General features: G+C 54.5%; 66 protein-coding genes, 1 tRNA gene and 3 pseudogenes. 31 read left to right on the top strand and 39 right to left on the bottom strand.

Annotated features, from left to right (window positions below; translation table 11 throughout):
- Positions 1–86: 86 nt before the first annotated feature.
- Positions 87–413, bottom strand: coding sequence for a pyridoxamine 5'-phosphate oxidase family protein (locus IGW03_RS22305; protein WP_194724736.1), 327 nt, complete (start codon positions 411–413; stop codon positions 87–89).
- A 67-nt stretch (positions 414–480) separates the two neighbouring features.
- Positions 481–618, bottom strand: a complete 138-nt coding sequence (locus IGW03_RS22300) for a hypothetical protein (protein WP_194724735.1) — start codon at positions 616–618, stop codon at positions 481–483.
- A 282-nt stretch (positions 619–900) separates the two neighbouring features.
- On the opposite strand from IGW03_RS22300, the gene IGW03_RS22295 reads away from it, so the two are divergent.
- From IGW03_RS22295 to IGW03_RS22265, 7 genes are all read left to right on the top strand, one after another.
- Positions 901–1,560, top strand: coding sequence for a universal stress protein (locus IGW03_RS22295; RefSeq protein ID WP_228535932.1), 660 nt, complete (start codon positions 901–903; stop codon positions 1,558–1,560).
- A gap of 75 nt (positions 1,561–1,635) precedes the next feature.
- Positions 1,636–4,317: a bifunctional acetate--CoA ligase family protein/GNAT family N-acetyltransferase gene (locus IGW03_RS22290; protein ID WP_194724733.1), complete on the top strand. Its 2,682-nt coding sequence runs from the start codon at positions 1,636–1,638 to the stop codon at positions 4,315–4,317.
- Positions 4,318–4,474: 157 nt separating this feature from the next.
- Complete coding sequence (locus IGW03_RS22285) at positions 4,475–4,915, top strand: universal stress protein (protein WP_194724732.1); 441 nt, start codon at positions 4,475–4,477, stop codon at positions 4,913–4,915.
- Positions 4,916–5,476: 561 nt separating this feature from the next.
- Complete coding sequence (locus IGW03_RS22280) at positions 5,477–5,902, top strand: bacteriohemerythrin (RefSeq protein ID WP_228535930.1); 426 nt, start codon at positions 5,477–5,479, stop codon at positions 5,900–5,902.
- A gap of 132 nt (positions 5,903–6,034) precedes the next feature.
- Positions 6,035–6,676 carry a YitT family protein gene (locus IGW03_RS22275; protein ID WP_194724730.1) on the top strand — a complete coding sequence of 214 codons (642 nt, stop codon included), beginning with the start codon at positions 6,035–6,037 and terminating at the stop codon, positions 6,674–6,676.
- A 473-nt stretch (positions 6,677–7,149) separates the two neighbouring features.
- The gene (locus IGW03_RS22270) at positions 7,150–7,392 is read left to right on the top strand and encodes a hypothetical protein (RefSeq protein WP_194724729.1); all 243 of its coding nucleotides are present in this window, start codon (positions 7,150–7,152) and stop codon (positions 7,390–7,392) included.
- Between the two features lie 264 nt (positions 7,393–7,656).
- On the top strand, positions 7,657–8,166 hold the full coding sequence (locus IGW03_RS22265; protein ID WP_194724728.1) for a hypothetical protein: 510 nt from the start codon (positions 7,657–7,659) through the stop codon (positions 8,164–8,166).
- Positions 8,167–8,321: 155 nt separating this feature from the next.
- Here IGW03_RS22265 and IGW03_RS22260 read toward each other — a convergent pair whose 3' ends face one another.
- Positions 8,322–9,074 (bottom strand): transporter, encoded by a 753-nt coding sequence (locus IGW03_RS22260; protein ID WP_194724727.1) that lies wholly within the window; start codon positions 9,072–9,074, stop codon positions 8,322–8,324.
- Between the two features lie 89 nt (positions 9,075–9,163).
- Positions 9,164–9,745, bottom strand: a complete 582-nt coding sequence (locus IGW03_RS22255; RefSeq protein ID WP_194724726.1) for a hypothetical protein — start codon at positions 9,743–9,745, stop codon at positions 9,164–9,166.
- 249 nt (positions 9,746–9,994) lie between these two features.
- Between IGW03_RS22255 and IGW03_RS22250 the strand changes: the two genes are divergently transcribed.
- A complete protein-coding gene (locus IGW03_RS22250) occupies positions 9,995–10,390 on the top strand; it encodes a hypothetical protein (protein ID WP_194724725.1) in 396 nt (131 codons plus the stop codon).
- A gap of 576 nt (positions 10,391–10,966) precedes the next feature.
- On the opposite strand, the gene IGW03_RS22245 is transcribed toward IGW03_RS22250, so the two are convergent.
- From IGW03_RS22245 to IGW03_RS22230, 4 genes and pseudogenes are all read right to left on the bottom strand, one after another.
- A complete protein-coding gene (locus IGW03_RS22245; protein WP_194724724.1) occupies positions 10,967–11,965 on the bottom strand; it encodes an NAD(P)H-dependent flavin oxidoreductase in 999 nt (332 codons plus the stop codon).
- A gap of 207 nt (positions 11,966–12,172) precedes the next feature.
- A tRNA-Tyr gene (locus IGW03_RS22240) sits at positions 12,173–12,265 on the bottom strand.
- A gap of 512 nt (positions 12,266–12,777) precedes the next feature.
- A complete protein-coding gene (locus tag IGW03_RS22235; protein WP_194724723.1) occupies positions 12,778–13,155 on the bottom strand; it encodes a cupin domain-containing protein in 378 nt (125 codons plus the stop codon).
- Positions 13,156–13,356: 201 nt separating this feature from the next.
- Positions 13,357–13,542 (bottom strand): annotated as a pseudogene (locus IGW03_RS22230) (MgtC/SapB family protein); the annotation flags it as partial.
- 237 nt (positions 13,543–13,779) lie between these two features.
- Here IGW03_RS22230 and istA point away from each other — a divergent pair.
- Positions 13,780–15,303, top strand: coding sequence for an IS21 family transposase (gene istA, locus IGW03_RS22225; RefSeq protein WP_194724721.1), 1,524 nt, complete (start codon positions 13,780–13,782; stop codon positions 15,301–15,303).
- 15 nt (positions 15,304–15,318) lie between these two features.
- The gene (gene istB / locus IGW03_RS22220) at positions 15,319–16,071 is read left to right on the top strand and encodes an IS21-like element helper ATPase IstB (RefSeq protein WP_194724720.1); all 753 of its coding nucleotides are present in this window, start codon (positions 15,319–15,321) and stop codon (positions 16,069–16,071) included.
- A 243-nt stretch (positions 16,072–16,314) separates the two neighbouring features.
- Here istB and IGW03_RS22215 read toward each other — a convergent pair.
- From IGW03_RS22215 to opgC, 3 genes and pseudogenes are all read right to left on the bottom strand, one after another.
- Positions 16,315–16,602, bottom strand: a pseudogene (locus IGW03_RS22215) (MgtC/SapB family protein); the annotation flags it as partial.
- A 164-nt stretch (positions 16,603–16,766) separates the two neighbouring features.
- Complete coding sequence (locus tag IGW03_RS22210) at positions 16,767–17,705, bottom strand: DUF808 domain-containing protein (protein ID WP_194724718.1); 939 nt, start codon at positions 17,703–17,705, stop codon at positions 16,767–16,769.
- Between the two features lie 284 nt (positions 17,706–17,989).
- Positions 17,990–19,234 carry an OpgC domain-containing protein gene (opgC, locus tag IGW03_RS22205; RefSeq protein ID WP_194724717.1) on the bottom strand — a complete coding sequence of 415 codons (1,245 nt, stop codon included), beginning with the start codon at positions 19,232–19,234 and terminating at the stop codon, positions 17,990–17,992.
- A gap of 157 nt (positions 19,235–19,391) precedes the next feature.
- Here opgC and IGW03_RS22200 point away from each other — a divergent pair, with 157 nt between their 5' ends.
- The 3 genes from IGW03_RS22200 (at position 19,392) to IGW03_RS22190 (ending at position 20,925) form a co-directional block, all read left to right on the top strand.
- Positions 19,392–20,069: an ion channel gene (locus tag IGW03_RS22200; protein ID WP_194724716.1), complete on the top strand. Its 678-nt coding sequence runs from the start codon at positions 19,392–19,394 to the stop codon at positions 20,067–20,069.
- Positions 20,070–20,199: 130 nt separating this feature from the next.
- Positions 20,200–20,499 carry a hypothetical protein gene (locus IGW03_RS22195; protein WP_194724715.1) on the top strand — a complete coding sequence of 100 codons (300 nt, stop codon included), beginning with the start codon at positions 20,200–20,202 and terminating at the stop codon, positions 20,497–20,499.
- Between the two features lie 69 nt (positions 20,500–20,568).
- The gene (locus IGW03_RS22190; protein WP_194724714.1) at positions 20,569–20,925 is read left to right on the top strand and encodes a hypothetical protein; all 357 of its coding nucleotides are present in this window, start codon (positions 20,569–20,571) and stop codon (positions 20,923–20,925) included.
- Between the two features lie 465 nt (positions 20,926–21,390).
- Here the strand turns inward: IGW03_RS22190 and IGW03_RS22185 are convergent.
- Positions 21,391–21,618 (bottom strand): annotated as a pseudogene (locus tag IGW03_RS22185) (DUF4158 domain-containing protein); the annotation flags it as partial.
- A gap of 665 nt (positions 21,619–22,283) precedes the next feature.
- On the opposite strand from IGW03_RS22185, the gene IGW03_RS22180 reads away from it, so the two are divergent.
- The gene (locus IGW03_RS22180; protein WP_194724712.1) at positions 22,284–23,042 is read left to right on the top strand and encodes a 3'(2'),5'-bisphosphate nucleotidase CysQ; all 759 of its coding nucleotides are present in this window, start codon (positions 22,284–22,286) and stop codon (positions 23,040–23,042) included.
- 392 nt (positions 23,043–23,434) lie between these two features.
- Positions 23,435–26,089, top strand: a complete 2,655-nt coding sequence (locus tag IGW03_RS22175; protein WP_194724711.1) for a bifunctional diguanylate cyclase/phosphodiesterase — start codon at positions 23,435–23,437, stop codon at positions 26,087–26,089.
- 48 nt (positions 26,090–26,137) lie between these two features.
- Here IGW03_RS22175 and IGW03_RS22170 read toward each other — a convergent pair whose 3' ends face one another.
- A complete protein-coding gene (locus IGW03_RS22170; protein WP_194724710.1) occupies positions 26,138–26,764 on the bottom strand; it encodes an alpha/beta fold hydrolase in 627 nt (208 codons plus the stop codon).
- A 238-nt stretch (positions 26,765–27,002) separates the two neighbouring features.
- Between IGW03_RS22170 and surE the strand changes: the two genes are divergently transcribed.
- Together surE and IGW03_RS22160 are read left to right on the top strand one after the other, a co-directional pair.
- On the top strand, positions 27,003–27,953 hold the full coding sequence (gene surE / locus IGW03_RS22165) for a 5'/3'-nucleotidase SurE (RefSeq protein ID WP_194724709.1): 951 nt from the start codon (positions 27,003–27,005) through the stop codon (positions 27,951–27,953).
- A 9-nt stretch (positions 27,954–27,962) separates the two neighbouring features.
- Positions 27,963–28,628, top strand: a complete 666-nt coding sequence (locus IGW03_RS22160; RefSeq protein WP_194724708.1) for a hypothetical protein — start codon at positions 27,963–27,965, stop codon at positions 28,626–28,628.
- A 160-nt stretch (positions 28,629–28,788) separates the two neighbouring features.
- Here IGW03_RS22160 and IGW03_RS22155 read toward each other — a convergent pair whose 3' ends face one another.
- From IGW03_RS22155 to IGW03_RS22100, 12 genes are all read right to left on the bottom strand, one after another.
- Complete coding sequence (locus tag IGW03_RS22155; RefSeq protein ID WP_194724707.1) at positions 28,789–29,508, bottom strand: MIP/aquaporin family protein; 720 nt, start codon at positions 29,506–29,508, stop codon at positions 28,789–28,791.
- Positions 29,505–30,005 (bottom strand): arsenate reductase ArsC, encoded by a 501-nt coding sequence (locus tag IGW03_RS22150; protein ID WP_194724706.1) that lies wholly within the window; start codon positions 30,003–30,005, stop codon positions 29,505–29,507. The genes IGW03_RS22155 and IGW03_RS22150 overlap by 4 nt, the downstream gene beginning before the upstream one ends.
- Before the next feature lie 3 nt (positions 30,006–30,008).
- Positions 30,009–30,329 carry an ArsR/SmtB family transcription factor gene (locus IGW03_RS22145; protein WP_194724705.1) on the bottom strand — a complete coding sequence of 107 codons (321 nt, stop codon included), beginning with the start codon at positions 30,327–30,329 and terminating at the stop codon, positions 30,009–30,011.
- A gap of 180 nt (positions 30,330–30,509) precedes the next feature.
- Complete coding sequence (locus IGW03_RS22140) at positions 30,510–31,160, bottom strand: ureidoglycolate lyase (protein ID WP_228535928.1); 651 nt, start codon at positions 31,158–31,160, stop codon at positions 30,510–30,512.
- A gap of 34 nt (positions 31,161–31,194) precedes the next feature.
- Positions 31,195–31,920, bottom strand: coding sequence for a phosphonate metabolism transcriptional regulator PhnF (gene phnF, locus IGW03_RS22135; RefSeq protein ID WP_194724704.1), 726 nt, complete (start codon positions 31,918–31,920; stop codon positions 31,195–31,197).
- A gap of 18 nt (positions 31,921–31,938) precedes the next feature.
- Complete coding sequence (locus tag IGW03_RS22130; RefSeq protein WP_194724703.1) at positions 31,939–33,051, bottom strand: TIGR03364 family FAD-dependent oxidoreductase; 1,113 nt, start codon at positions 33,049–33,051, stop codon at positions 31,939–31,941.
- Entirely contained in the window at positions 33,048–33,896 is an 849-nt protein-coding gene (gene phnX, locus IGW03_RS22125; protein WP_228535926.1) for a phosphonoacetaldehyde hydrolase, read from the bottom strand. The genes IGW03_RS22130 and phnX overlap by 4 nt, the downstream gene beginning before the upstream one ends.
- A 31-nt stretch (positions 33,897–33,927) precedes the next feature.
- A complete protein-coding gene (locus tag IGW03_RS22120; RefSeq protein ID WP_194724702.1) occupies positions 33,928–35,028 on the bottom strand; it encodes a 2-aminoethylphosphonate--pyruvate transaminase in 1,101 nt (366 codons plus the stop codon).
- A 32-nt stretch (positions 35,029–35,060) separates the two neighbouring features.
- Positions 35,061–36,767, bottom strand: a complete 1,707-nt coding sequence (locus IGW03_RS22115; protein WP_194724701.1) for a putative 2-aminoethylphosphonate ABC transporter permease subunit — start codon at positions 36,765–36,767, stop codon at positions 35,061–35,063.
- A complete protein-coding gene (locus IGW03_RS22110) occupies positions 36,764–37,882 on the bottom strand; it encodes a putative 2-aminoethylphosphonate ABC transporter ATP-binding protein (RefSeq protein ID WP_438943670.1) in 1,119 nt (372 codons plus the stop codon). The genes IGW03_RS22115 and IGW03_RS22110 overlap by 4 nt, the downstream gene beginning before the upstream one ends.
- A complete protein-coding gene (locus IGW03_RS22105; RefSeq protein ID WP_194724700.1) occupies positions 37,879–38,445 on the bottom strand; it encodes a phosphonate degradation HD-domain oxygenase in 567 nt (188 codons plus the stop codon). Before IGW03_RS22105 ends, IGW03_RS22110 begins: the two co-directional genes overlap by 4 nt.
- 174 nt (positions 38,446–38,619) lie before the next feature.
- The gene (locus tag IGW03_RS22100) at positions 38,620–39,642 is read right to left on the bottom strand and encodes a putative 2-aminoethylphosphonate ABC transporter substrate-binding protein (protein ID WP_194724699.1); all 1,023 of its coding nucleotides are present in this window, start codon (positions 39,640–39,642) and stop codon (positions 38,620–38,622) included.
- A gap of 158 nt (positions 39,643–39,800) precedes the next feature.
- On the opposite strand from IGW03_RS22100, the gene IGW03_RS22095 reads away from it, so the two are divergent.
- Entirely contained in the window at positions 39,801–40,667 is an 867-nt protein-coding gene (locus IGW03_RS22095; RefSeq protein ID WP_194724698.1) for an NUDIX hydrolase, read from the top strand.
- 191 nt (positions 40,668–40,858) lie between these two features.
- Here the strand turns inward: IGW03_RS22095 and tatA are convergent, their stop codons facing one another.
- A complete protein-coding gene (tatA, locus tag IGW03_RS22090) occupies positions 40,859–41,038 on the bottom strand; it encodes a Sec-independent protein translocase subunit TatA (protein WP_194724697.1) in 180 nt (59 codons plus the stop codon).
- Between the two features lie 136 nt (positions 41,039–41,174).
- On the bottom strand, positions 41,175–43,157 hold the full coding sequence (locus IGW03_RS22085; protein ID WP_194724696.1) for a PhoX family protein: 1,983 nt from the start codon (positions 43,155–43,157) through the stop codon (positions 41,175–41,177).
- An 877-nt stretch (positions 43,158–44,034) separates the two neighbouring features.
- Between IGW03_RS22085 and IGW03_RS22080 the strand changes: the two genes are divergently transcribed.
- Positions 44,035–44,283, top strand: coding sequence for a hypothetical protein (locus tag IGW03_RS22080; protein ID WP_194724695.1), 249 nt, complete (start codon positions 44,035–44,037; stop codon positions 44,281–44,283).
- 270 nt (positions 44,284–44,553) lie between these two features.
- Here IGW03_RS22080 and IGW03_RS22075 read toward each other — a convergent pair whose 3' ends face one another.
- A complete protein-coding gene (locus IGW03_RS22075) occupies positions 44,554–48,489 on the bottom strand; it encodes an ExeM/NucH family extracellular endonuclease (protein WP_194724694.1) in 3,936 nt (1,311 codons plus the stop codon).
- 261 nt (positions 48,490–48,750) lie between these two features.
- On the opposite strand from IGW03_RS22075, the gene IGW03_RS22070 reads away from it, so the two are divergent.
- On the top strand, positions 48,751–49,221 hold the full coding sequence (locus tag IGW03_RS22070; protein ID WP_228535924.1) for a hypothetical protein: 471 nt from the start codon (positions 48,751–48,753) through the stop codon (positions 49,219–49,221).
- Positions 49,222–49,337: 116 nt separating this feature from the next.
- Here IGW03_RS22070 and IGW03_RS22065 read toward each other — a convergent pair whose 3' ends face one another.
- Complete coding sequence (locus IGW03_RS22065; RefSeq protein ID WP_194724693.1) at positions 49,338–50,303, bottom strand: chemotaxis protein; 966 nt, start codon at positions 50,301–50,303, stop codon at positions 49,338–49,340.
- Between the two features lie 105 nt (positions 50,304–50,408).
- A complete protein-coding gene (locus IGW03_RS22060) occupies positions 50,409–51,950 on the bottom strand; it encodes a methyl-accepting chemotaxis protein (protein ID WP_194724692.1) in 1,542 nt (513 codons plus the stop codon).
- A 406-nt stretch (positions 51,951–52,356) separates the two neighbouring features.
- Here IGW03_RS22060 and IGW03_RS22055 point away from each other — a divergent pair, with 406 nt between their 5' ends.
- The 4 genes from IGW03_RS22055 to IGW03_RS22040 all read left to right on the top strand — a co-directional run bounded on the left by IGW03_RS22055 (position 52,357) and on the right by IGW03_RS22040 (position 56,179).
- Positions 52,357–54,111: a GGDEF domain-containing protein gene (locus IGW03_RS22055; protein ID WP_194724691.1), complete on the top strand. Its 1,755-nt coding sequence runs from the start codon at positions 52,357–52,359 to the stop codon at positions 54,109–54,111.
- Between the two features lie 208 nt (positions 54,112–54,319).
- Positions 54,320–54,682: a hypothetical protein gene (locus tag IGW03_RS22050; protein WP_194724690.1), complete on the top strand. Its 363-nt coding sequence runs from the start codon at positions 54,320–54,322 to the stop codon at positions 54,680–54,682.
- 297 nt (positions 54,683–54,979) lie between these two features.
- Positions 54,980–55,900, top strand: coding sequence for a polyphosphate kinase 2 (gene ppk2 / locus IGW03_RS22045; protein WP_194724689.1), 921 nt, complete (start codon positions 54,980–54,982; stop codon positions 55,898–55,900).
- Between the two features lie 72 nt (positions 55,901–55,972).
- Positions 55,973–56,179 carry a DUF3562 domain-containing protein gene (locus IGW03_RS22040; protein WP_228535922.1) on the top strand — a complete coding sequence of 69 codons (207 nt, stop codon included), beginning with the start codon at positions 55,973–55,975 and terminating at the stop codon, positions 56,177–56,179.
- On the opposite strand, the gene IGW03_RS22035 is transcribed toward IGW03_RS22040, so the two are convergent.
- Positions 56,176–57,714 carry a CYTH and CHAD domain-containing protein gene (locus IGW03_RS22035; RefSeq protein ID WP_194724687.1) on the bottom strand — a complete coding sequence of 513 codons (1,539 nt, stop codon included), beginning with the start codon at positions 57,712–57,714 and terminating at the stop codon, positions 56,176–56,178. The two genes, IGW03_RS22040 and IGW03_RS22035, sit on opposite strands and share 4 nt — an antisense overlap.
- A gap of 368 nt (positions 57,715–58,082) precedes the next feature.
- Between IGW03_RS22035 and IGW03_RS22030 the strand changes: the two genes are divergently transcribed.
- The 4 genes from IGW03_RS22030 (at position 58,083) to IGW03_RS22015 (ending at position 63,056) form a co-directional block, all read left to right on the top strand.
- Positions 58,083–58,322 carry a hypothetical protein gene (locus IGW03_RS22030; protein ID WP_194724686.1) on the top strand — a complete coding sequence of 80 codons (240 nt, stop codon included), beginning with the start codon at positions 58,083–58,085 and terminating at the stop codon, positions 58,320–58,322.
- 293 nt (positions 58,323–58,615) lie between these two features.
- A complete protein-coding gene (locus IGW03_RS22025; protein ID WP_194724685.1) occupies positions 58,616–59,080 on the top strand; it encodes a hypothetical protein in 465 nt (154 codons plus the stop codon).
- Between the two features lie 253 nt (positions 59,081–59,333).
- Positions 59,334–60,833, top strand: coding sequence for a PhoX family protein (locus IGW03_RS22020; RefSeq protein ID WP_194724684.1), 1,500 nt, complete (start codon positions 59,334–59,336; stop codon positions 60,831–60,833).
- A 330-nt stretch (positions 60,834–61,163) separates the two neighbouring features.
- On the top strand, positions 61,164–63,056 hold the full coding sequence (locus IGW03_RS22015) for a bifunctional metallophosphatase/5'-nucleotidase (RefSeq protein ID WP_194724683.1): 1,893 nt from the start codon (positions 61,164–61,166) through the stop codon (positions 63,054–63,056).
- 209 nt (positions 63,057–63,265) lie between these two features.
- Here the strand turns inward: IGW03_RS22015 and IGW03_RS22010 are convergent, their stop codons facing one another.
- The gene (locus IGW03_RS22010) at positions 63,266–64,384 is read right to left on the bottom strand and encodes a glycerophosphodiester phosphodiesterase (RefSeq protein ID WP_194724682.1); all 1,119 of its coding nucleotides are present in this window, start codon (positions 64,382–64,384) and stop codon (positions 63,266–63,268) included.
- Between the two features lie 430 nt (positions 64,385–64,814).
- Positions 64,815–65,324 carry a monooxygenase family protein gene (locus IGW03_RS22005; protein WP_194724681.1) on the bottom strand — a complete coding sequence of 170 codons (510 nt, stop codon included), beginning with the start codon at positions 65,322–65,324 and terminating at the stop codon, positions 64,815–64,817.
- A 258-nt stretch (positions 65,325–65,582) separates the two neighbouring features.
- On the opposite strand from IGW03_RS22005, the gene IGW03_RS22000 reads away from it, so the two are divergent.
- Positions 65,583–67,190: an alkaline phosphatase D family protein gene (locus IGW03_RS22000; RefSeq protein WP_194724680.1), complete on the top strand. Its 1,608-nt coding sequence runs from the start codon at positions 65,583–65,585 to the stop codon at positions 67,188–67,190.
- Between the two features lie 283 nt (positions 67,191–67,473).
- On the opposite strand, the gene IGW03_RS21995 is transcribed toward IGW03_RS22000, so the two are convergent.
- The 3 genes from IGW03_RS21995 to IGW03_RS21985 all read right to left on the bottom strand — a co-directional run bounded on the left by IGW03_RS21995 (position 67,474) and on the right by IGW03_RS21985 (position 72,400).
- Positions 67,474–69,588, bottom strand: a complete 2,115-nt coding sequence (locus IGW03_RS21995) for a DNA/RNA non-specific endonuclease (protein WP_194724679.1) — start codon at positions 69,586–69,588, stop codon at positions 67,474–67,476.
- 289 nt (positions 69,589–69,877) lie between these two features.
- Positions 69,878–70,723 (bottom strand): PGN_0703 family putative restriction endonuclease, encoded by an 846-nt coding sequence (locus IGW03_RS21990; protein WP_194724678.1) that lies wholly within the window; start codon positions 70,721–70,723, stop codon positions 69,878–69,880.
- A 1,119-nt stretch (positions 70,724–71,842) separates the two neighbouring features.
- Entirely contained in the window at positions 71,843–72,400 is a 558-nt protein-coding gene (locus tag IGW03_RS21985) for a response regulator (protein WP_194724677.1), read from the bottom strand.
- Between the two features lie 210 nt (positions 72,401–72,610).
- On the opposite strand from IGW03_RS21985, the gene IGW03_RS21980 reads away from it, so the two are divergent.
- A complete protein-coding gene (locus IGW03_RS21980; RefSeq protein WP_194724676.1) occupies positions 72,611–74,812 on the top strand; it encodes a hybrid sensor histidine kinase/response regulator in 2,202 nt (733 codons plus the stop codon).
- A gap of 547 nt (positions 74,813–75,359) precedes the next feature.
- On the opposite strand, the gene IGW03_RS21975 is transcribed toward IGW03_RS21980, so the two are convergent.
- Positions 75,360–78,566 carry a PAS domain S-box protein gene (locus tag IGW03_RS21975; RefSeq protein WP_194724675.1) on the bottom strand — a complete coding sequence of 1,069 codons (3,207 nt, stop codon included), beginning with the start codon at positions 78,564–78,566 and terminating at the stop codon, positions 75,360–75,362.
- 646 nt (positions 78,567–79,212) lie between these two features.
- On the opposite strand from IGW03_RS21975, the gene IGW03_RS21970 reads away from it, so the two are divergent.
- A complete protein-coding gene (locus tag IGW03_RS21970; RefSeq protein ID WP_194724674.1) occupies positions 79,213–81,366 on the top strand; it encodes a sensor domain-containing protein in 2,154 nt (717 codons plus the stop codon).
- A gap of 1,342 nt (positions 81,367–82,708) precedes the next feature.
- Here the strand turns inward: IGW03_RS21970 and IGW03_RS21965 are convergent.
- Entirely contained in the window at positions 82,709–83,122 is a 414-nt protein-coding gene (locus IGW03_RS21965; protein ID WP_194724673.1) for a response regulator, read from the bottom strand.
- A gap of 587 nt (positions 83,123–83,709) precedes the next feature.
- Positions 83,710–83,919, bottom strand: a 210-nt coding sequence (locus IGW03_RS38230; protein WP_228535920.1) for a hypothetical protein, incomplete at its 5' end; no start/stop codon positions are given.

The following is an 83,919-nucleotide window of genomic DNA, read 5'->3' as shown; positions in this document are numbered from 1 at the left end:
AAAAGACTGGAAGATGCCGCAGCGGACGTGGAAGCAGGCGGCCAATCAGTTCGCCATCATGTTTGGCGAGCGCTTCACCAACGCCATCAACTAACCCGGCCCCGCACACAGAAATTCGGACAGGCCCGTTCCTTTGCGTCGTTGAGGAACTCCACGGTGCCGCTGATAGACAATCCCTTGATCTCGTTCCAATCCTTGTACGGTGCGTTGATCGTCAGCGAAACCTTGTTATTGCGGCGCAGGTTATCTGCCTTTTGGCTGTTCTTGCCGATACCAACGTAGATGTCCATGCCATCGTTTGCATAGCTGACCGTAGTCGCTTGTGGATAACCGTCAGACCTGACAGTAGCGAGTGTCAGGTCCTTGCCGTGATCAATGATGTCGAGTATGAATTTCTCAGTTGATTTGTCCATGTCAGCATCCTCCAGCGCACGAATCGCCGCTGATGTCATCGCATCCCGCAGCGGCGGATGAATGTCACTATGCGGCCCAAGCCCTGCTTGTTACCTTGACCTGAATCAAAAAATCCCGGCCGGGAAAAAACCTGGCAACCGCCTCTTCGGCGTTCAGTGCACTTTGATCTGCATCAATCAAATTTTCAACCCGCACTTCTACCATGGGCTCGCCTGTTCATTACGCCGGCTTTCAGGCCGCCAACCGTACCGGACCCTTGTCTGATTCCGGTTTTACTTGCCACATCATGGGAGTAACGATATGCCGTACCGTACGATAGCCGTTCACGTCAACGGGTCCCGACATACTACGCAACGGGTTGTACTGGCTGCTCGGATAGCCTCGGAAAATGATGCGCATTTGATTGGTGCGGCGCCAACCGGCTTGCTGCCGGTGCTGTATTCAGGAGGCATGGTTCCCGGCGCAGCACCGGTGCTGGAGGCCTGCATGACATACATGCAGGAGCATGCCGAGAAAGCATTGGCTGAATTCGAACAGATTGCCGAACGCAATCATGTCCGATCTTTCGAGAAACGGCTTATCGAGGATGAAGCAGGCGAAGCATTATCCCTGCAGGCACGCTATTGCGACCTCGTCATTGTCGGCCAATCCGACCCTGCGGAAAACGTGGCCGGTGAACGCAATGACGTTGCCGAGTACACCCTGCTCAACAGCGGGCGCCCGATACTTTTGGCACCGTATGTCGATGACACTTCCCATTTCGGGGAGCGAGCGGTTATTGCATGGGACGGCAGTCTGGCCGCCGCACGGGCGGTCAATGGCGCGCTGCCACTGCTGCGGGCGACGCGTCAGGTACAAGTTGTGATCTTCAATCCGGAGGTATCTTTGCGAGCCCATGGAGAGGAACCCGGAGCCGATATCGCCGCTTACCTCGTACGCCATGGCATCAACGTCGATGTTTCCAGGCAGAAGACCACGCAGGACATCGATGTTGCCAATGCACTGCTGTCCCATGTGGCTGACGTTGGCGCCGGCTTGCTCGTCATGGGCGGCTATGGCCGCTCTCGCCTGAGTGAAATCCTGCTTGGCGGGACCACGCGCACGGTCCTGCAATCGATGACGGTACCCGTACTCATTTCGCATTGAGTTTTATACCGATTGCACCCCATCGAGGTTTCAATACGGATAGCTTGGCAACGTTTCTACCAATCCGAGGCGCACATGACGGTTCGCAATCTGAATTACCTGTTTCACCCCAAGTCAGTCGCCATCATCGGTGCGTCCAACAGGCCTCGCAGCGTCGGCACTACCGTGCTGGAAAATGTCGTCTGCGGGGGATTTCAAGGGGACATCTATCCTGTCAATCCGAAGTATGAAACGCTATGCGGCCTCAAGGCCTACCCCGACATTGCTTCCCTGCCCGGTACCCCCGACTTGGCGGTTATCTGTACACCTCCTGCTAGTGTTCCAGAGTTGATTGGCCAGCTCGGCGAACGCGGAACTCGCGCTGCCATTGTGCTTACCGCAGGATTGTCGGTGCACAAGGACTGGCGCGGCAAGACGATGAAAGAGCTGATGCTGGCCGCCGCCAAACCCTACCTGTTGCGCATCCTGGGGCCGAACTGTGTCGGCATGCTAGTGCCTGGCATTCGCCTCAATGCCAGCTTCGCTCATGTCGATGCCTTGCCCGGCAAGATCGCATTCGTTTCTCAATCCGGAGCCATGGTCACCGGCGTACTCGACTGGGCCAAGTCACGCAACATCGGATTTTCGAAGTTTGTCTCCCTTGGCGACAGCGCGGATGTGGATTTCGGCGACGTCATCGACTGTCTCGCCAGTGACCCCGATACGCAAGCCATCCTGCTGTACATCGAAGCGGTCAGCTCGGCACGCAAGTTCATGTCGGCCGCGCGTGCGGCTGCACGCAGCAAGCCGACACTGGTCATCAAGGCCGGCCGGGTCGCAGAAGGCGCGAAGGCGGCCACATCCCATACCGGTGCGTTGGCCGGCGCCGACGACGTGTACGACGCGGCAATCCGGCGTGCGGGCATGCTGCGAGTGTACTCGACTGAAGAACTGTTCGATGCGGTCGAGACCCTGGCCCGCCTGCGTCCGCTATGCGGAGAGCGCCTAGCGATTCTTACCAATGGCGGCGGTCCGGGTGTGATGGCGACCGATACCCTTATCTCGTCCGGTGGCAAGCTCGCTCGCCTTTCCCCTGCGACGTTGGAACGTCTTGACGCGGTATTGCCAGACAATTGGTCCAAGGCAAATCCGATCGATATCGTGGGTGACGCGCCCCCCAAACGTTACGCGCAAGCCCTGAAAATCCTGTTGGACGACATGGATGTCGATGCCATACTTTTTATCCATGCTCCTACCGCAATCGTACCAAGCGTCGAGATAGCAACGACGCTGTCCCCGATTCTCAGGCAATCGCAACGTAATGTATTGGCTTGCTGGCTGGGCGGCGAATCTGTAGCAGCCGCAAGAAGGACTTTCGCAGACATCGGTGTGCCGACCTACGATACGCCGGAAAAGGCAATCGGTGGCTTCATGCAGATGGTTCGTTACCAGAGAAACCAGCAGCTATTGATGGAAGTACCGTCCGCCATATCGGACATGCACCTTGAAGACAAGAAAAGTGCACGTGCAATTGTGGAGCAGGTCATTGCCGAGAAGCGGGAGCTGCTTTCGGAATGGGAAGCCAAGCAGGTATTGGCAGCTTACGGTATCCCGATTGTGGAAACCCGCACCGTCAATGATCCCGTCGCTGCCGGTCAAGTGGCACAAGACATCGGTTTTCCGGTCGCGTTGAAAATCCTCTCTCCCGATATCACCCACAAGTCCGATGTAGGCGGTGTCGTGCTGGACCTGGAAAGCGCTGAGGCGGTGACAGCGGCTGCCGAAAAGATGCATGCGCGGCTCCGTGAGGTATATCCGCATGCGCGATTGGCAGGCTTCACGGTGCAGGCGATGGCGCGACGGCCGGAGGGCCGCGAAGTCATTGTAGGTGTTGCAACGGACCTGGTGTTTGGACCTGTTATTCTGTTCGGGCAAGGCGGCATTGCGGTTGAGGTAACGGCCGATCGTGCTATTGCACTGCCGCCGCTTAACGGCGTGTTGGCCCGCGAGCTGATCTCACGTACGCGCATTGCACGGCTGCTTGGCGGCTACCGCAACCGTCGTCCGGCCGATATCGAAGCAGTCAGCCGCACGCTCGTACAGGTATCCGACATGGTGATCGACCTGCCCGAACTGCAGGAACTCGACATCAATCCGCTATTTGCGGACGCCGATGGCGTGATTGCGCTGGATGCGCGTATCTGCGTGAAACCGGTAAAAGGCAATGGATTGGAACGACTGGCCATCCGCCCATATCCGGCCGAGCTGGAAGAACGGGTTCAGTGGCAAGGTGCCGAGCTGTTGTTGCGTCCGATCCGACCCGAGGATGGCGCTGCGCATGTGGCGTTCTTCAACGCGCTAGACCCGGAAGACGTCCGCTACCGGATGTTCATTCGAATACGTGAGTTATCGCCTTCGCAGCTCGCGCGGCTGACACAGATCGACTACGACCGCGAAATGGCGTTCATTGCCACGCGCAAGCTTGATACTGGAGCATGGGAAACCCTCGGTGTTGCACGCGTTGTTGCGGATCCTGACAACGTTGAGGCGGAGTTTGCGGTAATTGTTCGCTCCGATCATAAGGGTCAAGGATTGGGTTACGCACTGATGAAGAAACTGATTGTATATTGCACTCAGCGGGGTACGCAGCGTATCGTCGGCGAGGCACTAAGCTACAACCATGGAATTCTCAACCTAGCGAGCACCCTTGGATTTGAAATTTCCCCCTCGACCGAAGGTGGGACAATGTTGATGAAGCTTGAATTGCAGCCACAATAAACCGAGCCCCCTTGGCCACAACGACGCCGCAAATAATGGCGCTTGCATTGCAGACTATACCTTGGCACATCAGACGGATTTGACCGAGAGCATGGGTGTGTCCTGATGGTAGGGGATGCTGAATTTCTTTATTTCATTAGCTTAGGAGAGAATCGTTATGTTCAAATCCATACTTGTTCCAACTGATGGATCGCCGTTGGCAGAAAAAACCTTTGGCCCTGCGATTGAAGCGGCCAAGACGAATAATGGGAAAATCGTGGCGATTTCAGTGGCTCATCCCTACGTGTATCCGCATCCAATTGAAGGAGCTGCGATTTCAGGCTATAAGAAGGAAATTGAGAACGATGCGCTGCGCCTTTCAAAACAATATGTCCAGCGTCTTGCCGACGAGGCGCGGAAACAAGGGGTGCCATGTGAAACGACGACGCCGTGCTCAGTTGATCCCAGCGGAGAGATGATTGCAGCCGTCGAACGCTTCGGCTGTGATGTCATCTTCATTGCTTCTCACGGACGCAGAGGCATAAGCAAGCTCCTGCTAGGCAGCGAGACGCAGCGAGTACTGGCAGACTCACCGGTTCCAGTCATGGTCTTCCGTTAAGCGGTGTCCATGATCGGCTCGCTTCCTGGCTTTAGTCACCCTTACTGGCGAAGAGGTTGCTGGTAACTTCAATCCCATAAGAGAGGAACATTTCGCCAATAAGTAGTAAGGCGAAATAACGCGTGAATTTCCCATGCACGTCCGTTGCGAAGCGATACACCGCTCCGCCTCTCCTCTCCTCTCATGAGTTTGATGTCTCTGGGATGCCTTCTGATCGAACGCGGATGCGATCTTGTCTGTTGCGGTCCTACCCGGCGTTTGCAACTGTCAGCTGCCATTTGAAGTAATGAGCGCGGATGTCAATCGACCGTCATTAGCTGTGGCAGGACGGTTCGGAATAAATTGACTTGGATCAATCAAATCTCGGGGTGCTACTTCTAACATCGCTTCCTGACGACTGAGAGCTACTGGGGGATGCCGCGGCTTTATGCTTGGCCAAGGCACTGCTCCGCTAAGCCGGGCGTCGCCAGATGACATCATCATTCCTGCGTGGGGCCGGGCGGTATTCCGTCATAGGCAATGCAGGCCTCCACTGCCATTTGACTCTGTAAGAAAGCATGTATGTGCCTCATTCCTTCTCGCGACTCAACTTCGGAATCGCTCACGCTAGGTATCGACTTCATGGATGAATCCCACCATGCACTGCACGATAGGCTTGACCAGCTGTCATCAGTTTCCGATGCTGAATTCGTCGCGGCGTTTGAGACATTGCTGAAGGAAGTCCGTAATCATTTCAAGGACGAGGAGCAGGCAATGGCAGACATTGGCTTTCCAGGAGTTTTATGCCACCGCGGGCAGCACGCCCAGGCGCTTAATGCGCTTCAGCAGGCCTGCCTGCGTGTCAGGGAGGGCGCCATAGCAGAGGGACAGGAAATTGCTGGCCTGTTTTCCCAGTGGCTCCATTTCCATATTACGACCATGGACAGGATGCTTGCATCTTTTCTGCAGCATGCTGAAGCGTTGAAGGCGGATTGCGCCGCCACTTGAAACCGGGCCAGAGAGCCAGAGAACTTTGCTGACCGATCACAGCAGCACCCATGATGGAAGGCAGATGTCGTAGTCTGCGCTTCCCAAGGAATCACACGCACAGGACCCGCCGACTCTTTGCGGTACACAGCAATGCCACTTCTTCCGACACGCCAGATTAGCCTAGCCAGTACACATACGACAATCGAAGACCTGCAGGCAATCTTTACCGGCACCTTCTTGGCAGCCATCGGCGTCACGGTGCTGAGCAAGGCTGGTCTGGTGACGGGAGGCGTTGTCGGCGTTGCACTTTTAGTGCACCAGCTGACCGGATTCAGCTTCGGCTTGTTTTTTGCCGCAGTCAACCTTCCCTTCTACATTCTAGCGGTAAGAAAGAAGGGATGGGGCTTCACCATCAAGACGCTCGGCTCCGTGCTTCTACTGTCGGCCTTCTGCGAGGCCATCCCAAGTTTAGTACGCTTCGACAGCATTGATTTGATTTTCGCCTCGATATCCGGCGGCCTGCTCGCCGGTGTTGGCCTACTGATCCTGTTTCGGCACAATGCAAGTCTCGGCGGCTTCAACATTCTGTGCCTGTATTTGCAAGAGGCATTCGGCTTGCGTGCAGGCATTACGCAGCTGACGCTGGACTGTCTGGTATTGCTGCTTTTCGCGATGACGGACAGCATTCACACGGCCCTTATTTCGCTGATCGCAACAGTGATTCTAAATCTGACGCTCGCCAACAACCATCGCGCCGACCGCTACACTGGCAAGAGTGCGGAACAGTGCTGACAAGACGTGGCAAGTCCTTGTAGCCGGTTGCGCCAGATAGTCTTTGATACAAACAACAAAATGGAACAGCACGAGTGCCGCCGATGGCTTGCAACGAGTAACGCGTGCTCACCTATTACACAAAATGTCGAAAGAATGCCCTTTTGCCAACAAGGTTCCAAGGCAGCCGCCCTTGCACAGAAATCTCAAATACGGCTGCTACCTGTTCAACTCCAGCCATTGGCGCTTAGCCACATTAATGTCAAAGAATTTCTTCAGGGGAATATACTTCGCTGGAACATACCGAATCACGGGGAAGAGACAACCCGTTACCAATTAATGCCGACGGTCCGGCAATGTTGATACAAGACCCATTGTCAAACTTCTGGTGGCTCGCGCAGGCAAATGAGGCTAGGCCCCCAAAGAAAATGCCTTCTTCAACTCGAACTTCTCGAAGTGGTCTATTTCATAAGTAATAGCGAAACTATACAACGATGTGGTTTCTCGATGGTTTGCCGATTTGTGAAACAGAGTGGGTAAGAGAGATGAAAAATGAAGACTTCGTACATCGTACAGCTTTGGACGATTTGCTAGACCAGTGGAAGGCTTCCATTGACGTTGATGATATCGGGGGAGAAGACCAGAGAGAATCAGTGCGGGCGTTTGTAACCCAAAAATGCATAGAGGAACTTGAAGATGCGATGCGTAAAAAATACGGACTGCGTCTAGTCCGCTAGTTGCCTGAATTTCGGTGGCTAGTCCATGTTCCGCCAAGGCTGCCTTCGCTATCTCCTATGCGCTTAAACATCATTACCTCCTAAAGGTTAAAGGATCATATCTACAGACGCCAAATCAATAATGGGCAGATCCGAGTTACCATCCCGAGAAGTAGAGAGGACCGCTTCATCAAGGTATTGCTATTTGTAAATAATTGCACTATTGGGAACTTGCTTGCGCTCAATCTTTCTAACCTCCATACATGAAAACAAGTCGGGAGGCGTATGCAGCGGATTCTGCTCGCAGGACGTGAAGAAGAAATCGCTTTTCCCCTCAACGCATTACGAAACGACTTCGAGCTGGTAACGTGCACTGACTGGCACAGCGCCCAGGCTGAACTGGATGGGAGTATCTCGCTGGTTCTCTGTGGGGCGCATTTCGATGAGGGTCACCTCTATGATTTTGCTAGGCAGGTTAAGATCGGCTATCACACAACGCACATTCCCTTTTACGGCATCGTAGTCAACGGTGCGGACTTCTCCCACCGTTTCATGCCGGTCATCCGAGCCGCGCTCAAAGTTATGGGCGCTCAGGGCGCACTCAATCTGGCAGGGTTGCGGGAAGAATGCGGCGACAGGCAAGCGAGCGCGATGTTGCTTACAGCTGTCGAAGGCATCCTGATGGAAGCGGCCAGCGAGCGTTATGTACACCTGCCATTACGCCGACTGTCCGTCCGCACTGCTTCACCACATCGCCACGCGGACGTCCGGCCGCCTGGTCGCAAGCGGGCTTGATCCCACAGCACACAGCTACGCCTGAAAGGTATATCGCTCCATTGCACCGGCTATGGGAAACAGCCCCATAGCCGTGACTTGGGTCGTATGACCGTTAAAGGCAGCTGTTTCCATTGTGCGCTCATAAGAATGAGTGCCTAGCTAAACGCACGGGCCTAGAAATTGTAGCCAACGTTGGCCCCGGCACCCCAGTCAGGACTGCCGTCAGAAAAGCCTTTGGTGGCATATGCCTGCAGTTTGTACCCGCCGCCGAGCTTGTGTGAGTAGAACGCGGTCAGCTCACGCTGGACGTACCCCGTGTCCGTGGACTTACTCCGATAATCCAGCATCGCTCCAACGCTTGCTTGTTGGTTCAACTTGTAGGACAGCCCCGCATTCGCACTTACGACGTCCTTGAGCTGCAGCGTGTCGGACGATCCCAGCATGCCATAACCGATGCCGCCGAACCAGGTGATGTTACCCATCTTGGCATAAGGGTCGATCATCACCCAGTAATCGTTCTCCCCGGTGCCTAGCCCCTTGTCGGCATCTGCCGTGCCGAACTTAATCTTGGCTGTCACATCAATACCGAACTGCGACTTCGGGTCGATCAGGAACGAATAGGTCGCGCTGGTGGTAAGGTCACCAAGGCCGGTATCCGTGCGCACCGCAGTGGAGGCTGGCCGTACCACACCTACGCCTGCTACAACATTGTCTGATCCGGTAATCCGCAGATAAGGGATCGACGCCTTGAACGTCCAGTCGCCCGTCTCGTAAGTGCCGATGAATGGGATGGCGGTAATTTCAGTGCGGGTGCTCGTGCCGTAGTTGCCTGTGGTGTAGTCGAAGCCCGTCTTCAAGGTGACATTACCTTCGGCCAGCGCAGTCTGAGACAAGAAGGCTGCGGCAAGGAGAGTCAGTTTTTTCATTCTAATAACAATTGTAGTACCAATGAAAAACCGGGCAACAGCAGTCGCCCGGCGATATGGAGATGGCTTGGTTGTGACTTGCTTATGGCTTAGTTGCGGCGCGCCTTCTCGATTTTTTCCGGCCGTTCGATCTTCTCAATCTTCGCCACCTTTTCGACCTTCTCTACCTTTTCCACTTTTTCAACTTTGTCGATCTTCGCGACCTTCTCTACTTTCTCGACCTTATCAACTTTCGCCGGCTTTTCCGCATTGAAGGCAGCAACCGCTTCGCGCCTTTCCGCCGCGGCTGTCTTGTTCTCTGCAGCGCGTGCCTGGCCAGCCTGAGCCGTCTCAGGCAGCACTACTGTTGCTCCACCATTAGCCTTTGCGGTAACGCCAGCGGGCAAAGTCGCGCCGGGTTTATAGACCGTGGCACCTTTTTTAGTTGTTGTTGCATCTGTCGTGGACGTTGTCGGTGCCGTAGTCGCGGTCACTGTGGTGGTCGCTGTTCCTGTCCCTGCAGTAGCGCTCACTTGCGTCGTCGTTGTTGTCGTCGGCGTAGAAGTTGCCGTAGCCGTTACGGTCGTATCCGTGGTGGCTACGGTTTGTGCGAATGTGACGCTGCTAACCACCAGCGCGGCGGCGAGTGTGGACAACTTTACAGCGGGACTAGCGATCTTCGTGTTTTTCATGATGTTCTCCCAAAAATTGGTATCAAATCGTCATTGCACGAAACATCATAGGGAGGAACTGCTGGAATGTGACCTCCTGAACCTGTATCACCTGTAAGTGAATGTTATCGAAAAGCAATATGGCGACCTGAATTTATACAATGTCTGTATTGCAACGTGAGAAGCGCGATGGTTGGTGCAAACGTAACCAACTGGTAGAAGAGATGAATATGGCATATGCTGAAAACAGGCAGCTAACAGGGCTCGCTCATGAATTCGACAGATGAACGTGAAGGCTTCCGAGATCGTCTGCAGCAAGCCTTGCGCGATGCTCAATATGCAGATGTCGGGCCGACGCAACTGGCGCGGGAATTCAATATTCGATTTGACGGTCGTGCCATCACCGTTCATGCGGCTCGCAAATGGCTGGTAGGCGAATCCATTCCGACTCAGGAAAAACTGCGTGCCCTTGCCCAGTGGTTAGGTGTCACCACGGAATGGTTACGCTTTGGGGCCGCGCAGCACACGCCACATTCGTCTAACAGCACGACGGACGGATACGACCCGCAACATGCAAGAGTCATCGATGACTTGCGCCGCCTGAACGAGCATGATCAAGCGATAGCACGTGACTTCATCCGTATGCTGGTAAGGATGCGGCAATAAGGTTCACCTACCTTCCTCCCTTTTCACACTTGTCCGTAGAATTTGACGTTGCGTGGTTTCAGACCATCTCGATGCGAGTCGCATGAAAAAGGTTCGCAGGAGAAGGCATGCAAAGATGATGGATTCCTTATGTTTGACCGATTTCAAGATGCCCATCTTCGTAGGAGGGATAATCTGACCTGGCTAGTCAATACATCGCAAGGTGATTAGCCAGAGACTTCAGTGTTCCATGTCGAATGGGGACCTCATTCACTGAAGTCTCTCCTTCCCCCCGTTATTGCCCCCTCAGCTTGCACATGTAACGGCCATGCCATCGAATGGTGGACTGTTAGGTCGCCTATCTGGAACAGAAATTTCACATTAGGCTGCTTCCTTGCCACTTTCAGCTATGAGCGTATCGCCGGTAAACTTCAGAACGTGGCGCTATGCTGATGTTACCCTGTCCAGAAAGCTGCCCTTCGTAAGATTTTTGTAGTATTCAAAGACGAAATGTGAATCCGAGTGTTGTTATCAAACGGCCTAGGCCCAGTGGACTCATACAGTATGCTCAGTTCGGCCATCGAGAACTACGCGCTTTTAACTAATTTGGTTGGACGTGGCGTGCGGCGCAACATGCCGAGCGCTATTTGACAACAGTGCCGACGCGTCGCGCACCACGTTCTCAACGATATCCTTCGCAGACGGAATGTCTGGGATTAGCCCGGTGGCTTCCCCCGCTATGACTGCCGCAATGTCAAAATCACCGGCGCTGCGTGCCTGCGCGTATCTTGCGGCCTCGGTCTCCTGATGCCGGAGCAGCTCAATCTCACGCCCGAACCAGCGGTCCGCATGGCTATTACGCAAGCACCGGCCAGTAAATGGCGCTGGCCATACATTGCGTCGGGAAATGTCGAAGACAATGCTGCGCAACGTATCATCGCCCGTCGCCGAACGTACCCGTTCCTTGGCCGCTTGCAGCGCAGCGGACTCCTGTGTGGCATAGAATCGCGTACCCATCAGGACGCCTGATGCGCCAAGCATGAGTGCAGCAGCCAGCCCACGGCCGTCGGCGATTCCGCCGGCAGCAACCACAGGGATTTTGCCTCCAACAGCATCAATGACTTCCGGCAGGAGCGTCATTAGCCCTCGAGATACTCCATGGCCTCCTGCTTCCGTCCCTTGCGCAACCAGGATATCTGCACCGCAATCAGCCGCTTCTTTTGCCATGGCGAGCGTTTGAATCTGGCAAATCAGTACTGCGCCCGCGCGCTTGATTGGACTGACAAAAGGTCGCACGTCGCCGAAGGAAAGCATGATCGCTACCGGTTTGCGCTCCAGCGCGTGATCCAGGAGCCTTGGATTCTTTGCCATACTCCAGGTGATGAAGCCGACTCCATACTGTATTCCAGAGTGAGCAAGCAGATCGAGTTCTCTGGCAAGCCACTGCTCTTCACCATATCCGCCTCCGAGAATTCCCAGACCTCCGGCAGCAGAGACCGCAGCGGTCAAGCGAGCGTCGGAAACCAGATCCATTGGCGCGAGAAGAACAGGATGAGAAATCCGCAGTGATTGTGTTATTGCGGTAGTGATCGACATAAGCACTCCATCTTGTTGTCCCTGCCAAGTACAAGGCCAAGATGTCGGCAATCGCACGGATCAGCGATGTCGGCGTTATTTTGCTAAGGCCCACCCAACCGGCGAGCAGGCACACATGCAAAGGCTAATCAAACTCAAGATCGTGATGCCTCAACAACGTCATGTTGCGGACCATCATCCGCGAGGGAAGCAGAGCGCCAGTAGCTTTGGTGGGGGGAGAAGGAGTTGAACCTTCACCCTGTCCATGCAGACTCCGGAATTACAATCCGGGGCGACTTAACCGATATTCGCCTCCCCCCCATCTAGATTCAAGATAGGTTTGGCAAGCTTGGGCATCTTTGAGCTTTCGCAAATAGGATTAATGGCCGGTTTATATATTTTCGATGGATTCGCAGCTGATGCACTGAAGATTGCGATACCCGGCATATGCTATTGAAAGAGAGCTTTTCCACCTCGAGTATTTTGCACTGAGCGCCAGACATAGGCTCCGCTGTGCGCTGATAGAAGATTACTTTGCTGCTGCCGATGTCAAGAGCGGACGCCGTTTAGTCGGAATGCGGAAGCGGCAGTCCCGTGCCATATGGATATAAGCTGCTGGGAGGAAGATGTCTTCCCGAGCGGCAGATGCCGCCCGACGTAGCTCCATAGGGAAATGGCATCCGTGTTCGAGACCTAACTGTCAGTTGTTCCAGTTCGGTTATGGACACGTCTCAGGCAGTACAACGCATGCCAAACCCGCCAAATGTGAATCCAGACTGGGGAACCCACCGACATCACCGTTGATCCAGAAGCTCATCAGGTCGCATAGTCACTTATTCCGGCAGCCTCACGATGGCCAAGGTAACTGGCTGATCACCTACGACGCGACTGCTGTGTCCTTCACCCGTCGTGTCTTCCAAAAGAAGAGCGCTACCCGGAAGGATATGCCGGACATCCGCGTTGCTTGCCTCGAAATCCATCTGACCTGTGAGTACATAAATCCACATGCGACTGGGTGACGGATGCTGCTCACCAACCCACCCCACGGGCAGGTGCAGAAAACCGCATTGCGCTGCAGTTTCAAAAGAGGAAACGCTGAACGATGGCGCAGGAGGGGCAAACTGCTTCGGAATGACAGGGATCATTACCGTTTCGAAGCGGGTGCCTTGCGCAACGTCAGCGATCAATCTCGGGAAGCATAGTTCAGTCATGGGGTTCTCCTGCAGCATAATGCGTTATAGACCCCAAACTGCCAATTTAACAGAGCACTCAGTCGTAAAATGAGCTCGTCCGAAGGGCGCCACATGCTTTGCTGAGGCATATCGAACGGGATTGGCATAAACTCAAGAATTCTGTCGGACATCGATTCTGTACCAAGTCCACCTGGGCGCCTTGATCATCACGCTTAGGCGTCATTTTTTTGTAATACGAAGCATAGAAAAGATGATCAGCGCCAGTACTGTACTTAAAACTGCAGTTGCTTCATGGCCCATCCCGGCAGCACAGCCAACCGCTGCGGTCAGCCATATGCCGGCCGCAGTCGTAAGCCCATGGATTTCACTGGCTTCCCAGCGCTTCATGATGGCGCCAGCCCCAAGTGCGTATTTCGGACCAACGTGACCGCCCGTTTCGGAGGATCGTGACCGACGATTCCGGGCGAACGTGACCGCTCATTCCGGCGCATCGTGACCGATTTCGGCGCTTTTCCGAAATCGCCGGTCACGATGCCGAAATGGCCGGTCACGATCCCGTGACGGCATCGTATGCCAGCGTGACGGTGTTGCGCATAGACCTAACCCAAGCGGGTACGCTTGCGGCTTTTTGCCGGAGAAGCGATGCCCGCACTCAGGATTTCTATGCGAATCATCAAAGATGTACTGCGTCTGAAGTTCGACGCCAAGCTCTCCCATGAGCAAATCGCAGCGGCCTTACGCATCTCCAAGGGTGTGGTGGCCAAATACGTGAGCCTGGCCACCGCGGCCGGGCTCGACTGGACCACGGTCCGTAGCCTGGACGAGGCGGCACTTGAACAGCGCTTGCTATCCAAGCCGGCCAAGCGCTCGGCCTACGCCATGCCCGACTATGGCCGCATTCATCACGAACTGCGCCGCAAGGGCATGACGTTGATGCTGCTGTGGGAGGAGTATCAGGCCGAATACGCCGACCGCCAAACTTATCGTTACACCCAGTTCTGCGAGCACTATCACGCCTTTGCCAAGCGCCTCAAGCGTTCCATGCGCCAGATACACCCCGCCGGCGAGAAGCTGTTCATCGACTTCGCTGGCCAGACTGTTCCGTTGACTGACGGCGGCCGTGCGCACATCTTCGTGGCGGCCATGGGCGCATCCGGCTACAGCTTTGCCTGTGCTACCGCACGCGAGACTATGCGTGACTGGATCGCCTCGACCGTGCGTGCTCTGCACTTCTTCCAAGGCGCGCCAGCCCTGATCGTGCCGGATAACCCCAAGGCGATGATCAATGACGCCGACCGCTACGAACCGCGCGCCAACGACACCGTGTTCGACTTCGCCCGCCACTACAGCACCTCAGTGCTGCCGGCACGTGCCCGACGCCCGCAGGATAAGGCCAAAGTGGAGTTTGCAGTGCAACTCGTGGAGCGCTGGGTGCTGGCGCGGTTGCGCCACCAGCGCTTTGCCAGCGTCGAGGAAGTCGACCGCGCCATTACACCACTCATGCAGCGCCTGAACCAGAAGCCGTTCCAGAAGATGCCAGGCAATCGCGCCACCGCGTTTGCCACACTGGACGCTCCGGCGCTGCTGCCGCTGCCGATGCAGCGCTACGAGATGGCGCGCTTCAAGACCGTGAAGGTCAACATCGACTACCACGTCGAGATCGAGGCTCATCGCTACAGCGTGCCGCATGCACTGGTCGGGCAGGAACTTGATGCGCGCATCACCGGCCATGCAGTGGAACTGCTGCATCGCGGCCAGCGTGTCGCCTGCCATGCCCGTAGCGAACGGCGCGGCGCGTTCACCACCGTGCCCGAGCACATGCCTGCAGCGCACCGCGCTCATCTGGAATGGACCCCGCAGCGCCTGATCGACTGGGGAGAGAGTATCGGCATGGCCACCGGCGCCATCGTCACGCGGCTGCTGTCGGCCAACAAGCACCCGGAACACGGCTACCGTGCCTGTCTGGGTCTGCTGTCGCTGGCCAAGCGCTATGGCAAGCCACGGCTGGAAGCAGCGTGCACGGTCGCACTGTCCATTGGTGCATGCCGCTATCGCAATGTACGCGACATCCTGGCCAACAAGCGTGACCAGGTCGCTCCTGGCGCGACGGGCGACTGGGTCAGTCCGGACCATGCGCATGTGCGCGGCGCCGGTTATTACCAATAACGTGAAGGACATTCCATGATGATGCATACGACCGTGGCGCAATTGCGCACCCTGAAATTGGATGGCCTAGCCAGTGCGCTGGAGGAGCAGCTACGCCAGCCGGAGGCCGCCGCCATGAGCTTCGAGGAACGTCTGACCTTGCTGGTGGACCGGGAAGTCCATTACCGAAACGACCGCAGACAGGAACGCCTGCTCAAGCAAGCAAAACTGAAGTATCCCCAGGCGGCCATCGAAGACTTGGACGCACGTGCAGCGCGGGGTATAGATCGCCGCACGGTCATGAGCGTAGCGTTGGGCGACTGGGTAACGGCGGGCCACAGCATTCTGATCAGCGGCCCGACCGGCGCCGGGAAATCGTGGCTGGCTTGCGCGCTGACCCAGTACGCGTGTCGGCGCGGGCACACGGCGCTGTACCAGCGGGTGCCGCGTCTGCCGGAAGAATTGCGGGTGCGGCACGGCAGCGGTGCCTTCGGCAGATGGTTGATCCAGCTCGCCAAAACCGACGTCCTTGTATTGGACGATTGGGGTATGGGCGCACTCGACAGTAGCGTGCGCTCGGACCTGCTGGAGATCATTGATGACCGGGCCGCAAACAAGGCCACGATCATTACCAGCCAGCTTCCGATCGAGCACTGGCACGCCTGGATTGGGGACGCCACCATCGCCGATGCGATATTGGACCGCATCATGCAACGCCATCAGCGATTTACACTGACCGGTGACTCGCTACGGCAATCGAAGCCAATGGCTGTGAAGGACGCCGCATAGCCAGCATGGTGGCGCTGGACCGACTTACCCACCGCGGCGGTCGTTCATGGTCTGGACACTGACCACGCCCGCCGCCGTGGATAAGTCTGCGTCGTCAGACCAGCAAAAGCCGCCCGTAGCCCATAAAAAAGGAGGAAAAATGGACGCATCGTGACCGCACCCCTTACAATTTGAGCGCGCAACACCGCACTACTGCGCAGCGGTCACGTTCAGCCGAAATGGCCGGTCATCTTCGCCGAAATACGCACCAAGGAACCCTATACCTGCCGCTAGCCCCTGGATCACGCGTGATATGTCTTCCACCGCCATCCCGGTCTGCAGCGGAACCAGGACGAAAAGGGCCGCGCCCAAAGACACCATCATGTGCGTGCGTAGCCCCGCGGAGGCGCCTACCGCCTCACGTTCATAACCAAGTATTCCGCCCAAAATTGTAGCGACGAGCAGCCTGACGCAGACTCGCGTGATGTCGTTGATATTGGAAAGATCGGAAAACTCATGTTGCAGAACTGCCAAAACCTCTTGCCACAGCATCCTGTCCCTTTCCCACTAGAGCTGGTTGCGGTCGAGCCCGTTCTTGTAGACGGGAATATTGAGAAAAATATGTTCTGTAACGCCCGTGCGCACTGGCAAGGGCACGGGTGGTCACGCCTGCTGAACTAGAAAGCGTGTCGTCGGAACAGCGGTCCTTGGGTTGATTAATGCGCGACCATACCTTTTCGGAACGACTTACGGTACAGATGAACTAAGCCAACAATAACCGCGCCCACAGCAAAGCCGATCAGTATGTTGAACAGGACAGGTGCTCCTGCTGCGAGAATGTTGCCGACGGTGGGAAGCTCATGTGCTTTGTGTTCTGCATTCTCCACAAAATGATGCAGTACAGGAAAGCCGTGAACGATGATGCCGCCGCCAACAAGAAACATCGCTGCAGTTCCTAAGATCGATAGCCCTTTCATCAGGTAAGGCGTCATCCACAGAAGGAAGCGCCCTATCGCCTGCCTTGCGCTGGTTGCGCCAGAAGACAGGTAAAGGCCCAGGTCGTCCAGCTTGACTACGCCCGCGACCACGAGGTAGACACCAATTGTGAATAGAATCGAGATAGCCACGAGTACCGCGGCTTGAGTCATCAACGGTGCGCCCTGCATAGTACCTAGGGAAATGGCAACAATTTCAGCACTCAGGATGAAGTCGGTACGTATCGCTCCCTTGACCTTGTCCTTTTCTGCAGCGAGCAATTGTTCAGGACTCATTTGTAGGTGACTCACCAGTTCGGTATGGTGTTGCCGATCCTCCTCTTTGGAATGTAGCAGCTTGTGTAACACCTTTTCCGCACCCTCAAAACAAAGAAAGGCGCCTCCCACCATTAGCAAGGGAGTCAATGACCATGGCGCAAATGCGACGAGCATCAGCGCAATAGGAACAAGGATCACTTTGTTCAATGCTGAGCCCTTTGCAACCGACCATACAACGGGGAGTTCCCTGCTAGGCGAAAAGCCGGTGACTTGGTTCGCATTCAGCGCGATGTCGTCGCCAAGCACGCCTGCAGTTTTCTTTGCCGCGACTTTCGACATCACCGCGATGTCGTCAGCCAATAGCGTGATGTCGTCTAGCAAGGTTAGCAGGCTTGCTGCCATAACCAACTCCTTTCCGATAGCGTTACAGTTCCACGCTATGTTGACGCCTGTAAGGCAGTGAAGGTTGCGCTTGAGTGGTATTGGCTATGTTTTCATCAATAACCGTGGTCTTCATTCCATTCGAATTGGGTACATCCCTGTTGGCGCCCACAACATAGGGTAGTTCGACGCCATAATCCAGGAGGCGAGATTGCCGAAGGGGAGCGCGGTAGCAACGCAATAGGTCCCACTGCATACCGAGATGCAGTCCTTAGATTTGTATAGAACTGACTGCCATGACGTATTTAGTGAGGCAACCAACGGAATAGAAAGCGAACTTTGACCAGGCACCATGACAGCAGTAGCGCCGTCGCCAACACAGCGGTATGAAGCCATGGACCGCCTGAAGTCGCGAGTCCTGTATTCGTCACGAGCAGGATCATGTAGACATGCACGAAGAACACGTACATCGACTCCTGTCCGAGCGGAATGAACAGCCAGCCCATTGAGCGGTATAACGGACGCCAGAATACCGTCAGAAGCACGAAGGCGGTTACAAACAATACCGCGATATTGAGAAGCCGGCCCGGACCAAGCTTGTACTTCAGAAAATAGCTCTGATACACGTTATGGAACTGCTCCGGCGGAATCACGGTAAGCCTCGCCCAGTCGGGCAGCTGATCCAGCGGGTGATTAAGCGAGAACCACAGCAGCATTGTTGTCGCAGCAATGCTGCAGATGATCAGCGCGCGCCCGACCGCAGTGCCAAAGAACTCGAGGACGGAGTGTCGGTGATAGCCCAGCGCCACACCATGCACGAACAGGACCTGCCAGGCCAGGACGGGGAAAGCCTGTTCGAACTGGGCAACGGTGAGCCGCAGCGTCGCTGTACCAGGTATGCGTTCAAGGGCGAAGTAATTCACAAGGTACAGCGCCCAGCTCAGCGTCAACAAAGCGCCGGTCTTGCCCCGTGAAATGGCCCAGAAGAGCAGCGGAGTGAACAGGAACAGCACCACGTAAAGCCCAACGACTTGGAACTGGTGCGGCGCCGATGCAAGCACCAATGCGTGCAACACCGCCGATAGCAGCCCGGCCTCCTTCGGCGGATACAGCGGATAGGCAGTCCCGGTCACCGGGTCGGTGAAGCTTGTCAGCACCGAGGTATCGAGCCCCGGCACCAGCCGCAGCAAGGCTACCGAGACCGCGACAAGCGCCGCCACCTTGTACAGTGTCCATGCGCGCGCCAGCAGCTTAATGGTGCACGGGCCCAATCCCTCGGAGGCGAGTTTCTTGCCATAAACTGCCCCGGTGACGACGCCCGCAAGCAGAATGAAGACCTCCGCCGACGACACCACGCCAAGGCGCTCCCAGCCGACTAGGGCGAACCATGAAAAGAAGGGGAAATGCGCGGTGAACAGCATCAGGAACACGAAGCCGCGCATGAAGTCGATGCGCAGGTCGCGCGTCCACCCCTTGTCGATATAACGCCAGTGCGGTTTGAAGCCCAGCGGCCGTTGGCCATCAAAGAATGGTGCCGTATAAGCCGTCATCCATGTCTCCCGTTCCGGTTTTTGCTATACAGTAGGTCCGTTATGCCGATAACAAATAGAGCATTAACGTGTTGTTTTGTTCAGGGAAGAAGGATCTGAGGACCCAATCAACATACGACATAACTCAAGGTAAAAATTTCTTCAGAAAGTTCACGTAATGAGATTTCGCCTGCCGAAAAGACATCCTTCCGCTATTCTGCTTTGCGTTCAGTTGCTTGGCGTCCTGCTTTACCCGTTCATTGAAGATACAAAGATCGGCCCCGCCGGTTTGAATGCCTTGGGCATCATCGTGCTCGGCATGGCGATTCGTACGGTTCACAGAACGCCGGGCCCGACCTGGATAAGTGTCGTTCTCGCGGTGCCCGTCATCTTTCTTGTTGCGCTGCAAACGGTTTTTGCGATGCCCGGTCTGCTTCCTTGGTCTTCCGCGCTCGAAGCTCTCTTTTATTTCTATGCAGCGGGGAGCTTGATTGCCTACATGATGGAAGATCATCAGACAACAGTGGATGAACTGTACGCTGCAGCGGCCACGTTTACCCTTCTTGTCTGGGCATTCACTCATCTTTTCGTGATGACGCAGGCCTTGCAGCCCGGCGCGTTCTCGGACAACGGCGCGGCTCGGAGCTGGTCAGACCTGAACCACCTGAGCTTCGCACTTCTGACGAGCACTGGAATGGGCAATATCGTGGCGGTTTCATCTCACGCGCGGTCGCTGGCGAGTATCGAGATGCTGGCAGGATTGATGTATCTGGCAGCCGTGGTCACACGCCTCATCGGTTTTACCATGCCGTCGGCGAATGCTTTGCCGGGGAAGAGAGATAGAGAAAACCGATAAAGGAAGCGCCAAAATCCCTCAATATGAGCAATGTGCCGCTGGGCGGTACACTCGACGCCCCAGACTGGCTTGAGAAAGCCCCACGAGATGAGCGACTGCCGGCAAAAGTTGTGGGCAGTCGCGCACTGTCATGAATAAAGCCAAGTACCGTCACTTCATCCCGCATCACTTGCTTGTGGAGCTGGAAGAGCTTGATGTGCTGGACGGGCTGGACGACGTCCCGCTGTCGGAGGACCCGGAGGTCGATGGCGTCGTGGCGGTTGAGCTTGGGCTGGTGCTGCTGGTTGTGCCGCCCGAAGTACCGGCTGATGAGGTATCTGGTGTAGTACTGCTACCCGAAGTTCCGCTGGACGGAGTCGAAGAACTCGAGGTGCTGGTTCCCGATGTATCCGACCCGGAGGTGCTGGTGCCGGAAGTCGATGAACCGTAGTTCGGGGCGGGCGGAACGCTTAAACCGGAGCTACCGCTGCCCGAGCTTCCGCTAGTAGAACTGGTATCTTTGGATGAACCGGATGTGCTGGCGGTGCCCGAACTACCCGAGGCGCCACTGCTGCTGCCCGCAGTGCCTGACGAACCAGGTGAAGAGGCCGCGCCGGATGGGCTTTGTACTGTTGTTGTGCTTGTTGGGGTCTGCACGGTTGTTGTGTTTACCGGGCCGGATGCACCCGCCGCAGCCGCTCCGCCTTGCGCCGGATCGGTCGTAGTGGTGATGGTCGTTGTGCTTTGCGCGAAAGCTGTTGTTGCAGCGCCCATCAGTGACAGGAAAATAGCGATAGGTAACTTATTCATGTTCACTCCTTCATTCCGTACACTCGAGATTGCAGGTCTACAAGAAACCGTTGGAAGTAAGTTTTAGATAATAATCCAGTAGCTGGTTCTCAGTTTTTCTCCTACGAAATTTTGCCTGCAGTAGTCGCATCGGCTACCAAACAGAGCTGCATTGAATCGTGCCGAATGACCAAATAAAGGGAGACGAATTTTTTCGTCTAGCGAGGCGTGGGAGGAAACCATACAGAACACGTGAAAGGAAGCGCGGCCAATCGCCTCAATTTTCAGCATAGGAAATCGTCGCTCTGCTCCAATGAACCACTAACGCTGGCGCGACGCTCCCCTACCGCATGAGCGGCATAGTCTGATGGCGGCCTTTGCCGTTGGTGAAGTTTCGACGACAGCCTGCCTCTACACGCTCCTCCTGCGTGCGTCTTGAATCAGAATATACGCATAATGTCAAATTTTTCTTATTTGCAACATTATCCCGATGGCTGGACTTTAACCCGCTAAGTAGCCAAGAGCATGCCTAACCTTAGGATTGGCATAGGTGGTGTTTCCAGAGTACCTTCGGAATTTGCTTGTACGCGTCCAGCGTACGTCCGGACATGCGGACGAATCCGATATGAAGGGCCAGCGCCAGACGGTATAGGTCCGATCGCCGCGAATCAATCAGTTCGATCTCCTTGGGTGAAAAGGTAAAGAAGATGTCCAGTTCGAAGGCAGTGAGATCGGAGGGGATCTGCCGCAAGCCAAGATAAGGTACGCGCCACTGGTCCATTGTTCCGTTATGAAAAAGGAAAGGACCGGAATCTTATCGCTTAGGGGGTAGACAGCAAATTATTGATTTAATGAGGTTATTTGAATGGCGCTCGCCGCAAACCCGCATGGATGCTTGCTCGCGCTACCGTCGTAAAATGCAGCAAAAACGAAAGCACCCCATGTAGTGTAGCCTCTTCTCTTGGCGACGCCTGTCGCCCGTGGGTTTTCGCCCGGGGGCGAGTGACCAACGATGCTTGGCCTATAGCCGCGATCCTCCCTCAGGTCCGCCGTAGGTAATCGCTGAAGTAGTTGAGGACAATCATCGTTCCACAGGTTACCGATATTGACGTTGCCTTATGGTGTTGCCAAAGGCACGGCCGCTCTCTGGCTCCATCGGAAATGTTGCGGCAGCCCGCGCAAAATCAACGGATCTTCCTTTGCCTGGAACCTTTGTCAATGCATGTATCATAGCTGATACGCGGCCCTGCTCCAACCTCTTTACTCTCAAGAGCAGCCAAGAGTCCTGCAGCTCTATACTTGATATGGGGAGTCATGGGTCGCCCACTCCTCAATCACCATTTTCGATTCTGCGGCGGCACCATAGGATTTAAGCGTAACCAAGTTACCGTTACATCGGAATTGTGCAATGATTTCAAGTTACCGAGCTGATCATCTGTGCACACCATGACTTTCGATGACGACCACCAACTTGCGATGCACATCGCCAATGACGCTGGTCGACTCCTGATGGCGCTTAAAGCTAGTGCTGTGCTCAGTAATGGCGCACTCGGCGATGCCGCAGACGCCGTTGCGCAGCAGTTCATCGATCGGGCAATACGCCTCCACCGGCCGAGTGACGCGATCCTGTCTGAAGAAGCACCGCCCGACGAGAGGCGGTTACAACAGCGGCGAGTATGGATTGTCGATCCGCTGGATGGCACACGCGAGTATTCCGAATCGGGAAATCGAAATGACTGGGCAGTACATGTCGCCTTATGCGTAGACGGTATCCCAACCGCTGCTGCAGTGTCGCTACCTGCTCAAGGGGTCACCTATAACACTGGGAGCGCAACGCGATATTCTGTGAACGAAAAGCAAGCATTACGCATTGTGGTAAGCAGGACACGCCCGACTGCATTCGCAGCCAGTGTAGCCATGACGCTCGGTGCCGACCTGATCAGAATGGGTTCGGCTGGAGCCAAGGGCATGGCGGTGCTGCGTGGTGATGCAGATGCGTACTTGGCCATCGGCGAGATGGCGGAATGGGACAGTTGCGCACCGGCAGCGGTATGCACTGCGGCAGGTCTGCATGTATCGCGCATTGACGGCACGCCGCTGGCGTTCAATCAGGCACTTCCGCGTACACCTGACCTGGTGATCTGCCGGCCCGCTATCGCAGAAGCGCTACTGGCGGCAATTGCAATTGAACGAAGCCGAATATAGGATTCGCTTACTCTATCGCTGACAATGGATGCCACAAGCATGGTATGTTGTCAAACGTATCTCTTTTAGGATCGACAAGCGCTTTTCGCCTGAATGGGAGACTAGAAACGTCAATGTCGTCATTGTTGTATTGGTTGCAGCATGTATAGTGGGTCGTCCAATGTTATTCGCATCCGCGTGTGGATATACGTCAGAAGTTATTAGACGGGATGGCTCTAAACTCTAGGTCTTATTTATTATCGGACATAGAAGCCATCATGGAAAGTGCAGCCAGAGGTCTGGGTGCTATATCCTATCCAAGGTGAACCTGCATATAGACGCCGTTCCCACAAAGATTTATTTGAGAGGCGTATGTGGCCCACTCTGCCCGAATAACACGAAGCCTTCAAAGATTGCGATTTCTACGCGGCAATACAAAGCTTTTACTCGTCTGGCCGATCGTGGCGTTGCTGATTTCTCTGGTCGGCTGGGGCAGTCTTCTCCAGCGACTGGACCATGAACGTAAGACCGTTGAGACCGATATCGAGAAAGAGGCACTCATACTCGCCCGAAGTCATGCCGAACGGATGGCTCAAACCATTGAGGTAATTGACCAACTGTTGCTACACGTGCGCTACGAATGGGAGCTGACCAATGGGCAGCTTCGCCTTGACACGGTAAAGGAAAAACACGGATTGTTTCCATCCAATAGTTTTTTCAACGTAGCCATCACTGACCGTGACGGTGTGCATGTCACCAGCACTTACAATGAAGTGGAAGGTCTCGTCGTTTTAGATCGAGCGTATTTTCAAGTACAACGCGATTCCGATATCGACTCGTTATACATTGACCGGCTTACCCTTGGACGTTCTTCCAAGAAAAGTGTGATTCACTTTTCGCGGAGAATAGTGACCAAGGAAGGAAACTTCGATGGGGTTGTCAGGGCTTCTGTGTCGCCTGAATACCTGTCCGGTACCTACGACGCCATGCTCATGGGAGCGAACGACATCGTCGGAATCCTCGGTACAGACAAAAACCTTCGAGCGATGCGTATTGGCGGGAAAGTCTATCGCTGGAACGAGGCACCCATGCGCCAGCTCCCGGTCCTCCAAGGCGGGAATGGCAGCACCTTCCTCAGAGATAAGGACTACTTTGAGGATGAGAGAAATCGGTATCTTGGGTGGTACAAAGTCGCACAATATCCCCTCTTCGCTTTAAGCGGACTCGATGAGAAGGATGCGCTAGCCGGCTACCGGACTCACCAGACTGCCGCAGTTTCACAGGCGATTCAAAATACCATTGCACTGGCGCTATTCACGCTTATCGCAATGGCGATGAGTGTGCGCCTGGCTTGGCGAAAATTCCAAGTTAGCTTGAGCAAGGCTGCATATCGAATAGCGACGGAGGAAGGTCAGGAAGGTTTTTACATCCTCAAACCGATACCCAGAAAGGATGACATCATCACAGACTACGAGGTCATGGACTGTAATTCGAACGGTGCTCGCTTTTTCCAGAAACAACCTTTGGATATCGCGGGCAAACGTATATCGCGTCTATTCCGCGACGCGGAGCGCCGGGAACGGGCGAAGCAAATATTCTCCCAGGCTATGGAGGTTGGCGCCTACGAGAGCGACATAGAGATCCCCCGAACGGACCCTGAGGCGCCCAGCTGGTTCCACATACGAATCGTACGTTCGGAGGACGTTTTGGCCATTACGATGCGCGACATCAGTGAGTCAAAAGCGCATGTCGCGGAGTTGGAGCGTCGCGGAAACCATGATGCCCTGACCGGGCTGCCTAACCGTCACTGGGTGAACAGCTATCTTCCAAGTGCAATCGATAATGCACGCGGGATGGGCTGTGCATTGGCCATCCTGTTTCTAGACCTCGATGGTTTCAAGAAGGTCAACGATACCCTAGGCCACGAGGCTGGCGACGACTTGCTACGCCATGTCGGGAAACGCTTGAAGCTTGCGGTACGCCCACGCGACCATGTCATCCGCATCGGAGGAGACGAATTCGTGGTCATCACCGAAAAGATTTACCACAGCGGCGATGCATCCCATGTCGCTTCACGCGTCTTACATGCGTTTGAAGAGCCGTTTCACCTCAGGCAAGGCATGGCCTGTGTTGGCGCCTCTATCGGGATCAGCATGTTTCCTTCCGACGGCAGTGACGCCAATTCATTGTTGAACAACGCTGACATTGCAATGTATTCCGTGAAGACGAGCGGGAAACGCAATTTCCGGTTCTTTGACCAACGATTCTATGATGCCATCCGCGCCAAACACGAGAAGGAAGCAGAGATACGCCATGCAGTGGACCATGACCAATTCGTCATTTATTATCAGCCCCGCGTTGATATTGCCACCGGCATTACGTCCAGCATGGAAGCTCTGGTGAGATGGGCTCATCCAACCCACGGCATCGTCGTGCCGAACGAATTCATCCCGATGGCAGAGGAGACCGGAATCATCATTTCTTTGGGGAAGATAGTGATTGAAAAGGTCTGTGCGCAAATGGCTGACTGGTCCAAACGCGGCCAAGAACTCGTTCCCGTATCCATCAACGTGTCCCCTCGTCAGTTCAACGAAGGTAATATCGCAACCATTCTCCAGGAAGCCATCGAGCGCCATCATGTCGACCCAAGGCTTATTGAGATTGAAGTCACTGAGTCATCCATGATGAGCGAGAATGACGAGGTAACGACCAAGCTGCACGCAATTCGGCAAATGGGAATCAAGATCCTTGTTGACGATTTCGGGACCGGGTACTCATCGCTTTCGCAATTGCAGCGGCTTGACTTTGACGTCCTGAAGGTGGATCGTACCTTTACGAACGAATTAGTCACTGCCAACGAAGGCAGGGTGCTCTTCCAGGCTATCATTACGATGGCGCATGGCCTCGGGATGCGCGTTGTAGCAGAGGGAGTCGAAACGCTTGAGCAAATCAAATTACTCAAGGCGCTTCGTTGTGATGAGATACAAGGTTTCTACGTTTCACAGCCCCTTCCCGCCAGCGACACCCAGCCGATACTTCCGAAGTGGTTTTTTCCATCGACGGCGTAAGTGCGCTACGAGCCAACCCGAGCCATGAACCGACTTCGAGGTTGTTGGTTAATACGAAAAAGACCTGCTATCCATTCCTATCCCTTGCATAGCTTGGCTTTCCACCTCTTCGATCGTGTATTTAATGATGCGAACAGCTTCATAATTCAACAGCACTTCGTAGTGATTGCTCGCCACTTCGATCACTCTGATGTCTTGACGGTGGCGCATTGACTCAAGCGTCACAACGCCATCGTTAGCGGCTGGCATAAAGGGTGAGTGACCTGCCGTGGTCACAATATTGACCCACGGCTGCGCTACCGGAAAGGCGTTTGCCTCCAGAATGGGCGCGCTGAGCGGTTGAATATCTTGTACAACCTTATTGAAAGGAAGGAGAAATTGCACCATTTCGGCCGCTTTACTGCCTCCATAGGGCGTGCTCAAAGTTACCGCACCCAGTACGTTGTCAACCAATGCATTTGCAAGATGGAGCGCGTGAATCCCTCCAAGGGAGTGACCGATGAAGAAAATGTCCTCGACATGTTTGATACGTTCGAGCATGTCATGGTGATTGCGGTAAAAGCCGTTCTGGCTATCATATTCCAGCACTATCGACGCATGGCTGGCTAGATGCGAACGGATGAAATTGAAACTCTGTCCTGTGGACTGGTTTCCGTGAACGTAGATGATATTCATGAGCCCAATCTACGCTGCAATGCACCATTTTTCTAGGCGTTTTATCGAATATGCCACATTTCCAATCGTGATAGCAGATTCGCCTCCAATAACGTCTATTTGCCGGAGGCTGTTAGGGATTTGCTTGATGAAAGCATCTTGTCGAGGCTTCATGCCCTTGTCATATTTGACCAATATGCTTGCGGCTTCAATGCTTCTCTCTTGCAGCAACACTCTCTAAATCAGCTCAAAACTAGCTATGAAATACTGCCCTATTGCTGCCGCAATGCTTCTCGCCTGCACCAGCCCTGCATTTGCTCTGAACATCCTTCTGTCAAACGATGACGGCTTAACGAGTAACCTGAAGGCCATGTACGATGCGCTCAAGGCCGATGGCCACCAAGTCATCGTTTCCGTGCCCTGCTCTGGCCAGAGTGGCCGCGGCGCAGCCATCGTAATGTATAGCACCACCACGATCATTGCCGACAACGATAAGACCCAGATCGAAGCTGAGGGCGGCTGCCATAATGGTGCTGCCCCCATTGGCGCACCCGCCGTCGGCCCCTTTACCAAAGGGGGTTACACCAATGGTGATTTCCATTATGTGCATGGCACACCGGTAATGGCGACCATGTATGGTTTGGACGTGTTGGCGCCTGCCCGCTGGAACAAGGTACCGGATCTGGTCCTGTCCGGACCCAATGAAGGACAGAACGTTGGCAAGGTAGTAGTAAATTCCGGTACTATTGGCAATGCGCAGTTCGCTGCTGGCCGTGGCATTCCAGCAGTCGCCCTGAGCGCTGGTACAGATACGGTGGACAATACCAATCTGGCCAACGCGTATTCCTCAGTGGTCGCCCAACTCACTGTCAAACTTTTGAAAGCATTGCAGGCAAAAGCTGGAACAAATGCCCTGCTCCCTGCGGGCGTAGCTCTGAATGTCAATTTCCCGAACGCCCCTGCAGCTAACAGCCCATTCGCGTTCTCGCGCATCGGCAGCTATGACCTCTACAATTTCAAGTTCAAGAACTCTGCACCCTATGGATTGACAATCGGAGCTGCCGGCACTCCCACTGCAGACCAGGCAGAAGACGAATCGTTAGTCTCCAAGAGCAAGGTATCGGTGTCTGCGATGCAGGTTGGCTTTGAACACCGGCCTGCAGCTCAGCAATGGCTGCGTCTGCGTCTGCGTGACCTGCTGGCACAATAAGAGGACACCATGGAAAGTAATGTGATTCGCCATGCAGCGGACCTTTGCCCGCTCCTTCTCGTACTGGCACTCGTCGCATGCGGCAGCAGCGATGGTGACGCACAGACTAGCGTCGCCAAGCCTGAAATCCGGGTCAGCGACTTGTCCGAGGGGTCTTATGTCGTCAGCATCGGCGATCAGGAAAATCCCACCGTCGGCAAGTACTACGCTGGCGCCGATGGCAATCGACTACTAATCGTTGAGGATGAGACCGGTCAGGCCAAGAACGTTTATCGACGTAACGGTGCAGGCGCGTGGAGGACCGCGCCTGCTGCTAAGCAAAACGTCAATTTGCAACTGCTTAGCAACACCAAGCTGGTGACTTCTACTCTCGACGTTGCTTCGCTGGCAGGCAGCTATGTAACCCGCCTTTCGAACGGGGCACCTGCTCTATTTTCCCTTACGTCCGGCGGTGACGTTGTCGCTGGTAGCACCCCATGTAAGCTATCAGGCAAGGCAACCGCCAGTACTTTGCCAGGCACCTTCAATCTCAACTTGTCGGCATCGGGTTGCGGCGAACTGCCTAGCGTCGCGACTGGAGCGATCATGGTAGATAGCGACTATGCGCCAGCGCGCTTTCGAATCGTTACAGATGACGGGACTACTATCGGCACGCTGTTGGCATTCTCTGAATAATCAGTAGAACCAGCCGCCATCATCATACGGCTCACCGACGAATTTAGCTCTGTGAGCCGTTGCTTCCTTACACTCCGATGACGCTCACATCGTGAGCTGCCATACGAGCTTGTCATACTGTTGTACAGTGCTGAACTTGCTGCTTCCACTGAATAACCATTCAACCTGCTTGAGTTCCGGCGATTTCACGGGGTACGACAGTGCCTGCGATCGTTGTCCCTGTAGGCGGGCGTGGATAGAGCCATGAAAAGACAAGTGTCGCTACGGCTGCTCCTAGAACTTGGGCAATGATGAAACCGGGTGCGTCCTCCGGCCTAATACCGGCAAAGGTATTGCTGGCAGATCGTGCCAGCGTCACAGCCGGGTTCGCAAATGAGGTAGAGGACGTAAACCAATACGCCGCGGTGATGTATAGCGCGACGGCAGATGGTGTGATACTTGGACGAGTACGTGAGCAACTGATTATTGTGGCCAGTAAGCCGAAGGTAGCGATAAATTCGCTCCACCACTGATCAAGACCCGTCCGTATGTGTCCCGACGTGGAAAATACCGGCTCGCCGAACATCATGTGCGCAATAGCCACGCCTACAAAGGCAGCTGTCACCTGAATGACGATGTAAGGTACCGCCATCCTGCTGGGCAGATTGCGCTGCCAAACTTCCGAAAGCGTAACTAGCGGGTTGAAGTGTGCACCCGAGATCGCGCCAAACATTAGAATCAACACCGCCAGTCCGGCCCCCGTGGCAACGGCATTGGCCAGCAAGGCAATAGCGACATTGCCACCGGCCAGGCGTTCGCCCATGATGCCGGAACCGATGACCACGGCCAGCAGCAGCGCCGTGCCAAGCCCTTCAGCCACCAACCGCTTGGCAAGCGTCATACCGTTGTTCTCCCGATGCGGTGCAGCTCTTCGCGGACCGCCTTTATGGACATGGTTTCGATCGGTAGATCCACGAGAAGCTGCATGCGCGTCCTGATCTGTTCGGCGACATGCCTGAATGCGAACTGCTTGGCGTCATCCGTACCCTCGACGGCGGCTGGGTCTTCGAAGCCCCAATGTGCAGTTGCTGGATGCCCGGGCCAGTACGGGCATCCCTCCCCAGCCGCGTTGTCGCAGACAGTAATGATGATATCCATCTGCGGCGCACCCGGCGTGGCGAACTCGTCCCAGCTCTTGCTGCGCAAGTTTTCGGTGGGATAACCTGCCTCCACCACCACTTCAATGGCGAATGGATTGACCTTGCCGACAGGCTTGCTGCCAGCACTGTAGCCCTCGAAGCGGCCTTGGCCCATGGTGGTTACCAGCGCTTCAGCCATGATGCTGCGTGCCGAATTGCCAGTGCAGAGGAAGAGGACATTGTAGGTCTTGTCAGTCATGACTTAGCAGCAGGAGGAAGCTTGGACGGGAGAGCAGACATTCCCGCCACAGCAGTTTTCAGTGAGGAAGGCGATCAGGCCGCTCATCGTCGGGAAGTTGGCCGCATAGATCAGCGAGCGCCCAGCTTTGGTCTGGGTAACCAACCCGGCATGCGTCAATTCCTTTAAATGAAAGGACATCGACGATGGCGGTATGCCCAGTTCATCTGCAATCCGGGTAGCACCCATGCCCTCGGGACCGGCTTGCACGAGCAGCCGGAACACGGCAAGCCTGGAGTCATGGGCAAGCGCCGCTAGCGCGGTGACAGCGATTTTGTTGTCCACGTTTCGACCATTCTCGAAATTATTTTATTTCGATAATAGTCGAATTATCGAATCATGGCAATAACTTTTGGGTTGGGGCGCTATCGGCCAGATGCGGCCAACACGTGTTGGATGTTTCCAAAGCACAATGGCCACACTGCGTCGCTTATCGCCTTTCCCGTTCATCGGCTCAGAAAGGAGTCAGATATTCGCGACCAGGAGACAATGGAATTCTTTTGCGAACTGCACGGAAACCCGTGCATGCACGGCACCTTGCCGGTCAATGAACCGTTGGTTTCCCGATAGCGGAAAGATGCCTTCATGCCAGATCCCGGGATGAATGTAGAGTCCAGCGCTACCATCAAACCGAAAGCAGACGAAATGCTCTGGCTTGACGTCGTCACCGGGCAACGCGAGCGGCACGTAAAACGGCTTACGATCAATCGGATAAAAGAGTTGGCCACCGTCAGGATGATAATTTGCATGCCACAACAGCATGCTTTGAGGAGGCCTTACATGATCTTCACGTGCGAGCGACGGATCTTTGGCATAAGCGAGAACATAATGGCCGCCTACCGCTTCGTTCCTCCCGTAGAGAACGTCCCCCTTCCACTCCGCATGGAAAACGCCTTCCTTGATTCCGCCCTGATTGCCGGTATCCGGATCGACCGGACGCCTGCCTTGCGCCGGCCACTGAACGATTTCGATTGCAATCTCATCAGGGTACTGGACCAGCTTTCCGTAGCCTTGAATTGAATCTGGTGTGGCGTCGATTACGGGCATGCGTACCTGAGGCAGGCTTGCCGGCAGGTCGGGAGTCAGATAGTCGATGGGAACGGCAGCAGACATCATCAAAGGTCACTTCGGCAGGTTGGTGGCAGGTGGATCAATCGGGTTCAATGACCAGTTGGACGGCATTGCTGCTGAAGCGTGATATCCCGTACTCGATTGGTTGACCGCTCTCGTCAACATACACGGTTTCGACGTAAAGAATAGGCAGCGATACTGGCTGTGCAAGCTGCTGTGCAACCTCCGCACTGGGCAGCCTAGCACTGATGCGGCTGAGCTTGCGCTGGAATTGATGAATACCGTACTTAGCGAGTGCAAGATGGGTTTTCCCAGTTTTTTCGTAGGTTTCACCAAAACCTTCAAAACGCGGCAATGGGAAATACTGCGTACAAACGCCAATGACCTTGTCGTCCACAATATCGAGCGAATCAACCTGGAGCACTTTCGCACGGGCGGGCAAGGACAGCATTCCGGCAATTTCCGGTGTTACCCGAATTGTGGACCAGCTCAGTAGCTGGCTTTTTCCCACACGCCGCGCCGTCGTCACACTATGGGCAAGCCGCGTACGGCGGCCCACCTTATAGTCAATCACGTCGTCCCGTACGAAGGTGCCGCGGCCATGCATGACTTCGACGATCCCCTCCTCCGCAAGCGCCTTCACCGCTTGTCGCACCGTATGGCGGTTCACATGGAAACGGTCAGCCAGAACTGTTTCGTTGGGAAGCTTGCCAGACAGCTTGCCGGCGAAAATGTCTTCCGTCAGCGATTCCTGGATCTGCTTCCACCTTGTGATACCTGCCTTGCGAACGATTGCCTCTTCCATTGCTTGTACCGTGTTTGTCTACCTGTCATTGTCGAGCATACGCTCTGCAAGCGCAAATGCAACGCTCATCCCGATGCCCGACGTAACCATCGTTGCGCTCACACCAGGGGCGAGCGATATTGTTTCATAGGGACGAGGACCACTGGGGTAGACGCCCTGCCAGCGTTGGACAACGCGCAAATCCATGCCGAGCAGCGCTTCGGCCAACTGCAGGATGGCGTCATCGACGCGTGAATCGGCAAATGGAGACACGCCAATTCCGTAATGGTGCGAATCTCCGATGATCAGTTCACCGGAATGGCCAACCTGCTGCACAATCAGGTGTATGCCGTGCTCAAGCAGATGCGGTTCATGGCCTTCCACATGGCGTCGCAGCCGCTCCAGTTTCGGTAGCAGGCTGGGCGATTGCCGAAAACTGGCGTAATGCAAGGCCGACAAGCCGGTCAGCACTGCCGGTCCCAGTTCAATGCCGGGATTGGAAACCCTCAGCATCTGGAGCGTGCAAAGCCGTATGTTGAGGGGCGCCATGACTTCCGGGTAGAGCGTTTGCAGGTCCTGGCCCGTGCAAAGGTACACGCGATCGGCTGCGCGCGTGCCGCGACTGGTATGCAAGTCAGGCAAGTCAATCGCATTCACCTGTGTCCCGTACTCAAAACGTACGCCATGATGCTCGGCGAGCCACAGCGACACCAAGGGAATGGCTTCCCGGGCGTCGAGTGAGAGCTCATGCTGGCTGAACAATCCACCAATGCCCCTCACCGGGTACCGCTCAATCGCACTGCGTTCCAACAGGCGTGTGCCATACGCGTTGCCCCATTCGATCTGGAAGGCCTGCAGCATGTCCCATTCCTGGCTGTTGCGTGCGACGACAAGGCTTCCCTTCGTCTTGTGCCATGCGCCGCAGGCGTTCAATGTTTCGAGCCAGATGGCGCGGCTACGCGCAGCCATCTCGTACAATTCCCCTTGCGGCTGTCCCAACTGCAGGCACAATCCGAAATTGCGGATTGAAGCGCCAATTGCCATCGGATGGCGTTCGTACACAGTGACCTCATGACCGCGCATGGCTGCGGCTCGCGCATGGGCGAGACCGACGATGCCGGCACCAATGACGGCGACACGGCAGCGCGTCATGGTCTGTCGCCGTGCGCCAGACGTTCCTCGATCGCCACAATCACTTGAGGCAGATCAGCAATGGTATCGATGACATAATGCGCACCAGCGGCAAATAGCTTCTCAGCCGCGCGTCCCTTGAGCTGCTCACGTTCTGCATCCGAAATCCGTTCCAGTTCGCTTAGCGTCAGTCCAACCTCGTTCCCGGACAACGCGACACCTACGGTCCACATGTGCGCCGCCAAACCTTCAACAATGCCTGGGGCCGTATCGTCGACCTTTACGCAGGAAGACAATTCAGTAATGCCGAGCTCGATCACATTGGCCAGAGCCATCCATGGTCCGGGTCGCCCCCCGGGTTTCAGATCGTCGGTCGCAACCGCGTGGTCGGGCACCAGTCCATCGCCGCGCGCCTTATCCAGCAGCGGATTCATGACCACGCGCGGATAGCCGGTGCAGGAACCGACCTTGATTCCACGCTTACGCAGACCGGCAATCGTGTCGAGCGCGCCAGGTATCACGGATGAATACTGCCCTACCCGTTCAATCTGCAGCGGAAGGAAGGCTGCGTAAAGCGCGTCCACGTCCTTGTCCGTCATTGCGCTGCCATGTCGTGCGATCCAGCGCCTGGCAATGTCGGGCGACTGGCCGAGGGTCTTGATGTGATCCCATTTTGCCAACCCCATCGGTCCGCGCGCCTCTTCCAGGCTGATTTCGATGCCAAATCCGGCAAACGCATCAATCAGCACCTGGGTTGGCGCGAAGGAGCCAAAATCGACCATGGTACCAGCCCAGTCGAATATGACCGCCTGCACCGGGCCTGCAACATTCTTATTTGGGCGGTCTTGCCTCATCGATATACTCATGAAATTCTCGTCAAAGGTAATGGTGATCGATCTACTTTGAAATGCCCATGTCCTGCAATGCGCGGGCAATGGCTTCAACTGCAAAATTGATCTGGTCGGCATCGATGGCACCGATACAGCCGACACGGAAGGTTTCGACCGCCGTCAGCTTGCCCGGATACAGCACGACGCCCTGGGCTTTTACTCGCTGGTAGAAATCGGCAAAATTCCATGCCGGATGTGCTGGCGCATGCACGGTTACGATAATCGGCGCCTGTATTGCGGCAGGAAGGAAGGAGCGCAATCCGATGCGTTCCAGGCCCGCAATCAGTGCAGAGCAATTATTCTGGTAGCGCGCAAGGCGAGCTATCCGTCCGCCCTCTTCCCTATACTGGTCCAGGGCAGCGTCGAAGGCGGCAACCACATGTGTCGGAGGCGTAAAACGCCACTGGCCAGTTCTCTGCATGTAACGCCATTGATCGTGCAGATCAAGCGACAGCGACTGGGAACGACCTTCGGATTCCTCCAGCGCGACGGTCCGCGCCAGCACGAAGCCCATTCCCGGTGCCCCTTCCAAACATTTGTTGCTCGAAGCAATGACTGCTTCGAACGGTGTCGTTTTTGCCGACAGCGGCAGTGCACCAAACGCACTCATGGCATCGATAATAAGCTTGCGGCCGCTTCGTGCAACAATCCGAGCGATGTCATCAACTGGATTGAGGATGCCGGTGCTGGTTTCACAATAGATGATGCCAACATGCGTGATGTCGGTCTGTTTCTCAAGACGGGCACTGACGGCATTGGGTTCGACTGGAGCCGTTTCACCGAAATCAAGAACCTCACAATTGCGCCCCATCATTTTCGTCAGCTGAGCCATGCGCTTTCCATAGGCGCCGTTGACCAGCACCAGCAGCTTGCCGTCACGGGGCACGAGGGTACCCATGGTGGCCTCAACAGCAAACGTACCTGAGCCTTGCAGCGGCACGCACGCATAGGTTCCCTCGCCATCAATCAGGTCTACCATCTGCTTGCATACGCGTGCCGTCAACCCATTGAAGTCGCCGTCCCATGACCCCCAGTCGCGAAGCATCGCTTGCTTGGTGCGCAGGGTGGTCGTTAATGGGCCGGGGGTAAGAAGTATCGAATCGTTCATGACAGGTAGTCCTGGGAAAAATACTGGATGCTTCAGCGTCGCCGCCATGCCTGGGCTCGGCGCTCAATCCATTCGCAAACGCCATTCATGAGTACGGACACGCCTAACGAACTGACAAAAATTAACGAGGCCATGGCAGCAGCGGCGGCAGTGTCGCCGGCATCGTCCATATTGAGTACCGCCACCGCAGCCAGTACTGTTTCCGGCTGATACAGAAAGATGACACCGCTGACCGTTGTCATGCTTGAGACGAACAGAAAGCGTGCCACTCCAATGAGGGACGGGAACGTCATTGGCAAGGTCACCTTGCTGCAGGTTACCCACCACGGCCGCTGCAAGCTGCGCGCCACCGCTTCGATCTCGCCGTCTATCTGGCGTAGCGAAGTCACGATGGTCAAATGCGCGGTGGTGTAAAAATGGCAAACCGTTGATGCCACCAGAATTGCCATACCGCCGTATAGAAAGTTGAAGGGGTTGTCTGGTGCATTGAAAAACATGACATACCCGAGCCCGAGCACCAGACCCGGAACCGCCATCGGCAGCAGCGCAAGGCAGTGCGTCACCAGTCCCGCTAGGCGTGATACCGGAAGCTTGATGGCAAGATAAGCGGCCAGGAACACGAAACCCGTACCAACCAGTGCGGTGAGCGTGGCTAGATAGAGGCTGTTACGGAAGGCATTCCAGCCGTCTCCATCCATCTGGTCGAAATCGAAATGATTCAAGGTGAAGCTCAGGTTGTACGGCCACAGTTTCATGAACGCGGCGGCCATAGCGACACCGACCAGCGCCAAAAAAAAGACGGATACCAGTGAACAGAACACCCAGAGCACCCCATCCCGAGCCACATGGGGATGGGGTGTATAAACGACTGACTTACCCGTCATCGTTGCTGTCTGGCGCCGACTGATATGTCGCTCGACGACGAAGCTCAAGACTGCAGGCAACAACAGCAGCAAGCCGATCACCGCCCCTTTATTAAAGTTCTGCTGGCCGATGACTTGTTTGTAGGCTTCCAGAGCCAGCACATTGGTTTGGCCGCCGATGACCTTCGGTACGCCGAAGTCGGTCACTGCAAGGGTAAAGACCAACGTTGCGCTCGACATCAAGCCATAGCGTACATTCGGCAAGGTAATGGTCAGGAAGCGACGCAACGGACCTGCCCCAAGTGCCTCCGCGGCTTCATAAAGCCGGGCGTCGGCGACCGAAAGCGCGGCAGTCAGCACCAGCAAGGCATGCGGAAAGGTATAGAAGATCTCGCCCAGGACAATACCGATGGGACCGTAGATCGACTGCGTACCAAGCCAGCTTTTCAGGAGCCCCTGATTGCCGAAAAGATAGACCAGTGAAATCGCCGGCATCAACGACGGTGCAAGCAGCGGCGAAAGTGCGATGAGACGGAATACCGGACGTCCGAACACGCGTGAGCGAGTCAGTGCGAATGCAAAACCCAGTGCGCATGGCACCACGATCGCGGTCGTGATCAGTGCGAGCATCAAGCTATTTACGCTTGCTGAAACCAGCCGCGGCTCGGAAATCACCTGTGATATTTGTACCATTCCCACGAAAGCGCCGTCCCGGCTTTCCAATGCCTTCATGAAAATGGCGGCGAGCGGCAGTGCGATGAACACCACCATCATGACCACAGCCAGCCATGCGGCCACATTCGCTGCATGCTCGTCCACGCTGCGCAGTGCAAACAGGGAGGGCCGCGCCAGAGTGCCTGTGGAGATGCGGTTCATTTTGCGATACCAGTAAAGAAGCGCAGCTTGTCGTGTGCCAGAAAAATGGGCACCCGATTGCCTATCACAAGCCTGTCATAGCCGGCCTCGTTCGGGCTGACATCGGCCTGTACCTTGATATCTCGGTCGGCACATAACGACAGCACACCACGCCGCACGCCGCCATGGAATTCAACGCCTTCGACGATCGCCATCGTCATGCCTTCAGCGGCTCGCCAACTGGCTTCAACACGTACATGTTCCGGGCGGCAGAAGGCGGTGCCAGTCGTGTACCGCGTTGGCAATTTGGCATCGAAATGCAGATCGCCCAGTCGGACCGAGCCATGGTCGTCGATGTCGATGGGAAGCCAGTTGGCGCGACCAACGAAATCGGCAACAAAAGCCGTTTGGGGCTGGTGGTAGATTTGCTCGGGCGTTCCAAGTTGCTCAATGCGGCCCTGCGCCATCACGGCGATCCTGTCAGCCATACCAAGGGCTTCGTCTTGGTCATGGGTCACCATGATGGTCGTGATGCCCAGCTTGCGCTGCAGTGTGCGCAACTCATGACGGAGGTGCTCCCGCACTTTCGCATCGAGCGCAGACAAGGGCTCGTCGAGCAATAACAGGCTAGGTTGCGTGGCAAGGGCGCGTGCGAGCGCAACACGCTGTTGTTGCCCGCCGGAAAGTTGCGCAGGATAGTGGCCTTCCTTGCCGCAGAGCCCCACCATATCCAGAAGTTCGCCGACCCGCCGTGTGCGATGCGCGCGTGGCATGCGCAACGCATAAGCGACATTTTCCTCAACGGTCATGTTCGGGAACAGCGCATACGACTGAAACACGATGCCGTAGTTGCGTTTCGCAGGAGGCAGTATGCCGATATTGGTGCCTGCCATTTCAATCAAGCCCGTATCCTGGCGCTCAAGCCCGGCAAGGATACGCAGCAGCGTGGTTTTTCCACAGCCTGATGGGCCAAGCAGGCAAAGAAATTCCCCTTTGCGCACCGCAAGCGAGATGCCTTTGAGTACCGCTGTGGCACTGAAGGACTTGTTGACATTCGCCATGGTGAGCCAGCCTGCGCCCTTGGCTTCCAAGCTGGTATCGTGGGTTGCCACCGGCAGATCGAGGTTTCTCATCATGCGTCCTTTCCGAGCATGGCATGGAGCCGCGGCAGAAAATGGTCAAAATCCGGTGTTTCAAGACCGATGACCTTTGCCGCATCGTCATAGCGGCGCAAAGCGATTGCCTGCTGCGCAAATGGCGCACGTAGAAATTTCGCTGCCTCTTCCGCCAGCATTACGCCGCCTTGCAACTCCAGACTCGTGCGTGAGGCGGCCGAGAGCGTACGGTGATACCCGGAATCGGCGTAGCACAGGTAACGCTTGGCATCGACATGCATGCTGATCGGGGCGGTCACCTCCGTCGGGAAGAGAGCACTCAGATACGGTATGACACGGATCTGGTGCCTATCATCGATGCCGTTCTTGAGCTGATCATCGTTCTCATCAAATAGCACATGCCCCAAGTCATGCAGCAGGCAGGCGGCAATCAATGTGTCCGGTTCATTGTTTCGTTCTGCAAACCATGCGGCCTGCAATGAATGCTCTTTTTGACTAATTGCCTCTCCGCCGTAGAGATGCGCGCCGGCGGCAACGAACAGTTCACGGATCTGTTCAATGGAAGGACGCTGATAGGTTGTCATGTAGCTTTTTCAGTGGCAAATCATCGGCGGTGCAAGCCAACGCCCTGTCATTCCGAATGACGCGAGGATTGCGTTCGCTCACGAAATCGCACACGTGCGATTTCTCACTCTGTTAGGGATGACAGGAGCGATGGATCTGGAATCAAATCGAGCGGCGTTCCCTGAATGGAATTATCAGGGCTTCGCCTCCGACTTGCCGTCGTAGCGCCTGGTCCATTCCGTCAGGATGCGATCACGATGTTGCGCAGACCATTTCAGATCCTGCTTGATCAGCAGCTGTTCATAGTTGGACGGGATGGCTGGCAACTGCGCTGCTACACCTGGATAGGCAACAATCGCGAAGTTTTTTGCATACAGCTCGTTGGCCGACTTTGATGCGGACCAATCGGCCAGCTTACGCGCCGCGTCGATATTCTTGGCGCCCTTCATGATGGCCGTCGCCTCGACATCCCAGCCCAACCCTTCCTTTGGAAATACCAGTTCAAGCGGTGCACCGCTTTCCTTCAATTTCGCGGCGCGGTATTCGAAAGCAATCCCGATCGGGAACTCACCCGCCGCAGCTTGCTTACACGGCTTGGAACCGGAGTGAGTGTACTGAGCAATGTTTTCGTGCAGCTTATCCATATAGGCCCAGCCTTCCTTTTCCCCAAACATCGCCAGCCAGGCTGTGACATCGAAGTAGCCTGTCCCGCTCGATGCAGGATTAGGCATGACGATTTTTCTCTTGTACTGCGGTTTGAGGAGATCCTTCCAGGTTTCCGGCTTGGCCAGACCCTGCTTCGCCGCTTCGGCAGAATTGAAGCAGATCGTCGCACCCCATACGTCCATGCCAACCCAGCTAGGTGGATTCGCACCATCGACATAGCGGGTGGCCAACTTCTCCAACCCCTTGGGCGCGTAGGGTTGCAGCATGCCTTCCTTCTCAAGCACGAGCAAGGAGGTGGCGGCGACGCCCATGACGACATCGGCTTGTGGAGAGGCTTTTTCGGCGAGCAGCTTGGCAGTAATGATGCCGGTGGAGTCACGCACCCACTTGAGTTTGATATCCGGGTATTCGGATTCAAATTTGTTCTGGTATGCCTTGAGCTGATCGGCTTCTAGAGCGGTATAGACAGTCAGTGTGGTTTGGGCATAAGCCATGCCGGAGGCAAGGCCAGCAAGCGCGGCAAGTGATTTCAGAAGAGTCGGAATGTGCATGTACAGCTCCCAGAGGTTGGCGGACCCGGTATTGCATTTCACCGGCATGCAAATCATACGGAGCGATTGTGACAACGTTGTGACGTCTAGATGACTTGGTTGCGCATGACTGGATGAATGACGTAAGGTAGCGGTAGATTTTCTCGGGACTTCGGTCAATGCAAACAGTTTCTACCATGATCCACGCACGCCTTGCGGCCCGATGCGTTCCGTTGAGCGGACCTGAGATCCCGTTCTATGTGCAAGATTCGCAGGTAGGGCGCGTGACAGAATCGGTGTGCGATGTGCTTGTTCGCTGGCCGCGTTACTTCATCTTGGGACGCTCGCAAGTCGATCTCGCTCCCAGTTTGTCTGATGCGGTCTTGCGTACGGCAGTCCTTGCTGAGGTCACCAACGCCCTGCATGCCGAAGGACACGTTACGGGATGGCGCAATGAGCAGGTGTCGATTCTAGGTCCCGATGACCAGCAGGTACTGTTTTTTCTGGAACGTGCCGCATTGCCTTGTTTCGGTTTGCCGCTTCGCTCGGTCCATTTGACCGGCACGACAGCAGCCAATGGGGGTTCCATGTGGCTTGCACGTCGCAGCATGACAAAAGCAGTCGATCCGGGTCTATTGGATACGCTGGTTGGCGGAGCGATAAGCGCTCGCATGAGCGCTTTCGAGACTTTAGTGAAGGAAGCCTGGGAAGAAGCGGGACTTGCCGAAGACATGGTGCGCAGCGCTACTTCCACGGGGTGGGTGGAGGTCAAACGGAGCGTCACCGTAGGTTGGCATCATGAGGTAATAGAGATGTACGCACTTGATCTTCCTGAAGATGCTGCGCCAAAAAACATGGATGGCGAAGTATCGGAATTTCTGCTGATCCCATTAGGTCAGTTGCCACCGATGCTGGCGCACAGTGACGCCTTCACTGTTGAAGCAAGTTGCATCATCGCATCTCATCTGATGCGACAAGGCTTCATTAATGCACATGAAAAAGGCGCGTCAGGATTGCGCGCTTTCATAGCCGGGGGCGTGACATGATAAAGCTCGTTGCTCCTTGGATCGAACTTACAGACGTCACCCTCCCCGCATGGTTTCTATGTAGCCAAACACGATACGGGCGAAGAACGAAAACGCGGTTCTGCTCCAATACGGTGATTGCCCCGCCTTAGCGGGTAACCCAACACTTGTACACACTGTCTGAAGAAGTCAATCGGGAACGCTGCGTGAGCTTAGTGGCTATCTGCTTTCTGCTCAGCGCTGACAGGTGCCCCGTCACCCTTTACGCCATCCTTGAAGCCTTTCACGGCACGGCCAAAATCCCCTCCCATATTACGAAGCTTGCCAGTCCCAAACACAAGCATCACGATCACTAACACGATTAGCCAATGCCCTACACTGAATGAACCCATTCTCTAGCTCCTCATCCGGGAAGCTGTCATCTTCCCGACGAAAACGATTTACAAAAACGACAACCGAAAGGAAGACGGGAGAGCGAGAAATACGCTTGCTCTCTCGTCTTACCGTTGCGTGCGAGGGGCTAAGGCTTTATGCCTTGGACAGCTGAATAGCGGCGGTGTCGGCGGTGAGGTAACCGACGGCTGCCGCAAACTTGTCCTTGTAGTTGGCCTTGATCAGCGGATCCAGCGTTGCTTTGACGTTATTGTGGATGCTGCCCCAGTCACCGGCATGCTGGAAATTGCTCATAATGTACGTCCAGCCATTGATCTCGTCTACCGCATGCAATCCCGTCGATTCGCCACCTGCCGGGATCGACATGATACGCGACAAGGTCTTGGTGTCGACGTTGTACGCCCACAGGAAGTTGTTGACGTGCTGGCCGCTGTCTTCGCCGATAAAGAGCGTGCGCATCTTTTCCGAGAACTTCAGATTGTCCGGGTTGGCAACCATGTTCGGATTGGCGGTATTGCCCAAGGCGTCTGCAGAGATATCCTGGCCGGCAATCAGGGCCTTGATGTCGACCGGCATCCATTCACTGTTGATGGCAGCACCCGCAGTATCTTTCAGACCACCCTTGAGATTGAGCGCCATCACCGCACCGGCGTCAAGCTTGGCAGATAGAGAAACACCATTGCCAGGGACATTAAGAGCGTTACCCGCCACCATCGAAGTCTGGCAATTCTGCAGCGCGGAGTATGCCACCTTGTCTTTGATGTTGACCGTCGTGCCTTCCATCTTGGTGAACCCCATGGAAGCGCCCACCAGACTTGCGTAGCGGTGTGTTTCCAGGAACGCGGCAGCTTTTTCCATGCCGGATACAAGCTTGATCCATTCGACCTTGCCGTTAGCGGTCACCTTGGTATAAGTCGCGTCCTGCGGATCTGCTGTCTTGACATCCATGATGTCGGTCGGCTTGAGTGTCGCCGCGAGCTGCTTGATTTCATTGCTCGTTGCCGTTCCCAGTTTGATCCAGGTAAGCGGTGCAGCCGTGGCCGCCGGGTCCAGTGAGAACCCAGTACCGACCTGCGCGACATACAGCGTGCCGGCAGACAGGTCTTTTTCCTTATCGGCGACGAACACGAAATAGCCGCTGTTGGTGGCATCGTCGCCCATCAGGACCGTGCGGTTGTCCGGCATGACCTGCACCAGTTCGTGGGAAATGCGGCCAAGGCAATAATGCTTCTTGATTGACGCCGTGCCGTCCGTGTTGACAGTAACCTCCGGCAGGTGACCGTAGTTGTAGGGGTTGGCTGCTGTTTCGCTGCCATACAGATTCTTGCTGAACGCCTTGAACTGCGCATCGCTTGCTGCGGTAAAGGCATTCGGTTCATATTCTTCACTCGACAGGTGAGTACCCCACGGCGACAAGCTGGCGCCGCAAGTGATCCACAGGCCATTGACCGAAGACGTGTCGACATTGTGGTATTTCACCAGCGACAACTTGCCTGTCGAAGGGTCCTGGTCAAGTGTAAGGACAGCAATTGGTGACGGCAACTTTCCATACATACCGGTCGTACCGTCCTGGGCCCAAGTCGTGTATTCAAACTGCACGACAGCAAAGACAGGCTTGCCTTTCACTCCAGCCACGTTGGCGTTGGGCACTGTCAGCAGCGAGGTGCCGTCCGGCGCATCAGAGAAAAACTGGCGCTCTTTACCTGGCACTGTCGTGTCAATGATCGGCTGGTTGTTGATGTCGTAGTAGCCCCCTGCCAGGATCTGTCCGCCCTTGCCATCCGAGACCTTGTCACCAGTAGTGAAAAAGGGTTGGTAAGCCAGCTTCAAGTTCAGTTTACTCGCATCGCTGAAATTGACTGTCATGGTAGAACCTACCGCAGTCGTTGCCATGCTGGCGGCGTTTGCCAGCGTCGGTGCGGCCATCGAGGTGAAGCTGACCGATGCGAAAGTCGCAGGCGTCTTCGGTGCCTCTGGCAAGACTGCCGCAACGGTATCGCTACCTCCGCCGCATCCGCTCAACAGCGAGGATGCGAGTGCGGGACCGAGCGGCAGCATCGGCGCACTGGCGAGAAATTTAAGCATTTGGCGGCGGGAGAGCGGTGACTTGTTCGACATTCTTTGTGTTCCAAAGTGTAAATAGGAAGGTGTGCATTAAATGGGACGAGCGCTGATGATCGACGCGATCACGGTATGCGCTTGGCGGGCGGATTATAGAAACGGTATGTGACTTCGGTATGACATCAGCGGACATGTATAACTGCACGAGCCCCAAGGCAGTTGCACACGACCTCTATGCGAATCCCGATCAATCGTTGGATTTTTACACTCCGTCCTGCATGTCACGCTCGTGAAATACAGTCTTTCTAAGATGGGCGTAACAAAATAGCGCACATTGGAGACAGCGAAGTGAAATCAAGATCTACCTCCCACGCACACCTTGGTCGACGTGGCGTGCGGTATGGTATTCAACGCGGCAAGACAACGATATGTCTCAGCGTTGCTATCAGCATGGGCATCATGGTGCTGGCGCTAGCAGACTGGTTGGGCTAAACCGTAACGATAGAATTTCCGTGTGTGATGCACACATTGAGGTCTTTTGCCGTGACTTTTGAGGTTGACGTGGCGAGGCGGAACATTCTCAGAGTGGTATTACCCTGAAAATGGAGTCAATGCCATTTCAGAGGCCCTAAATATAATGGCCAAGGCAGTTCTCTTCTTTGGCGTCTGCCTTCCGATCTCCACTGTTATCTGCTGTGGTTACAAGACGATTGGATCAGTGTAGTCCGCAGGTTCAGATCATTTCAATCAGCCGTACCTGATCGGTTGCGTTCCGGTCATATGTCCTACCCGCGTTGGACGGGAAGAATAGAGTTGCCAAGTTCCCTTATTCATGGGATATGTCATCTTCCGAATTTGCGTTCAAATACCGCCTTTGAAACAAGTGTGGGCGATACCGAGTCAAGAGGCCAACGCACCGGAAGCAGAGGGACAAGTGGATGAAAAGCTAGAGAAATTGCAAATGTCGTTCAGCAGACTCAAACGATTACGAATCCTGATAGACAACACTGCACTTTCACAACTCAAGCCTGATCAGCCTTGCATAGTCGTGATGCAGAATGGCCAGACTCGTGAAGCCGTCTGGGTGCCAGATGTACATTGTTTCCGTTTCAGTGATCAGCCGTCGGGTACTATCGACCCGCACGACGTCGCCGAATGGTGGCCAGCGGTATTCACTCGCTGATTCAAACCTCGCGCAATGCCTAGCCCAGACCAATGCCGTCTAGTCGAGTCTGGTAGCGGAGAGTGCGGTGAAACAGATCGAAGCGATCACCCCCTTACCCGCACAGCTCGAGCTGCCTGGTCGCAAAACCGTTGACCGTCCACTTGAAACATACGACGCATTGCGGTTTTCAGGGCAAAATGCGCTGCCACCAGAGGCAGGCCCAACTTACGTTGACCCCGTTAGGTAACGGGCGCGTCCCCGGTGACAGTGGACGCACCCGCCGGCGGCTTACAGCGGCGTAAAGCCGGCGTTGAGCGCACCCATCGTTTGTGCTGCCGTCTGCCATGCGTTGCCAATCAGCTGCAGTGACTGGCCGACAGGCGCCGATGCTTGTGAGGCGCCAATGTCAATGCTGATCATGCCCTGTGCAGGCCCAGATGCTGCCGTCATGACTCCCTCATAGCTGAGGAATTGCACCACCGCTCCGGTATTGTCGATCAGCGCAATGCCGTCAGGGGAGCCATTCTGAATGCCGTCCACCGGATAGTTAAATACGACCTCTCCATACCCGCCTCCCTCATTGTCGATCACCACTCCATTCAACGAGCGGGTATTGTATGTAGCGCCGTTGGCGCCGTTATAGAGCACCAGCGACCAGCCATCCAGCGACATGCCGGCTGTGCCACTTACTGCGATCGCCTCGCCGACATCAGTGCCAACGTTGTCGTAGTGAATCTCACTAATGACGACGCGCGCAACCGGGGCTGCGACCACCGTCGAAAACGACAACTCGGTGTTGGTAATGCCTGCGAAGGTGTTGCCGGATGCATCTTCGAACGCACCCTGCTCAACTGTGACCGTGTATGTTTTACCTGGCAACAGATCAGCTGCCGGATTGACCGTCACCGTGCTGCCATTCACGCTCACCTGGTCGCCACTGATGTCGATGGCCACTTCAGACGCGCCGTCCGTGCTGCGGAGCACGATGCGCCCGCTACCTTTTTGTACTGTCTCGTCGAACGTGAATACGATATTTGCGTTAGTAGCAATACCCGCTGCGCCAGATACGGGACTTGATCCGACTAGTGCCGGCGCCGTGGTGTCGGCCGGCGGCGTGCCGGATGGGCTGCCTTCTTCGCTGTTCAGGCGCAGGCCGACTACGACCGGATCATGGTCGGACGAGCGGTAGGCATCGGGACGATAAAGCCCCGTAGCATTGAACTCGGTGTTGTAGTCCAGCATGATCTGCTCGTCGGCGTTGATATGCCAGTGCGTCACTCCAGTGATCTCGCCAGCCAGATCGTCACTTGCAAGCGCATGGTCAAGCGAGCCGCGCAAGCCATCGAACACGTAGCTGTACTCGTTGGTACCGCCCAACAGCGTGTAATCACCGGACAGCGCTTTACCTGCGTCGGTGAGCGAGTAGCCACCGTAGTTTTTGTTGACGTCGAACTGGGTGCCGGTGAGGTAACGGATCGGGTCTTCCATCGCGTAGCTGTTGAGGTCACCGACCATCAGGTAGTCACCGTCGGTGGCGCCGGTCGGGTTCGACTCCAGCCACTGCGCCAGCTGTACCGCTGCCTCCAGGCGGGTGGCGTTGAATGCTCCCTGCCCGTCACCGCTATCCGCATCGCCGGCGTACTTTTCCGTGCCGTCACCCTTCGATTTGAAGTGGTTGACCACCAGCGTGAATTGTTTGGATTCGTCGCCGACGTAGCCAAAAGTCTGCGCGATCGGCGGCCGGTTGGCGGCAGCGAAGGCTGAGTAGACGGCGGAGTCAGGTGTGACTGCCTGACCGAGCGGCTTGACCGTTGCCGTCTTATAGATGATTGCGACCATGATGGCGTCGCTGCCAGCCGTAGGTTCGGCACCGCTGCCGTCGGCATACGGTCCGCGCACATAGGCGTAGGCGCCTGTACCGGCTTTAGCGTTCAGCGCGTCCACCAGGCTGTCGATCGCGCTGGTACCGTCGCCAAATCCGTTATTCTGCATCTCCATCAGGCCCAGCACGTCGGCGCCGGTGCCGGTGATGGCCTCGACCAGCTTGGCCTGCTGGCGCAAAAACTCCTCCGGCGTGTTGGCCCCGCGCGGCTCGTGAGTGTTGCCGTAAGGCGTGGCAAAATTGTCAGCAGTGGTATTGGCCACCGACAGCGAGGTAAAGTAGTTGAGCACGTTGAAGCTCGCAACCTTGATGTCGGCGGTGCCGTTGGCGTTGATTGCGGCTTCGTCAGGGGCCACCGGACGAGCTTCACCGGTCAAGTTGACGGTCTGCACCGGTTGCAATTCGTAGATACCGCGGTCGAAACTGAGGACGCCCGTCAGGCTGTTGGCGGTGTCGCCCGCCCGCACGAAGTTCTCGGCGGACAGCTCGACGCCGTTGCGCTCAATCTGGCTGCCGGCGATCAGCTTGTCTAGACTAGGGTTCTGTGCGGTGCTGCGATCCTCCAGCTGAATGCTGCTACGCGCCAGCAGATCAAGATAGGCGGCATTCGCTGCGGCGTCCGGCAGGTTCTGCTGGGTAAATTGCAGCGGTACGTCATCAGCGTAGAACGTCATTTCGCCGAAGCGGCCGAATGTATAAGTGTCTGCCACGAACAGATCGCCGCCGCTGGCCGCGGTAACCTCGACCAGCATGCCTTCATACTGCTCCAGGGTGTCGGCTGTTGCCACTGGCAGCGTTACCTGCGCGGCAGCCTCGATGTCGGCCGCCGTGCCGTCATGCACGATAGTAAAACCGCTGATTCCTGTCAATTCGGTCAGGCTGCCGGAAGCTGCACTCTGGCCCGACGCGCGGAACTCGGTGACCTTTGCGGAAAAGCGAACAATGTCACCGAGGCTGTCGGCGCTTACCGGCGACACCGCATTGCCGTAATAGACGGCGACGCCCTCGGAAGTGCGAACATTACCGTCTTGGTCTGCCGTTTCCTCTTGGACCCAGAACATCTTCATCTCGGGCGCCCAAGCGGTGACTCTTGCCTCGACCAACACGCTCTCGCCAACGCGTGTCGATGCGGCACCCTCACCCTGGATCGCGCTGATCCGGGTCGTCACGTCGACCGTGGCGGCGGCGGTGCGCTGTTCGGCGCCGTCGGTTACCGTGTAGGTGAACGAGGCGCTGCCGGTAAAGCCAGTCTCGGGAATGAAGCTGATGGTACCATCGGCGTTCAGCGACACGCTGCCGCCCTTGCCTGCAGTAACCGCAGTAATGGTCAATGCGTCGCCATCGACATCCCGGTCATTGGCAAGCAGCTGGGTGGCGGTGAAGGTGGTGATGCCCTGATCGCCGGCCCGCAGCGTGTCGGCAACCGCGTCGGGTGCGTCATTGACTGCCTGCACGTGGATCGCAATCTCCTGCGCCAACGTATCGGTGCCGCCATTTGCGGTGCCTCCGCTGTCGCGCACCTCATACCGGAAGGAGGCGCTACCATGTGCGTCGGCCGCCGGCGCAAACGCCATGCCGCGCAACTCCGCTATGCTGTAGGTCTGCCCCGCGACAACCACGGTGACGCCGTCAGCCAATACCACGTGTCCCAGCGTGGCGTCTGGCACGCCGGTCACCGTCACCGACAGCGTCTGGGCCGCCTCGTCGGCGCCGCCGCCGGCAGCGTAGGTTACAACACCCAAGTTCAGCGGGGTCGCCACCGCATCTTCCTCCATCGTGACCGGTCCAACCTCGCCCGAAGTGCGCACCGGCGCGTCATTAACTGCCGCGACCAACACATGCACGGTGGCCGTGTTGCTAACGCCGTTAAGCCTGCCGCCGTCGCTGACCTGGTAGGTAAAGCTGGCCTCGCCATTGAAATCGGGGGCGGCAGTAAAGCTGACGCTGCCATCGGCATTCAGCGTCGCCGTTCCGCCAGTGGCACTGGTGATTGCGGTAATCGCCAGCGTGTCACCGTCCGCATCGTTGTCATTGCCAAGCAGGTCCGTCGCTGTGAATAGCGCTGCACGATCCTCGACTGCAGAAAGGCGGTCATCAGCGGCTGTCGGGGCACGGTTGGCGAAAGCCGCAAGCAATAGGTCCAGCGCCGGCGTGCCGACGGCCTGCTCCAGTTGCTTGATCTTGATGTCATTGGTTTGCGCTGCAAATAGGCCCGCACTGATCAGTTCGTCCGCCAACTTGATCGGGTCTGCGGCAGTGCCGCCCAGCGTCCGGACCAATTGCTTCAGCTCACCCAGTTTATAAGCAATGCGAATTTCGTCGTTCAGTACTCTACTAGCCATGGTCGTCCCTGTGAATGGTTGATATGGAGCGTGATCAAAGTGGCCGGATGCGCGCGAGGCTGGCAGCCGCGGGCAAGAATACGGGCCGAATATGACCGCAACATGAACAAAAGGAAACATTTGGTAACTGGCTGGGACGGTTGGTAAGGGATAAAAACAACCTTGGCATGCAGACGGGCATGCCCGTGTTGTCATAGACAACTTGCGCACTGCCATCAAACGATATAAACTATTTATATCGTTTATAAATTGAGGCCCAACATGAAGAAAAATGCCGCGACCCCATCTACAGCGGCCGCCAAGCCAACTACGGGTCGGACTCGGAAGACCCAAGATGCTGTCATTGTCCCACCCGTGCAACCTCTACCCGCAGCTCCATTGGAGATGAAGCCCATTCCCGCTGCCGCAGCTGCCGTCGTCAAGGAGCAAAAGGCGCCGCCTAAACCCGAAACGAAACCGCGTGTGGCAAAGGACGCTCCAAAGCCAGACGAGGGCAAAGAAAAAACGAAGAAACCGAAACTTGTCCGGGACAGCTTTACGATGCCGGAAGCCGAGTATGCGGTACTCGGGCAAGTCAAGAAGGACTGCCTGAAAGCCGGTATCGAGGTCAAGAAAAGCGAATTGTTGCGGGTCGGTATTGCACTCCTGCGTGACCTCGACACTGCCAAGCTTCAGGAGCTTGTCGGTAAGCTGACTCCATTGAAGACTGGCCGGCCCAAGAAGGCAAAGTAGTCGTTACTTTCGTCGAATTAAAGTCGAGGTACAATCAACGGCTTGCTTCCCGCTTGAGTCGAACGCGATGCAATGCCGCATGCAGGCTTCGCACTTGATGGTTTCTTAAACGGTATTCACGAAAGAGGACGAACTACCGTTCGTATTGTCGCACCGAGTTCGTTTGCGGCGAACTTGGCCACATAAGCATCGGCCCCTGTCCTCTTCACCAGCTCCTCATTCGCAGCGCCCGACAACGATGAGTGAATAACGACCGGGATAGCGTTGAAGCGTTGGCTTTTCTTGATCAGCCGGGTCAACGTAAAACCGTCCATTTCGGGCATTTCAAGGTCGCTAAGGACCAATGCGACCTTATCACGCACGGTCTGCCCTTCTGCCTCGGCAGCATCGGCAAGCGCATTCAGTCTTTCCCATGCTTCCTTGCCGGTCTTGGTCATGACGACAGGTATGCCCAAAGTCTCAAGTGCCTGTTCAATGAGGCGCCGCGCAAGGAGCGAATCGTCGGCCGCAAGAATTACCGCATCAGGATGCAAGTTCAATCCGATGCCCAGGTGGCCAGTGTCAACATCGCTGAGTCCGTCGTCAGGCGCCATGGGACAGACGATGGCCTCAACATCCAATACCTGGGCAAGACGGGTATGCGGTACATTCCCATCAAGGCGTGCAAAGCTCGTGATCGAGGTGCCCGCAACGCAACCTTCTGCTGAAAGCACGTCACTCCATTCCAGCCGAACGATATCTTCCACCTCCTCTACCGCAAACGCCTGCGTGGATCGGGCAAACTCGGTAACGATGAGGGTATTCAATCCAGTTTCAGGAATGCAGCCGACAAGGCTCGGCAAATCTATGACTGGAATCATCTCACCTCGAAGGTTTACGACGCCCAGCATGTGCGGTAAAGAATCTGCAATGGCAGTGACCGGTGACATCCGTACGATTTCGCGTATCTTGAACACATTCATGCCATACAGTTCCGAATGCCCGGCATCAGCTGCTTGCCCAAGACGAAATACCAGCATTTCGAACTTGTTCGATTCCGTGAGATGACTTCGCTCGTCAACGTCGTTTTGCAGATCGTCCATTGTCTACCTTACAGTGAATGCACGGAGGCCCCGGGATTGAAAGTCTCTCCAATGGTCCTGTATAACTTCGAGAAATTGCGGCCGTTGCGCATATTGCGGATCGAACTATGTCCGAAAACGGGATACCGACGTCGCGACGCGTTGCGACTGCGCAGTCAATTCACCTAACGCGCGCACTGCATCTTTGACGAGTGCGGTATTTTGTTCGGTGGTGCTGTCTAGCCCGACGATGGACTGCCTGATTTCACCCAGTCCTTCAGCTTGTCGCTGGCTTGCCACATTGATTCTTGCCACAATCTCGGTCACTTGATTGATGCTATCCACTACCTTGGCCATGGTGATGCCAGCCTGGTCCACCATGCCGGTCCCTGTGACCACTTCATTGACTGACACTGTGATCAATTCACGGATTTCCTTCGCTGCCACCGAGGACCGCTGCGACAAACTCCTCACTTCAGCAGCCACAACGGCAAAGCCCCTGCCATGATCGCCGGCACGGGCAGCTTCGACCGCGGCGTTCAGCGCCAGAATATTCGTCTGGAACGCAATGCCATCGATGACACTGATGATGTCTGCAATACGCTTGGAACTCGTTTGAATCGAATCCATGGTTGAAACGACGCTGGCAACTGCCTCGCTGCCTTCGCCGGCAACCGATTTTGCTGCATCGGCCAGGCATTTCGCTTGTTGCGTCGCCTCGGCATTGCTATCCACGGTGTCTGTCAACGCGTCCATCGCGACAGAAATACCCCGCAAAGAATCGGCCTGCAAAGCGGTACGGACTGCCAAGTCTTCATTGTCATGGGCGATTTCGCTCAGCGACCGGTCAATTTCCGTTACGCCGCCTTTGATCTCGGACGCCATCTCCGACAAACTCTGATTCATCTGAAACAATGCATGCAACAGGATACCGATCTCGTCGCCACGGTCCGTATCAACTACGGAGGTCAAATCACCGGCCGCCACGCGTCGAGCGAGATTGGCCGCATCCGTCACGGGTCGCACGATGTTCCGGGTCAAGTACACGGCAAGGCCAATGCCTACAAGGACCGCGATGCCACCGGCGACAAACAGAAGGAAGACACTGTTCTTGAACACGGCTTCAGATTCCACCGCGATGTTGTCTGCCTGCTGCTTATGGTGATCAAGGAGCCGCTGCAGGGCACTCTCATAAGCGGCCTGTGCAGCACCGAGTTCAGTACCAACCAGTTGCTCAACTTCCTGTGTTCGGCCGATTTCCTTCAACTGAAAGATCTTGTCGCGCACGGCAGCATAGGTTTGTGCCGCACTGACGATCGCATCGATAAGCGTGCGCTCCTCGGCAGTTGTGGCTCCTTTGCGCGCGGCCGCGGCATGATCGGCGATCACGCGCTCGCCCGCCTTCAATTGCTGATCGAAGTAATCGCCCAATTCCAGGCTGTCACTCTTGGCAATCGCAATGACGCGCGTCGCATTCAGGCTGACTGCTGCATCCCATTCCGCAACCACCCGCTGATTGGCCAGTTTGTCGTTGACTAGAATTTTTGCCATCGAATTGACTGAAAACAGTCGCCATACCGACAGGCCGGTGGTAAAGGTAAGGAATGTCAGGATGATGGCGAAGGCGAACAACAGCCGGGTGCCAACATGGGTACGCCAAGAAAACATGATGGAATAGCCAGAAAAGCAAAGAAGGTCGCAGTCTAGCCAGTAATTGCTACAGGGAAATGACAAACGTTCAATGCTAATCACGAAGGCAACCGGTTTTTTCTTGTTCTCCAGTCTGCCAAAGAGGGAATGTGGTCGGTATGCCGCCCCGCTCTATGCGGTTAAGGCGGCACCCTGCCTGCCATCAGCCTTATCGGTAAGCTGTACAGCAGATAGCGCAATATTAGCCAAGAAATACTACAGGGAAATGACAGACGAAGGTCGTGGCCAATAAGCAATAATCTGGATTATCATCCCACTTATGTCATTGCTGTCCTGCAATAACATGTAACGCAGTCAAATCTTGCTTCCGCTATTGCTACCCTCAGTTTAGATGTGTGCGGTAACGCAGACCGCCTCCAGTTTCATGACGATCTCCTTTAACGAAATTCTTACCAAGAAGTTGCTGCATGCAGTGTTTCAGCCGATCGTTTCACTGGGAACCGGTGAAACGCTAGGGTTTGAAGGCCTAATCCGTGGGCCCGAAGGTAGTGCATATCACTCGCCTGCCATGTTGTTTCAAAGCGCGCAACAACTAGGCCGATTGCAGGAACTGGAAGCGGCCTGTCGGGAGACAGTACTCGAACACTTTGCGCAACTGGATCTACCAGGGCGGCTGTTCCTCAATATGGGACCGAACTCGTTTCATTGCATACAGCGCAGGCCGTGTTTCGACATGCTCGACAGGCTGGGATTGCGACCTGAGCGTATCGTGCTGGAGATTACGGAAACCGAAGCCATTCACGACTACGCGAGAATGCGCTCAACCCTTGATAGGTGCCGGGAACAGGGTTTTATGGTGGCCATTGACGATCTTGGCGCCGGTTATTCAGGATTGCGTCTCTGGTCCGAGATTCACCCTGACTTCGTCAAGGTCGACAAGCATTTCACGTCGCGGATCGCGGCCAATCGGATGAAGCTCAATATCCTGGACTCCATTCAGTCGATAGCCCAGAAGTCGCGGACAAAGACCATCGCAGAAGGCATTGAAAACGAAGACGATATGCTATTGCTCGCCCGGGCGGGGTTCGAATACGGCCAAGGTTTTTTCCTTGGACGTCCTTCTCCGCAGCCGCATATCGACATTGACCTATCCATTAAAACCAAACTGTTACGGCATACCACACTGGCCCGTACCCGGGTGCCGTCAACCGGTAAAACGGTCACCGTCGGCAGCATCTTGCGAAATGCCCCTACCTTTTCAACGACAGCGACGGTGGATTCGGTGCTGACTTCTCTAATCAATAATCCGCAGCAGGAACTGGCTGCCGTAGTCGATCATGACCGTCCAGTCGGCATCATTGACCGCATGACTTTGCTGGACCACTTCGCCCGGCCCTATCAACGCGAATTACTCGGGAAAAAGCCTTGCACAGTACTGATGCGGGCACAGCCGCTTGTCTTCGATATCGCCACACCCATGCAAGAAGTCAGCCTGGCGTTGACCAATGCGGATACACGTCATTTTTCGAATGGTTTTGCAGTCACGCGCCAAGGGCGGTATGCGGGTTTATGTACCGGGCATGATGTAATGCGTGAGATCACGCAGATGCAGCTGAGTGCAGCCCGGTATGCTAACCCGTTGACTCAGCTTCCAGGCAATGTCCCGCTCAATGAAGAGATCGACCGTCTGCTATCGACAGGGGTTTCGTTCGTTGTCGGTTATGCGGACCTCGATCATTTCAAGCCCTACAACGATATTTATGGATATCGCCAGGGCGACGATGTCATCATGATGACCAGCCGGACCCTGGCGATGTATTGCGATCCCGAACAGGATTTCCTTGGCCATATAGGTGGAGACGATTTTTTGATCCTGTTCCAGAGCAGCGATTGGGAAAAGCGTTGCAGGAGCATACTGGAAACGTTCAGCAATGCCATCGAAGATCACTTGAAGCCGGAAGACTGTGCAGCCAATGGCTACATGGCGCTCAACCGCGTTGGAGATCAGCTGTTTCATCCGATTCCCTCGCTGTCACTGGGTTTGGTGAAGGTGGAGCCCAATACCTTTGCATCTCATGCACAACTCGCGGCAGCGGCGACGGAAGCGAAGAAGCAGGCGAAAATGCTAAAGGGGAACAGCTTGTTTATTGAAAGGCGCACGTTCCCTTCAATGCACTGACCTGCTTCCTTTAGCCCCGCCGCAGGCAACCGTACATAGTCGCAGGTAGCCATCAGCAAGGTTTTTGTTGTATCCGCGCCCATCGTTGACTTGGCAGCCGGTATTCGGAATCCGTCAACAACTGGTCTATTGCCTCATATTAGAATCCGACGTGATGTAGTCGCGCGGAGCATTGCTGTACGTGCCCAGTTCGTTGTCGTTGAGGCAGATGGAATATATTGCATACATAATTAGCGTCGTTGCCATTCTCGCCTTGGCTTGCGATTGGCGGCAGACATTATGGAGCACACTATGGGCTCCCGATCTTTTCGAGGTCAATCCATTGTTGGGTCCTCAACCGAGCGCACGTCGCGTGAATGTGTACTTTGCGTTGTCGAGCATCCTTGTGGCGGGCAGTCTTGCTTTCCTGGTTTTGTATGGGAAATTCGGCGCTGCCCTTAGCGTCAGCGGATTTGTTGCTGCACTGGAACTCTCCTGCGTCGTCAATAATTGGTCACTGGGGATTTCCCTTATAAAGCCGAGCCGCGCGACGGTGCTAACAAGAAGTCGCGCCGACAAAGTCAGCAGGTAGTTGCGATACGAAATACCGTTCTCAGGCACCTCAATAGCGGTTTCTGTTTTGGTGTTTCATTCGAAGGTACGTACCACACTTCAACAATGAGCCATAGCGATACAGAGACTGCGTTACGCCCTTCCGTGTATTTCCCTACTTCATCAACGTCTGCCCTGCCAGCACCTCAGCCATTCCCATAACTTTTTGCCCCGTTCTTACAGGCCACCGGAACAAGCGTTTCCATGGAACGTCATAGTCTTGTCACAATCAGGCAACCTTACGAAAAGGTCGTCCGGTTGCCATTGGAGGTGTCCTGTGCAATTTATTGACCCGGACGAGATCGAGCGTCTGCGCGAAGAGCTTGAGGATAGTTACGACGAAGAAATTGAATTCGACCTGAGTCGGTCTATTGAGAACGCGCCGCGCACACAAGTTCTCGATGAAGCGGATGTTATTGACTTGCGCGAAGAACGCCGAGCTTACTTCCGCGAACTGTTTCGACTGCAGGCTGAGTTGGTCAAGCTACAAGACTGGAATGTTGCATCAGGCCATCGGCTAGTCATCGTCTTCGAAGGCCGCGACGCTGCCGGCAAAGGCGGTATCATCAAACGCATCACCCAGCGCCTGAATCCACGGGTATGCCGTGTCGCGGCGCTGCCCGCGCCGAATGACCGGGAGCGTACCCAATGGTATTTCCAGCGTTACGTTGCCCACTTGCCTGCCGCAGGAGAGATCGTGCTGTTTGACCGCAGCTGGTACAACCGTGCCGGCGTCGAACGCGTCATGGGCTTCTGCGACGACGCGCAATACGAGGAATTTTTTCGGTCCGCGCCGGAATTCGAGCGCATGTTGGTACGTTCAGGCATTCAACTGATCAAATATTGGTTTTCGATCTCGGATGAAGAGCAAGAATCGCGCTTCCTTGGCCGCATTCACGATCCATTGAAGCAATGGAAACTGAGCCCCATGGACCTTGAATCGCGCAGGCGCTGGGAAGACTACACCGTGGCCAAGGAAATCATGTTCGAACGTACCCATATTCCAGAAGCGCCGTGGTGGGTCGTCCCAGCCGACCACAAGAAAAAGGCAAGGCTCAACTGCATCCATCATCTGCTCAGTCAAGTTCCCTATCAGGAAATCGAACACCTGGCCTTCAACTTACCGGAAAGAGAGCGCCATGAGGATTATGCGCGCCGCCCTATTCCCCATGAGATCTGCGTACCGCAAGTCTATTGATCGTCTGATGTTTTAGCCGCCGAACATAGCCTGGCCTGTGTCTACTATGTTCCCAACCACATGAAAGGCATCATGATGCATGCTTCAACAGACATAACCGAACACGCCAAGCATAAGCGCTATGTCGAGCTGCTTGCCGAGGAAACCCATCGACCGATCGAACAGGTCGAGTTGGTGTATGGCAATATACTTTCGCACCTGAAGGAAACCGCCGAGATTTCCGATTATGTGCCTGTGTTCGCTTGGCGGAGAGCTCGAGCTCTGCTCGTCCACCATTAGTGCTTGTAAGGCGGGTCCACGTCGGCAAATCGGCTCCACAGCTGCATCAGGTGTGCATGGTCGTTATACACGCATGCATACAGGTAACCCCGTGCAAACGCGGCGCTGGAGGCAACATGAGGATCACCTGCCTGCAGTTGCCCAAGCAGTCCGATGGCGACTGCCGCATCGTTGAGCCAACCGAGTTCTTCCTGCAAGTCGGACAGGCTTGACACATAGTCCTTCACTTTGCCTTTAGGATAGAGAGAGCCGAAGAATTCGGTTGCATAGCGTGCCTTCTTGCCTGCGATGCGAACGCGATGACGCGACTCGGGTTCGTTGTCCCTCAAACGCTTGCCGCGTTTGAGCAAGCGCGCCTCGCCATGCTTGAGAACCTGCTTTGCATACTTCTTCAACGGCAGATCGACGTCCGATGCCGAAGCATCCGGCAAAGAACTACGCCAGCCCTTGGCCGTCATCCACTCGGCAAACTGCAATTGCAGGCGTGTATGACGGGGCGAATTGACGGCTTGCGCCGCTGTATCACGATTCCTTTTCGCCTGTGCCAGGGCGGCTTCTTTCAGCTTCGCAACGTCCACATCGGATGGAAGCTTGTCTTCGATATGCGACAGGGTCGAGTCGGCCAACACTTCCCAGTCTCTGGCCGCGCCTAGCTGAGTGCCCAACCACCGCCATTCCTCTTGTAGGACTGAAGGACATTCAATCGCTTCTCGAAAGAGATCAAGGGCGGAGCGCAGCCGGCGCAGCCCTACCCGCATCTGATGCACGCTCTCGGGATCTGTGCCATATGTGACGCCCTCGGTATTGCCTTGCACCTGCTGCATGCAGTTGGCCACCACTGCTTCGAAGGCGTCTTCAACGGTCATCGACGGGTGTAGCTGAAGCTTTTCCGCCTTGACGATCCGCTTGTCTTCCGGACGCAGGCTGGCATAGCCACGCTGCGCCTTGCTTTGTATTCCGATGCGCATTGGAACGGCCTCGAACAGTTCCAGAGCAAACGCATACAGATGAGCTGCCGTTCCTGATTTCAGTTCGAGCTCGATTTCAGAGATGGCTTCACTGCCCCGCTCATGCTCGATCGCACCCCGATCAATGGCCATCTCGACTTCCTCTCCGGTGCGCAGCCGAAGCTGTCGCACTGTACGCTGCGACTTGGTAGTAAAAACGGGTTGCAAACGGTCGGCAAGCTGGGGGGCGGCAATCAGTTCAGCATAAGGCGACTGCTTGCCGACAAGTTCACGCAAAGCCATGAGGTCGGGCCGGTCGCCGTCAATCTCGGTTTCCCATTCTTCACGCTGATGTAAGCCACCAGTGACTCGATTGGCTGCTTTGAGCGTCTGCACCCGCCGGTTATCGACATGCCGTACGCGAAGTCCCATTCCCGCCCTGTGCAACTGAAGGTCTGGCGTATCAAAATACACGTTCAACTGGTGCTCAATCGACGGCTTGCCAACCGAGACGGCTTCAACCAAAGGCAAGTCCTCAAGTTTGACTAGGTCGGATTCGTCGGCAAGCAGTTTCAGTTCAATTTCCATGATGAGGCCTTCCCGCTATTTTCGGTTCACTGGTGCATCCCGTAGGCCGGCGCACGGTTCGCATGGACATTTCGTCAACGAATGCAAACAAAAGTTCTGGTCTTCAAAGCGCAACATTTCGGCCCGATCGGCACTAACCTATCAGCGGAAAGTGCGAGTTCGATGCCACCGGATGGAGTTCAGTTCGTAACTAAATTTGCAGATCACACGCCCATACTTTGTGCATGCGCTGTGCCGTGTCAATGATTGGCCACTCTCTGCTCGTGCAGAGTCTCAATGTCAAGAGATTGAAAGGATACGGCCTCATGATGTGATGTTCCATCGGCTTTTGCATGTTGCACAAGCTGGGGATAAGCGCGAGGTACACGATGGAGAAGCGAACATGGAACAAGGGAGATCGGGTGACGTGGCACGCCGAGGTGTCGCAAGCCTTCGCAAGGACGCTGCCTGGAATTGTTCAAAGCGCCAATTCAAATGAAGTGACGATCGAGTTTTTATATCGTCTTGGTGATCAATGGGTGAAGGAACTGCGGCATGTGTCACCGACCAGCCTTGTTCCCAGAACAAAGTATGTCGCCGGACTGGACAAGCCTGGCCCGCTGCGGTAACCGTTGATTACAACTTGAGCCAGTAGAGTAAGGCAGCAAGCAAAGCGACTGCGATACAGAGCCCGACACCAGATAAAAAGAAAAATAAAAGATCTACCAGCATGGAATAGTCCGATAAACAGGCAGAGCCGGCTCAAACGCTGCTTGCGCAGGTCTGCTGTGTCATGTGCCTGACACATTTATAGCGTAAATCCTTGTTCAATGCGTGAGAGATCAGGAAAGCTGAATAGCCTGTTGATTCGGAATCCAGTAATGGATTGCATCGTGACAACTTTGGAAAGTTTGCAGATAAAATGGATTCGTCGTTTGCCAGTTCACTGGCGCTGGCTGGGCTTCCAATTTTTGAGGCAGTCTGGCTGCAGGACGCATTGACGCTGGCGTACCGCATGACCCTCGCAACCGTCCTAGGGGCCTTTCTTGGCTACGGGCATGCGCGAGCTTATCTTGCGGCATATGCGTTGACTACGTTATGTGCCGCCATCTATATATCGATCTTTCGACATCTTGGCGTACCAGATCGTTTACTTGTTCATGCATTGATAGATACAGCACTGTGGATCGGATTGACCGGTGCCGCCGCATCTGTATGGCTATGGAGGGAACGCCGGCAACGCGAGTGCTACACGATTCTTGGCATTGGTGTAACAGTCCTGTGCGGGGTTTTCGTCGGTTTCGGCGCACTTGCGGCAGCGGTACTAACGACCTTTAGTTCATTGCTAGTCCTGACTGGCACTCGGTATATGAGACGCCAACAGTAGTTGCTCATTGTCGTAGTGTCTGATGCAGCGAATTTTGTGAACCCTATCTATCCGCTACTTCAACAGGACCCGGCCAGGACGATACCAGACATTCCAAGATGCCTGGCACACAGTTTCGTTGCTCAAAGCGCTAGATCAAACTTCACGTTCGCTGTCATGAGCTCGTAACTTTCCAGTGGGATTCTCTGCCCGCGCATCGATTGGCCTTGATGCCGCGCTCCATTCCTACTATTGCATCATCTAAGGGGTAACAATGACCGACAACGATGTTTCAGCACGCCGACGCAATCTCCTCAAGGGCATGGCAGGCGCACCTGCATTGCCGTTTCTTTCCGCCTTCGCCGCCATGCAATCACGTAATACCTGGGCTGCAGGTGCCACTGAACTGATTGATAGCCCCTATGGTGAGCTCGTCCCGGTGAACGATGTTACAACCGGATTGCCGTTGCTGCAGTTACCGCCGGGCTTCAACTATCGCAGCTTCGGCTGGAGAGGCGATTTAATGACCAACGGGCAGCCCTGTCCCGGCGGCCACGACGGCATGGGCGTCGTGGCGTCGAGCAGTCAGGGAAACCGTGTTGACGTCATTCTGGTACGTAACCATGAGATCGGCTTCACTGCACCGTCAAACTTCATTGGCGCGCCAGCCGTCTATGACGGCGGTACCAACGGGACTTCCTCTAACATGGCCGGTGGCGGAACCACGAACATCGTCTTCAGGGACGGCAAGTTTGTCAGCATGTCGCCGAGCTTGGGTGGCACGCAAACAAACTGTGCGGGCGGCGTCACGCCATGGGGCACCTGGCTGACATGCGAAGAAGTCAGTTCCGATGCCGTCAGCTCTGCCGGTAACAAGCATGGTTATGTGTTTGAAGTGACAGCAGATCCCGCCAAGACGTCGTCACGTCCAATTGTTGGCATGGGACGGTTTGCACACGAAGCCGCAGCAGTGGATCCGGTCACCGGTATCGTCTACATGACTGAGGACAGCAGCGGGAAGTCAGGCTTCTATCGGTATATCCCTAGCGTCACACCGGGCGCGCCTGGCACCTTGGCTTTGGGCGGCACGCTGCAGATGGCTAAAGTAAAGGGTGTCAATAACGCCAATCTCGCCACGGTGTCGGTGGATGACAGCTACCCGCTGGAATGGATCACCATTGACAATCCTGACCAGAATCGCGGCAATGCAACCGGCCTGAACGGACAAACGATCACCAATGCTGCCGGGCCCTTCGTTCAGGGCTGGACGCAGGGCGGACTGCGGATGAATCGTGGTGAAGGCATGTGGTTCTACGAGGGTAAAATCTATGTGATGGATACCAGCGGCGGCACAGCGTCACGCGGCACGGTATGGGAACTGAATCTTGCTCAGCAAACATTGAAGTGCATCTATTCAAGCCCCAGCAGCCTGGTGGGTAACATGGGGGACAACCTGACGGTCAGTCCTCGTGGTGGTCTGTTGCTCTGTGAAGATGGCGGTGCCGTAACGGGAGATCGGTACGGAATCGGTCAGCGTCTAATGGGCATCAACGAGAAAGGACAGACGTATATTTTTGCAAAGAACAACGTCAATCTGACTCCCGATCAGGTTCTCTCCGCAGGCAAGATAGCCTCAGCCGCCGGCGACAATCGTACTCGCGAATTTTGCGGCGCCTGCTTCGATCCGACGGGTCGCTTCTTGTTCGTCAATATCCAGACACCTGGAATCACCTTTGCCATCTTTGGCCCATGGGCCAAAGGCCCGCTCCGCTAGAGTTATTCGATCCTGACTCATCGACAAGTGTCATGCGGATAGAGCACCTCTGTAGCGAATCCGCATGACACCAAAATGGCTATCGAACGCCATGCAACAAAAATTCAAATTCAAACCGAAACCTGGTGAAATCAACCGATAAGACGGGCGATTGGCTTCTCAGAGCCCAGCGTGCAGCATCTTCGTGCGATTTTGCCAGATTGTTAATGATGAGCCTAGAGGGCTACGACACAAGGTCCGGACCTTCTGTCACGTTACCGTCATCTCCGGCTCATAGACTTGTCAATAGATAGCCGGGAGGGGTCCCGGATCGTGACAAGGACATTGTTGATGGAAAGCTTTCATATTGCTGCAGCCTGCGGTGTGGTCGCCATTGCCGTTGCATGGTCCAGTGGTTGCCACGCGGCCGTTGACGAACCCGTGACTCCTGAATCCAAGGTGCCGGTTTCCATCAAGATTATCGGTTTCAATGACTATCACGGCCACCTCGAGTCACCTGGCACCTATGGTGCTACCTCTGCAGTACCGGCAGCGGAGCGTCCGGCAGTCGGTGGTGCAGATTTTCTTGCCGCGCATGTCGCAATGCTCAAGCGCCGGAATCCACTCAATGTCGTTGTCGGGGCCGGCGACTTCGTTGGGGCCAGTCCCCTTATTTCCGCAGCCTTCCATGACGAGCCCGCCGTCGAAACCCTCAACCGCATTGGCCTTGAATTCAATGCGGTCGGCAACCATGAATTTGACAAAGGTGTTGGCGAGTTGCTGCGACTGCAGAATGGTGGATGCAAGATGACCGAAAATCAGACGGATGCCAATAGCTGCAGGGGTGCATCCGTAGGTACACCAGTCCCCTTCGAAGGTGCTAAATTTAAATGGCTGTCGGCCAATGTGCTGTCAAGCTCCACTGGCAAGCCGCTCCTGCCTGCCTATGGCGTCAAGACCTTTAACGATGTCAAGGTAGCCTTTATCGGCATGACGCTCAAGGCCACGCCTACCCTTGTTACGCCCACTGGCGTTGCCGGCCTGGAGTTCCGCGATGAGGCACAAACAGTCAATGCGTTGATTCCCGAGCTACGCGCTCAAGGTATTGAATCGATCGTCGTTCTGATTCACGAAGGCGGTGTGCAGGCAGGCAGCCTTTCCGACATCAACGGTTGCGAAGGGAACTTGGCGGGTTCAGCGATTTCCGGAATCGTCCGGCAGCTCGACGATGCAGTTGACCTCGTGATCAGTGGCCACACGCACTCGGCCTACAACTGCAGGCTCGCGAACGCGGCGGGCCGCAACATTCCGGTTACCAGTGCGGGCTCGCTCGGACGTCTCCTGACCGACATTGACGTGACAATCGACCCCATCACAAAAGATATTACTGCGGTCAAGGCGACTAATCGTCTGGTATCGCGCAACGACGCCACAGTCACGGCAGATGCCGCGGTGGCGAAGATTGTGGACGGCTATAAATCGCTCGTAGCCCCGATAGCCAATGCGGTCATCGGTTCGATCTCTGCCGCTCTACCCAATACTCGCGTTGACGGAGCCTGCAATATGCCGGCGGGTAACCTCATCGCGGACTCGCAGCTCCATGCGACGCGCACACCCGGCTCCGGCAATGCCGTCATCGCTTTCATGAACGGCGGCGGCGTACGTAATCCCGGGTTTGGCTTCGAACAGAGTGCTGCCAATGAGGGTAACGGAAATATCACCTACGGTGAAGCGTTCGACGTACAACCGTTCGGCAACAGCCTGGTCACCATGACGCTCACGGCAAAGGACATTAAAGATGTGCTGGAAGAGCAATTTGCCGGTTGCCGCGGACAAGGTGCAACCACCACCCGCTTCATGATTCCTTCATATGGTTTCAAGTACACCTGGGATGGATCGAAGAGATGCGATGCACGCATCAGCAATGTCATATTGACTGTCGGCGGATCGACCGAAATCATCGTCGATGCAGACGGCGTTGTGCTCGACCCGGCTAAGGCCTATCGCGTGACGGTCAACAACTTCATGGCCGATGGTGGCGATGGCTACTCGACCTTTCTGAAAGGCTCGAATCGACTGGTTAGTGCACAGGACATCGACGCACTGGTTGCTTTCCTGTCGAAGTACAAGGCACCGAGGCGGCCCTATGACGCAGTGGGCATCAAAGAGGATCAAGGGACGCCCCGCATCCAGCGCGTTGGCGCCAGCGCAACCTGTCCGACCGGCGCGAATGGGAATCCGTGAGCGGTTCAGGGATTCGTCTATTTCGGTTCCCGACCACTGTTCGCAAAGTGAGACCGACATCGTCCAAGACGGCTCCCCTGCCAGTCATTGATGCAAAGTATGGTTTTCATTTCTGACTTGCTCGTTAAACTGACGTAATGATGGCTGCGCGGCCGATAGGAAGAGCACCGTCAGGGCAGCCGGCCGCGCAGTCGAGTCAATGTTTCACGTCACTTTTCTACCTTTTTCGGAAAGGCGTCGAGTGCTGCCCTGCCAATGGCAGGGTCATCGGTGAAGAAACCGTCGATGCCTGTTTTCAGGAACGTTTCCAGCTCCGCTGCAAGGTTACCCCGTTGCGACGGCGATGCTGGGTCGCCCAGACGAAGATTCGTAGGCAGGAAGGGATTTTCAGGACGGAAGGTATAGGGATGAACCAGCAGCTTCGCCGCATGCGCGTTCTTCACTAAAGCCGTTGGCGTACCCAGGTTATTGTTGGCGTCACGCGGGATGACCATGTTCTTCTCGGGGCCGATACCAATCGCATAGGTCGCTACCTCGAACAGCCCGGACGCACTGGCGATGTCGGCATAAGTACGGTTGTCTCCTGCGAGTCGGAAGTCTTCGGGCTTGCCAGCGGCCGACAGGAGTTGCACAATGGGCAAATCTGTCATCTGGCGAATTTCCTTCAGATTAGCCACCTCGAACGATTGAATGAATACCGGCGCATTCTTACCGTGGTAACCGCTGGCATGCAGAGTGTCCACAAGACGCCGTTCCATCGGCAAGCCGATCGACTGGAAATAACTGGGGTGCTTGGTCTCGGCATAAAGGCCGATGGTACGCTTTTTTTCCTTCGACTTGCGCTGCGCCAGACCGATGACTTCCTGTAAGGTCGGAATCTCATACAGTCCGTCATAGGCAGTGTTTGCCGGACGATTTGCGGGAATGCGTTCCTTCGCACGGAGGGTTTTCAGTTCCGCCAGCGTAAAATCTTCAGTGAACCACCCAGTGATTGCGACGTTGTCGATCGTCTTGGTGGTTTTGCGATAGGCGAACTCGGGCTTGCTGGAGACGTCGGTCGTACCGGAAATCTCGTTTTCATGCCGGGCTACCAGTACACCGTCTTTTGTACTGACCAAGTCAGGTTCAATCACGTCGGCGCCATCCTCGATCGCCTTCTCGTAGGCGGCAAGCGTATGTTCGGGTCGCAGCGCGCTTGCTCCTCGATGCCCAACGACCAGCTTGTCGGGAAGCTGCGCCTGCTTTACGCCAATCTCGGCGCTCTGTACAGAAAATGGAGTCAGGGCGACAGCACCCATTACTAATGCCGCATTCCATGCATGTTTCATGTCATTTCCCTTGTGTTGAAGATAACGCGCAGATTATTTGCAAGGTAGATGACCGGAGTATTTCAAGCGCACCGACTCTTGAGCTGCCGCATGAAAGCACAAGACAGCACCCGGACATGAAGAACTTTGGCACGTTGAATTGTTACGCCGGCATCTTTATCTGGGCTACTGCGGCGGGTCACTTCCAGCTCGCTCCGGCAAGAGTTGCGAAGGTAAGGATGGCAGCTAACGATCCAGACCTTGGATGACGCCGGCAGCTCCTGTTTGTGATGGACTAGGGTGGCCGGCACCTTAGTCAAATTTTTGCACTGGAAAGTGCTTTGACGTTGGCGGGCTTTTGCCGTCCACGAGGCCGGAATGTCTGCTCCTCCTTTTATAATTATTGCGCAGCCGGTCGCTGTTGTTCAAGGGGCTGATCGGTGTAGATGGATCAAGGATAAAGCTTGTCTTCAGCGACGGGAGCTGCCGTTGTCGCACTCCCCTCCCGCTGCGCGCGGCTACGGGCGGAGAACATACTCCCTCGCGCCTCCGTCACCCTCGCAAAGCGCAGAAAGCCGGTATCGTAGGCCATATCATCATAAACTGCTTCCATTCCGCCTTGCATAAAATAAGCCTCATGCCAGAAGCCTGTTCCCCCGGAATCATGTAGAAATTGCTTCCACCACGCACGGTGAGGCTCGGAGCGCGCCCAAGTCTCAAGAGACTCGAAGTCACGCCAATACTGACGCATGCCTAAGTGAGGAGGGAAAAGGGAAAACATGATATTTTCGTGCAGCAGCAGTCCATCTGGCATTGCCTCCACTGACTTCGCTATTTTGGGACCAAAGCCAAACAGAGTTTTGATTCCCGCAAGGGTATTGACACGCATGCCCAAGTAAATGACGACCAGGTCTGGGTACGAGGACAAGTCAACAGTGCGGCGATGGACCATCGTTGTCATGGTTTGTGGCTCCGTTATGGAAGAGATGAACGAGCCACTTATTTCCCTGGCTCAATGACGCCTATTTCCCCTGCTGCCGGTTCAGGTGCGCTTTCTTGTAAAGGCTATCAAGGGAAATCAAATTTTAGCTTCAGGATTTCAGGTTGTCCGAACCTATCGGCTATTGCATCGACTGTCTACGGCATGCATAGAAACGGTATTCACACCAACGTCATATTGCTTTCCTAAGATGGCCGCTCGTCCACTACCGGAGCAGCCATGAAAGCATCTTCATCCCGTCGACGTTTCCTGACCAGCACCGCAGCACTGGCCGGCACTTCCGCACTGGCTTCCACCTTTCCCCTGGTCGCTCATGCCGCCTCCCTAGGCGCACCGATGATAGGAGCGAGCGAAAGGGAACGGCCCGGACTGCCGTCAGGCATTCAGATCGGCGACGTAAGCGATGGGAGAGCCATAGTCTGGGGACGCAGCGACCGCCTCGCGCGCATGGTGGTGGAGTATGATACGAGCGACACCTTCCGTAATGCCCGGCGCCTCATGGGTCCATATGCAACAGAGGAGACCGGCTTCACCAGCCGTGTTGACTTGTCCAACCTGCCCGCCGGGCAAACTGTCTTCGTGCGCGTCGGCTATGTAGATCCGCACCATCATAGAATTGTCGGCGAATCCCAGCTTGGGCACTTCCGTACAGCGCCGATACTGCAGGGAAACCGTCCGTTGCGCTTTCACTGGAGCGGCGACAATGCAGGGCAAGGCTGGGGCATCAACACGGAATTTGGAGGCATGAAGATCTACGAAGCCATGCGCAGCCGTAATCCGGATTTTTTCATCCACAGCGGCGATACCATTTATGCCGACGGCCCCATTCTGCCGCAAGTCACGGCGGAAAACGGCCGTATCTGGAAAAATCTGGTCACCGAAGAAGTGAGCAAAGTGGCTGAAACCTTGAATGAGTTCCGCGGCCGTCATGCCTACAACCTGATGGATGTCAATTGCCGGAAATTTTGTGCAGAGGTGCCGCAGATCTGGCAATGGGACGATCATGAAGTCACTAACAACTACAGCGCCGCCAAGGACCTGAGCACGGACACGCGCTATCAGGTCAAGGATGTGGCTCTGCTGGCCGCGCGCGGGCAACAGGCATTTCTCGAATTTGCGCCGATGCGCTTTTACAAGCAGAAGGAAGCATCACGACTCTATCGCAAGATATCATACGGACCGCTGCTGGACGTGTTCGTGATTGACATGCGCAGCTATCGCGGTCCGAACTCCGCCAACCGTCAGACCGTGGAAAGCGACGCGACCGCCTTCCTTGGCAATGAGCAGCTCGACTGGCTTGCAACGGAATTGCTGGCCTCAGGTGCGACCTGGAAGGTCATTGCCGCCGACATGCCGATCGGCTTGCATGTCCCGGACGGCAAGGATGCCCAAGGTAACGACCGCTGGGAAGCGATTGCCAACGGCGATGACGGTGCCGCAGCCGGGCGCGAACTGGAAATCGCGCGCCTGCTCAAGAGCATCCGCACGGTGAAAAATGTAGTATGGCTCACGGCCGACGTGCATTACTGCGCAGCGCATTATTATGATCCGGCCAATGCCAAGTTCAGTGATTTCTCGGGTTTCTGGGAATTCGTTGCAGGGCCGATGAATGCAGGATCCTTCGGCCCCAACAAACTGGATATGACCTTTGGTCCGAGTGTGGTGTTCCAGCAGGGACCATCGGTGCAGGCGGCATCTCCGTTTGCCGGCTTCCAATTCTTCGGTGAGGTGAATATCGATCCGCAGACAAAGGCTTTCTCGGTCGATCTCATCAATCTGGAAGGCGTGTCACAGTTCAGGAAGACGCTCGAGCCTCAGCAGGGGTGATGCTGCATTGCACCGACCGATTTTAACCCGGGCCGTTGCCCGGACGCGCGGCGTCTACCTCGCCGCGCATCCGGGCGCAACCTGATAAATCGCCTATGGGCTAAGCAAGCTTTGCGTGCAATTTCTTTTTGACTTGTTATTGACAGGTTCGTATTCATTGTCGAACTTACGGTCAACACAAATATACGTCGCGTTTTCTTGAAACAATGACGTATATGGTGCAATGCCGGCAGCTATGCGTCAGCGAGACAATGGCACGCTAACCTGCCGGTCGCCATTCACACTAACCGAGAATATCCTCGAGTTTTCGGATCTTAACAGCTCCTTCTTCTCCAACAGCGGGCTGCCCTTCCTGGGAAAACGTATCTGCATTGCGAACATCTTCACCGAAGTCGAGTCCGGTTCGCTGTTCGATTTGCGATATTGCGACACGCCATTGGTTGACATCGATCTCACTGCTGTCACGCGGTTGTCCGAGATTCCTGCGGGCCTCAGATAGAAGCTGCAGCTGATCGACAACAAGTCCGACAGCCTTTAGCTTTGTAGCACCCATCCAGACGACAATTTTGAAAAATGATGAGGGAATCTGTACATCGTCGGACCATAAATCAATTGCATCATTGAAGATTGGACCTTGGAATACACATATGCGCTTATTCGTTTCCTCAGCAAGGACCCCGTGTTCAAGAATGTAACGTTCGGCGCCCTGCCAATAAGGCGTTGTCTGATTAAACCGGAAATGCTGCGGGGTGCAATTTGAGAAATGGAAGGTGTCTGCATTCGCCCGTTCGGCTTCGGCTGGGCTACCCCACGTAGGGTCCGTGCGGCGCGTCAAGTGGCCGCGGTCGAAGTAGGTCGACCATGCCGAATAAAATGTTTGGTCAAGGACGAAGCTTCCGCTGATGCGTGGATCCCGGAACCACGTTTCGCCCTCTGGACCATGGACTCGCCCAGTTTTCCGGTCGACAGCAAGATAGGCCTCGCCATCAACGTTTGTTGCCGTGAATATTGCCATTCTTTTATTCTTATTTACTTTGATACTGAAGTGTTCATATAGCAATTCGCCTTCTTCGGCATTTGCTTCTTGTGCCCTCAACGGGGCTAGTTGGCTCACGAGTGACCGATCAAGCGTTGGCAATGGAATCACTGCACCAGGAATAAAATCGGACACATATCCAACACGGTTGTCATAGTTTGTATCGATTCGCACCGCTTCGGGTCCGCGCGTAAGTGCTTTCTCTCCGTCGTTGGCTGAGGCCAAAGCTGCGCTAGCCGAAGTGGGTGTGCCGTTTCCAAGTCGTACCGAAATTTCGACGGGAATAGTAAAGCGCAATTCGTTGCTGGAAGTCTGATTGCTCACGACGCCTCCTGAATTTGAGGGAATGATGACAGCCTCAGGGCCCGCTTGTGTGTTTGTGCTATGCCGAGGTGGCGAAAGCCTACGGCCGCTTGAGTTATTGTTCGCCGTTACTTTGGCGTAGTGAAGTGTCTGCAGCAGTATTGACTTCTTCTCCGCGTCGAGATCGCCGCTGCGTAATTCAAGATCTTGGTAGATCGCGCTGATGCGTATTCCCTCATTTACTAATGGGATCACGCTACCATTTTCATCTACCTTTGCCCTATACGGCTCCCCCCAATGATGCAGTGCCACCACTTCCCAGTCGTCGTTGTAAACCGCAGCACCTGATGATCCCTCATCTGTGTCGGTTTCGTAGAGAAGCGTATTGTTGGTGCGGTATGTGAGCAAGTTGTTCCGCACTGCGATTAGCTTCGGAAGGCCATTCGGGTGCTGGATAATGTTGACGTTCATGCCGATCACATGCCTGTCGGGGGACATGGAAATTGGGGTAAATCCAAATTCAGCCAAATCTGCATTGCCGGCATTTCGTTCCCCAACAGCAATTAGGGCATAGTCAAGATCATTTTCCGGCGAAAAGAGAGCAAACCGATCCGGGTCTAGCAAGTAAGTCGTCATTGCGCGAGGGCGACCGGTTTCGTCCAGTTCACGGTCAAAAGTAATTTGCGTACCGCGCGCTGTGTCAACGTCTGGGATTACGTGCCGGCAGGTCATAAACAGAGTCGGGCTTATCATGAATCCGCTGCCGGTCTTGGACACGCGCGGACCAATGGCTTCGACGTAGGCAATCGCCCGACGCACTTTGACGCCTTTGGTTAGGAAGATTGCGCTCTGTAAGTCAATCGATTTACCAACTGTCGATTCTGCGCCAGGAGGGAGCATTTTCTGGACTTTCCTCTGGGTAAAGCGCGCCATTCGATCAGCGTCGGGCTCTGCCTTGCGCCACTGGCCCTTCCGTACTAGATCGCGTACATTTTTTCGCTCTAAGGCAGTGTTTTTTACGAGGTCTTTTATACGATTTTCCACGTCCAGCGATACCATATTCGTCCCCCGCGATGCCTGCACTGATGATTACGGTGGATGCTAGAGTGTGAAAACTTTAGAGCGCTATCCCATAAATATGGGAACGCTAGATTACTGTGATCTAAATCAAGGTGCTGATGTAGCGGACGCTCATTTCTGGTGCAGTTTGCGAAGATAAATGAGTCTAGCCTCTGAGCCGGGCTCAATACGCATTGTCGCATAATGTTAAGAAATTTCTAAAATACAACTATTGGCACGAATCCTATTTTGGTCGAGCCTGGCGCGTTACAGTTTAGGCGCCCAGAAATTAGACGCTGAAGTAGCGGTCCCTTAGATAGGTCACATAGCCTATATCTGTCGGTTCAGAGGCGCGGACAATATTGCTGTACAACGATTGGTAGGAATAACTTGCGAATCCGATTTCGCTCCCTACTGCTAAGGCGAACCGATCAATTTCTTCTTGATGAGCGTTTCCCTCTTTTCCATCAGTACCGAAGAAAACATATCGCAAGCTGAACTGTCCTGGCACCGTATTGGCGAGACCCAGTGCATGCTTTAGCAGTTGGGGAACGTCCAACCAGCGGAATCGTTCTCGTCCTGAAGCGACTTTTTCGGCCAATTGCTGGCACTGACCAAGGCCAACGCGCTCCCACACACCTCCAAAGTTTGGAAAGTAAGCCGGTCTGAAGGCTTCCTTACCGATCGTTTTCGGTGTCATCCACTCTGTAAACTTACTCTCGATAGCAATCGTCTCACCTGACACCAAGCTCAAGACCACGTCCAAATTCGGCGGATTTCCTCCTAACCCGGTAGGGAATTGTCTTTCGAACTCAATCCTATTGATGGCGCAGGTTAGACCCATCGCAGCCGCTATGGGAGCCGGATTCCGAGTTATCCAGTAGTCGAAAACATTCACAGCAAGTGCCGCTGATGAATGTGAAGCCTTGATCTTGGCTGGCCTTTCATAGGTGTCTATCAGTTCGGAACCGTGGCCTTTGTCGAAGCCACGAAGCGCCACAGCCGAGAGCGGTTGCAGAAGATTGGCATTGACTGAATCAACATAACCCTTCTTGCTGACCTCTTTTTCGCTAGAACGAGCCCAAGCGATCTGCTGTTCCAGTACCAGAGTCTTAGCCGATAAGTTACCAGTCATATTCGTCCTCAACGCCACGTACGAATAGGTTACCTTGACTGAGCAAAAGTCCTTTGAATGTTCGCAAGATGGCGGAAGACCAAAAGCGTAAAAATCATGCAACCGCTAATCCGTGTTTCTCATGGCCCTAGCGTCAAGTGACTACGCATAATGTCCAATAATTTCCCTTTTGGAAATTTTATCCTGGTCGAAATTTCGTTATTTTCTTAAGCACTCCGCTAACGATGGGACGCCATGAAGGGTAAGCGGTAGGTGTTTAAAGTTTCAACACGGTTAATCAGTCAATATGGTCTCTTCGAGCGAAGAAGTAAAAAAGATATCCAGGCTAAGGCAATGAGACCGGAAGGGATCTGTCGCAAGTCAGCTTAAGGTACGCGCCAACGGTCCATTGTTCCGTTGTGAAAAAGGAAAGGACTGGAATCTTACCGCCTAAGGCAGGGATAGACAGCAAGTTATTGATTTAATAAGGTTATTTGAATAGCGCTCGCCACAAAACCGCATGGATGCTTGGTCGCGCTACCGTCGTAGAATAAATGCAGCAAAAACGAAAGCCCCCCTATTGCCGCATCCCGCACCAGTTAGCGGAGTCAAAAATGTTGACCACAGTCAACATTTTTGACTCCGCTAACTGTATCATTACGTGCTAAACCGGAACACATTCCCTAACATTGCGCCGGCAAAAAAAATGACAACAACACGAACCTGCCGCCATCGGAGATGCCGTAAAAGGTTTTTAGTATCGGCCTATGAATCCCACCCCGCCCTTACTTCTGTGCCGGGCGAAGTTGTTTGCCCGTACTGCAATAACGTCTCAACTGCTGACCCAGCCTATATTTACTTGACACGCTCGATAACAAACGACGGCACTGAGATTTATCTCGCAGAAAAGAAAGTGGCATAGGCTGCTGGTCCCACTCACATGCTTAGGCAAACGACGACTCAGGTCAGTCCAGTCTGTGAATTTCTTGCGTGAGTGACTACCATTTGATCCATCATCGCGTTGTATGGAGCGGTGTCCCTATAATTTAACGTAGAGAGCGGTATGCCGGCGACGGCTCGGCTCCAGGATAAGGGTGACAGAAGCCGATTGCTTGACGAAGACCGTTACTCTGGTCAAACCTACTGGAGCGCCTTACTCTTTTGGGTCGATTCAGGTGCTGCTAGGGTAGACCCCATGGACACGAAGGCATCGATCAACGCAGCTTCAATATGGCGAATATGAAATGGCTTCGGGACGAGGGTGAACGCGAATGGAAGTCCGTCCGAAAGCAAAAAGCCTTGCCCAGTCGTTAAAATAATCCTGGTGGTAGGTGCCGATGCATGTACGCGTTCTGCCAGCGCTGTTCCGGACATGCCAGGAAGGACAACGTCGGCAAGTAATACTGGATAGGACTGGGTTTCAAGATGAACCAATGCTTCTTCAGCACTTCCCACTGCGGTCGTCGAGTAGCCTAAGTGGTCAAGCATCTTACATAGTAGATCTCGTATTTCTATGTTGTCTTCTACAAGAAGAACATTCTTCATTTGCATAAATACGTCAAACCCTACCCATACATTTTTATACTCTCGATTCTCGAGCTTGTTACAGGCCTGAACAATCAGCGGACAACGGATTTTCTTCGTAAGAAAATTCTTATCAGCCTCGTCAAAGAAACCCGAAGTGTGCAGTCCCAACATCACAAGAAGCCATGCATTGTAATGAGGCGAAGGGGCCAGTCTCTGTCAAGACGACCCGCAATTGATGTTGATCAATTTTTGAAATCTAACAGGCTTTTTTGACAACGGCCAATTTCAGAATAATGTTTCAACAAAGGAAACTCACATACAATAAGACCCTTGCGATCTTGTCCCCGTCTTCACCGACATATATGAATTAGCAAAGAAATAATGAAAGTCCGTAGCTACCTGCTGTTGCTTGCGCTAGTCATTCTGATTCCGGTCATGGTCTTCTCCGGGCTTGCGATAGCTCGGTTGCAAAACGCCTTCCATCGGTCCTCCGAAGAGAATCAGATGGAGCTTGCTCGTTCTATCGCGTTAGCCATTGACCAGGAATTGACAAGTGCAAAGTCTGCGCTGCGAGTGCTTGCCGCGTCTAGCTTCCTCGAAACGGAAGACTTCGCGGCTTTTTATCAGCACGCCAAAGTTGCCAATATCGGCGAGACGGGATGGGTCATTCTTTATGATGCCCAAGGAGACCAGGTGATCAGCACGCGGGTACCCTACGGGACTCCAATCGCGACTACCCGGGACCGGCGTGACGTGATTAGTGTACTCGATAGGGCTGAAACTACGGCATCTAACTTGTTCTTCGGTCAGGCCGCTAAACAACATGTCGTGATGCTCGAAATGCCGGTTGTTCTCCCTTCGGGGAAAAAATACGTGCTGTCGCAAGTCTTTTTGCCCACACACTTTCACTCAGCATTTGCAGGGCGGGAAATCCCCAAGGACTGGCTAGTCGGGATATTCGATCGCAACGGGACGATCATCGGCCGCAGCCATCGCGCCGACAAATACGTCGGCCGCCCAGTGATAGCCTCAATGAAATCCGCAATTACGGCCGAGCGCGAAGGTATGCTGCATCACCATACAAGCGACGGGGTTGAAGTACTCGACGTATTTACGCAATCAAAGGTGTCAGGATGGACGGTAGCAGTTGGTGCACCTGTCTCGGTGATTGCGAAAGCGAGCTACCAGGCACTTTTCCTTTGGGTTGGCGGACTACTCATTGCCTCAGTGGTTGGGATCAGTTTTGCAGCTTACTTCAGCCGCCGGCTGGTTCGCGCCATCACGAGTTCCGCTGAATCGGCCGCCGTGCTTGGTACAGGTCAGCGGCCAACCGCGTCCAAGATGACTCGGATTAGTGAGGTTGATCGTTTGAATTCCGCCATCGACGACACCGCCAGACTCCTCGAAGAGGAACGGGCATCCCGTGCCGCAGTGGAAGCGGAGCGCGAGCGCCTGCTGATGGCGGAGAAACAGGCGCGCTTGACTGCTGATGAGCTGAACCAGTCAAAAGACCGCTTTCTTGCCATGCTTAGCCACGAATTGCGCAATCCAATCAATGCCATTACAGCAGGTATCTCCGTATTCGAACTTAGTCTGGATCGTGATGCAACCGCAAAAGCGATCGGAGTCATTCGGCGGCAAGGGCTCCATCTGCGCCGAATCGTTGACGACCTGCTGGACGTCAGTCGTGCTTTGACAGGCCGCCTGTCGCTGAAAACGCAACGCGTTGATCTGAGCCTCCTGGTAGCAAACAGTATTGCCGCGCTTAAGGCCGCAGGCAAAACGAGTGAGCATAATCTGCACGTCTCAACAGAACATGCGTGGGTCGATGTCGACCCTGTGCGAATGGAACAGATTTTAACCAATCTTCTGGACAATGCGATCAAATACACACCACATGGTGGACATATACAAGTATTGCTGCAAGCGGTCGCGGACGATGCGATTTTGACGATACGTGACAATGGGATAGGCATAGCGCCTGAACTGCTGCCCAAGATATTCGATGTCTTCGTGCAAGCAGACGATTCGCTTGACAGGTCCCAAGGTGGACTTGGCATTGGTCTGTCGCTTGTGAAGGAACTGATTCGCATGCATGGCGGGACTATCTTGGCAGAAAGCCCAGGTTTAGGTCATGGCAGTACATTTACCTTACGTCTTCCCGTAAAAGACGTCCCTCAGGAAGAGATGTTGAAGCCCGAGACGGCTGACAGTTCTCTTCGTGGATCTGTTTTGCTTGTCGAAGACAATGACGATGCTCGCGAGCTATTCGCAATGATGCTCGAATCCAGTGGCTACAAGGTACTGCAGGCTGATAATGGCGTGGACGGACTTCGTATCGCTGCGCAAGAGTTGCCGGAAATCGCATTCATCGACATCGGACTGCCTGGCATGGATGGATTTGAGGTCGCTGCCCGCCTCAAGAACAGTCCGACAACCGGATCCATATCGCTAGTTGCTTTAAGTGGTTATGGAACCGCACACGACACCGAACGATCCGCAAAGTCTGGATTTGACCGTCATCTCGTCAAACCAGTCAAGCTTGCCGATCTGATTTCAACCATTGTCGCTCTCCAGAATTAAGAGACGAACGTCAAGACTGCGTCATGATGCCAGCGGCGGCCATACCTACACATTCGATCAGTCCCAGCGAGTTGGCTTGCTATGTTCGCATTTTGACAGGCGTCCCAAAGACGTTGGGCCACTTGGCATCTGCGTAATGCCAATTCGGTTATTCGCTCTACAGAAAACTTGCGTATTAATGCGCAACGCAAATTGGATAAGAAGTTGACCATACTCAAAATAAGACGATGGCGAGATAGCGGTTCTACCGATAAAATGCGTGCTCGGAAAATCACAGATATCTGAGTAGTAGGGTAATCGACAGATGGGTCAGTTGAAAGACATCAGGAGCTGCCACAACCATGTGTGTCGCAGTTGGTATGGGATCATCTTGCAGGAATACCATCCCGCTCTAACCAGCATACCTGGCCAAATAATCTGCCCGCACTGTAATACCCTGTCGGCTGGCGCCCCGACGCACATTTACTTGACACACCGCGTTACCCAAGCGGACTTGAAGACCTATCTAGCAAACACGAGCAAAGTATAGGGTAATGCCCTTCGTCCCCTAGCCCAGGATCTTTTTCAGCCGTAATGTCAGGTCTTGCAGGGAAAATGGCTTTGTGAGGAGCTCGTAGTCCGGCTTGAGGCCTTCATTCTTGTTCGTAGCATGCTCAGCATAGCCAGTCATCAGTAGCACCTTCATCTCCGGGCGGTTATGGCGTATCGACTGCACTAGCTCTATCCCAGTGATGTCTGGTAAAACAATATCGGTAATCAAAAGATCGACGTGGCCGCTGCCGTCTAAAATCTCCAATCCCTGGCTTCCGTCCATGGCCGAAAGAACGTTGTAATTGAGCTCGGACAGCGCATCACAGATGACGTCCCGCACAACCGGGTCGTCTTCCACCACAACGATTGTCTTGACGGTGCGTGCTTGCGGTAACAGGTCGATGCATGCCTGGTTATCTCTCTTGTGATCAGCGCCTATATCACGAGGCAGAAGAAGTCGGACCGTTGTCCCAACGCCCGGACGGCTGTCGATCGTTACCGCCCCGCGGGATTGCTTGGCAAAACCATAGACCATGGAAAGCCCTAAACCTGTTCCCTTTCCAGGTGGTTTAGTTGTATAAAAGGGTTCGAAGACGTGTGCCAGAACCTCTTCAGTCATTCCAACACCAGCATCTGCTACGGAAATGACAACATAGTCACCTGCTTCAACAAATGTGTGCGGGCTTGGATGCACCGCATCATACGTGACATTTTCAGTCTCGATCGTCAACGTTCCACCATCAGGCATCGCATCCCGTGCGTTGATTGCCAGGTTGATTAACGCGTTTTCAAGTTGATTACTATCTGCTCTGGCATACCACTTGTTGAGTGTGGGCCGTATTTCCAGTCGAACGTTAGCCCCCATTGTTCGGTGCAGTAAATCTTCAAGTGACCCTACTAGCTCATTGACATCCACAGGGCGCGGATCAAGCGGCTGACGTCGTGAGAACGCCAGCAATCGATGGGTCAGGGCTCGAGCCTTTTCAGTGGAATTTGCAGCCAGATCCAGGTACTTTGCTATTCCATCTGTTCGCGCCGTCTGAAGGAGGTGCCGCGCGAGGTCGAGCGACCCGAAAATACCTTGCAGATGATTGTTGAAGTCATGCGCAATGCCGCCCGTCAGACGGCCGACCGCCTCCATCTTTTGCGACTGTCGAAGTTCTTCCTCGACTTTGCTCAGGACTTCCGCCTGTGCCTTGATATCGGTAATGTCCCGCGCCACCGCATAGATACGGCCATTGGTGGAAGATGCAGTCCAGGACAACCAGCGAAACGCTCCATCGTCATGCCGGCATCGAATGACGAATCGACGCGTCTGGTAGCCCGGCTGGTTGTGGCGGGCGATCTCCTCATAAGTGATGTTCAGATCTTCCGGATGGATGATATCGACCAGGTCCTGACGTACAAACTGGTCTTCAGACCATCCAAGGATGGTCCTGACAGCAGGATTCGCACTCAGAATTTTCCCATTGAGATCAAGAACAACGAGCAAGTCAGGCGACGTTTGCCAAATCTGATCCCGTTCGGTTGCGATCTCTCGAACGCGACGTTGTAATTCGTTTGCGGAACGGGCTTCGTCAAGGGAAAGGCATATCTTGCGTGAAATCTCTTCAATCAAGGCGATATCGCCAGGCTCCCAAGCGCGCATGTCTTGGTCGCCAAAGAATAACACCGAGTGTGCAACCCCGTCATGTAAGAGCGGGACGACGATTTTTGCCGACATACTTTTTACCATGTCGGCAGGAGATCGATTACCCAGACAAGGTTCACCCTGAACATGGTGATTCTCGCGTACGTAAGTTCGTCCTTTATTGAGACCGGCCATGCCATCGGGAATAAGAACATCCGCCTTGATCGTGCCGCTGATGACAGCGTCTTCAGGGGTAATCCATGCCTGCAATTCCACACTATCGGTGTGCTGCTCGACGCGCCCATACGCGACCATCTTTATCGGAAGACAATTCAGCAAAAATTTGCAACTAGCCCGTATGATGTCGCCAGGTTGCGTGTGCCGGCGTACGACTGCATCGAAATCCAGAAGTGTTTTCTGCCGCTGCTCAGTCACCCGTAGCGCAGCCTCGGCCATCATCCTGTCATGGATATCGACGCTGCTTCCGAACCATCCCGCAATCTGGCCTCCCGGCTCATGGAACGCCTCTGCCCGGATAAGGTACCAACGATACATGCCGTCCCGTCGTCGAAAGCGTGCCTCGACTTCGTAATGATTGCCGCGCTGGAGCGCAGCGTTCCATGCCGCAAGGACCTTGGGAACATCAAGGGGATGCAAAGTGCTAGCCCAACCATCCTGCAACGCTTCGTTGATAGTCTGACCGGAATATTTGTGCCACTGGCTGTTGAGGTAAGTAAGGTTGCCGCTCGCATCACTTAACCATGTTATGCCTGGTGCGAATTCAGCCAGTTGCCGAAAGCGCGCTTCCCTCGCTTGTAATCGAGAATGCGCGTCCCGCAAGTCGTTTTCAGTCCGTTTCAAGTCATTGATGTCGTAACAGACGCCCGCAAAACGCGGAGGACGTTTTGGGTCACTACAGAACGCCTTGCCGCGTCGAGCAATCCATCTTGGGCTGCTCTCTCCTGCCAGGAGAAGCCGGGATTCGACAAGACCTTCAGTGAGAGAAAAGAACGCGCTCCTGTCGTCCCGATGAAGAAATGGCACGAGTTGAGAGACAGAATACTGTTCTTGTATCGGGATATTCCAGAGCCGGCAGAACTGATCGGAAGTGACGACTATGCCGATTTCCGGAAAATACTCAAAGGTGCCAAGTCCGCCAACCTGCTGGGCGATCGTCAGCCTTTCCTCGGTAGCGCGTTCACTTGTCCGGTCGCGAAGTATCTTGGCAAAGCCGATCACTTCGCCTTTGTCATACAGCGCCGTCATCTGCCCGATCGCCCAAAACGGCGTGCCATTTTGCCGCTGATGCCACCGTTGATCTGCTGTAACCCCGTGTCGGGCTGCAATAGCTCGCTCCTCTTCAGGCGCGCCTGATGCAATATCTTCGGCGGTAAAGATCACGGAGATATTAAGGCCCTTGACCTCAGTTTCCTTCCATCCGAACAATTGCGACGCTGCCGGATTCCAGTCAACAATAGTCCCGTCTATCTCGGTATAAATCTGGGCATAGTCTCCGGAATGGGCAAATGCGATCTGGGTCCGTTGCTCTTGTGTAAATGTGCTTAGTCTCTTGTGCATTGACTGGCTTTGCATGCTGCACCTTTGCATTGTTGGCGGCAATTGCCGATGGTGCCAGTTCTAAAATTCATACCAATTGACTAACAGAAAGTCATTAGTCTCCTTTGGTTTCATTCATTGCTGATAAAACAATATGCAGTCATTCTTCTGCTATCAATGCCTATTACTGACTGTAATTAAGCTTGGCCTAAAAAATGCGCAATTTCTTGCGGAAAGGCACCCCCTATAGCAGGATGTGAAACCTTCTTCGCGACAACAACGGCCATAGCTATTAGATAAGCTTCGAACGTCGCGTGAACTCATGTCAATTGCCGGTGGATTTGTTTCTGGACTAGCTTGATGTATCTCTAGATTTGGGAGGGATTATCCGAGGATACTGCATTTGATAGTGATGGTTTGCGCGAGATTTCTCCGCGTGCGTACCGCCCTAGATATCCGAGCAAGTGATGCCACGCTTGGTATGCACGCAAATATTTTTCACAGACATGGATTTACTTTCACATCCATAGCGTTAATTCGTGTTACGCCGCCCTCCGTCTCTATATCCTGCATCGCCGTCCTTAAAATGCAACCATGCGAGAAAAGGTCGTAGGTCGACTGTGCAGGGATAGAACGAGCGAGTTATCATGTGCAGGCGTTTTTATTCTGTGTAGGCTTTCGCATGACGACCCAGCGTACCAAGCAAGGATGCGATCTTCCGACAGACGATCTGTCGCTCCTGTATAGCGCCGTCTTTCGGCAAAGTGCTGAGGGAATCGTTATTACCGACTGCAACAATCGCATAGTGATCGCAAATCCGAGCTTCTGTCAGCTCACAGGGTTTGCGATGGAGGAAATTGCCGGCCAAAATCCCAATTTCGTCGTTGCGACAGAAACTGATCGACACCAGTATGCAGCCATAGGACCCACACTGGAGAGCAATCATTGCTGGACGGGTGAGATTTATCTCCTGCATAAGAGAGGGAATGTATTCCCAGGGATAATGTCGGTCACGATTGTACGTTCATCTGACGGCAACCCCGAAAACTACATCGTTACGATACGTGACATTGAGCGCCATAAACTAGTTGAGCAAGCGCTCGAAGAATCTGAGCGACATTACCGAACACTCGCGGAGGTCGCACCCGTAGGTATTTTTCACACCGAACCCAATGGAGACTGCCTTTACGTCAATAGTCGTTGGTGCGAAATCACCGGCCTGAGCGTTAAGGCAGCATTGGGAAAAGGTTGGCTAGGAGCGTTGCACCCGGAAGATACGCAACGTGTCGGACAGGAGTGGTACGACGCTGCCAACACGAATTCGTTATTCAAGTCTGAATACCGGTTTATGCAACCCAACGGTACTGTGAAATGGGTGCTAGGCCAGGCTAAGGCAGAACTGGACCGCCACGGTAATGTCGTCGGCTACGTCGGCTCCATCACGGATATTAATGATCACAAGGCAGCCGCAGCGACGATTAGCCATCTCGCACATCATGACGCCCTGACCGGCCTTCCAAATCGGCTTAGTTTTCAGATTCAGTTAACGCAAGCCATGGCCACTGCCTCTCGGGACCGAGACCGACTTGCAACCTTGTTTATCGACCTCGACCGATTCAAATCCGTCAACGATGCGCTCGGTCACAATGCAGGCGATGGATTATTAGTTGAAGTCTCCCGTCGCCTACGAAAATGCGTACGTGGTAGCGATATCGTGGCGCGGCTAGGCGGCGATGAATTTGTTGTTGTACTTTCCGACGCCGGCGATATTGCGGCAATAGGACGGGTCGCCGATAATATATTGGGTGCCCTCAGAAAAGTCTTTATCGTTGAAAATAAGTCGTTGCATGTGACGGCAAGCATAGGCATTGCGTGTTTCCCGGAGGATGGATCAGAAAGCGAAGTGCTGATGAAAAAGGCCGACACGGCGATGTATCATGCCAAGGGCGCGGGCCGCAATAACGTTCAGTTCTTTGCAGAGGACATGAATACGGCCGCCCTTGAACGCATGCGATGGCAACAGGATTTGCAAAAAGCGCTGACGACTGATCAGTTCGAACTCTATTTTCAACCGCAATTTCGTACCGTTGACCGGCGTATCATCGGGGTTGAGGCACTCCTCCGGTGGAATCATCCTCGGGAAGGTTTCGTTGCACCTGAACGGTTCATCCACATCGCAGAAGAAAGTGGCCTGATCATTCCCATTGGCGAATGGGTGTTCGACACAGCGTGCAAGCAACTTCGGGTATGGCAAGACGCGGGGCTCACAGAGCTCACCATGGCCATCAACCTGTCAGCAGAACAGCTTCGGTGCCCGCATCTGCTTCCCTTTGTCGAGAACACTCTGGCCAAATATCGCTTGCCCGGGAAAGTCATCGAGATAGAAATTACTGAATCGGCTGCAATGGAGGATCCCCAAGCATGCATCAGAAAATTATCCTCGTTGCGTAACTTCGGAATACGGCTTGCCATTGACGATTTTGGAACAGGATATTCATCGTTGAGCTACCTGAAATTGCTTCCCATTCAATGCCTGAAACTTGACAAGAGTTTTCTGATGAATATCGAGAGCGACAATAACAATATCGCCATTAGTACGGCGACAATTCGCCTGGCACACAGCCTTGGACTGCAAGTGGTGGGAGAAGGAACAGAAACGGAAGCGCAGTATCAATTCTTGCTTGAGCATGAGTGCGACATTATGCAAGGTCATTTCTTCAGCAAGCCAATTCCTGCGGATGAAGCCTTTGACTTCATTAGTAAAGCCGACCGATTCGACGGTCAGGTTCAACGCTTGGTTGCTGCCAAAACGAATCGATTTTCATTCGCCTCTTAGATTTTCCTCCGCAGGTCGCTCGCCACAATCCGAGTGTGCACCGGACTTCGATGCAACAGTGCACTTGCACGCGATTTCCAGCGCTGCAGTAAGGATGGCCGCAGTGGTTTGTCGATTCGCAGCATGTTCAGCAGCTGAACAATGCCGAGGAAACAGGCCTGCTTCGGTCGCTTTACGGATTGCGATATCCAGGACCGCATCCGGAATGGGTTGCAAGTGATCATTCAATTCAAAAATACCTGAATCCTTCCCTACATCGCGTGCATGCGCGATGACGCACAAGGATGAGAGGCAGGAAGATATTTACTTCGGATCCAGTTAATCGTACGACCCGAAGCAAGAAGAATGGTACCGAATGGCTCAGTCAAGTTCTCAGTCCTTCGAATGCATTCGTATGCAGCCTGTGCGGCGAGCAACGTAGGCACATAAAAAGCAATATCTTCCAGAATCCACGGCTGGTGCCGACGTTTGGTGGCCTTCATTTCACAATTGCAACTCTAACAACATAATGCGTCATTATACACTCCGCTCTCCTGGCTTCCATTCGCAACTAGATTCACCCGACTGGTTTCCCGCTTTGAAAATTGCTTCCTTATAAGAAATAAATGGTTTTTTATACCGGGGATGTTCGCGACAGGAAATATAGCAATTCGATGCGGAAAGTGCCGAATCCCTACTCCGAATTCGTTTTCAACCACTGTGACATGGCCAAGAAATTTCATTCTAGGACTATCGCCGCCGCGTACGTTTGTTTGCGGCATTATTCTGCTTGCGGCATACGGCAACGGCAACGGCATGGTTGACTTCAAGTTATTTTCTGCCAGCGGTTATACCCTGAAGCGTGGCATATGTGCGCATACTGAGTTAACATGCCGCCGAGGCCATGTAACTTGCGGTAAGGTGATCGCCCCTTCCCGCACAATTGGAAAGCTCCCATAGCCCCCCAAAATAGCCGACTGCTTCCTGCAAACCTGCATGAAAAGAGCCCCCTGTTTCGGGGGTGTTACCAGATGTCTGTCGCCATGTGGCGATTCAAAAAAATAGCCAGTAGACAACCGTGGCCGTAAAGATGGCCAGTAAAACATTCGCGACAATATTTTCCGCATCCATACGATCTGCGCTTGATATCTATCGTGCTTGGACGAATCGTAGGCATCCGGAGTTTAATCAAAGTTTAAGGTGTACCACTTTGATCAACCAAGTAACGAAGTGTTAACCGACCGCGTATAGGCTCAGTCCTTTCCACGTGACCTCATTGTTTGCTTAAGAATGTGCGGCAATGGTAACTGCCGACGCACTGCTTCAGTTCATGAAATCTCCCCTTCAACCTTGCAGCGTTCGTTTATCTTCGCAAGGGTGATCGGGCTACTTGGATGGCGGAAGGCTGCGGTTGATGCAGCGTGTTCCATTGTGGATATTCTTCGAGGGCGAGTTTGAGTTGCACCAGATTGTAGGGCTTGGGAAGCAGAATGAACTCGTAGTCCAATCGATTGGAGATCAGGTATCCATTACCGGAGGCGAATATGATGCGGATATTTGGCTGGATATCGACTGCCAAGGTTGCCAGTTCAATCCCCGTCATGGCCGGCAATGCAATGTCTGCCACAAGGAAAACGAATTTGTCACGGCGCAGTAACTCAACGGCTTCTTCCGCGGTAGCCACCCCTCGTGCCTCAAGGCCAAGTACGGAAAGCATTTCACATGTTAGCTGTCTGGCGGCTTCGTCGTCTTCAACTACGAGCACGTTAGAAACCATGGAATTCATCTCGTCGACCTGATTGGACATAATTGGTTAACAGTACGACACCATGATCGAAGAACCATTCCCGTTGTTGACGCATCTCTAATCTGAGTGACCCAGCTCAGCGTTCCTCCGACATTCACCTACGACGACAAGACATATCGTAAGTCACGAAGCGGAAGTAAATTAGAACGATTGTCGATGTCAGCGTCGCTGTTTGACTGATCTTCGCGCCGGTGGATTTACTCAGAATCAAAGTTGGTCCGTTACGTTATGCTGCATGTAAAAAAGGTCCTCAAACTACTTAACATCAGTGTGGCGACTATAGAGATAGCCGTGATGCCCCTGGCCGCCTGCAGACACTTGATAGTCTCGTTGCACAGTACACTGTACACTCCCGTAATGACCGCAATCCTCCGGCTAAGTGCCAGCGCGAACATGCTGCATGCGATGGTGGCACTCTCGGTGTGAGTGAGCTTCTTTTGCTGAATCGGGTTTGCGCTAGTCGTTCAGGAGGCGCTTCAGATAGGCTGGCGATGAGTAAGTTGGCCAAAGCCGTTAGTCGAAATGCTTTTACGCCTTGCCTTTGGCATCTGTAGCGTTTAGAGGTTGCGATTGAAGTCGCCGACAAGCACACTATCTAAAATTTGCAGCTTCAGTGTTATGGAGCGCCTCTGGCCGTCTTGAGTTATGCTCGGAACTTGTGTATGACGTGAGGAAGTGAGGCGGCGTATTCTTGATGGTTCTTCCGGAATCATCAACCTCTTACAAGGAAAGAATACGCCTTGAAGCAAGATAACGTAATCGGACTC

Origin of the sequence: Noviherbaspirillum malthae (assembly GCF_015352985.1) — a bacterium.
GTDB lineage: Bacteria > Pseudomonadota > Gammaproteobacteria > Burkholderiales > Burkholderiaceae_D > Noviherbaspirillum > Noviherbaspirillum malthae.
Note: the sequence above shows the minus strand (reverse complement) of the source record. Positions and strands in the feature narration are given on the sequence as shown.

Excerpts from the sequence above, each read along its gene's own strand:
- IGW03_RS22305 (WP_194724736.1), bottom strand. The coding sequence starts at position 413 with ATGGACAAATCAACTGAGAAATTCATACTCGACATCATTGATCACGGC.
- IGW03_RS22300 (WP_194724735.1), bottom strand. The coding sequence starts at position 618 with ATGGTAGAAGTGCGGGTTGAAAATTTGATTGATGCAGATCAAAGTGCA.
- IGW03_RS22295 (WP_228535932.1), top strand. The coding sequence starts at position 901 with ATGACATACATGCAGGAGCATGCCGAGAAAGCATTGGCTGAATTCGAA.
- IGW03_RS22290 (WP_194724733.1), top strand. The coding sequence starts at position 1,636 with ATGACGGTTCGCAATCTGAATTACCTGTTTCACCCCAAGTCAGTCGCC.
- IGW03_RS22285 (WP_194724732.1), top strand. The coding sequence starts at position 4,475 with ATGTTCAAATCCATACTTGTTCCAACTGATGGATCGCCGTTGGCAGAA.
- IGW03_RS22280 (WP_228535930.1), top strand. The coding sequence starts at position 5,477 with ATGTGCCTCATTCCTTCTCGCGACTCAACTTCGGAATCGCTCACGCTA.
- IGW03_RS22275 (WP_194724730.1), top strand. The coding sequence starts at position 6,035 with ATGCCACTTCTTCCGACACGCCAGATTAGCCTAGCCAGTACACATACG.
- IGW03_RS22270 (WP_194724729.1), top strand. The coding sequence starts at position 7,150 with ATGTGGTTTCTCGATGGTTTGCCGATTTGTGAAACAGAGTGGGTAAGA.
- IGW03_RS22265 (WP_194724728.1), top strand. The coding sequence starts at position 7,657 with ATGCAGCGGATTCTGCTCGCAGGACGTGAAGAAGAAATCGCTTTTCCC.
- IGW03_RS22260 (WP_194724727.1), bottom strand. The coding sequence starts at position 9,074 with ATGAAAAAACTGACTCTCCTTGCCGCAGCCTTCTTGTCTCAGACTGCG.
- IGW03_RS22255 (WP_194724726.1), bottom strand. The coding sequence starts at position 9,745 with ATGAAAAACACGAAGATCGCTAGTCCCGCTGTAAAGTTGTCCACACTC.
- IGW03_RS22250 (WP_194724725.1), top strand. The coding sequence starts at position 9,995 with ATGAATTCGACAGATGAACGTGAAGGCTTCCGAGATCGTCTGCAGCAA.
- IGW03_RS22245 (WP_194724724.1), bottom strand. The coding sequence starts at position 11,965 with ATGTCGATCACTACCGCAATAACACAATCACTGCGGATTTCTCATCCT.
- IGW03_RS22235 (WP_194724723.1), bottom strand. The coding sequence starts at position 13,155 with ATGACTGAACTATGCTTCCCGAGATTGATCGCTGACGTTGCGCAAGGC.
- istA (WP_194724721.1), top strand. The coding sequence starts at position 13,780 with ATGCCCGCACTCAGGATTTCTATGCGAATCATCAAAGATGTACTGCGT.
- istB (WP_194724720.1), top strand. The coding sequence starts at position 15,319 with ATGATGATGCATACGACCGTGGCGCAATTGCGCACCCTGAAATTGGAT.
- IGW03_RS22210 (WP_194724718.1), bottom strand. The coding sequence starts at position 17,705 with ATGGCAGCAAGCCTGCTAACCTTGCTAGACGACATCACGCTATTGGCT.
- opgC (WP_194724717.1), bottom strand. The coding sequence starts at position 19,234 with ATGACGGCTTATACGGCACCATTCTTTGATGGCCAACGGCCGCTGGGC.
- IGW03_RS22200 (WP_194724716.1), top strand. The coding sequence starts at position 19,392 with ATGAGATTTCGCCTGCCGAAAAGACATCCTTCCGCTATTCTGCTTTGC.
- IGW03_RS22195 (WP_194724715.1), top strand. The coding sequence starts at position 20,200 with ATGAATAAAGCCAAGTACCGTCACTTCATCCCGCATCACTTGCTTGTG.
- IGW03_RS22180 (WP_194724712.1), top strand. The coding sequence starts at position 22,284 with ATGACTTTCGATGACGACCACCAACTTGCGATGCACATCGCCAATGAC.
- IGW03_RS22170 (WP_194724710.1), bottom strand. The coding sequence starts at position 26,764 with ATGAATATCATCTACGTTCACGGAAACCAGTCCACAGGACAGAGTTTC.
- surE (WP_194724709.1), top strand. The coding sequence starts at position 27,003 with ATGAAATACTGCCCTATTGCTGCCGCAATGCTTCTCGCCTGCACCAGC.
- IGW03_RS22160 (WP_194724708.1), top strand. The coding sequence starts at position 27,963 with ATGGAAAGTAATGTGATTCGCCATGCAGCGGACCTTTGCCCGCTCCTT.
- IGW03_RS22155 (WP_194724707.1), bottom strand. The coding sequence starts at position 29,508 with ATGACGCTTGCCAAGCGGTTGGTGGCTGAAGGGCTTGGCACGGCGCTG.
- IGW03_RS22150 (WP_194724706.1), bottom strand. The coding sequence starts at position 30,005 with ATGACTGACAAGACCTACAATGTCCTCTTCCTCTGCACTGGCAATTCG.
- IGW03_RS22140 (WP_228535928.1), bottom strand. The coding sequence starts at position 31,160 with ATGATGTCTGCTGCCGTTCCCATCGACTATCTGACTCCCGACCTGCCG.
- phnF (WP_194724704.1), bottom strand. The coding sequence starts at position 31,920 with ATGGAAGAGGCAATCGTTCGCAAGGCAGGTATCACAAGGTGGAAGCAG.
- IGW03_RS22130 (WP_194724703.1), bottom strand. The coding sequence starts at position 33,051 with ATGACGCGCTGCCGTGTCGCCGTCATTGGTGCCGGCATCGTCGGTCTC.
- phnX (WP_228535926.1), bottom strand. The coding sequence starts at position 33,896 with ATGAGTATATCGATGAGGCAAGACCGCCCAAATAAGAATGTTGCAGGC.
- IGW03_RS22120 (WP_194724702.1), bottom strand. The coding sequence starts at position 35,028 with ATGAACGATTCGATACTTCTTACCCCCGGCCCATTAACGACCACCCTG.
- IGW03_RS22115 (WP_194724701.1), bottom strand. The coding sequence starts at position 36,767 with ATGAACCGCATCTCCACAGGCACTCTGGCGCGGCCCTCCCTGTTTGCA.
- IGW03_RS22110 (WP_438943670.1), bottom strand. The coding sequence starts at position 37,882 with ATGATGAGAAACCTCGATCTGCCGGTGGCAACCCACGATACCAGCTTG.
- IGW03_RS22105 (WP_194724700.1), bottom strand. The coding sequence starts at position 38,445 with ATGACAACCTATCAGCGTCCTTCCATTGAACAGATCCGTGAACTGTTC.
- IGW03_RS22100 (WP_194724699.1), bottom strand. The coding sequence starts at position 39,642 with ATGCACATTCCGACTCTTCTGAAATCACTTGCCGCGCTTGCTGGCCTT.
- IGW03_RS22095 (WP_194724698.1), top strand. The coding sequence starts at position 39,801 with ATGCAAACAGTTTCTACCATGATCCACGCACGCCTTGCGGCCCGATGC.
- tatA (WP_194724697.1), bottom strand. The coding sequence starts at position 41,038 with ATGGGTTCATTCAGTGTAGGGCATTGGCTAATCGTGTTAGTGATCGTG.
- IGW03_RS22085 (WP_194724696.1), bottom strand. The coding sequence starts at position 43,157 with ATGTCGAACAAGTCACCGCTCTCCCGCCGCCAAATGCTTAAATTTCTC.
- IGW03_RS22075 (WP_194724694.1), bottom strand. The coding sequence starts at position 48,489 with ATGGCTAGTAGAGTACTGAACGACGAAATTCGCATTGCTTATAAACTG.
- IGW03_RS22070 (WP_228535924.1), top strand. The coding sequence starts at position 48,751 with ATGAAGAAAAATGCCGCGACCCCATCTACAGCGGCCGCCAAGCCAACT.
- IGW03_RS22065 (WP_194724693.1), bottom strand. The coding sequence starts at position 50,303 with ATGGACGATCTGCAAAACGACGTTGACGAGCGAAGTCATCTCACGGAA.
- IGW03_RS22060 (WP_194724692.1), bottom strand. The coding sequence starts at position 51,950 with ATGTTTTCTTGGCGTACCCATGTTGGCACCCGGCTGTTGTTCGCCTTC.
- IGW03_RS22055 (WP_194724691.1), top strand. The coding sequence starts at position 52,357 with ATGACGATCTCCTTTAACGAAATTCTTACCAAGAAGTTGCTGCATGCA.
- IGW03_RS22050 (WP_194724690.1), top strand. The coding sequence starts at position 54,320 with ATGGAATATATTGCATACATAATTAGCGTCGTTGCCATTCTCGCCTTG.
- IGW03_RS22040 (WP_228535922.1), top strand. The coding sequence starts at position 55,973 with ATGATGCATGCTTCAACAGACATAACCGAACACGCCAAGCATAAGCGC.
- IGW03_RS22035 (WP_194724687.1), bottom strand. The coding sequence starts at position 57,714 with ATGGAAATTGAACTGAAACTGCTTGCCGACGAATCCGACCTAGTCAAA.
- IGW03_RS22030 (WP_194724686.1), top strand. The coding sequence starts at position 58,083 with ATGGAGAAGCGAACATGGAACAAGGGAGATCGGGTGACGTGGCACGCC.
- IGW03_RS22025 (WP_194724685.1), top strand. The coding sequence starts at position 58,616 with ATGGATTCGTCGTTTGCCAGTTCACTGGCGCTGGCTGGGCTTCCAATT.
- IGW03_RS22020 (WP_194724684.1), top strand. The coding sequence starts at position 59,334 with ATGACCGACAACGATGTTTCAGCACGCCGACGCAATCTCCTCAAGGGC.
- IGW03_RS22015 (WP_194724683.1), top strand. The coding sequence starts at position 61,164 with ATGGAAAGCTTTCATATTGCTGCAGCCTGCGGTGTGGTCGCCATTGCC.
- IGW03_RS22010 (WP_194724682.1), bottom strand. The coding sequence starts at position 64,384 with ATGAAACATGCATGGAATGCGGCATTAGTAATGGGTGCTGTCGCCCTG.
- IGW03_RS22005 (WP_194724681.1), bottom strand. The coding sequence starts at position 65,324 with ATGACAACGATGGTCCATCGCCGCACTGTTGACTTGTCCTCGTACCCA.
- IGW03_RS22000 (WP_194724680.1), top strand. The coding sequence starts at position 65,583 with ATGAAAGCATCTTCATCCCGTCGACGTTTCCTGACCAGCACCGCAGCA.
- IGW03_RS21995 (WP_194724679.1), bottom strand. The coding sequence starts at position 69,588 with ATGGTATCGCTGGACGTGGAAAATCGTATAAAAGACCTCGTAAAAAAC.
- IGW03_RS21990 (WP_194724678.1), bottom strand. The coding sequence starts at position 70,723 with ATGACTGGTAACTTATCGGCTAAGACTCTGGTACTGGAACAGCAGATC.
- IGW03_RS21985 (WP_194724677.1), bottom strand. The coding sequence starts at position 72,400 with ATGTTGGGACTGCACACTTCGGGTTTCTTTGACGAGGCTGATAAGAAT.
- IGW03_RS21980 (WP_194724676.1), top strand. The coding sequence starts at position 72,611 with ATGAAAGTCCGTAGCTACCTGCTGTTGCTTGCGCTAGTCATTCTGATT.
- IGW03_RS21975 (WP_194724675.1), bottom strand. The coding sequence starts at position 78,566 with ATGCAAAGCCAGTCAATGCACAAGAGACTAAGCACATTTACACAAGAG.
- IGW03_RS21970 (WP_194724674.1), top strand. The coding sequence starts at position 79,213 with ATGACGACCCAGCGTACCAAGCAAGGATGCGATCTTCCGACAGACGAT.
- IGW03_RS21965 (WP_194724673.1), bottom strand. The coding sequence starts at position 83,122 with ATGGTTTCTAACGTGCTCGTAGTTGAAGACGACGAAGCCGCCAGACAG.